The sequence below is a fragment of the Pseudomonas sp. ITEM 17296 genome (assembly GCF_028895205.1).
GTDB lineage: Bacteria > Pseudomonadota > Gammaproteobacteria > Pseudomonadales > Pseudomonadaceae > Aquipseudomonas > Aquipseudomonas kermanshahensis.
Genome location: NZ_WJRS01000005.1, coordinates 228,359 through 320,005, shown reverse-complemented (window position 1 = coordinate 320,005; position 91,647 = coordinate 228,359). Strand labels below are relative to the sequence as shown.

The following is a 91,647-nucleotide window of genomic DNA, read 5'->3' as shown; positions in this document are numbered from 1 at the left end:
GGTGTGTGTAATTCCGCTTCCCTTATTCGCGCAGGGTCATCCCATTCGCTGGCAATGGCAGCGCCGTTTTATAGCGCACCTGCTTCAAGGCAAAACTCGACCGGATATTCGCCACGCCCGGCAACCGCGTCAGGTAATCGAGAAAGCGCTCCAGCGCTTGAATACTGGGCAGCAGCACCCGCAGCAGGTAATCCGGGTCGCCCGTCATCAGGTAGCACTCCATCACCTCGGGGCGCTCGGCGATCTCTTCCTCAAAGCGGTGCAGCGACTGCTCGACCTGTTTTTCCAGGCTCACATGGATGAACACATTCACGTCCAGCCCCAACGCCTCCGGCGACAACAAGGTCACCTGCTGGCGGATCACCCCCAGCTCTTCCATGGCCTTGACCCGATTAAAACAGGGGGTGGGCGACAGGTTCACCGAGCGCGCCAGCTCCGCGTTGGTGATGCGGGCGTTTTCCTGAAGGCTGTTGAGAATACCGATATCGGTACGATCGAGTTTGCGCATGAGACAAATTCACCGGTTTTTTGTGTTTATGCGGAATGTTTATCTGCGCCCGTCAGCAAAGGCAACCAACTTGAGAGAAAAATTCTCCTGCCGTGCCACTAAGATGTAGGTGACGCTGACTTACCAGTCACAAGCCGGTACTCAGCGGCGGCCGCTTCAGAGCTCACAAAAACAACATTCGAGCGAGCGTAAAAAGCATGAACGAGTACGCCCCCCTGCGTTTGCATGTGCCCGAGCCCACCGGCCGGCCAGGCTGCCAGACCGATTTTTCCTACCTGCGTCTGAACGATGCAGGTGTTGTCCGCAAACCGTCCATCGACGTCGACGCTGCCGACACCGCAGAGCTGTCCAACAGCCTGATCCGCGTGTTGGACGCGCACGGTGACGCCCTCGGCCCATGGGCCGAAGACATCGACCCGCAGGTGCTGCGCCAAGGCATGCGCGCCATGCTCAAGACGCGCATCTTCGACAGCCGCATGGTGGTTGCCCAGCGCCAGAAAAAGATGTCCTTCTACATGCAGAGCCTGGGCGAGGAAGCCATCGGCAGCGCCCAGGCCCTGGCCCTGAACCGCACCGACATGTGCTTCCCCACCTACCGCCAGCAGAGCATCCTGATGGCCCGCGACGTGTCGCTGGTGGAGATGATCTGCCAGTTGCTGTCCAACGAGCGCGACCCGCTCAAGGGGCGCCAGCTGCCGATCATGTATTCGGTACGCGAGGCCGGCTTCTTCACCATCAGCGGCAACCTGGCGACCCAATTCGTGCAGGCGGTCGGCTGGGCCATGGCCTCGGCGATCAAGGGCGATACCAAGATCGCCTCAGCCTGGATCGGCGACGGCGCTACCGCCGAGTCGGACTTCCACACCGCCCTGACCTTTGCCCACGTGTACCGCGCGCCGGTGATCCTCAACGTGGTCAACAACCAGTGGGCGATCTCCACCTTCCAAGCCATTGCTGGCGGTGAATCGACCACCTTCGCCGGCCGTGGCGTGGGCTGCGGTATCGCCTCCCTGCGCGTCGACGGCAACGACTTCGTCGCTGTGTACGCGGCCTCGCGCTGGGCCGCCGAACGCGCCCGCCGTGGCCTGGGCCCGTGCCTGATCGAATGGGTCACCTACCGTGCCGGCCCGCACTCCACCTCCGACGACCCGTCCAAGTACCGCCCTGCCGATGACTGGAGCCACTTCCCGCTGGGCGACCCGATCGCCCGCCTGAAGCAGCACCTGATCAAGATCGGCCACTGGTCCGAGGAAGAACACCAGGCGGTCACCGCCGAGTTCGAGGCTGCGGTCATCGCCGCGCAGAAGGAAGCTGAACAGTACGGCACCCTGGCCAACGGCCATATCCCGAGCGCGGCCTCGATGTTCGAGGACGTGTACAAGGAAATGCCCGAACACCTGCGCCGTCAACGCCAGGAACTGGGGGTTTGAGATGAACGACCATAACAACAGCATCAACCCGGAAACCGCCATGGCCACCACTACCATGACCATGATCCAGGCCCTGCGCTCGGCCATGGATATCATGCTCGAGCGTGACGACAATGTCGTGATCTACGGCCAGGACGTCGGCTACTTCGGTGGCGTGTTCCGCTGCACCGAAGGCTTGCAGACCAAGTACGGCAAGTCGCGCGTGTTCGACGCCCCGATCTCGGAAAGCGGCATCGTCGGCACTGCCGTGGGCATGGGCGCCTACGGCCTGCGCCCGGTGGTGGAAATCCAGTTTGCCGACTACTTCTACCCGGCCTCCGACCAGATCGTGTCGGAAATGGCCCGCCTGCGCTATCGCTCGGCCGGCGAGTTCATCTCCCCGCTGACCCTGCGCATGCCCTGCGGTGGCGGCATCTATGGCGGCCAAACGCACAGCCAGAGCCCCGAAGCGATGTTCACCCAGGTGTGCGGGCTGCGCACCGTCATGCCGTCCAACCCCTATGACGCCAAGGGCCTGCTGATCGCCTCGATCGAATGCGACGACCCGGTCATCTTCCTTGAGCCAAAACGCCTCTACAACGGCCCGTTCGACGGCCACCACGACCGCCCTGTGACGCCGTGGTCCAAGCACCCGCACAGCGCCGTACCGGATGGCTATTACACCGTGCCGCTGGACAAGGCGGCAATCACCCGCCCCGGCAGCGACGTTACCGTGCTGACGTATGGCACCACGGTCTACGTGGCCCAAGTGGCTGCCGAAGAAACCGGCGTCGATGCCGAAGTCATCGACCTGCGCAGCCTGTGGCCGCTAGACCTGGAGACCATCGTCGAGTCGGTGAAAAAGACCGGCCGTTGCGTGGTGGTGCACGAGGCTACCCGTACCTGCGGTTTCGGTGCCGAGCTGGTGGCGCTGGTTCAGGAGCACTGCTTCCATCACCTCGAAGCGCCGATCGAGCGCGTCACCGGTTGGGACACCCCCTACCCTCACGCACAGGAATGGGCTTACTTCCCAGGGCCTTCGCGGGTAGGTGCGGCATTGAAACGGGTCATGGAGGTCTGAATGGGCACGCACGTCATCAAGATGCCGGACATTGGCGAAGGCATCGCGCAAGTCGAGTTGGTCGAGTGGTTCGTCAAGGTCGGCGACGTGATCGCCGAAGACCAGGTGGTGGCCGATGTCATGACCGACAAGGCGACCGTGGAAATCCCTTCGCCGGTCAGCGGCAAGGTATTGGCCCTGGGTGGCCAGCCGGGTGAAGTGATGGCGGTCGGCAGCGAGCTGATCCGCATCGAAGTGGAAGGTAGCGGCAACCATGTCGACGCGCCGCAGGGCAAGCCCGCTGAAGCCAAGCCCGTCGAGCCAGTGGCCGCACCAGTAGCCAACACACCGCCAGCGCGTGCCGCAGTCGCAGCGCCGGCCTGCCAGGCTGCAGCCACCGCCACAGCCGCGCCCATCGTGCCGCGCCAGGCGGGCGACAAGCCGCTGGCCTCCCCGGCTGTGCGTAAGCGTGCACTGGATACCGGCATCGAGCTGCGCTACGTGCATGGCAGCGGCCCAGCCGGGCGCATCCTTCACGAAGACCTCGATGCCTTCATGAGCAAGCCACAGACCGCCGCCGGGCAAGCGCCCAGTGGCTACGCCAAGCGTACCGACAGCGAGCAGGTGCAAGTCATCGGCCTGCGCCGCAAAATCGCCCAGCGCATGCAGGACGCCAAGCGCCGGGTCGCGCATTTCAGCTACGTCGAAGAGATCGACGTCACGGCCCTGGAAGCCCTGCGCCAGCAGCTCAACCAGAAGCACGGCGACAGCCGCGGCAAGCTGACCCTGCTGCCGTTTTTGGTCCGCGCGTTGGTAGTGGCCCTGCGCGACTTCCCGCAGATCAACGCCACCTATGACGACGAAGCGCAAGTCATCACCCGCCATGGCGCGGTGCATGTGGGCATCGCCACCCAAGGCGACAATGGCCTGATGGTACCGGTACTGCGCCATGCCGAAGCCGGCAGCCTGTGGGGCAATGCCAGCGAGATCGGCCGTTTGGCGACCGCCGCGCGCAGCAACAAGGCCAGCCGCGAGGAACTGTCCGGCTCGACCATCACCCTGACCAGCCTCGGCGCGTTGGGCGGCATCGTCAGTACCCCGGTGGTCAACACCCCGGAAGTGGCGATCGTCGGCGTCAACCGCATGGTCGAGCGGCCGATGGTGATCGACGGCCAGATCGTCATACGCAAGATGATGAACCTGTCCAGCTCGTTCGACCACCGGGTGGTCGACGGCATGGATGCTGCGCTGTTCATCCAGGCCGTGCGTGGCCTGCTTGAGCAACCCGCCTGCCTGTTCGTGGAGTGAGCATGCAACAGACTATCGAAACCACCCTGCTGATCATCGGCGGCGGCCCTGGCGGCTATGTGGCCGCCATCCGCGCCGGGCAACTGGGTATTCCCACCGTGCTGGTGGAAGGCCAGGCGTTGGGCGGCACTTGCCTCAACGTTGGCTGCATTCCGTCCAAGGCGTTGATTCATGTCGCCGAGCAGTTCCACCAGACTTCGCGCTACACCGAGCCATCGGCACTGGGCATCAGTGTCAGCTCACCGCGCCTGGACATCACCCGCAGCGTGGCCTGGAAAGACGGCATCGTCGACCGCCTGACCACCGGGGTGGCTGCCTTGCTGAAAAAGCACGGGGTCAAGGTGATCCATGGCTGGGCGAAGGTCCTCGACGGCAAGCATGTCGACGTCGACGGCCAACGCATCCAGTGCGAGCACCTGTTGCTGGCCACAGGTTCCAACAGCGTCGAACTGCCGATGCTGCCGCTGGGCGGGCCGATCATTTCCTCGACCGAAGCGCTGGCACCCGAAACCTTGCCGCAGCATCTGGTTGTGGTGGGCGGTGGTTATATCGGCCTGGAGCTGGGTATCGCCTACCGCAAGCTGGGCGCGCAGGTGAGCGTGGTGGAAGCGCGCGAGCGCATCCTGCCGACCTACGACAGCGAACTAACCGCCCCAGTGGCCGAGGCGCTGAAGAAGCTGGGCATCGCCGTGCACCTGGGCCATAACGTCGAGGGATACGAGAACGGTTGCCTGCTGGCCCGTGACGGCCAGGGCCAGCAACTGCGCCTGGAGGCCGACCGGGTGCTGGTGGCTGTGGGCCGGCGCCCGCGTACTCATGGCTTCAACCTTGAATCGCTGGAACTGAAGATGAACGGCGCCGCCATCGCCATCGACGAACGCTGCCAGACCAGCATGCGCAATGTCTGGGCCATCGGCGACGTGGCGGGTGAACCGATGCTCGCACACCGGGCCATGGCCCAGGGCGAGATGGTTGCCGAGATCATTGCCGGCAAGGCACGGCGCTTCGAGCCGAATGCGATCGCCGCGGTGTGCTTCACCGACCCGGAAATCGTGGTGGTCGGCAAGACACCGGAGCAAGCCAGCCAACAAGACCTGGACTGCATCGTGGCGCAGTTCCCGTTCGCGGCCAATGGGCGGGCCATGAGCCTTGAGTCGAAAGCCGGCTTCGTTCGCGTGGTGGCGCGGCGCGACAATCACCTGATCTTGGGTTGGCAGGCGGTTGGCGTGGCGGTCTCGGAACTGTCCACGGCGTTTGCACAATCGCTGGAAATGGGCGCTTGCCTTGAGGACATCGCCGGTACCATCCACGCCCACCCGACGCTGGGTGAAGCGGTACAGGAAGCTGCGTTGCGCGCACTGGGCCACGCCTTGCATATCTGACACTGAAGCGGCTGAGGCCGATTTGGCCCGCTGCGCCGCAAGGCGCCGCGGGTCTTTTTTCTTTCGCTCAGCGGGACCTGTGGCGGCCAAAGGGGCCGCTGCGCAGCCCATCGCAGCGGTTCGGCGCACCGACAAGCCAGCTCCTACAGGTACAGCGTAGACCTTGGGAATGGCGCGATCCTTGTAGGAGCTGGCTTGCCTGCGATGGGCTGCGCAGCGGCCCCAATTCACGCATCGTCAGCTCACTCAGCTATCGCATTCTTGCCCGCACCCTTGGCGCGATACAGGGCCTTGTCGGCACGGGCCAACAAATCATCCGGGTCTTCACCCTCCTGCCACTGCACCACCCCATAGCTCATGGTCAGGCAACACTCGCCAACCGGCTCCACCTGCTCCATTACCTGACGCAACCGTGCGGCCACTTCAAGCGCATCGTCCAGCGCCGTCTGCGGCAGCACGATCACGAACTCGTCACCGCCCCAGCGCGCCAGCAGGTCATGCTCGCGCAGGCAGGTGCGCAGGTTGTCGGCCACCTGCACCAACGCCGCATCGCCACGGGCATGGCCGTAGTGGTCGTTGATCGGCTTGAAGTCATCCACGTCCATGGCAATCAGCGACAAGGGCTGGCGGAAGCGCTGGGCGCGCTCGCACTCTTGCTGCAACACCTTTTCCAGCCGGTACCGATTGGCGATGCGGGTCAGTGCATCGCGCTCGGCCAGCTCGCGGTTTTCATCCAGCTGACGCTGCAATTGCTGATTGACCCAGGACAGCTCGCGGGTGCGCTCGGCCACCAGGGTTTCCAGCGACAGGTTCTGCTGCTCAAGCTGGGCCACCCGCCGCTTGCCGGCATCGATATTGCGGTGGGCGCCAAGCATGCGGGCCACCGAGCCGTCGTCGTTGCGGGCGATGATGTAGCCGCTGTCTTCGATCCACAGGTAGCTGCCATCCTGGCAGCGGCAGCGGTACTCGATCAGGTAGCGCTCGTTGCGGTGATTGATGTAGGCCTCGAAATGCGCCATGACCCGCGGGTAGTCCTCCGGGTGAATCACGCTTTCCCAGGTGAGCACCGAGTTGGCCATGGAATGGCTGGCATAGCCAAGCATGGCGTACCAGCCTGGGTTGCGGTAGACGTAGCCGGTGTTGGCATTCCAGTCCCAGATGCCGTCACTGACCAACTCGAACAAGGTCTGCAGCTGCTGCTCACTGAAACCGGCGGGTGCCGGCATGGTTTCCTGACTCATGGACGCTCTCCCTGATGCCCAGCAACTGCGCTCCGTTCAAGGGGCTGCCGACAGTATTGATGGTTGCCGCATGCGGCAAGGCAATGCCTCTGACGGGCAAGCATATGCCCAGCGGGAAGTAACCGGAATAGGCCCAAAGCCCTATTTTGCGCCTGTTCAGTGCTGGCATGGCTTTTGCGCGTAATGCCTGCCAATAAGATTTCCAAGGAGGAAACATGATAATCGCCCACAACGGCGTCAGCTGGCAGCCCACCGCTCACCAACCCCAGCGCGTCACTGATGAACAGGCCGTTGCCCAGGCCGCGCAACTGCGCGCGCCAGTGGCTACCGGCAACGCCGCAGCGCAACAGCACAATCAAAGCAATACCTCACAGCAAAACGCCGAGGATGCACGCGAAGAAGCCTTTGCCAAACTCAAGGTAGCGCTGCAAAACCCTGAGGCCGCTGCGCGCCAGCAAACCGGTGCTGAAACAGAGGCGACCAGCAGCGCCCTGCAAGCGTTTCGGGAGTACATGGCCAAGTCGCCTGGCGAGATGATGAAGGAAAAATTACTGCGTGAGATCGGCATGACGCCAGAGGAGTACGATGCCTTGCCGCCGGAGATGAAGGCAAAGGTCGACGAACTGATCGCCCAGCGCATGAAAGAGGACATGCACCAAAAGGTACAAGCGAAGATCGAGGAGCAGGTCGCCGCATCGGAAGATGAGGAACTGGCAGCCAGGCAGGTGTGAGGCCGCGGCGGCGCGTGATTTGGATAGCCCTGGGTTTCGTATAAGATATCCGCAATGCCCACCTGCTGGAAAATCCTGTGCCGCTGCCGTCGTTCAAAGCCACCAACCTGGGGGCAACCCCTTCAATGTCCGAAATCATCGCCAAGCACCTGCGTGAGGCGATCATTTCAGGCCAGCTCGCCGAAGGCGAACCCGTGCGCCAGGACGAAGTGGCGCAAGCCTTCAATGTCAGCAAGATTCCTGTGCGTGAAGCCTTGAAACGCCTTGAAGCGGAAGGCCTAGTGGACTTTCATCGTAACCGCGGCGCACTGGTCACGCGCATCTCGGAGCCGGAACTGGCGCAAATGTTCGAGGTAAGGGTGCTACTGGAAGTGAAGGCGATCCGCCTGGCGGTCCCCAACATGACCGAAGAGCATTTTGCCCGTGCCGAAGCCATCTGCGCAGAGTTCATCGGCGAGGATGACATCGGCCGTTGGGCCGACCTCAACTGGGCGTTGCACGCTTGTTTGTACGAGCCTGCGAAACGCCCCTACCTGATCGGCCTGATTCGCTCCATCCATGACAAGGTCGAACGGTATTTGCGTATGCAGATGAGTTTGTCGGCGGGCAAGGACCGGGCCGATCACGAGCATCGCGATATCGTCGCCGCCTGCCGTGCGCGGGATGTGGAGCTGGCCGCTCGGCTGATCGAAGCGCACATCAATGGTGTGTGCCAAAGCCTTTACGATCACCTGCCCCATAACTGACTCACTCACCCACCGCGCGCCCTTTGTAGGAGCAGCCTTGTGCTGCGAAGAGGCCCGTAATAGCCCCGTAAATCTCCGCCGACAGCACCGGCCTCTTCGCAGCACAAGGCTGCTCCTACACGCCATACCGAGACCGGCCTGTTTGGCTTCGTTTTTGCTTATCTAGATATCGTATACGAAATACCATATAAGGAATGCACGGCACCCAATCGATGCCGAACTGCCTACTCCTTCTTCCAATAATACGTATCGGAGTGCAAAACGATGGCCACACCCTCAACGGCGGCATCAGTGAATGCCGTGAACACAGCAGACAAGGCGCCTGCGGGCATCAAACGTGTGGTGGCAGCCGCGATGGCGGGCGCTGTTGCCGAGTGGTACGAGTTCTTTCTCTATGGCACAGCATCGGCCTTGGTGTTCGGCCAGCTGTTCTTCCGCCAGACCGGCAGTGCGATGGACGGCATCATCGCGGCTTTCGCCCTTTACGCCGTGGGCTTTCTCGCACGCCCCATCGGCGGCTTGGTGTTTGGCCACTACGGCGACAAGGTCGGCCGCAAGCACCTGCTGCAGATCAGCCTGATCGTCGTCGGGGTGACTACCTTCCTGATGGGCTGCTTGCCCACCTTCGAACGCATCGGCTACGCCGCCCCCATCTTGCTGGTGGTACTGAGGTTGATCCAGGGCTTTGCCTTTGGCGGTGAATGGGGCGGCGCGGTATTGCTGGTGTCCGAACACAGCCCGGACAACCGCCGCGGCTTCTGGGCCAGCTGGCCGCAAGCCGGCGTGCCAGCAGGCAACCTGATTGCCACGGTCATCCTCCTGCTGCTCTCCACCAACCTGACCGAAGCGCAGTTCCTGGACTGGGGCTGGCGCGTTGCGTTCTGGTTCTCGGCCGTGGTCGTGCTGATTGGCTACTGGATCCGTACCCGGGTCGACGATGCGCCCATCTTCAAAGAAGCCCAGGCCCGCCAGCAGTTGATGGAAAGCCAGCAACTGGGCGTGGTCGAGGTGGTCACCAAATACTGGCGCGAGGTGCTGATCGGCATTGGTGCACGGTTTGCCGAAAACATTCTGTACTACATCGTCGTCACCTTCTCCATCACCTACCTGAAGCTGGTGGTGCACAAGGACACGTCACAGATCCTGCTGCTGATGTTTGGCGCTCACCTGCTGCACTTCTTCATGATCCCGTTCATGGGCTACCTCTCGGACATCATCGGGCGCAAGCCTGTGTACCTGATCGGCGCCGTGCTCACCGCCTTCTGGGGGTTCATCGGCTTCCCGATGATGGACACCGGCAACAACTGGCTGATCATGGCCGCCATCACCCTGGGCCTGGCCATCGAGTCGATGACCTACGCGCCCTACTCCGCCCTGATGGCCGAGCTGTTCCCCACCCATGTGCGCTACACCGCCCTGTCGCTGTGCTACCAGGTCGCGCCAATCCTCGCCGGTTCGCTGGCCCCGCTGATCGCAGTGACCCTGCTCAAGGAATACAACAGTTCCACACCGATCGCCTGGTACCTGGTGGCCTCCGCCGTGATCTCGATCATTGCCGTCGCCGGCGCCAGGGAGACACGCGGCAAATCACTGCGGGCGGTGGACGAAGAGTCCGTGGCGCGCACTGCCAAGCGCTGACCGACCAACAAGAACGACAACTCTCGAGGTAATGACCATGAGCAACATCTTCACCGGCACCATCCCCGCACTGATGACCCCGTGCACCCCGGACCGCAAACCGGACTTCGACGCGCTGGTACGCAAAGGCCGCGAGCTGATAGACGCCGGCATGAGCGCCGTGGTGTATTGCGGCTCGATGGGCGACTGGCCGCTGCTGACCGAGGCCGAGCGCCAGGAAGGCGTGGCCCGCCTGGTCGCCGCCGGCATCCCGACCATCGTTGGCACCGGCGCGGTCAATTCCCGCGAAGCCGTGGCCCATGCCGCCCATGCCGCCAAAGTCGGCGCCCAGGGCTTGATGGTGATCCCCCGCGTGCTGTCCCGCGGCGCCTCCGCGGTAGCCCAAAAGGCCCACTTCAAGGCCATTCTCGACGCTGCCCCTCAGCTGCCGGCGGTGATCTACAACAGCCCGTACTATGGTTTCGCGACCCGCGCCGACCTGTTTTTCGACCTGCGCCGCGAACACCCGAACCTGATCGGCTTCAAGGAATTCGGCGGCGGTGCCGACCTGCGCTATGCCGCAGAATTCATCACCTCCAAAGATGACGACGTGACCTTGATGGTGGGCGTCGATACCCAGGTGGTGCACGGTTTCGTCAACTGCAATGCCACCGGCGCCATCACCGGCATCGGCAATGCCCTGCCGCGCGAAGTGCTGCACCTGGTCGCGCTGGCCAAACGCGCAGCCAAAGGCGATGCAAAAGCGCGCCGGCTGGCCGGCGAGCTGGAAGCGGCCCTGGCCGTGCTGTCGTCGTTCGATGAAGGCTGCGACCTGGTCCTGTACTACAAGCACCTGATGGTGCTCAATGGCGACCAGGAATACGCCCTGCACTTCAACGAAAGCGATGCATTGAGCGACGCCCAACGCCGCTATGCCGAACAGCAGTACGCGTTGTTCCGCACCTGGTACGCCGATTGGTCCGCGGCCAACAACATAGATTGACCGCGCTGATCCATCGTTGAGCAATGCCCCCTTCCTCTGGCAGGGGGCGACACCTTGAACACGCAGCCATTGCGGGCAACTTTCACGCGCATTACCTTGGGAGCGAGCATCCCCCTCCCGTACACCGTCAAGGAATTCAAATGCCGTACCCCAGCGCGACCCAAGCGTTCAGACAGGGCGCCCACAGCGTCCTGCCATTGACCTCCGGGGTCGTACCCTTTGGTTTGATCACGGGGGTCACCGCCATCGGCATGGGCCTGTCGCCCGCCGATGCCATCGGCATGACGCTGCTGTTCTATTCAGGCTCCGCGCAGATGGTAGTGATGCAATTGATGCAAAGCGGCGCCCTGCCGGTGACGATGGTAGTCACGGCGCTGGTGATCAACCTTCGCTTCCTGATGTACAGCGCCAGCCTCGCCCCGCACCTGAGCCACCTGCCATGGCGCCACAAATGGCCGATGGCCTACCTGCTTTCCGACCAATCCTTTGCCTTGTGCTCATTGAAGATGTCTTCAGGCGAGCTCGGGCGCTTCGCCTTTCACTACTACGCTGGCACGGCGATTACCATGTGGTTTGGCTGGAACCTTTCGGTGCTTGCCGGCATGTACCTGGGCGCGGGTATCCCCGAAGACTGGTCGCTGGGCTTTGCCATCCCTTTGTCGTTCCTGGCGCTGCTGATCCCCAGCATCCGTAACCGGGCGACGCTCGGCGCCGCGCTGACCGGCGGGCTGCTCGCGGTGCTGGCGGTCGACCTGCCTTATAACCTGGGCCTGTTGGCGGGTGCATTGGGTGGGATCATCGCCGGCTTGACCCTCGAGAACCTGCAGAAAACAAAACCCGTACAGCCCGTGGCGGATGAACACATCGAGCAGGACGCATGATGAGCGAAATGAGCCAGTGGATTACCTTCCTGCTGATCGGCCTGGGCACCTTCGCGGTCCGGTTGTCGTTCATCGAGTTCTACACCGTGCTGCGCATCCCGCCGCTGTTTCGCCGCGCGTTGGCCTATGTGCCAGCCAGCGTGCTGGCTGCACTGGTGCTGCCGGCCGTGGTGTTCCCTGACCGGCACGCCGACTTCGACTGGATGAACCCGCAAATTCCCGCCGCGATACTGGCGGGCCTAGTGGCCTGGCGTACGCGCAGCACGCTGTTGACGCTGGGCGTGGGCATGGGCGCGCTGTGGGCATTGAAGCACTGGGGGCTGTAGGCAAAGCGCGCGCACGTCTGCCGACAAAAGCGTCGGAGGGCGATGAAGGTGTGGGATCGTTTTGAAGAATGGCGTCCCAGGCAGGAATTGAACCTGCAACCTTCCCCTTAGGAGGGGGATGCTCTATCCAATTGAGCTACTGAGACGCAAGAACCGGGCAGTGAACACTGCACGGTTGGACGGCCAGCATGTTAACCAGCATGCTGCCGTTTGTCATGCTGCAACAGGCCTTTTTCACGTAATCCTTTTCTGCGGTTCCGTGGCTGGTTAGTCCAGGTACGGAATCACGCCTTCATCATGAAGCAGTTTGAACAACCCGGTAACCGCTGCCTCGAGCGTAGTGGAATTGTCCAGCACATGCACAGCAGGGTCATCGAAGGCTTGCAGCCCCGCATTACGCGCCAACCGCTGTTCGATCTCGTCCGGGGTTTCCCTGCCTCTGGCCAGCAAGCGCTGGCGCAATACCTGGGGCTTCACATCAATGAGCACTGCCAGAAGATCTGGGTACCGCCGCCGCGCTTCAGCCAGATAGGCACGAGAGCCGTTCACCAGCACCGCGCTGCCCGCTTCCAGCCATTGATCAACGTGCTGCGCGATCCCGTAGTTCAGCCCATTGGCTTGCCAATGCATGGCAAAGGCACCCTGCGCACGCATCGCTTCGAACTGTTGGGCAGTGACGCCTTGGGCTGCTTCGCCCTTGGCTTCGGCCGAGCGCGTGATGATGCGGCGAGCAATTTTTACCCCGGCAGCAGTGAGTTGCTCGCGCGCGGCATCGATCAGGGAATCTTTCCCTGAACCCGACGGTCCTATCAGAAATATCAGGCGGCCTGTCGCTGATCGCCGTGCGCTTGCGTCATGTTGCATAGCCACTATGCTCTATGGAAGGAAACCCGCGCATTCTAGGAGTTTTCTTGGCCTTTTGCTGCGTTTTACCAGTTTTTGACGGCAGAAGACTGACGGCGGGACAAGTCGGAGCATGTAAAACTTTTCAAACCAGTGCTCATTTCTGATAATTGGTACTGGCAGAAAGCCTTTACCGGGCTCACTATTTGTCACAGAATTGACGCCAAGGAAACGGCGACCATGAGGCAAGATGAGCATCCAATTTTCCACGAGGGTTGAACATTTTGTTGTCGCCACGGTCGTATTTCCACCCCGTGCGGCCAATTTGAGAACCGCGTCCCCTGAACCAGTAAATCCGGTCAATTTATATGCGCCCAATGAAACAGGCTATTTACTCCAGCCGCACCGCTGACAAGTTTGTCGTCCGCCTGCCAGATGGGATGCGTGAGCGCATTGCCGAGGTAGCGCGCAACCATCACCGCAGCATGAACTCCGAGATCATCGCGCGCCTGGAACAGAGCCTTATCCAGGAAGGCGCGTTGGGTGACGAGCTGAGCATGCGCCTGGACAGCCCTGAACTGTCCCTGCATGAGCGCGAGTTGCTGCAACGCTTCCGCCAACTGTCCCACCGCCAGCAGAACGCTCTGGTCGCCCTCATCGCTCACGATGTAGAAATGGCCGCCGACGCTTCCTGAAGGTTGCCAGCGAACACAAAAAAGCCAGCGTAAGCTGGCTTTTTTATTGTTCGTCACATCATTAGCAATCGCCTGTAGGAGCAGCCTTGCGCTGCGAAGAGGCCAGTGACAACGCCATGAATGTTGGCTGCTATCAGGGCCTCTTCGCAGCACAAGGCTGCTCCTACAGGCCATGGGCTGGCCCCCACGAATTAGAGCAGGAACAGCGTCGCCAAGCCCAGGAAGATGAAGAACCCGCCGCTGTCGGTCACTGCCGTGATCATCACGCTGGAGCCCATCGCCGGATCGCGCCCCAGGCGTGTCAGGGTCATCGGGATCAACACCCCCATCAACGCTGCCAACAGCAGGTTCAAGGTCATTGCCGCGGTCATCACCAGGCCCAACGACCAACTGCCATACAGCCAGAACGCCACCGCACCGATCACGCCACCCCAGATCAAGCCGTTGAGCAACGATACGGCCAGCTCCTTGCGCATCAGGCGGCTGGTATTGCCCGGCGACACCTGGTCCAGCGCCATCGCACGCACGATCATGGTGATGGTCTGATTGCCAGAGTTGCCACCGATACCTGCCACGATTGGCATCAAGGCGGCCAGTGCCACCAGCTTCTCGATCGACCCCTCGAACAGGCCGATCACCCGCGAAGCCAGGAATGCAGTAATCAGGTTGATGGCCAGCCACGCCCAACGGTTGCGCAGCGAACGCCAGACCGAGGCGAAGATGTCTTCTTCTTCGCGCAGGCCGGCCATGTTCAGCACTTCGCTCTCGCTCTCTTCACGAATCAGGTCGACCATTTCGTCAATGGTCAGACGGCCGATCAGGCGATCGCTCTTGTCCACCACCGGGGCGGATACCAAGTCGTAACGCTCAAAGGCTTGAGCCGCGTCGTAGGCATCTTCCTCGGGGTGGAAGGACACAGGGTCAGTCGCCATGACCTCTGCCACCTTCTTGTCCGGGTCGTTGACCAGCAGGCGCTTGATGGGCAGCACGCCCTTGAGAATGCCGTCATAGTCGACCACGAACAGTTTGTCGGTGTGGTTCGGCAGCTCTTTCAGGCGGCGCAGGTAACGCAATACGACTTCGAGGCTGACGTCTTCGCGGATGGTGACCATCTCGAAGTCCATCAACGCACCGACCTGCTCCTCGTCGTAGCTCAGCGCCGAACGCACACGTTCGCGTTGCTGGGCATCGAGGGTTTCCATCAACTCGTGAACGACGTCGCGCGGCAGCTCGGGTGCCAGGTCGGCCAGCTCGTCGGCGTCCATTTCCTTGGCAGCGGCGAGCAGTTCGTGATCGTCCATGTCGGCGATCAGCGATTGGCGAACCGAATCGGATACTTCAAGCAGGATGTCGCCGTCGCGGTCCGAGCGCACCAGCTGCCAGACCGTCAGGCGGTCTTCCAGGGGCAATGCTTCGAGGATGTAGGCGACGTCGGCGGGGTGCAGGTCATCGAGCTTGCGCTGCAGCTCAACGAGGTTCTGGCGGTGGACGAGGTTTTCGACCAGGTCGTGATGAGCACCCTCCTGGCGGTGGGTGAGGTCTTCGACGACGCGCTGGCGCTGCAGCAGTTCAACCACCTGAGCCAGGCGATCCTGCAGGCTCTCTTGCGCTTTCTTTACTTCTACTTCAGTCATAGGCGAACTCCACTCCCAGCAGCGGAGCACGCCGGGGGAATCAATCGGTCAGATCTTTCTGTATGAATCTTGTTAAGGAGTAACTACTGGGTAAGTCCATGGTGGTATTCCACAAGCCCCGGCGGGGCTGACGGGCGCAATCATACACTGCCTAAGCTGTCAGATCGCTTAAATTTTTGGCCAGAACAATCGTTTGCGAGATAAAGCTAGGACAACGCTCGAAGCTATGTGTGCGACGGCGCAAGCAAAAGAAAAAACACAGATGCCGCGCAAAAGATTATCGGGCCGGTTTATGTGCAGTCTAGCGGGCATCACTGAGAAACAGTGAACGGGAGAAAACAAAAAGCCCGCTCATTTGAGCGGGCTTCTTGATTGTATGGCGGACTCAGCAGGATTCGAACCTGCGACCGCTCGGTTCGTAGCCGAGTACTCTATCCAGCTGAGCTATGAGTCCGTGGTCGGTATTTTTAGGCCAGATTACCACTGGCTTGTTGAAGCGTCTTTGCAAGCAGAGCCACTTCAAAAGTGGCGGACTCAGCAGGATTCGAACCTGCGACCGCTCGGTTCGTAGCCGAGTACTCTATCCAGCTGAGCTATGAGTCCGTGGTTGGTAGTTTTAGACCAGATTACCACTGGTTGTTTGAAGTAGCCTTGTAAGCAAAGCCACTTCAAAAGTGGCGGACTCAGCAGGATTCGAACCTGCGACCGCTCGGTTCGTAGCCGAGTACTCTATCCAGCTGAGCTATGAGTCCGTGTCTTGCCGCGCATTATAGGTCGCTGAAACATTTTTGCAAGAACTTTTTTCGTTTAATTTCAACTACTTAGCGTTCTTACTGTTTACAGCGGCCTAAGCGAATAATGGCGGTGAAGGGGGGATTCGAACCCCCGATACCCTTATGAGGTATACTCCCTTAGCAGGGGAGCGCCTTCGGCCACTCGGCCACCTCACCGCAACACGAGGCGAATATTAAAGAACCTCTTTCACCTTTGCAACCCTTTTTTTGAAAAAAACTTCAAAAGAATTAAAGGCTTGGCTCCTCGTCCTTCTCTTTCTTGATCCGCAGGTAGATTTCCTCGCGGTGCACAGCCACTTCTTTCGGGGCGCTGACGCCAATACGCACCTGGTTGCCTTTGACGCCAAGCACCGTCACGGTGATCTCGCCGTCTCCAATGATCAGGCTCTCGGCGCACCGGCGAGTCAGAATCAACATAGCTTTCTCCTTACGCAAAACATTCAGGGATAACAGTCTTTGGTATCGGGGCCTGGTCGCGGACGACGACCCAGCCCTGGTTGCCCACCCCGCAGCAGCGCGTGCGTGGCGAGCAGAAACGCGAAGGGCGCGGCAAGCCGCGCCCTTCCAGGCAGCGCCTTACTCGCCCTGTCGGGCAGGAGCGTCCAGTTCGAACGCGGTGTGCAGCGCGCGTACGGCCAGCTCCAGGTACTTCTCTTCGATCACGACCGACACCTTGATCTCGGAGGTGGAGATCATCTGGATGTTGATGCTCTCCTTGGCCAGGGCTTCGAACATGCGGCTGGCAACACCTGCGTGGGAGCGCATGCCAACGCCAACGATCGAGACCTTGGCGATCTTGGTGTCGCCGATCACTTCACGGGCACCGATTTCGCGGGCGGTGTTTTCCAGCACGTTCTGCGCCTTCTCGTACTCGTTGCGGTGTACGGTGAAGGTGAAGTCGGTGGTGTTATCGTGCGCCACGTTCTGCACGATCATGTCGACCTCGATGTTCGAGGCGCTGATCGGGCCGAGGATCTTGAAGGCCACGCCCGGGGTGTCCGGCACGCCGCGAATGGTCAGCTTGGCTTCATCACGGTTGAAGGCGATACCGGAAATGATCGGCTGTTCCATGGATTCCTCTTCATCAATGGTAATGAGGGTACCCGGACCCTCCTTGAAGCTGTGCAGCACGCGCAGCGGGACGTTGTACTTGCCGGCGAACTCCACCGAACGGATCTGCAGCACCTTGGAACCGAGGCTGGCCATTTCCAGCATCTCTTCGAAGGTGATCTTCTCCAGGCGCTGTGCCTGCGGCACCACGCGCGGGTCAGTGGTGTAGACGCCATCGACATCGGTGTAGATCTGGCACTCGTCAGCCTTGAGCGCCGCCGCCAGGGCTACGCCGGTGGTGTCGGAGCCGCCACGGCCGAGGGTGGTGATGCTGCCGTGCTCGTCGACCCCCTGGAAACCTGCAACCACGACCACACGCCCTTCCTTGAGGTCGGCGCGAATCTTCTGGTCGTCGATCTGCAGGATGCGGGCTTTGTTGTGCGAGCTGTCGGTCAGAATGCGCACCTGGTTACCGGTGTAGGACACCGCTGGCACACCACGCTTGATCAAGGCCATGGTCAGCAGGGCAATAGTGACCTGCTCACCGGTCGACACGATCACATCCAGTTCACGCGGAACCGGCTGATCGGTGATCTGCTTGGCCAGATCGATCAGGCGATTGGTTTCACCGCTCATGGCCGACAGCACGACCACCAGGTCGTCGCCCGCCTCACGGTGTTTCTTGACCTTTTCGGCTACCTGCTCGATCCGCTCGATGGAACCGACAGAGGTGCCGCCAAATTTCTGTACGATCAACGCCATTTCAATGGTGCCTCAGCCCATACAGGGCCCCAAAAAACAATCCAACATGAAGGAGCCGGCGACTAGACCGCCGGCCCCCTCATCTCAAAGTCCCTGCTCTGCGAACGGCACGGCCAGCGCCAGGGCCTGGTCCAGCGCAGCGACGTCGACGCCGCCACCCTGGGCCATGTCCGGACGGCCACCGCCCTTGCCACCCACTGCCGCAGCGGCTTGTTTCATCAGATCGCCAGCCTTGAGTTGGCTGGAGAGGTCCTTGGTCACGCCGGCCACCAGCACGACCTTGCCCTCATGCTCACTGCCCAGCAGGATCACTGCGTGGCCGAGCTTGTTCTTCAGCTGATCGACCAGGGCCAGCAAGGCCTTGCCATCCTGACCATCCAGGCGAGCGGCAAGCACCTTGGCACCCTTGACCTCAACGGCCGCGTTGGAGAGATCATCCCCGGCGGCGCTGGCGGCCTTGGCCTGCAGCTGTTCCAGCTGCTTCTCCAGCTGACGGTTGCGCTCGAGCACCGCCGACAGCTTGTCGATCAGGTTGTCACGGTTACCCTTGACCAGTTGCGCGGCTTCCTTCACCTGCTCTTCAGCAGCGTTCAGGTAGGCCAGCGCAGCCGCGCCGGTAACCGCTTCGATACGACGCACCCCAGAGGCCACGCCGCCTTCGCTGATGATCTTGAACAGGCTGATATCGCCAGTGCGCTTGGCATGGATACCCCCGCACAGCTCCACCGAGAAGTCGCCACCCATGCTCAACACGCGCACGGTATCGCCGTACTTCTCGCCGAACAAGGCCATGGCGCCTTTGCGCTTGGCGGTCTCGATGTCGGTCACCTCGGTCAGCACTTCGGTGTTGCGGCGCACTTCACGGTTGACGATGTCTTCCAGGGCCTTGATCTGCTCTGGCTTGACCGCCTCGAAGTGGCTGAAGTCGAAACGCAGGCGCTGGCTGTCGACCAGCGAGCCTTTCTGTTGTACGTGATCGCCCAGCACCTGGCGCAGCGCTTCGTGCAACAGGTGAGTGGCCGAGTGGTTCAGCGAGGTGGCGTGCTGCACGTCGGCGTCGACCTTGGCCTCGACCTCGGCACCCACGCTCAATGCACCGCTGGCAACCACACCGTGGTGCAGGAAGGCACCGCCGGTCTTGGTGGTGTCGCGCACGTCAAAGCGCACGGCGCCAGCCTGCAGGAAGCCGCTGTCACCCACCTGGCCGCCGGACTCGGCGTAGAACGGCGTGCGATCGAGGATCACCACGCCCTGCTCGCCTTCGCCCAACTGCTCGACGGCCTGGCCGTCCTTGTACAGAGCAATGACCTTGGCCTGGCCTTCGGTGGTGGTGTAGCCCAGGAAGTCTGTGGCGGTGTCGACCTTGACCAGGCTGTTGTAGTCCATGCCGAAGGCGCTGGCAGAGCGCGCACGCTCACGCTGAGCGTCCATTTCACGCTCAAAACCGGCTTCGTCGATGGTCAGCTCGCGCTCGCGGGCGATGTCGGCGGTCAGGTCCATGGGGAAGCCGTAGGTGTCGTACAGCTTGAACACCACGTCACCCGGCACCACGTCACCCTGCAGTTGCGCCAGGTCCTGCTCGAGGATGCGCAGGCCTTGCTCCAGGGTCTTGGCGAATTGCTCTTCTTCAGCCTTGAGCACGCGCTCGATATGCGCCTGCTGGCTCTTCAGCTCTGGGAAGGCTTCGCCCATCTCGGCCACCAGTGCGGCAACGATCTGGTAGAAAAAGCTGCCCTTGGCGCCCAGCTTGTTGCCGTGGCGGCAAGCGCGGCGAATGATGCGGCGCAGCACGTAGCCACGGCCTTCATTGGACGGCAGCACGCCGTCTGCGATCAGGAAGCCGCACGAACGGATATGGTCGGCGACCACTTTTAGCGACGCCTGGCTGTCATTGCTGCAACCGATGGCCTTGGCCGCGGCGCTGAGCAGGTTCTGGAACAGGTCGATCTCGTAGTTCGAGTGAACATGCTGCAGTACCGCACTGACACGCTCCAGGCCCATGCCGGTGTCTACCGAGGGGGCAGGCAGCGGGTGCAGGACGCCATCGGCGGTGCGGTTGAACTGCATGAAGACGTTGTTCCAGATCTCGATGTAGCGGTCGCCGTCTTCTTCCGGCGAGCCGGGTGGGCCGCCCCAGATGTCGGCGCCGTGGTCGTAGAAGATCTCGGTGCAAGGGCCGCACGGACCGGTATCGCCCATCGTCCAGAAGTTGTCGGACGCGTACGGGGCGCCTTTGTTGTCACCGATGCGCACCATGCGCTCGGCCGGCACGCCGATTTCCTTGGTCCAGATGTCGTACGCTTCGTCATCGGTGGCGTAGACGGTGACCCAGAGCTTTTCCTTCGGCAGGTTCAGCCACTTGTCCGAGGTCAGGAAGGTCCAGGCGTAGGTGATCGCGTCGCGCTTGAAATAGTCGCCGAAGCTGAAGTTGCCCAGCATCTCGAAGAACGTATGGTGACGCGCGGTGTAGCCGACGTTTTCCAGGTCGTTGTGCTTGCCACCGGCGCGTACGCATTTCTGGCTGCTGACGGCGCGGGTGTAGGCGCGCTTTTCCTGGCCGAGGAAGCAGTCCTTGAACTGGTTCATGCCGGCGTTGGTAAACAGCAGGGTCGGGTCATTGCCCGGGATCAGGGAGCTGGAGGCAACTCGGGTGTGTCCCTGCTCTTCGAAGAAGCGAAGGAAGGCTTCACGGATTTCTGCGCTTTTCATAGGTTCTTCCACGGAAACGGCGGCCCTGGTGGGCAAACGCGTCGACGAAACGACGGCAAAGGGCCGCATTATATCGGTCCTGCAAACTCGGTGCAGTGTGTTTATGCGATGGAAAACGTCGAATAGACGGTTTTCAGGCGGTTGCAAACGAAAATGACATGATCGGATGCTAATTGCAGCCTTTCGCCACTGGCAAGCCCATTACGGCCGAAGGGAAGGGAAAATGGAATAGACGGTGAATTAAAAGGATTTCATGGTGAAACAGGATCCAATAATCCTGCATTTCCGGTAGGCGCAGCCTTGTGCTGCGAAGCGGCCAATGCAAGCAGCGAGCATTCATTGTGCTTGCACTGGCCGCTTCGCAGCACAAGGCTGCTCCTACAAGGGCGGTATTCAGCCTAGGCGCTGGCCCGAATCCGGTACTACCAGAATTCCCGCGCGCAGCCCGTTTTTTACCTTGGGGTTGGGGAAGATGATCCGCGCGCCCTCCTCCTCGACCACCCAGCGCATTTCGGCCAGGTCTTCGGCCAGCAGGTAACCCTTGCTCAGCTCGGAGAAGTTTTCGATATCCGCCGGCAAGTGCAGGCGGAAGCCCTCGCTGTGCTTGATGATCTCGCGGGCGACGCTGAACAGTTTCAAGCCCTCCAGCGAGTCTTCAGTCTCAGGCTCGGTGCCTTCGATGATCTGGATCAGGCGCTCTTCCAGCTTGTCGAGGTTGACCTGCTCGTTCTGCCCAAACGGCCGCGCCTTGCCAAGCTCCAGGGTGAACGCCTCGGCGTCGAGCTGCTCGTAGGTGAAGGCGCTGAAGGTAATGGACGACTTGCTCTGCAACAGCACGGCCTCCATACCCGCTGCGGCCAGGCGCGCCAGCTCCCGGCGGGAATGCTTGCGCCCTTCCTTGTAGGGGTACAGGGCAAACTGCTCGATCTTCGAGCCACGGATGGCGGTATGCAGGTCGTAATGCAGGCGGGGGCGGCCCGGCTTGCTGAAGAACACCCGGGCAAACTGTTCAAGCTCGGCGGCGCGCAGCGCCTCGAAACCACTGGACAGCTCGTGGCGACCATTGAACAGGCGGTTGATGTCCTGCTCGACGAAGCGCTCGCCCTTGCGGATGGCCGCCGGGTTGCCGAACAGGAACAACACCCGCGAACGCGGCTTGATCTTGCCATTGGCCACGCCATGCAACAGGCGCTCGAGCAACTCGATCGGCGCCGTTTCGTTACCATGGATACCGGCCGACAGCAGCAGGTCGAGCCCACTGTCCTCATGCTCGGGCGGGCGCACCTCAAGGGCGCCCTCCCCCAGCCAGCGCAAACGCACGCCCTTGGGTGTAACTTGGGTCTTCTCGGCCGGTTCGTGATCGGTCAAGGTCAGCTCAAGCAATTTGCCGAGGGCGAGCATAGGCACTTCCTTAGTGGTGGTGGCCGCAATCAGGGCCATGGACGTGATCGTCGCCATCAGCGGCTTCAGCCAGCTCCATTTCCAGCTGCAGGCTGACCAGGTTGGTGGCCATCGGGCGCAGCAGCAGGTTGGCATACTCGGTGTCGTTTTCATCGACATCCACGCCAATCAGCAACTGGCCGCGGCCGTCCTGCTGAATCCACACTTCCTTGCCTTGCCAGACCACAGCAAAACGGGTGCAGGAGGTTTCCAGCTGGGTGCCGTCTTCGTCTTCGAGGATCAGGCGCAGGGCATCGGTCATTACTTAGTCTCTCTTCAAGGTTGGCGTTGGAACGGATAGACCGAACCCAATTTCAGAATCTGGGTCAACTCATCCAGTGCCGTACGGCATTCGACCAGCAGTTGCGGATCGGCCAGCTCCGCTTCGCCAAGGCGATCGCGGTAATGCTTGTCGACCCATTGCAGCAGGGTGTCGTACAGCGGCGCGGTCATGATAACGCCTGGATTCACCGCCGCCAGTTCCGATTCCTTCAATGCCACGCGCAGACGCAGGCAAGCAGGGCCTCCGCCGTTCTGCATGCTCTGCTTGAGGTCGAACACTTTGACCTCTTTGACCGGGCCGCCCTGCTGGGTCAGTTGTTCCAGGTAGGCCCAGACGCGCTCGTTACTGCGGCACTCTTCCGGCACTACCAGCAGCATGGAGCCGTCGTCACGGCTGAGCAGCTGGCTGTTGAACAGGTACGAACGCACGGCGTCGTCTACTGCCACCGCCGCACGCGGCACACGGATGGCCTGGAAGTTGCCGCCCTTGTTGGCCAGTTTAGCTTGCAGCTGGCCAAGCACCGCATCGGTCTCGAGGAAGGCGTCCTCGTGGTAGAACAGCACCTCGCCGTTGCCCACCGAAATCACGTCGTTGTGGAACACGCCCTGGTCGATCACTGCCGGGTTCTGTTGAGCGTAGACCACGCCGTCGTCGCGCAGGCCGTGCAGCCGCACCACGGCCTGGGACGCCTCCAGGGTTTGCCGCGCCGGGTACTTCTGCGGCGCAGGGTAGCGGCTGTCGAAGGCGCTGCGGCCGTAGACGAAGAATTCGACGCCCGCCTCGCCATAGCTGCGGCAGAAGCGAGTGTGGTTGGCCGCGCCCTCGTCACCGAACTGCGCCACCGCCGGCAATGCCTCGTGGTGGGCGAAGTGCTTGGCATCGGCGAACATCGCCCCCAGCACACGGCTGGTGGTCGGGTGCTCGATGCTGCGGTGGTATTTGCAGTTGAGGTTGGCAGCAGTGAAATGCACGCGGCCATCGGCGGTGTCGGCACTGGGGCTGACCGTGGCAGCGTTGGCCACCCACATGCTTGAGGCCGAGCAGCTGGCCACCAGCAACGGCATGGCCTCCTTGGCGGCGCGCTGGATCACTTCGGCATCGCTGCCAGTGAAGCCCAGGCGGCGCAGCGCAGCTACGTCCGGGCGCTCCTGCGGGGCCAGCACGCCCTGCTTGAAGCCCATGTCGGCCAAGGCCTTCATCTTTGCCAGGCCCTGGCGCGCCGCTTCACGCGGGTTGGACGCCTGCTGGCTGTTGCTTTGCGAAGCCACATTGCCGTAAGACAAGCCGCCATAGTTGTGGGTAGGCCCCACCAGGCCATCAAAATTCACTTCATAGGATTTCATCGGCTAGGCTCCGAGACCGTTTGTTATAGGGTGACGCCCGGCGTCAAGGTTGCCGGCAAGGCAAGGCTGGCGGTCTCCAGCGAAGCCACGGGGTAAGCGCAGTAGTCGGCCGCGTAATAAGCGCTGGCGCGGTGGTTGCCGCTGTTGCCGACACCCCCGAACGGGGCGCTGCTGGCGGCGCCGGTCAGCTGCTTGTTCCAGTTGACGATGCCCGCCCGGCTGCGCAGCCAGAAGTACTGGTAACGGGCGCGGGAGTCGGACAGCAGCCCGGCGGCCAGGCCGTACTGGGTGTTGTTGGCCTCATCGATGGCGGCATCGAAATCGGCGTAGCGAATCACCTGCAGCAACGGGCCGAAGAACTCTTCGTCCGGGCGGTCGGCAACGGCGCTGACATCGAGAATGCCCGGTGTCAGCAACGCGGCATCAGCCTCGGGCTGGGTCATTTCCAGCAACTTCACGGCGCCCTTGCCCACCAGCTCGGCCTGGGCTGCGATCAGCGCCTGTGCTGCCTGCAGCGAAATCACCGAACCCATGAACGGCGCTGGCTGCTGGTCGAAAGCGCCAACGGTGATGCTTTTGCACACCTCGACCAGCCGTGTGATCAACGAATCGCCCCACGCCCCTTGCGGCACCAGCAGGCGTCGTGCACAGGTGCAGCGCTGGCCAGCAGAAATGAAGGCCGACTGGATGATGGTGTACACCGCAGCGTCCAGGTCCTTGACCTCGTCCACCAGCAAAGGGTTGTTGCCGCCCATCTCCAGCGCGAGGATCTTGTCCGGGCGCCCGGCGAACTGCTGGTGCAACAGGTTGCCAGTGCGGCTGGAGCCGGTGAAGAACAACCCGTCGATACCCGGGTTGGCCGCCAGCGCCACGCCCGTTTCACGCGCGCCCTGGACCAGGTTGAGCACTCCGGCAGGCAAGCCGGCGGCGATCCAGCAGTTGACCGTCAGTTCGGCCACCTTGGGCGTCAGCTCGCTGGGCTTGAAGACCACGCAGTTGCCCGCCAGCAGTGCCGGCACAATGTGCCCATTGGGCAAGTGGCCGGGGAAGTTGTAGGGCCCGAACACCGCCACCACACCGTGGGGCTTGTGCCGCAGCACGGCCGTGGCATCGGCCAGTGGGCCGCTTTTTTCACCGGTGCGCTCGCGGTAGCTCTGTACCGAAATCGCCACCTTGTTGATCATGCTGGTGACTTCGGTCGCCGATTCCCACAGCGGCTTGCCGGTTTCTTCGCCGATGCAATGCGCCAGCGCTTCGGCATGCTGCTTCAGCTGTTCGGCAAACTTTTCCAGCACATCGATACGTGCCTCCAGGCTCAACTGCGCCCAGGCCGGAAAGGTCTGGCGCGCAGCCTTCACGGCGGCGTCAACCTGGCTGGCGTCGGCGCCCTGCCCGCCCCAGACCACCGCCTGCGTCACGGGATTGAGCGATTGCAGGGGGGCTCCCTGGCCGGCCTGCCAGTGGCCGGCGATGTAATGCGTGGTCATTTACTGGGCCTCCCGGCTTGCCGACAGCGGCACGGCACGCACGTTGTCACCAGCCCCCATGCGCAGGCGCTTGGCGGTCAGCGGGTCGACCACCAGGGTGCCAGCCGCCAGGCGTGCAGGCGCGGCCGTGATGCGGCAGTCGTCGCGTTTGCGGTTGTGGATGATGTAAGGGGTGGCGTCATCGCCCGGGGTACCGACCGCCAGCACCAGGGTCTGGCTTTCGCGCACGGCACGAATCTTCGCGGTCTCGCACTCGATGGCGGGGCCTGCGTCGAAGATGTCGACATAGCCCTGGTAGTTGAAACCTTCCTGCTTGAGCATGGCCAGCGCAGGCTCGGTGTCGGTGTGGACACGCCCGATCACGTTGCGCGCGGCTTCGGAGAGGAAGCAGGTGTACAGCGGGAACTTGGGCATCAGCTCGGCGATGAACGACTTGTTGCCCACCCCGGTCAGGTAGTCGGCCTGGCTGAACTCCATCTTGAAGAAGTGCCGGCCCAGGCTTTCCCAGAACGGCGAGCGACCCTGCTCGTCGGACATGCCGCGCATCTCGGCAATGATCTTCTTGCCGAACAGCTCCGGGAACTCGGCGATGAACAACATCCGCGCCCGCGACAGCAAGCGGCCATTGAGGCCGGAACGGTAGTCACTGCGCAAAAACAACGAGCACAGCTCGGAGTTGCCGGTCAGGTCGTTGGCCAGGAACAGGGTGGGGATCTCGCGGTAGATGTTCAGCTCCTGCGAGGCGCTGACGGTGAGCCCGACCCGGTAGTTGTACCAAGGCTCACGCAGGCCGACGGCCCCGGCGATGGCGCTGATGCCCACCACCAGGCCCTCGTCGTTTTCCAGCACGAACAGGTAGTCGGTATCGCCCCGCTCGGCTTCGCCACGGAAGCTCTTCTCGGCCCAGCCCACGCGATGCCCAAGGCGCTCTTCGTTGGCTGGCAGCGTGGTCAGCCCGGTGGTACCGGTGCTGCGAGCCAATTCGATCAGCGCGGGTAAATCGCTGCTGCGTACGGGACGAACGATCATGCTATCTCCTTGAGCGGCGACCTCTGCCACCGCGAAACGCTTCGTTTCGAGCTTGCTGTTTCGAGCTGCCTGCGCAGGCTCACGCCTTACACGGCAACCAGCCGCACGCTTGTACCCTCACCGACCCCCAGGGCCTCGGCTGCGTCGCGCCCCAAGCTGACCGGCTTGCCGGGCACCCAGTCGAGTTCCAGCAACACCGCGCGGTAGTCCTGCAACTGGCCATTGCACACCAGGTACGGGCGCCCACCCTTGGCCGGGGCCTCCTCCAGCTTGACCGGTACTACACGGCTCTGGGCAATCGAGCGGATGCCCGAAGCCCGTGCGTGCAAGGTCGGCCCGCCGTCGAAGATGTCGATGTAGTGCTCGGTCTCAAAGCCTTCACGCATCAGGATGTCGAAGGTGATCTGCGCCCGCGGATGCACCTGGCCCATGGCCTCCTGGGCTTCGTCGGGCAGCAGCGGCACGTAGATCGGGTAGTGGGGCATCAGTTCGGCCAGGAAGGTACGGCTCTTCAGCCCGCACAGGCGCTCGGCATGGGCGTAGTTGAGGTCGAAGAAATTGCGGCCTATGGCATCCCAGAAGGGCGACTCGCCCTGATCGTCGCTGTAGCCCACGATCTCGGTCACCACCGAATCGGCAAAACGCTCCGGGTGCGAGGCCATGAACAGCAGGCGGCCACGCGAGTTGAGCTCGGCCCAGCCGCTGCCGACCAATTCGGGCAGCACGTAGAAGCTGGTCAGCAAGCTGTTGCCAGTCAGGTCGTGGCACAGCGAGAGAACGTGGATCTTGTTGTGGATCTTCAGCTCGCGCGAGGCGTGCACGAAGGTCTCGTTACGGAAACTGTAGAACGGCTCGGAGTAGCCGGCCGAGGCGACGATGGCCGAGCAGCCGGCAAGCTTGCCGGTGTCGCTGTCTTCGAGCACGAAGAAGTAGCTTTCTTCGCCATTGAAGCTGACCTCGGCGGCGAAGGAGGTTTCCGACGCGGCGATCTTGTCGCCCAGACGGGCAGTATCGTCCGGCAGCGAGGTGACACCAATGGGGCTGTCGGCAGCCATGCGCTGCACTTCGTTCAGGTCAGCCATTTGCGCGGGGCGCATCACCAGCATGGTGTCACTCCTTTGGTAAAGCGGGCCGTTCGTGACGGCACGAAAAAACGGCGGGCGCGTGATTGAAACGGCAAGCACGCGCCCGCACTGGAATTCAGCTATCGCCGGCCCGCTAAGGGCCGGCGAAGGGACCGCAGGCGAATCAGCCTTGGGTCAGTTTGACCACGGCGCGCTCGAAGCGGTCCAGGCCTTCTTCGATGTCGGCGTCTTCAACCACCAGGCTAGGCGCGAAACGCACCACGTCCGGGCCGGCCTGCAGCACCATCACACCTTCTTTCTCGGCGGCGTTGAGCACGTCCTTGGCCTTGCCTTGCCAGGCGTCGGTCAGCACGCAACCGATCAGCAGGCCGACGCCACGCACCTGGGAGAACAGGCCGTACTGCTGGCCGATCTTCTCCAGACGGGTTTTGAAGCGTGTGTGCTTGGCCTTGATGCCGTCCAGAGTTTCACGGGTGTTGATCACGTCCAGCACCGCGCAGGCGACGGCGCAACCCAGTGGGTTACCGCCATAGGTGGTGCCGTGGGTGCCGACGGCCAGGTGTTTGGCCAGCTCGGTGGTGGTCAGCATGGCGCCAATCGGGAAGCCGCCACCCAGGCTCTTGGCGCTGGTCAGGATATCCGGGGTTACACCGTAGTGCTGGTAAGCGTATAGCGAACCGGTACGGCCAACGCCGGTCTGCACTTCGTCGAAGATCAGCAGGGCATTGTGCTTATCGCACAGCTTGCGTGCGCCTTCCAGGTACGCCTTGTCGGCCGGCACCACACCACTTTCGCCCTGGATCGGTTCGATTACCACCGCGCAGGTCTTGTCGGAAATCTGTGCTTTCAGTGCTTCCAGGTCGTTGTACGGCACATGGCTGATGCCGGTGATCTTCGGCCCGAAGCCATCGGAGTACTTCGGCTGGCCACCGACGCTGACGGTGAACAGGGTACGCCCGTGGAAGCTGTTCACGGTGGCGATGATTTCGTGCTTTTCAGGGCCGAAGCGGTCATGGGCCACGCGACGGGCCAGCTTGAAGGCGGCCTCGTTGGCCTCGGCGCCGGAGTTACAGAAGAAGGCACGGTCGGCAAAGGTCGCGTCTACCAGCTTGTGCGCCAGGCGCAGGGCCGGCTCGTTGGTGAAGACGTTGGACACGTGCCAGAGGGTGTTGGCCTGCTCGGTCAGCGCCTTGACCAGTGCCGGATGGCAGTGACCCAGGGCGTTGACGGCGATGCCACCGGCGAAGTCGATCAGCTCGCGGCCCGACTGGTCCCAGACTCGGGAACCCTCGCCTCGGACAGGAATGAAGGCCGCCGGGGAATAGTTGGGGACCATCACCTGGTCGAAATCGGCACGTTGCACCGGGGCTTGCTCAACGGACATCTGAGTCTCCTGAAGAGGAACGCTGGCCTGGAAGTGGCGAGCGATGGGGGGATTGTAAGGACTGATCAGCGCCTGTCCTTGCGGCCAAGCGACAACTTGTTACAGCGCAAAACCCTGTTTTACCCAGGCTTTCGGCAATGCGACAAACACTGTCGCAATCGCGCAGTGTAACGTTGCTCCCCCACCCTTTGGAAAAAATCCGGCATCCAGAAGACGCCTGGATCGGCCGCCGGCAAAAGATTTTTCCTAAGCCAGAAATAGTAATCAGCCACACGCAAAGCCTCACCAATCCTACACCACGATGCGAGCGCCCTCTTTAGCATGGTCAGCAGGCGCACATTTAGCGTGCCAACTGGTTAAAACTCATGTCACGGAGCGCCACATGCGCCTTGATTTTGCTCAATTGATAATGCGGTCGAACACCGCCCCACTGCAGCGCAGCGAACTGACCCTGGAACAGCTCGAGCCTTTCCTCGCAACCAACGCCCCAGCCGCATTGGCACACGAAGCCCTGGCAACCAGCCAGTACCATGTGAGTTGCCGCGAGGCCGGTATCGACGACGGCCGGCGCTACTTCCAGTACCACATCAATGGTGAACGGGTCGGCCTGTGCGGCTACCACCAACGCCGCTGCGACCCGCCCCATGTAATCTGGGGCGGTTTCTTCATTGCCAGCCGCAGGCTGCCTGGCGCAATGAAGATGCGCATGCAGTTCGATACCCTTCGACATATCCTTCAGCACACCCAGGCCCACCAAGGCTATGTAGAAACCTACGCCGCACCAGGCAAGAGCAACATGCACGCCATCTGGGCAAAGCTCGGCGCGGTCGAAAGCGGCACACTGAAGGACTTCTACGGCCCCGGAAGCGATATGTGCATCCAGCGCATCGACCTGAAGGCGCTTCGCACCAGCCTCGATGCCAGGCATTGCGCACCATGAGTGCCCGCATTGCACTGGTCTACGTCGAAGCCGGGGCCGGCCCACAGGTAATGGCTCGGCGCCTGGAGGCAAACCTGACGAAGGCGGGCCATGCCAGCTGCGTCATTTCTTTACGTCAACTGATACCGACGTGGCTGCATACCCTGCTGCTGGACCAATACCGCAACGAGTGCCAGCAGCAGCGCGACAATTTAAGCCGCTGGCACCTTCAACCCTGGCGATTCGCTTGGCTGTATCGCGCACTCGGCCTGCTGCACAGGCCAACCCCGACAGCACACCAAAGCCTGGGCCAAGTGCGCGTGGCAATGGCCACCAGCTACCTGGCCGCGTTTTTCCTGATCGATCTGCGTCGGCGCCTGGGGCTGCAATTCAAAGTCATGGGAGTGCTAGGCGACTATTGCACCTCTGCTGGCTGGCGACTGCCACTGGACGCGCTGGTCACGCCACGCCTGACAAACAACGCCACCCTCGACTGGCTGCGGGCACGCAACATCACGCTGCTGCCACTGGGTATTCCATTGGACGAGCACCAACACCGCCCGCCCCCCGAGGCCGGCCACCTGCTGGTCACTGGCGGGGGCTGGGGTCTCGGAGGCGCCTACGACTGCCTAGAGCAAGCGCTGGCGCATCTCGCCGTGAAGCGAGTCACCGCACTGTGCGGCGACAACCCTGCCCTGCTCGAACATCTCGGGCAGCGCCATGCCAGCTCAATAAAGGCTGGCCGCCTGCTGCTGCTGCCCTCACAGCCAACCCTCGGCCCTCTCTACACCCGTAGCTGGGCGGTGCTTTCCAAGCCTGGCGGGCTGACCTTGAGCGAAGCCGCGCAACACGGCTGCCCGCTGTTGCTGGCCAAACCGATTACCGAACACGAACGACGTAATGCCGCCCATTTTCTGGCCCACGGGGCAGCACTGGATGCAACCACACCGCAGAAACTGGCTGAAGCACTGAGCAGCCTGAGCAACAAACGCTCACAGCTGAGCGACAGCGCGCGCTCACTGATTGACGCCGACGCAACCCGAACTATCACCGCAAACCTGCTGACTCTGGAGCAAACTTTGAATGTGGACAACTGACGTAACCCGTCCCGTACCAAGCGATACAGCGCGGCAGCGCTTTCTGAAGCGCAACGCCGACTACATGGCGCACTACCGACTGCGCGCCGACCAACTCAAGACAGCGATCCAGGCATTCGCCAGCAATGGCGAGGTGCATAGCCAAGGCATCTCGAAAATCTCACTGAAACTGCTCAGCGCCTGCAACCTGCGTTGCAGCATGTGCTTCCAGTGGCGCGAGGACGGGCTCGACCACGAAGGCGCCACGGGCTTTCACCGCAACCTCAAGAAAACCCGCCTAGATTTCGAAGACTGCCAACACCTGTTCGACTTCGTTCGCAAGCACCCCTGCGAAGTCGTGCTGACAGGCGGTGAACCCATGCTCCACCCACAGTTTTCCCAGTTCGTGCAGGCGCTGGCAGAAGCGGGCTGCCACATGGTGATCTGCACCAATGGCACGCTGCTGGACAAGCATTTCGACACCCTGAGCCGCTATCACGACCGCCTGGCCTTCCTGATTTCGATCGACGGCCCCAAGGCCGTGCACGACGGCATCCGGGGTGACGGCTACTACGCAGTGACCACCGAGGCGATCAGCCGCCTGGCCGCCGCCAAGCTTGATGGGCTGAAATGGATCGTCGGCGTGGAGTCGACACTGCTTGCCAGCAACATGCTGCATAGCGAAACCATCATTGATGAGTGTGCAGCCCTAGGTGTCGACTGGATGGTGTTCAACCACCTGTGGATAGCCAACCCTGAAGCCCGGGCGCAGTTCAGCCGCTTCTGCACCGATCACGGCATACAGGCGCATTCTGCCGAGGGTTACGACCTCGGCCAGTTCGATGACAACTATGTAGGGATGGTGAAAAACACACTGGCGCGGATCCAGGCCCACCCCAGCCCGATTCCGGTGTTGGTCAGTCCGAACCTTGCGCCGCAGCGACTAGAGGATTACTACCAGGGCTGCTACCGCCCAGAAAACCCCTACTACAAGATGGGTGTGAAGCTGGATATCGACATCGACGGACGAGTCGTCATGACCAAGCAGTTCCCGGAGATCTCATTCGGCAACATCATCGACCACCCCATCGAACAGATCGTTGGCTCGGCACTTTACAAACGAACGGCGCGCGAACTGCTTAACCGTCCTCTCGACATCCTCGCCGCGTGCCCGGACATGCACAACCTGCGTATCGACACCTGAGCACCGCTGTCAGCCCTTCTCGGCAGGCGCCGAACTGAGCTCGAACGGGCTGCTGCTGCGCCGCTGATTACGGTCTTCGCGCGGGGTGGCGCCGAAGAAATTGCGGTACGCACTGGAGAAATGCGGCCCCGAGGAGAACCCGCACGACAGGCCGATCTGGATGATCGACTTGCTGGTCTGCATCAGCATCTGCCGCGCCTTGTTCAGCCGCAACTCGAGGTAATACTGGCTGGGCACGCGGTTCAGGTACTGCTTGAAGATCCGCTCCAACTGCCGACGCGACACGCACACATGCTGGGCGATCTCGTCGGTGGTCAGCGGCTCTTCGATGTTGGCTTCCATCAGCAGCACAGCCTGGGTCAGTTTGGGGTGGCTGGAGCCCAAGCGGTTTTGCAACGGAATGCGCTGACGCTCGCCGCCCTCGCGAATGCGCTCGACCACCAGCTCCTCGGACACCGCCCCCGCCAGCTCCGCGCCATGATCACGCGCCAGCACGGCCAGCAACAGGTCGGTCACCGCCATGCCACCACAGGCAGTCAGGCGGTCACGGTCCCAGTCGAACAGGTGGCTGGTAGCGATGACCTTGGGGAAGCGCTCGGCAAAATCATCCTGCCAGCGCCAGTGCACTGCCGCGCGGTACCCGTCGAGCAGGCCAAGCTGCGCCAGCGGATACACACCGGCAGACAAACCACCGATCATGCAACCACTGCGCGCCAGTTGCTTGAGTGCAGTCGACAGCACCGAACCCACGGCCTGCGGCGGCTCATCGGCCAGCAACAAGAGCTTCTGGCACCCTTCGAGGCGGCCATTCCACGGCTCGCCCGGCAGGCGCCAAGCGCCCTCCACCGCCGGCTCGGCCTGCAGAAACGCCAAGTCGTAGACCACATCCGGATGCACCCGCTGGGCCACCTGCAACACTTCCTCGGCCAGCGCCAGGGTCAAGGGCTTGGTGCTGGGCCAGATGAGAAAACCGATTCGCTGGGTGGTCATAGGGTGCGGTCCGAAACCTTGGGGGGCGTTCACGTCAGTGGCACAGGGTCAGGCTGCGCTCGCTGCGCAGCATGCCCTATTCTGGTGCAAAGATGCAGCCTACTTTACTTGAGGCTGCCGGAGAGGAACTGCTTGAGCCGCTCCGATTGCGGGTTGGCCAGCACCTCGCGCGGGCAGCCGGTCTCTTCGACCAGGCCCTTGTGCAGGAACACCAACTGGTTCGACACCTCGCGGGCAAAGCCCATCTCGTGGGTCACCACCACCATGGTCCGGCCTTCCTGGGCCAGCGCCTGCATGACCTTGAGCACATCGCCCACCAGCTCGGGGTCGAGGGCCGAGGTCGGTTCGTCGAACAGCATCACCTCAGGCTCGACGGCCAGGGCACGGGCAATCGCCACGCGCTGCTGCTCACCACCGGACATATGCCCCGGGAAGGCATCCTTGCGGTGGGCCACACCCACCTTGGCCAGGTAGTACTCGGCCTTTTCCAGGGCCTCTTTCTTGCTCACCCCGAGCACGTGCACGGGGGCTTCGATGACGTTCTCCAACGCGGTCATGTGCGACCACAGGTTGAAATGCTGGAACACCATCGACAGGCGCGAGCGCATGCGCTGCAACTGGCGCGCGTCGGCCGCCTTGAGCGCGCCATCCTTGCCGGCGACCAGTTTCAGCTCTTCGTTATTGAGCAGAATCTTGCCGGCGTGGGGCTGCTCCAGCAGGTTGATGCAGCGCAGGAAGGTCGACTTGCCCGAACCGCTGGAGCCGATGATGCTGATCACATCGCCTGCCTTGGCCGCCAGGGACACGCCCTTGAGCACTTCATGGCTGCCATAGCGCTTGTGCAGGTCTTGGACTTCGAGTTTGTACATGCTGTCGATTCTCACAAAGCGGTCAGTGCTTGCGCGGCGCCAGGTAGCCGAGCCAGCGGCGTTCGGCCATCTTGAACAGGCGCACCAGGATGAAGGTCAGGCACAGGTAGAACACGCCCGCCGTGATGTAGGCCTCGAAAGGCAGGTAGTACTGGGCATTGACCGTGCGCGCCGCACCCGTGATGTCGATCAGGGTGACGATCGACGCCAGGCTGGTGGTCTGCAGCATCATGATCACTTCGTTGCTGTACTGCGGCAATGCCCGGCGCAAGGCCGAGGGGAGCAGGATGCGGCGGTACATCTTGAAGCGCGACATGCCCATGGCCTTGGCCGCTTCGATCTCGCCATGGGGCGTGGCCTTGAGGCTGCCGGCGATGATTTCTGCGGTGTAGGCGCTGGTGTTGACGGCAAAGGCCAGGCAAGCGCAGAAGGTCGCACTGGACAGCAGCGGCCAGAAGATACTCTCGCGCACCGCTTCGAACTGGGCCAGGCCGTAGTAGATCAGGAACAACTGCACCAGCATCGGCGTACCGCGGATCACATAGGTGTACAGCCAAGCGGTGAGGTTCACCAGCGGCTGCTTGGACACCCGCATCAGCCCCAGCGGAATCGCCGCGAGCAAACCGAACAACAGCGACAGCGCCAGCAGCTTCAGGGTGGTCAGCAACCCGCCCAAGTACAGCGGCATGGCCTCCCACACCACGTTGTAGTCGAAGATCATAGTTCAACCACCTTGACGCCTACCGAGTAGCGTTTTTCAAGATACTTCAGCGCCAGCAGCGAGACACTGGTCAGCACCAGGTACAGGGCCGCCACCGCCAGGAAGAAGGTGAAGGGTTCACGGGTAGCGTCCGCCGCCTGCTTGGCCTTGAACATCATGTCCTGCAGGCCGACCACCGAGATCAGCGCCGTGGCCTTGGTCAGCACCAGCCAGTTGTTGGTGAAGCCCGGGATAGCCAGGCGGATCATCTGCGGCACCTGGATGCGGAAGAACACCTGACGGTTGCTCATGCCATAAGCCACGCCGGCTTCGGCCTGGCCCTTGGGGATGCCGAGGAAGGCGCCGCGGAAGGTTTCCGACAGGTAGGCGCCAAAAATGAAGCCCAAGGTCCCGATACCCGCCGCCAGCGGATTCAGGTCGATGTAGTCTTCGTAGCCGAGCAGCGGCGCTACCCGGTTGATGATGTCTTGCCCGCCGTAGAAGATCAGCAGGATCAGTACCAAGTCCGGAATACCACGGATGACCGTGGCATACATATCGCCCAGCCAAGCCAGCCAGCGCACCGGCGACAAGCGCAGCGCCACACCGATCAGGCCGAGCACGATGGCCAGGGCCATCGACGACAGGGCGAGCTGCAGCGTCAGCCACGCCCCGTCGAGGATGACTGCCCCGTAGCCTTTCAACATGATGAGGTCCTCGACCTAGAGAATGAAAAATGGTGCAAACCTCAGAGCCTCTGCTGTTTGCACCATTGCACAGGTTTAACCCGACGTCTTACTTCGAGTCTGGACCGTAGATATCGAAATTGAAGTACTTGGCTTCGATTTGTTTGTACTTGCCGTTGGCACGGATGGCGTCGATGGCCGCGTTGATGCGGTCGACGTTGGCCTTGTCGCCCTTGCGCACGGCAATGCCGATGCCATCACCGAAGTACTTGGCGTCGGTGAATGCGGGGCCTACGAACGCGAAGCCTTTGCCAGCGTCGGTCTTCAGGAAGCCATCTTCCAGCAGGGTGGCGTCAGCCACGGTGCCATCGAGGCGACCGGCCGCGACATCCAGGTAGATTTCGTTCTGGGTGCCGTAAGGGACCACGGTGGCACCTTTGGCGCCCAGCACTTCCTTGGCGAAGCGGTCATGGATCGAGCCACGCTGCACGCCGATCTTCTTGCCCTGCAGTTCGTTGAGGCTGTCGCTGACGGTGGTGCCTTCCTTCATGACCAGGCGCGCTGGAGTCAGGTAGTAGCGCTTGGTGAAGTCGACCGATTTCTTGCGGTCTTCGGTGATCGACATCGACGACAGGATAGCGTCGATCTTGCGCACCTTCAGTGCCGGGATCAGGCCGTCGAACTCTTGCTCGACCCAGGTGCACTTGGCTTTCATCTCTTCACACAGGGCATTGCCGATGTCGTAGTCGAAACCGGCGATGCTGCCGTCGGGCTGCTTGAAGGCGAAGGGTGGGTAAGCGGCTTCGATGCCGATTTTCAACGGTTTTTCATCGGCCTGCGACACCAGGGAAAACACGGACAGCGCCAGGGCGCCAAGCAGTGCGAGCTTCTTCATCAGGTAACTCCATCGGTACGGGGCAATACAAGGCAGGGTAACAACTGCCCGATATGCGAATGGGTACAACGCGAGCCGCGCAGGGTTCGACCAAGGCCGCAGACCACGAGCGAGTGAGTGGCATTTTAACGACAGCCCGGTAGTCGATATTTCTTCAAAGCGACAACTACTTACAGAAGCGCTTGAAACCACTGCGGGCGATGTTGACAGCCATTGCAAAACATGCAAAGGCGCAAGGAAAATAACCTATAGACCTAGCAATTACTGGGCCTATTATTCGCAAAGCCTTGTACGACGGCAAGTGTAGCGTGCTGTGTTGCAGAAAATGGCTCGGCGAACGCACCGAAACAGGTCATGACTGTTTCCGCTCGCCCCGCGCCTGTGCGTAATCGGTGACAGAAGAGTTACCGATGAATGTCGGGTAACAGTAAAGCAAAAAACCCCGCCGGTTGCCCGTGCGGGGTTTTCTGACACATACACACCCCTGTAGGAGCGGCCTTGTGTCGCGATGGGGCGCGAAGCGGCCCCACCATTTCAGCTTCGCCACTGGCAATGCCGGGGCCGCTTTGCGGCCCTTTCGCGACACAAGGCCGCTCCTACAAGGGCTTGCGCTCTGCCCCAATATCAGGCCGTAGCCAGGTTCATGGCCTTGTGCGTGTCGATCAGATGCTGCACCACACCCGGGTCGGCCAGGGTCGAGATATCACCCAGCGAGCCGTATTCCGCCGTGGCGATCTTGCGCAGGATACGCCGCATGATCTTGCCCGAACGTGTCTTCGGCAGCCCTGGCGCCCACTGGATCACATCCGGCGAGGCAATCGGGCCGATCTCCTTGCGCACCCAGTTCTTCAGCTCCAGGCGCAATTGCTCGCTAGGCTCCACGCCGGCATTGAGGGTGACATAGACATAGATGCCCTGGCCCTTGATGTCGTGCGGCACGCCCACCACTGCCGCTTCGGCAACCTTGGAATGGGCAACCATGGCGCTTTCGATCTCGGCAGTACCCATGCGGTGGCCAGACACGTTGAGCACGTCGTCCACGCGCCCGGTGATCCAGTAGTAGCCATCCTCGTCGCGGCGCGCGCCGTCGCCGGTGAAGTACATGCCCCGGAAGGTCTTGAAGTAGGTGTCGACGAAGCGGTCGTGGTCGCCATACAGCGAGCGCGACTGGCCCGGCCAGGAATCGAGAATCACCAGGTTGCCTTCGGCAGCGCCATCGATCAGGTTGCCCAGGTTATCCACCAGCGCCGGCACCACGCCGAAGAACGGACGGGTCGCCGAACCCGGCTTGAGACCAGTGGCGCCCGGCAGCGGGCTGATCAGGATGCCGCCGGTCTCGGTCTGCCACCAGGTGTCGACGATCGGGCAACGCTCCTTGCCGACAGTCTTGTAGTACCAGTTCCACGCTTCGGGGTTGATCGGCTCGCCGACCGAACCCAACAGGCGCAGGCTAGAACCATCAGCACCCTCTACCGCAGCCTGCCCTTCGGCCATCATGGCGCGGATTGCGGTCGGTGCGGTGTAGAGGATATTGACCTTGTGCTTGTCGACGATCTTCGACACACGGGTGATGTCCGGGTAGTTCGGCACGCCTTCGAACAGCAAGGTGGTGGCGCCGTTGGCCAGCGGGCCGTAGACGATGTAGCTGTGGCCGGTGACCCAGCCAACGTCGGCGGTGCACCAGTAGACTTCACCTGGGCGGTAGTCGAACACGCGCTCGTGGGTCAGCGCGGCGTAAACCAGGTAACCCCCGGTGGTGTGCAGCACGCCCTTGGGCTTGCCGGTGGAGCCGGAGGTGTAAAGGATGAACAGCGCTTCTTCAGCGCCCATCTCTTTCGGCGCGCAGTGGCTGGAGGCCACTTTCATCAGGTCTTCGTACCAGATGTCGCGGTGTTGGTGCCAGGCGATATCGCCACCGGTGCGCTTGCACACGATGATCTTCTGCACGCTGCTGGTCTCAGGGTTGGTCAGCGCCAGGTCGACGTTGCCTTTGAGCGGCGTACGGCGCCCGCCACGCACACCTTCGTCGGCGGTGATCACCACCTTGGACTTGCAGTCGATGATTCGGCCAGCCAACGCCTCAGGGGAGAAGCCGCCGAATACCACCGAGTGGATTGCACCGATGCGGGCACAGGCCAGCATGGCGACCACGGCCTCGGGGATCATCGGCATATAGATAGTCACCACATCGCCACGGTGCACGTCTTGGCCGCGCAGGGCGTTGGCGAACTTGCAGACCTGCTCGTGGAGCTCGCGGTAGGTGATGTTGCGGTGCTCGGAAGGGTCGTCGCCCTCCCAGATGATCGCCAGTTGGTCGCCACGCTCTTCAAGGTGACGGTCCAGGCAGTTGGAGGAAACGTTCAGAGTGCCGTCGGCAAACCACTTGATATCGACATGGTGGTCATCGAACGAGGTCTGCTTGACCTTGGTGAACGGCTTGATCCAGTCGAGACGCTGGGCCTGCTCGCGCCAGAAGCCGTCCGGGTTGATCACCGATTGCTGGTACATGGCCTTGTAGGTGGCCTCGTCGGTCAGGGTAGTGGCCGCAACCTCGGGACGAACGGGATACAGTGGAGCCGCACTCATCTGTGTTACCTCGGTGTAATAGTTGTTTTTGTATGGAACCGTTTGTAACTGTACCAGAGCGGCAAAAGCCATTCGACGTTGGTAGTAAAGCAGCGGATTTTGGTACTGACGTACGAGCAAAGCGCTCTAGCACGCGGCTCGCAGCCCTGGGCAGAAAGAATCGCAGTTTTTTTCGCGTGATTGTTACAGATTCTGTCAAAACACTTTATCAAAAGTCCCACTGTTTCAGCGGTTGCCACCTGCCTAGAATTCATCTCGCCAACAACGGCAAGGCGATTAACTTCTGGCAACAGCCCCCACGAAGGCAAGCGTTAATCACCCGCTAAATCCCGATCGTTAAAACTAGCAGTACTCGCGGCGCCACAAGCGCCGCGCACCCCCTCACGACCTTAGACAGGTAAATAGAAAATGAAAGCGTTACTGGTATTGGTACTTGGCAGTCTTTGCGGCGCGGCAATGGCCGGCGAAGCAAACGATGCCGAGCAGATTCCGGTTGAACAGTACAGTTACTCGCAGCACTTGGACATTGCCCGCGTCATCTCCATGAGCGAAGTGCCCAACGTCTGTGAAGTCGTGCCCGCCCGCATGACCTACGAGGACTCCCAGGGCCAGAAGCACATTCTTGAATACCGCGTGATGGGGAACGGTTGCTCTAACGGCTAACCCTTGAGATCGGGGCCCCGCTGGGGCCCTTCGCGGGTTTCCCCGCGAACAAATAAACCCAGTCGGCTGGCATTATTCAGTTGACTTGCCCAATGCATAATCCCGCAACTTATTGGCAATCGTGGTGTGCGAAACACCCAGTCTTTTGCCCAGCGCGCGACTACTTGTAAATTCCCCCATCAAACTTTCCAGCACGGCTTTTTCAAAACGGCCGACAATCTGTGAAAGGTCCCCTTCCAATGAAAACTCTCCCAACGGCTGCCGCACACCGTAGTCCGGCAACCGTATATGTTCGCTTTTAACTACACCGCCTTCACATAACGAAACCGCCTGGAACAATACGTTTTCCAGTTGCCGTACGTTGCCTGGCCAGTGGTACTGGCTTAGTTTATCCATCGCGGCCGGTAATAACCGTGGCAAGGCGCAGCCGATCTGCCGGCTGGCCTGGTCGAGAAAGTGCTGCACCAAGCCTTCCAGCCCGTCCATGCACTCACGCAATGGCGGAATGTGCAGCGACAGCACGTTGAGGCGGTGGTACAGGTCCTGGCGGAACTCACCGCGCGCGCACAGCTCGGACAAATCCACCTGGGTGGCGCAGATCACTCGCACATCCAGGTACACCTCTTCATCACTGCCTACGCGGCGAAAGCAACCGTCCTGCAGAAAGCGCAGCAGTTTCACCTGCAAACGCGGGCTCATCTCCCCTACCCCGTCAAGGAACAGCGTGCCGCCGGCCGTCAGCTCCAGCAGGCCCAGCTTGCCCTCGGCCCGCGCACCCTCGAAAGCACCCGGCCCGTAGCCGAACAGCTCGGTCTCGGCCATGGACTCTGGCAACCCCGCACAGTTGAGCGCCATTAACGGCGACTGCCCACGCGGGCTGGCCAGGTGGCAGGCACGTGCCAGCAACTCCTTGCCGGTGCCGGTCTCCCCTTCGATCAGCAACGGGGCATCCAAGGGCGCCATGCGCCGTGCCTCGCGCACCACCGCCGCCATCACCCGCGAGCTTTGGAAGATACTGTCAAAGCCGCGCAGTTCCTGCTTGCGCACGTTGTAGATGCGCTCACCGATACGGTCGGCGCGGTGCAGGGTCAGCACCGCGCCGGCCAGCGCCTCGCTGTCGTCATGCTCGGATTGCAAGGGGGCGATGTCGGCGAGAAACACATCCCCTTTCACCTTGACCCGCAGGCCATTGATGCGTGACTTGTTGGCGCGCACCAACTCGGGCAGGTCGAAGTCTTCCACATAACGCGCCAGCGGCATGCCCGGCACCTCGTCGACGCGCACCCCGAGCAACTGCGCCGCAGTGCGGTTGGCGGCGACGATGCTGCCGCCCATGTCGATCGACAGCACCGGAAAGTCCAACGCACCCAGCAACGCGTTCAGCTCCATGTGCCGGCGCTCGCTGGGCATCAAGCCGACGCGTTTGACGCCGAACACCCCGGCAATGGCTTCGAACTTGGGCCGCAGTGCCTGAAACTGCAGGTTGATCAGGTTCGGGCAGTGCAGGTAGATGGCGTTGCCATGGTCGCCGCCCACCTCACCACGCAGCACGTTGATGCCGTACTCCACCAACAGGTTGAGGATGTCGCGAAGGATGCCGATGCGGTTCTGGCAATGCACTTTGATACGCATGAACGCTCTCGAAGCGCCGAAGTTTTTCAACCCGACGCAGAAAATTCGTAAAGATAAGCTGACAAAAACCCGTAAACCATCAGCCATTTGCCCCGGATTTTCCGACACCTACGCCTTTTTGTAAAATTATCGTTACGAACCAGGACCGATCCTGGACTGGGGTGACCACCCTACCCCCGTGCAAATCGGGCAATGAGGGGATATTCCTTAGGTATGTCGTGGACATAACAAGAAAAGCCCTCACCAGGAGAGCCACATGAAACAGACGCAATACGTGGCACGCGAGCCCGATGCGCATGGTTTTATCGACTACCCGCAGCAAGAGCATGCGGTGTGGAACACGCTGATCACGCGCCAGCTGAAAGTCATTGAAGGCCGTGCCTGCCAGGAATACCTGGACGGCATTGATCAGTTGAAGCTGCCCCACGACCGTATCCCGCAATTGGGCGAGGTCAACAAGGTCTTGGGCGCCACCACCGGCTGGCAGGTTGCCAGGGTGCCAGCGCTGATCCCCTTCCAGACGTTCTTCGAACTGCTGGCCAGCAAGCGCTTCCCGGTCGCCACGTTCATCCGCACGCCGGAAGAACTCGACTACCTGCAGGAGCCCGACATCTTCCACGAGATCTTCGGCCACTGCCCGCTGCTGACCAACCCGTATTTCGCCGAATTCACCCACACCTACGGCAAGCTCGGCTTGGCTGCGACCAAGGAACAGCGCGTTTACCTGGCGCGCCTGTACTGGATGACCATCGAGTTCGGCCTGATGGAGACCCCGCAAGGTCGCAAGATCTATGGCGGCGGCATCCTCTCTTCGCCGAAAGAAACGGTCTACAGTCTGTCGAACGAACCGGAACATCAGGCGTTCGACCCGATCGAGGCCATGCGCACGCCGTACCGTATCGACATTCTGCAGCCGCTGTACTTCGTGCTGCCGAACCTCAAGCGCCTATTCGACCTGGCCCATGAAGACATCATGGGCATGGTGCAGCAGGCCATGCAGTTGGGCCTGCACACCCCCAAGTTTCCACCCAAGGTTGCTGCCTGAAGCCACCCTGATAACAACTCGAACTGGAAAAGACACCATGAATGCCTTGAACCAAGCCCACTGCGAAGCCTGCCGCGCCGACGCCCCGAAAGTCAGTGACGAAGAGTTGCCCGAGCTGATTCGCCAAATCCCGGACTGGAACATCGAAGTGCGTGACGGCCACATGGAGCTGGAGCGCGTGTTCAAGTTCAAGAACTTCAAGCACGCCCTGGACTTCACCAACGCCGTGGGTGAAATCGCTGAAGCCGAAGGCCACCACCCCGGCCTGCTGACCGAGTGGGGCAAGGTCACCGTGACCTGGTGGAGCCACTCGATCAAAGGCCTGCACCGCAACGACTTCATCATGTGCGCGCGCACCGACAAGGTCGCCGAGACGGCCGAAGGCCGTAAGTAACGAGTGAAAATGGGGCCGCAATGGCCCCGTTTTTTGTAAGGCAAATGTCCGCTATTCGCCCGTAAAACCGACAAACGAACGGGAAAAATTTCAAACTGTCATCCAGACTGCTGTATCCTGCCCCAGCTTTTAAAAGCCCCACACGCGCCTGGCGCAGCCTTTTCACTCACACTTGCGAGGAACGACGAGATGCATGAAATCCCGAATCTTCCCTTCCCAAGCCTGAACCCAGAAGAGCAAACCGTTACTGTCCATGCCGAGCCGACGCCTGCCGTCGATCAGGATGGTGACGATCAATCCAGCGCTGACCAGGAATAACTGCGCATCCCCCGACTGTGTGAAAACGGCTGACCTGCGGGCCACCCCCGTCATCACGTTTTCACACCGTCCAGAACTCTGCCACGAAGGCCCCCATGCCCCACTCACCGCGCCCTCTTGCGGTCACCCTGCAAGTCGTCTCCATCGTCCTCTTCACCTTTATTGGCTACCTGAACATCGGCATCCCCCTGGCCGTATTGCCCAGCTATGTGCATAACGACCTGGGCTTCAGCGCCGTGGTCGCTGGCCTGGTGATCAGCGTGCAATACCTCGCCACGTTGCTCAGCCGCCCGACGGCCAGCCGCATCATCGACAACCTCGGCAGCAAGAAGGCGGTGATGTATGGCCTGGCCGGTTGTGGGCTCAGCGGCGTATTCATGCTGGCTTGCGCCTTTCTCACCCACCTGCCCTGGCTGAGCCTGACCTGCTTGCTGATCGGCCGCCTGGTGCTGGGCAGCGCCGAAAGCCTGGTGGGCTCTGGCGCGATCGGCTGGGGCATCGGCCGAGTGGGCGCTGAGAATACCGCCAAGGTCATCTCCTGGAACGGCATTGCCAGCTATGGCGCTCTGGCCATTGGCGCGCCGCTGGGGGTGCTGATGGTCAAGTCACTGGGGCTATGGAGCATGGGCGTGAGCATCATGCTGCTGTGCGCGGCCGGCCTTCTGCTGGCCTGGCCCAAGCGCGCGGCGCCCATCGTCAGCGGCGTGCGCCTGCCATTCCTGAGCGTATTGGGCAAGGTGTTCCCGCATGGCTCAGGCCTGGCCTTGGGCTCGATCGGCTTTGGCACCATCGCCACGTTCATCACCTTGTACTACGCCAGCCGCGACTGGCCGAATGCCGCACTGACCTTGAGCCTGTTCGGCGCCAGCTTCATCAGTGCCCGCTTGTTGTTCGGCAACCTGATCAATCGCATCGGTGGTTTTCGCGTGGCGATCGCCTGCCTTTCGGTGGAGACCGTGGGGTTGTTGATGCTGTGGCTGGCCCCCAGTGCCGAGCTGGCATTGGCAGGTGCGGCACTGAGTGGGTTTGGTTTTTCGCTGGTGTTCCCGGCGCTGGGCGTGGAAGCGGTGAACCAGGTGTCGGCGGCCAACCGCGGCGCGGCGGTTGGGGCGTATTCGCTGTTCATCGATTTGTCGCTGGGGATTACCGGCCCGCTGGTGGGCGCAGTGGCGGCGGGGTTCGGGTTTGCTTCGATGTTCTTGTTTGCGGCAGGGGCTGCGGCGTGCGGGCTGGTGTTGAGCCTTTACCTGTACAGGCAGGCGCGCCGGGCTCGGGATACCCTGCAGCAGTCCTGATGATGCAGTGGCTGTACCGGCCTCTTCGCGGGCAAGCCCGCTCCCACAGGAATCACCACAACCGTCGAGCCAACGGTATCCCTGTGGGAGCGGGCTTGCCCGCGAAGAGGCCGGTGCAGGTTTAACGCTGCGCGTACTGCAACACCACTTCCAGCGGATGGCGCATCTGCCGTTCGGTCATGCGCTTGACCTGGCTACGGCACGAATACCCCGTCGCCAGCGGCTCGTCTTGCTTGTCCAGCTTGGTCGCCCAGGACTGCTCGAAGATGGTCCGCGAGGTCTCCTGGTTTCGCGCTTCATGCCCATAAGTACCGGACATGCCACAGCAACCCGTAGCCTCCGTCACCAGCTTCAAGCCCAGGCGGGCAAACACTTGCTCCCATTGACGGGTGCTGGCCGGTACGTTGGTCTTCTCGGTGCAGTGCGCCATCAGGCGGAAGCTGCCAGCATTGGCGGCCGCTTGCTCGGGCAATGCATCCATCAACCATTCCTGCGGCAACAGCACCTTCGGGCAGTCTTCCAGGCCTGGCACCTTCTGGTACTCCTGGCGATAGACCAAGGTCATCGCCGGGTCCAACCCCACCAGCGGTACACCACAATCGGCCAGTGCCTTGAGCTGGGTGCCATTACGGATCGCTGCCTTGGCGAACGCGCCAAGGAAGCCCTGAACGTGCAGCGGTTTGCCGTTGGCACTGTACGGCGCCAGGAACACCCGGTGGCCAAGGCGGTGCGCCAGGTCGATGAACGCGGCCAGCAGCGGCGTCTCGAAGTAACGGGTGAAGGCATCCTGCACCAGCACGATGCTGCGCTCACGCTGGGCCGGGGTCAGCTCGCGCAGCGCTGGCACGCTGGCCACGCCAACGCGGCAGCGGGTCAGGGTCGCCTGGAAGTTGAAACGGCTGATCAGCGGGCTGTCGACCATGCCGACCTTGTCGGCCAACAGCTTGCTCACCCACTTCGAGCCCATCACCGCGTTATACAGCCCCGGCGCATGCGCCAGGTACGGAATGGTGAACTCCAGCGAACCGATGAGGTAATCCCGCAATGGGCGCTGGTAGCGGCCGTGGTACAGCTCGAGGAAACGCGAGCGGAAGTCCGGCACGTTGACCTTGATCGGGCACTGCCCCGCGCAGGACTTGCACGCCAGGCAACCGGCCATGGCGTCGTAGACCTCGTGAGAGAAGTCCGCCTGCCCCTGGTCACGCCCGCGGTTGTTGCGCAGCCGTGCCGGCAGGCCCTTGAGCCAGGACACCTTGTTACGCGCCGCCGCCAGCACGTCGATATCCGCCGCGCCTTGCAAACGCAGCCACTCACGCATCAACGAGGCACGGCCCTTGGGCGAATGCTGACGCTCTCGGGTGGCCTTCCACGACGGGCACATGGCATCGTTGGGGTCGTAGTTGTAGCAGGCGCCATTGCCGTTACAGTGCACAGCGCTGCTGAAGTCCTGCCAGACACGCTCGTCGATGGTGCGGTCGAGGTCGCCGCGCAAGGTCACGCCATCGACCCGGGTCAGGCCTTCGGCGCTGTCGGGTGGGGTGCAGATCTTGCCGGGGTTGAGCTGGTTGCGCGGGTCGAAAGCGCCTTTCAGGCGCTGCAGCGCCGGGTACAGCTCGCCAAAATATTCGGGCACGTATTCTGAACGCAGGCCCTTGCCGTGCTCACCCCACAGCAGGCCGCCGTAGCTTTTGGTCAGCGCCGCCACGGCATCGGAGATCGGCTTGACCAGCGCGGCCTGGGCCGGGTCTTTCATGTCCAGCGCCGGGCGCACGTGCAGTACACCGGCATCGACGTGGCCAAACATGCCATAGGCCAGGCCGTAGCCATCCAGCAGTGCGCGGAAATCGGCGATGTAGTCAGCCAACTGCTCCGGCGGTACTGCGGTGTCTTCCACGAACGGCTGCGGGCGCACCTCGCCCTCGACGTTGCCCAGCAGGCCCACCGAGCGTTTGCGCATGGTGTAAACGCGGGTGACCGCCTCGGCGCCCTCGGCCAGGGTGTGCCCCAGGCGCTCGACGCTGGTGTCGTTTTGCAGGTGCTGGATGAACGCCTGCACCCGTGCACTGACCTCGTCCGGCTGATCGCCGCAGAACTCCACCAGGTTGATACCCAGGGTCGGGCGCTCGGGGTCAGCCGGGAAATACTCGGCCACGCTGTGCCAGACGATGTCCTTCATGGCCAGCATCAGCACCTTGGAGTCGACCGTTTCGATCGACAACGGCTTGTGCGCCATCAGCGCATTGGCGTCACGCAGCGCGTCCATGAAGCTGGTGTAGCGAACGTTGACCAGTACCGCGTATTTCGGGATCGGCAGCACATTGAGCTTGGCTTCGACCACGTAGCCCAGCGAACCTTCGGCGCCGCACAGCACGCTGTTGAGGTTGAAGCGCCCCTGCTCGTCGCGCAGGTGTGCCAGGTCGTAGCCCGTCAGGCAGCGGTTGAGCTTGGGGAAGGTGCTTTCGATCAGCTCGGCCTGGGTTTCCTGGATCTCGCGGGCTACACGGTAGACCTCGCCAACCCGGCCAGGCGCGGCGCAGGCCTGCGCCAGCGCAGCGTCATCGATGGGCAGGCTGTGCAGGCGCTCACCACCGAGCAGCACGCTGTGCAGTTCGAGCACGTGATCGCGGGTCTTGCCGTAGGTGCAACTGCCCTGGCCGCTGGCATCGGTGTTGATCATGCCGCCAACAGTGGCGCGGTTGGAGGTGGACAGCTCAGGGGCAAAGAACAGCCCGTGGGGCTTGAGCGCAGCGTTGAGCTGGTCCTTGACCACACCGGCCTGGACCCGTACCCAACGCTCCTCGGCGTTGATTTCGAGGATGGTGTTCATGTGCCGCGACAGGTCGACGACGATGCCATCGGTCAGCGACTGGCCGTTGGTGCCGGTGCCGCCGCCACGCGGGGTCAGTTTGACCTGGGCAAAGCGCGCCTCGGCCATCAGCGTGGCGACCCGCGCCACGTCATCGGCGTCACGCGGGAACACCGCTGCCTGGGGCAGGCGCTGGTAAATCGAGTTGTCGGTGGCCAGCACGGTACGGGTGGCGTAATCGGCACTGATCTGGCCACGGAAGCCGCTGTTACGCAGGGCCTCGAGGAATTCGGGGTAGTTGGCGGTCGGTGCACTGGTCGGCAGCTGGGCGATCATCGACGGATGGCCTCTTGATATGGGCTAATTCACGGAAAACCTGTCATGCCAGCATGGGTTGTTTCACACCAGATGACGAATAGGCCAATGTTCCTGTAGTTTCGCGCCAAGGGCAAACGGATAATCCTGCCGCTATCGATGACTTTTATGAATGAATTACCGCCACCTGACACCGTCCATGTCGCTGCTGCTGGCGTTCGAGGCTGCCGCCCGGCATGAAAGCTATACCCGCGCCGCCGCCGAACTGTCGTTGACCCAAAGCGCTGTCAGCCGCCAGGTGCAGGCACTGGAGCAGCAATTGGGGCTGACGCTGTTCCGCCGCGAGGGGCGCCAGGTGCAGCTGACCGACGTCGGCCGGCTGTACCAGCGCGAGCTGAGCGAGGCCTTGGGGCGCATCCGCAGCGCCACCTTGCAGGCGCTGGCCTACCAGTCTGGTGTCGGTACGCTGCGCCTGGCCACCCTGCCCACCTTCGGCTCGAAATGGCTGCTGCCGCGGCTGCATGCGTTCTACAGCGCCCACCCGGGCATGCTGGTGCATATCCATTCACGGATCGAAGCGATCAACTTCGACACCAGCGAGATCGATGCGGCAATCGGCGTGGCGAGCCACGACCTGCCGGGGCTGATCTGCCACCGCCTGCACGCCGAAGAACTGCTGGTGATTCTGCCGCCAGAGGCCGGCGCCGACGCGCATGGCTGGAGCCCTGCCCGGGTTAGCGAAGAAGTGCTGCTGAACGTCGCCAACAACCCGCATGCCTGGGGCGAGTGGTTCTCGCACCACAGCCTGCCGCACCGGGCGATGCGCCTGGGGCCGAGCTTCGAGCTGACGTCGCATTTGATCCAAGCGGTACGGGCCGGCATCGGCATCGGCCTGGTGCCGCGGATACTGGTGGAAGAGGAACTGGCCAAGGGCGAGCTGTTCAGCCCCGGCGAGGCGTTTGCCAGCCAACGCAGCTATTACCTGATCTATCCGCCACGCAACGAAGCGCTGCCGTCGTTGCGGGCGTTTCGCAGTTGGTTGCTGGAGCAGATCTGAGTTTTGTGCTGGTTGCACTGGCCTCTTCGCAGCACAAGGCTGCTCCTACAAGGGGCGCGTAACAAAAAAACCCGATGCCAGTCACCTGGCATCGGGTTTTTCGTGTCGCCTATGGCGATTACTTGGCCACAGTACCGGCAGCCCCGTTAGCCTGTGCGTCACGCTTAGGCTTGATGAGGTAGAAGAGGAACATCACCACCACCCACACCGGGATCGCATACACCGAGATCTGAATACCCGGGATCTGCAGCATGATGCCCAGGATCAGCACCACGAAAGCCAGGCAGATGTAATTGCCGTAGGGGTACCACAGCGCCTTGAACAGCGGCTTCTGGCCGGTGCGGTTCAGGTGCTGGCGGAACTTCAGGTGCGAGTAGCTGATCATCGCCCAGTTGATCACCAGGGTCGCCACGACCAGCGACATCAGCAACTCCAGCGCATTCTGCGGGATGAAGTAGTTGAGCAGCACGGCAATCAGGGTCACCGCCGCCGAGACCAGGATCGAACGCACCGGCACACCGCGCTTGTCGACCTTGGCCAGGGCCGCCGGGGCATCACCCTGCTCGGCCATGCCCAGCAGCATGCGGGCGTTGCAGTAGGTGCCGCTGTTGTACACCGACAATGCTGCGGTCAGGACCACGAAGTTCAGCAGGTGGGCGGCCACATCGCTGCCCAGCAGGGAGAACACCTGCACGAACGGGCTGCTGCCGTAGCTGCCGCCGGACGCGTCGATGCTGGCGACCAGGTTGTCCCATGGGGTCAGCGACAACAGCACGACCAACGCGCCGATGTAGAAGATCAGGATGCGGTAGATGACCTGGTTGATAGCCTTGGGGATCACGGTTTTCGGTTTGTCGGCCTCGGCTGCGGTAAAACCGAGCATCTCCAGGCCACCGAAGGAGAACATGATGAACGCCAGGGCCATGACCAGGCCGCTGACACCATGCGGGAAGAACCCACCGTGTGCCCACAGGTTGGTCACCGACGCGTCCGCGCCACCGCTGCCGCTGGTCAGCAGGTAGGCACCCAGGCCGATCATGCCGACGATGGCCACGACCTTGATGATCGCGAACCAGAACTCGGCCTCACCGAATACTTTCACGTTCATCAGGTTGATGAAGTTGATCAGCAGGAAGAAGCCCGCCGCCGTGACCCAGGTCGGGATCTCTGGCCACCAGTAGTGGATGTACTTGCCGACCGCCGTCAGTTCCGACATGCCCACCAGGATGTACAGCACCCAGCAGTTCCAGCCCGACATGAAGCCTGCGAAACCGCCCCAGTATTTGTGGGCAAAGTGGCTGAACGAACCGGCCACCGGCTCTTCGACGATCATCTCGCCCAACTGGCGCATGATCATGAAGGCGATGAAGCCGCAGATGGCGTAGCCAAGGATCATCGACGGGCCGGCGGATTTCATCACGCCTGCCGAGCCGAGGAACAGACCCGTACCAATCGCACCACCGAGAGCGATCAACTGGATGTGGCGGTTCTTCAGGCCCCGCTTTAGCTCGCCTGAATGCATGTTTTGTCCACTCATGAACGAAGTCACCTGCATTGTTTTTATCTGTGACGAAATCGGACCCACCGCGCTCGTGGCGCAGCGGAATGGGCAAGGTGGTTACCTTGGGTTTCTTGAACGCGGGCGCCGCCGAGGCGGTTCAGCCGGGTGTGATCAAGAGTGCGCGGTACGCAAGAGGGTCACAGGTAAAACGCGGCGCACTGTATACCCCTGCAAGCGCGCAGGCGTCAACGCGTTGCGTCATTTCCTTGGGAAAAAACGCAGCGATCCTGTGGTGTGAGCCTTGAAAGGCGGAGTGATCGGCGTACATGGCGCCTCCATTTGTTGTTTTGTCAGCACGCCTCTGTGGGCGAGCTCTTGCACACGGCAATGCCTGCTATATCAGCGTGCGGCGGGGGTTTGGGCAATAGGTAGGCAGGGTAGACGGGGTGTGCTGGCGACGTGGGCGCGGCAAGTTCTGTTTACAGGTCTAGGAAAATACGCATTCGATGGCCAGAAAGGGATGATTTTGTATAAAAAACGTTACACGGTGGTTTGCCAGCTTTCCACTCGTCACAAAAAGGGTGATTGATCAATGAGTTGGGGCCGCTTCACGCCCAGGTCCGCGCTTCATTCGGGTTGGGTGGAGGCGAAAAAAAACCAGCCCGAAGGCTGGTTTTTATCTCACGCTGCGGATCAACCGCGCGGCTTGCCGCGGCCACGGCCTGCCGGCTTGTCGCCCTCTGGCTTGCCGGTACGCTTGCGCATCTCGCTCGGGCGCTCGGCCACCGTGCTGCCACGGTTGCCTTTGCGTGGCGCTTCATCACGCGACGGGCGCGCTGGGCGCTCGGCGGCGGTGTCACGCGGCTGACGCGCTGGGCGCTCGCCAGCCGTCGCATCGCTGGCCGGGCGCAGGTTACGCACGCGCTCGCCACGTCCCATCGGACGGCTCGACTTGCGCTGCATGCGCTCCATCTTGTCCTTGGCCTTGAGGTTCAAGGTCGGCAGCGCCACCGGCTGCAGGCCCACTTCGGCGGCCAGGATGTCGATTTCGCCCTGGGTCATTTCGCGCCAGCGGCCCATCGGCAGGTCGGAGTTGAGGAACACCGGGCCGAAACGCACGCGCTTCAGGCGGCTGACCACCATGCCCTGGGACTCCCACAGGCGACGCACTTCGCGGTTACGGCCTTCCATCACCACGCAGTGGTACCAATGGTTGAAGCCTTCGCCGCCCGGGGCCTTCTGGATGTCGGTGAACTTGGCCGGGCCGTCTTCGAGCATCACGCCCGCCTTCAGGCGCTCGATCATCTCGTCGTCGACCTCACCCCGTACACGCACCGCGTATTCACGGTCCATCTCGTAGGACGGGTGCATCAGGCGGTTGGCCAATTCACCGTCGGTGGTGAACAGCAACAGGCCGGTGGTGTTGATGTCCAGGCGGCCGATGTTGATCCAGCGCCCTTCTTTCGGGCGTGGCAGGCGGTCGAACACCGTCGGGCGGCCTTCCGGGTCGTCACGGGTGCAAATTTCGCCGTCGGGCTTGTTGTACATGATCACGCGGCGGGTGGCCTCGGCGGCTTCCTCGCGCTTGATCAGCTTGCCGTCGACAGCGATGGCATCGTGCAGGTCGACGCGCTGGCCGAGGGTGGCGGCAACGCCATTGACCTTGATCCGACCCTGGCTGATCCAGGCCTCGACGTCACGGCGCGAACCAACGCCAATGCGCGCCAGTACTTTCTGCAGCTTTTCGCCGGATGGAGGGGTGATTTCGGTATTTTGCAGGTCTTGCTCACTCATCTGGGCACCTCCCGGTGTAGGAATGAAAAAGGGGTCTTGGCGACGAACGCGCCAAAGGGCCGCGCATCATACGCGGTTCGTGTCGGGAACGCACTGGAGCGTAGTGGGTTTTGTTGGGGTGGCAGTGATTTTCAGCCCAGTGGTTCTTTAGTGGGCTGTACCGGCCTCTTCGCGGGTAAACCCGCTCCCACACAGAATGCCTGAAGCTTGCTACTGACCTGTGGGAGCGGGCTTGCCCCGCGAAGAGGCCGGCACTGGTGGTAGAGGGCTCAGGGCTGTACCGGGTCTTCACCCTCAACCGAAGGCTCTGGCTCAACCACGTCCTGCTCACGCAAATCATCGAAGTCGGTCTTCAACCCTTCTTCCATCGCATCCAGCTCCACCAGCAAGCTGCGGAAGCTGGTCTCATCCTTCGGCGCCTCGGCTTCAGCCTCATCCCCCAGGCTTGCATCGGCCAACGCCTGAAGGTGCGCAGGCACCGGCGCGTCGTCGGGGTCGAGCAAGGGTTCGGGCTCCATCTCGCGCAACTCGGCCAACGCCGGCAGCTCCTCAAGGCTCTTGAGGTTGAAGTGGTCGAGAAAGGCCTTGGTGGTGGCGAACATCGCCGGCCGGCCCGGCACTTCGCGGTAGCCGACGATGCGGATCCACTCGCGCTCCATCAGGGTCTTGATGATGTTGCTGTTCACCGCCACACCGCGCACGTCTTCGATTTCGCCACGGGTGATGGGCTGGCGGTAGGCAATCAGCGCCATGGTCTCGAGCAGCGCACGGGAATAGCGCTGCGGCCGCTCCTCCCACAGGCGCCCGACCCAAGGGGCAAAGTCTTCGCGGATCTGAAGGCGATAACCGGTGGCCACTTCCTTGAGTTCGAAAGCGCGGCCATTGCACGACTTGCCGAGTACTTCCAGGGCCTTCTTGAACACCTTGGGCTCCGGGCGCTCCGCCTCTTCGAACAACTCGTACAGGCGCTCAAGGGACTGCGGTTTGCCCGAGGCAAGCAGAAAGGCTTCGATCAGCGACGCCAGGTCGCGGGGTTCATTCAGGTTCATCAGGTTCTTCAACAAACTCGGCGCGAAGCCGCACGTGGATCGCGGCGAAAGCCTCATTCTGCACCAGTTCGATCAGCGATTCCTTCACCAGCTCAAGAATCGCCATGAACGTCACCACCACCCCCAGCTTGCCCTCTTCTGCCGTAAACAGCTCGACAAAGGGCACGAAAGCGCCGCCCTTGAGGCGGTCGAGCACCTGGGTCATGCGCTCGCGGGTCGACAGCGTCTCGCGGGTGATCTGGTGGCTTTCGAACAGGTCATTGCGGCGCATGACGTCGGCCATCGAGACCAGCAGCTCCTCCAGGCTGACCTGTGGCAGCAGCTTGCGCACCTTGGCCTGGGGGGCCTCCAGGCGTGGCACGACAATGTCGCGGCCCACCCGTGGCAACGCGTCGATACCTTCAGCCGCCGCCTTGAAGCGCTCGTATTCCTGCAAGCGGCGGATCAGCTCGGCGCGCGGGTCGCCCTCTTCTTCCTCGACCTCGATGGAACGCGGCAACAGCATGCGCGATTTGATCTCGGCCAGCATGGCAGCCATGACCAGGTATTCGGCAGCCAGCTCCAGGCGCACGCTTTTCATTAGCTCGACATACCCCATGTACTGGCGGGTGATCTCTGCCACGGGGATGTCGAGGATGTCGATGTTCTGTTTGCGGATCAGGTACAGCAGCAGGTCCAACGGGCCTTCGAACGCTTCAAGAATGACTTCCAGGGCGTCCGGTGGGATGTACAAGTCCACCGGCATCTCGGTCAGGGCTTCGCCGTAGACCAGGGCCAGTTGCAACTGTTGAGGCGACTCGACCTCCTCGGCCGGCGCCTCGGGCGCTTCCACCTGGCTCACGCGTTGACCAGGAACGGGGTCGGGTCGCCGCAGCCTTCGCGGATCAATGCAGGCTCATCGCCCGTCAGGTCGATCACCGTGGACGCCTTGAGGTCCCCGAAGCCGCCATCGATGATCAGGTCGACATGGTGCTCCAGGCGTTGGCGGATCTCGTAGGGGTCCGTCATGGGTTCTTCATCGCCCGGCAAGATCAGGCTCACACTCATCAACGGCTCGCCCAGCTCCTCGAGCAGCGCCAGGACGATGGGGTTGGAGGGCACGCGCAGGCCGATGGTGCGGCGCTTTTCGTGCATCAAGAGCCGCGGCACTTCCCGGGTGGCATTGAGGATAAAGGTATAGGGCCCCGGAATGTGCGCTTTGAGCAGACGGAACGTGGAGGTATCGATCTTGGCAAACAGGCCCATTTGCGACAGGTCGCAGCACAACAGGGTGAAATTGTGTTGCTTGTCCAACTGGCGCAGGCGGCGGACCCGTTCGATGGCGTTCTTGTCACCGATCTGGCAGCCCAGTGCATAGGCCGAGTCGGTGGGGTAGACCACCACACCGCCCTTGCGAATGATTTCGACGGCCTGTTTGATCAGGCGCGCTTGCGGGTTCTCCGCATGTATCTGGAAAAATTGGCTCACATAGTCGTCCTGTTCATACCGCCATAGGCTGTTCATGGCTGAATCGGCGCCACAGAGGTGGCAGGTCCTCGGGCAAAGGCCGGTAGGCACCGATCTCTCCCCAGGTGCCGGGGCCGTGGAAGTCACTGCCAGCGCTTGCCAGCAGGCCGAACTCACGGGTGAGGATGGACATCGTGCCCACCTGCTCGGCTGGCATCATCCCGTTGACCACCTCAAGCGCTTGCCCGCCTGCCTGAATATAGTCGGCAATCAGCCGTCTGCGCTTGCTGCGGGTCAGATCGTAATGCATCGGATGGGCCAGGCTCACCCAAGCGTTGGACTGGCGAAGGGTCGCAACGGTTTCGTCCAGGGTCGGCCAATGCTGCTTGACGTCGCCGAGCTTGCCGGCGCCCAGCCACTTGCGGAAGGCCTCGCCGCGGTCCTTGACGTGCCCTGCGCGGACCAGAAACTCGGCAAAGTGCGGGCGCGCTGGGGCGTTGCCGCTGTCGCCGAGTTCTTGTTGCACCGCCCTGGCACCGTCGAGCGCACCCCGCATGCCCTTGGCCGCCAGCCGTTTGTCGATTTCCTCGGCGCGCAGCCAGCGGCCACGGTGCAACGCCTCGATGGCGTCGAGCAAGGGCGGTGCGTCGAGCGGGAAGTCATAGCCCAGCACATGGATGGTTGCCCCGCCCCAGGTGCACGACAGCTCTACCCCGCTGACCCAGTGCATGCCGTGCGCGTGGCAGGCCTGGCGTGCTTCGACGAGCCCTTCGAGGGTGTCATGGTCGGTCAGTGCCAGCGTTTGCACCCCGTGCTCATGGGCCCGGGCGACCAGGACCGCGGGCGACAGGGCGCCGTCGGAGGCCGTGCTGTGACAGTGCAGATCAACATTCATGGAGGAGCGCTACCGCTGGAATCGATGTTTGTTATTATGCCGTCACATCCCGATTCTGGCTGCCATTGTGAAACAATTCATCGATTTCATCCCGTTGCTGCTGTTCTTCATCGTCTACAAGCTCGACCCGCGGCCCATGGAGGTCGCCGGCCACAGCTTCGAATTCGGCGGTATCTACAGTGCCACGGCCATGCTCATCGCCAGTTCCCTGGTGGTGTACGGTGCCCTGTTCCTGCGCCAGCGCAAGCTGGAAAAAGGCCAATGGCTAACCCTGGTCGCCTGCCTGGTGTTCGGCGGCCTGACCCTGACCTTCCACAGCGAAACCTTCCTCAAATGGAAAGCGCCAGTGGTCAACTGGTTGTTCGCCCTGGCGTTCGCCGGCAGCCACTTCATCGGTGACCGGGTGCTGATCAAGCGCATCATGGGCCACGCCCTGACCCTGCCCGATGCCATCTGGACCCGCCTGAACCTGGCCTGGATCTGCTTCTTCCTGGTCTGCGGCGCGGCCAACCTGTTCGTCGCCTTCACCTTCCAGGCCTTCTGGGTCGACTTCAAGGTGTTCGGCAGCCTGGGCATGACCGTGATCTTCCTGGTAGCCCAAGGTGTCTACCTGTCGCGTCACCTGCACGACGACCCTTCTACCTCCAAACCCAAGGATTGACATGCTCTACGCCATCATCGCCAGCGACGTCGCGAACTCCCTGGAAAAGCGCCTGGCTGCCCGCCCTGCGCACATCGAGCGCCTGCAGCAACTCAAGGCCGAAGGCCGCGTGGTGCTGGCCGGCCCACACCCTGCCATCGACAGCAACGACCCAGGTGAAGCCGGTTTCAGCGGTAGCCTGATCGTGGCTGAGTTTGATTCCCTGGCCGCTGCACAGGCCTGGGCCGATGCCGATCCGTACATTGCCGCGGGCGTGTACGACAGCGTCATCGTCAAGCCATTCAAGCAAGTTCTGCCTTGATTCAAGGCCGTGTCGCCTGCTTTCGCGGGCAAGCCCGCTCCCACAGGGACAGCGCAAGCTTCGCGCTTTGCGCAAACCTGCAGGTGCGAGCTTGGCCGCGAAAGCAGGCCACGCGGTGCTGCTGGTTACACACTTGCCATCAGTCTGCGGTATCTTTGCCACTGGCGGACCAATATGACGCCGTCGATGGTTGAGTTGAGTGAGTCATGAGTGAGCTGTTACTGATTGATGATGACCAGGAGCTGTGCGAGCTGCTCGGCAGCTGGCTGACCCAGGAAGGTTTTTCTGTACGTGCCTGCCACGATGGCCTGAGCGCACGTCAGGCCCTGGCCGCGCATGCGCCAGCGGCGGTGGTGCTGGATGTGATGCTGCCTGACGGCAGCGGCCTGGAGCTGCTCAAACAACTGCGCAATGACCATGCCGAGCTGCCGGTGCTGATGCTGTCGGCGCGCGGCGAGCCGCTGGACCGCATCCTTGGCCTCGAACTGGGCGCCGACGATTACCTGGCAAAACCCTGCGACCCCCGCGAGCTCACTGCCCGCCTGCGCGCCGTGTTGCGCCGCAGCCACCCGGCAGCCACCACCACCCAGGTAGAGATCGGCGACCTGATCTACAGCCCGGCACGTGGGGTGGCCAGCATCGATGGCCGCGAGATGACCCTGACCCTGTCCGAAAGCCGCATCCTCGAAGCCCTGCTGCGCCAGCCCGGTGAACCGCTGGACAAGCAGGAACTGGCGCAGATTGGTCTTGGCCGCAAGCTGACCCTGTATGACCGCAGCCTGGACATGCACGTCAGCAACCTGCGCAAGAAAATCGGGCCCCATGCCGATGGCCGCCCACGCATCGTTGCGTTGCGTAGCCGGGGCTATTACTACAGCTTGTGAGATCGCTGGGGGCCGCTGCGCAGCGGCCCCAAAATCTCAGCCACCATCTTTACCCAGCCTTTACCCTCCCCTGACCGCCCTTGACGGTGAGCTGCGTAGACTGTGCTCATCCGGTAACCACCGGCCTATGAAAGGAGAGACACCATGCGCAAGACCCTTATCGCCCTGATGTTCGCCGCCGCCCTGCCGACCGTGGCCATGGCCATGCCTGAAGGCGGCCCGCGTCACGACGGCCCGCATCATCGCGGTGATGCGCCTTTCGCCCAACTGGACCTGAGCCGCGACCAGCGTCAGCAGATCGGCAAGCTGATGGGCGAGCAGATGAAGCAACGCCGCGACATCACCGAGCGCTACCTGTCCAAGCTGCCTGCCGCCGACCAGAAGGCCATGCAGGATGAACTCAAGGCCAGCCACGACAAGACCGACAGCCAGGTCCGCGCCCTGCTCAAGCCTGAGCAACAAAAGCAGTTCGACGAACTGCAGAAAGAGCGGGCTGCGAAGAAAGCCGAATGGCAAGCGTTCCAGGCCTGGAAAGCTGAAAAAGCCGCCAAGGCCCAGTAAGCTAACCGCCCGACGCCCGGCCCGCACCCCTGCGGGCCGGGCTTTTCCCGTTTGCAGGAGGTGCACTTGCGTTCACTGTTCTGGCGCATCCTGGCCAGTTTCTGGCTGGCCATTGCCCTGGTTGCCGGGCTGTCGATCCTGTTGGGCCACATGCTCAACCAGGACGCCTGGATCCTCAGCCGCCACCCGGGCCTCAACACCCTCGCCAGCCACTGGGCCAAGCACTACGAACAGGAAGGCACGGCCTCGGCGCAGCAGTTCCTCGAACGCCGCAAGCAGCGCTTCAAGATCGATGTACAAGTGCTCGACGACAGCGGCGAGGCGGTGGTGCCCGGCACCTTCCCGCGCCGCGCGGCGGCCTTCGAGGCGCGCCAGCACAATGACGAGCGGCGCTTGCCATGGCGGCGCCTGACCGAGGAATACACCAGCCCCTACAGCGGTGAGACGTACCTGCTGATTTACCGGATCCCGCACCCCGAGCTGGACGCGTGGCACCGCGAGAGCCTGCTCTGGCCACTCAGTGCATTGGGCATCGCCTTGGTGGTCCTGACCTTGTTCAGCCTGTTGGTGACCTTGTCCATCACCCGCCCCTTGAGCCGCCTGCGCAGCGCAGTGCACGACCTCGGCCAGACCAGCTACCAACAGAACAGCCTGGCGCGCCTGGCCGCCCGGCGCGACGAGTTCGGGGTCTTGGCCAACGACTTCAACAAGATGGGTGCCCGCCTGCAGAGCACCATCGGCAGCCAGCGCCAGTTGCTGCGCGACGTCTCCCATGAACTGCGCTCACCGCTGGCGAGGCTGCGTATCGCCCTGGCCTTGGCCGAACGCGCCGAGCCCGAGCAGCGTCAGGCGCTGTGGCCGCGCCTGACCCGCGAATGCGACCGGCTGGAAGACCTGATCAGCGAAATCCTTGCCCTGGCCCGTGTCGATGCCGAGCAGGCGCATGCCGAGCCGGTCGACCTCAACGCCTTGCTGGGCGGTGTGCGCAAGGATGCGTTGCTCAGCGCGCCGGAGCAGGAGGTCCGCCTGCAGGCGCAACCTGGGCTGACCTTGCAGGGTTGGCCAACCTTGATCGAGCGCGCCGTCGACAACCTGCTGCGCAATGCCTTGCGCTTCAACCCGGTCGGGCAGCCGATCGAAGTCAGCGCCGAGCGTGAGCAGGGCCGCATTGTGTTGAGCGTGCGTGACCATGGGCCAGGGGTGGCGCCAGAGCACCTGGCGCAGCTGGGTGAGCCGTTCTTCCGGGCCCCGGGGCAGCAAGCCGCTGGGCATGGATTGGGGCTGGCGATTGCGCGCAAGGCGGCCGAGCGCCATGGCGGCAGCCTGGTGCTGGCGAACCATCCGCAAGGGGGATTTGTGGCACGGCTGGAGTTGCCTGTGGCACAGGTTGTGGGTTGAGCCTGGGGCGGGGCCGCTTTGCGCCCCATTCGCAGCACAAGGCTGCTCCTACACGGGTTACGCGATAGCGGCCCCAACCCTCTCAGCGTTTACTCGCCCCAGGCACTGACAAAATCAGCAGTGTCCAGCACGGGCGCGGTACGCGGCTCGTTCACCGGCGTGCCGACATACAGGTAACCGATCAACTCCTCATGCTCGGCCAACCCCAGCCCTTTGTGCACATGCGCATCGAACGCCATGTCACCGGTTCGCCACACCGCACCGACACCCTGGGCATGCGCCGCGATCAGAATACCGTGGGCCGCACACCCGGCCGCCAGGCGCTGCTCGGACTTGGGCACCTTGAAATGATCCTGCAGCTTGGCGATCACCACAATCAGCAACGGCGCACGCAGCGGCATGGCACGTGCCTTGTCCAGCGCTGCCTGGCTGGCATCGCCCTTGTGCTGCACCGCTTCGGCGAACAGCTCGCCCAGCTTCTCACGGCCCTGGCCTTCGATGGTCAGGAACCGCCACGGGCGCAACTGGCCGTGGTCCGGTGCACGCAATGCAGCCTGGAACAACGCCTCACGCTGGGCATCATTTGGCGCGGGGTCGGTCAGACGTGGCACGGAAACACGGTTGAGCAATGCGTCGAGAGCCTCCATCGGCTACCCTCCTGGCAGGTGAATGTGCGGCCATTCTAGCGTTTACATCACCAGACCCATAGGTAGAATGGCGCCCTTCCGTTCAGAGTCAGAGCAGATCACATGGCGTTGCCGACCTTAAGGATCATTGGTTTCATCATCGGCATCTTCCTGATCACCCTGGCCGTCAGCATGGTCGTGCCCATGGCGACCCTGGTGATCTTCGAGCGCACTGGCGACATGCCGTCGTTCCTCTGGTCCAGCCTGATCACCTTCATCGCCGGCCTGCTCATGGTCGTGCAGGGCCGGCCCGAGCACGTGCACCTACGCCCACGCGACATGTACCTGCTGACCGTCAGCAGCTGGCTGGTGGTGTGCGTGTTCGCGGCCTTGCCGTTCCTGTTGACGCAACACATCAGTTACACCGACGCCTTCTTCGAGAGCATGTCGGGCATCACCGCGACCGGCGCCACGGTGCTCAGCGGCCTGGACAGCATGTCGCCGGGGATCCTGATGTGGCGCTCGATGCTGCACTGGCTTGGCGGCATCGGCTTTATCGCCATGGCCGTGGCGATCCTGCCGCTGCTACGCATTGGTGGCATGCGCCTGTTCCAGACCGAGTCCTCGGACCGCTCCGAAAAGGTCATGCCGCGTTCACACATGGTCGCCAAGTCGATCGTCGGCGTGTACGTCGGTTTCTCCGTGCTCGGCGCGCTGGCCTTCTGGTGGGCCGGCATGCGGCCGTTCGATGCCATCAACCACGCCATGTCGGCGATTTCCACCGGGGGCTTCTCGACCTCCGACCAGTCGTTGGCGAAATGGGATATCCCTGCTGTGCATTGGGTCGCGGTAGTGGTGATGATCCTCGGCAGCCTGCCCTTCACCTTGTATGTGGCCACCCTGCGCGGCAACCGCCGGGCGTTGATCCGCGACCAGCAAGTTCAGGGGTTGCTCGGCATGTTGGTGGTCACCTGGCTCGTGCTGGGTACCTGGTATTGGGCCACCACCAACCTGCACTGGCTGGATGCCTTGCGCCACGTGGCGCTGAACGTGACCTCGGTGGTCACCACCACCGGCTTCGCCCTGGGCGACTACAGCCTGTGGGGCAATTTCTCGCTGATGCTGTTCTTCTACCTGGGCTTCGTCGGCGGCTGCTCCGGCTCGACCGCAGGCGGTATCAAGATCTTCCGCTTCCAGGTCGCCTACATCCTGCTCAAGGCCAGCCTTAATCAGTTGATTCACCCGCGCGCGGTGATCAAGCAGAAGTACAACGGGCACCGCCTCGACGAAGAAATCGTGCGCTCGATCCTGACGTTCTCGTTCTTTTTCGCGATCACCATCTGCGTGATGGCGTTGCTGCTGTCGCTGCTGGGCGTGGACTGGATGACCGCGCTGACCGGTGCGGCCGGCACCGTGTCGGGCGTAGGCCCAGGGCTGGGCGAAGTGATCGGCCCAGCCGGCAACTATGCGACGCTGCCGGACGCCGCCAAGTGGATCCTCGCCGGCGGCATGCTGCTCGGCCGGCTGGAGATCATCACGGTGCTAGTGTTGTGCATGCCGGCGTTCTGGCGTCACTGACCCCTTCAGGCTCCGCGCCCAGGCGGGCGCGGTATTCGCTGGGCGTGGCATCGAACCAGCGGCGGAACGCCCGGTAGAAATTGCTCGGGTCGGCGAAACCCAGCAGGTAGGCGGTTTCCAGCAGGGTCATGCCGGGCTGGGCCAGGTACTGCTCGGCCAGCTCACGGCGGGTATCGTCGAGCAAGGTCTGGAAGCTGGTGCCCTCCTCTTGCAGGCGCCGCTGCAAGGTCCGCTGAGACAGGTGCAGGGCCTGGGCCAGGGTTTCACGCTTGGGCTCGCCCTGGGGCAGGATGCGGCACAGCACCTGGCGCACCCGGTGGGTGACCCGGCTTTCCGAGAAGCGCGCCAGGTACTCTCCGGCAAAACGGTCGTGCAATATGGCCATGGCCTCGTTGGCCGTCGGCAGTGGCGCTTCCATGTCGGCACGCTCGAACACCAGCGCATCGTGCGGTGCATCGAACACCAACGGTGAATGGAAGGCGACCTTGTAGGGTTCGATGTTCTTCGGCTGCGGCCCCTGCACCAGTACCCGGCGCGGCTGGATGACGCGCCCGCTGAGCCAGGTGCACAACGACAGCGCGCACGCCAACGACGCTTCGGCGCTGTGCCGGGTCGGCGGTAGATGGTCGCCATGCACGGTCAGAATCAGCGAATAGCCCTCAGGGCCGAGGCGGAAGCTCAAGTCGGAACTTTCGGCAATGATGCGCTGGTAACGCACCAGCCGCTCGAAGCCTTCGGCCAAAGTGCGGCTGGACATCAACGCATAGCCCACCACATGGAACGAAGCCGGGCGCACTACCCGCGCCATGTTCAGGCCGATGGCTTCGTTGCCCGACAGCTCCACCGCCAGCTGCCAGAGCCGGGTCATGGAATCCTGAGGGAAACGCGCGTCGGGGTCGTCGAGGGCGGCGAAGTCGAGCCCGAGTTGCTTGAACATGGCTGGGCAATCGAGCCCTTCCAGCTCGAGTGCCTTGACGATCCCTGATGCCCAGCTGGCTGACGTGGTTCTTTCACTCATGACAGGCTTCTTATGCTGACCGCTCCTGCGGTGAACCCCAAGGATACTCAATTGGCGCCTATTGTCACTGGTAGGCCCCGCCAATGACTCTAGACTCGATTCAGGCTCCACGCCGTGCATCTTATCCAGAAGTATTAATCCCGGAGCAGTGCCATGAACAGCACAGCGCAGTTTCGCAGTTTTGCCGAGTTCTACCCCTACTACCTGGGCGAGCACAGCAACCCCACCTGCCGCCGCCTGCATTTTGTCGGGACAAGCCTGGTGATTGCCTTGTTGGCGTACACCATCGGCAGCGGCAAATGGTTGCTGCTGCTGGCCGTGCCGCTGTTTGGCTATGGCTTTGCGTGGGTCGGGCATTTCTTCTTCGAGAAGAACCGGCCGGCGACGTTTACCTATCCGCTTTACAGCCTGATCGGTGATTTCGCCATGTTCCGTGACATCTTGCTGGGCAAGATCAGCCTTTAACTGGCCTGGGCCGCCTTGCGGCCTTCAGCGTGTCGCGCCTGCGCATCCGCCAGGCGATACAGCTCGATGCTGCCATCCCAGTGCTCGATCAAGGCCGTGCACGACTCCACCCAATCCCCGCAATTGAGGTACTCCACCTCCCCCACCTTGCGGATCTCGGCATGATGGATGTGCCCGCATACCACCCCCTGAAACCCGCGGCGGGTGCACTCGTGGGCAATGGCATCCTCGAAGTCGCTGATGAAGCTCACAGCGCCCTTCACCTTGTGCTTGAGGTAAGCCGACAACGACCAGTAGCCATAGCCGTAACGGGCACGCCAGTGGTTGAGCCAACGGTTGAGCACCAGGGTGAACTCATACGCGCGGTCACCTAGAAACGCCAGCCAGCGGTGGTAGCGGGTAATTACGTCGAACTGGTCGCCATGGATCACCAGCAGGCGACGCCCATCGGCCGTCAGGTGCTCGGCCTCATCCACCAACTGGATGTTACCCAGCATCAGCTTCGAATAACGGCGCAGGAATTCGTCATGGTTGCCGGTGACATAAATGACCTCGGTGCCTCGCTTGCTCATGGTCAACAGGCGCCGGATGACGTTGGTGTGCGCTTGCGGCCAATAGATGCCGCCACGCAGCTTCCAACCATCGATGATATCGCCGACCAGGTAGATGCGGTCGGCCTGGTAGCCCTTGAGAAACCGCGACAGGTGCTCGGCCTGGCAGTCACGGGTGCCCAGGTGCACATCGGAAATCCACACGGTGCGCACACGTTGCTTGCGCGAGGGACGGGAGAGTTCAGCGTGGGTCATGGGCGGGCTCCGGCGCAGTTTGCTGGAGACTGGCAGGCGCGGATGACAGCGCTGTGGCAAAACCATGACGGGTGATGGCCTGCAGTGAATGAGGCACAATACGCGTCTGCCTTGCGAGGACGCCCCCATGACCACAGGCCCGATCCTCTCGCTGCGCCACTACCGTGACAGCCTGATCGCCCACAGCCACGAACACCCGCAACTGGTGTTCGGCCTCAGCGGCCGCCTGGAATTCGAGGTCCAGGGCCACGGTGCACGGGTAGATCGTCAGGCCCTGATGGTGGTGCCGGCGGGTGCGCACCACACCTGCTCCAGCGGTGCTGGCAGCGACTGCCTGGTCCTGGATGTGCCTGGGGAGCACTGGTTGCGCGAGCAACTGGGCGAGCATGCCGATGCCAGCCGCCGGCTGCTCGATCGCCCCGCGGCCTTGGGCCTGGACGCTCGCCAGCAGCAGTTGGTGGACTGGCTGGCGGCCAGCCCCATGGGCGACCCGCTGATCGCCCGCCAAGGCGCGGCACTGCTGTTGGCCAGCCTTACGCCGCCGGCAGCCGCCAGCATCAGGGCCAGCCAGCGCCTGCCTTATGCAGCGTTCGATGCGCATATCGAGCAACATGCTGCCTACCCGTTGCAGGTCGCCGACCTGGCGCGCCTGGCCGGATTGTCCACTGCTCGCCTGCATGCACGCTTTATTGCCGAATGCGCGATGACGCCGATGGACTACATGCGCCAGCGGCGCTTGCTAAAGGCGCGACAACTGGTGGAGCAGACGGTGCTGCCAATGGGGGAGATTGCGGCGCGGGTGGGGTACAGCTCGCAAAGTGCGTTTTCGGCAGCGATGTTGCGGGCGTTTGGCTGTACGCCTTTGGCGCTGCGGCGAGAGTCTGGCGATAACGGACGCTAGTTGGGCGACAGAACGGGTTTGCCTGAAGACCTACACTGTGCCTGCACTGGCCCTTTCGCGGGGCAAGCCCGCACATGCTTCGGGGGTTGCGCCGTACCTGTGGGAGCGGGCTTGCCCCGCGAAAGGGCCAGTACTGACATACTCTTGCTCAAGGACCACCATGAACCACCGCACAGCCCTAGGCGCCCTGCACATTGGCGCGCTGTTCTTCGGCCTTACTGGCGTCTTCGGCAAGCTGGCCGCCAGCGCCAGCCCGGCCATCATCGTTTTCGGCCGCGCCGTTTTTGCCGTCCTGGCCCTGGCCCTGTTCGCCAGTTTTGCCCGCCAAGGCTGGCACCGGCTCAGTGGCCAGGATGTGCGCCGCCTGCTGGCCGGCGGCGTGCTGCTGGCGGGGCACTGGGTCAGCTTCTTCATCGCCGTCAAGGTGGGCGGCGTGGCCATCGCCACCCTGGGCTTCGCCAGCTTCCCAGCCTTTACCGTGATCCTCGAAGGCCTGCTGTTCCGCGAACGCATCCGCCGCAATGAAGCCGTGCTGGTGCTGCTGGTGAGCATCGGCCTGGTGCTGGTCACACCGGCCTTCGACCTGGCCAGCGAGACCACTGGCGGCCTGCTCTGGGCGCTGCTGTCGGGGCTGTTGTTCTCGTTGCTGTCGCTGACCAACCGCGCCGGCTCCGGCCGCTTGCCCGCCGTGCAGGCAGCACTGTGGCAGAACCTGGTGGTCAGCCTGTGCCTGTTGCCGTTCGCAGCACCCGGGCTGGGCGCGGTGACGCCGATGGACTGGCTGTGGATCGCCCTGCTCGGCGTCTTCTGCACGGGCGTGGCCCACAGCCTGTTTGTCGCCAGCCTGGCCGTGATCAAGGCGCGCACGGCTGCCGTGGTGTTCGGCATGGAGCCGGTCTACGGCATCGCCGTGGCCTGGGCCGTGTTCGCTGAAACGCCCACCGTGCGCATGCTGCTGGGTGGCGCGCTGATCATTTTCGCCATCGTGCTGTCCAGCCGCCTGGCCGCCGAACAACCCATAAAGCCCCGGCCGCTGGCCGAAGGCGCCTGATCAGCGATCGTTGTGGCCCAGGTCGCGCTGCGGGTCGATCTGGTCACGCACCCGCTGCTTGAGCACCTTGGCCTCCGGGAACCCACCGTCGGCCTTGCGCTCCCAAATCTGCACGCCATCACAGGTGATGCGGAAGATGCCACCGGTACCCGGCTCCAGCGCCACCCGGCCAAGGTCGTCTGCAAAGGTGCTGAGCAGTTCCTGGGCCAGCCAGGCAGCGCGCAGCAGCCACTGGCACTGCGTGCAATACGTGATGACGATTTCAGGCTTGCTGATGGCCATTGCGAAGCATCTCCAGGTAAGGGGCCGCTTATACTAGCGGTCTTTTGCCCACGGTTTGAGACTCACGATGCGCCGTTTGCTGTTCTGTTTTTTGCTGATGCTGGTTGCTGCCACGGTCAATGCCGCCGAGCAGGTACGGCCCAAGGTTGGCCTGGTGCTCTCTGGCGGCGCTGCCCGGGGCCTTGCCCATATCGGCGTGCTCAAGGCCCTGGAGGAACAAGGCGTGCACATCGACGCCATCGCGGGCACCAGCATGGGGGCGGTGATCGGCGGGCTGTACGCCTCGGGTTACAGCGTCGAAGAACTGGAGAAGCTGGCCACTACCCTGGACTGGCAACAGGCCTTGTCGGATGCGCCACCGCGCAAGGACGTGCCGTTCCGGCGCAAGCAGGACGACCGTGATTTTCTGGTCAAGCAGAAGCTAAGCTTTCGCGACGACGGCAGCCTGGGCCTGCCACTGGGCGTGATCCAGGGCCAAAACCTGGCGCTGCTGCTGGAAAGCAAGCTGGCCCATACCGCCGATACCCGCGACTTCGACAAACTGCCCATCCCCTTCCGGGCGGTGGCCACCGATATCGCCAGCGGCGAAAAGGTGGTATTCCGCCGCGGCCACCTGCCCCAGGTGATCCGCGCCAGCATGTCGATCCCCGCAGTGTTCGCCCCGGTCGAGCTGGATGGCCGCTTGCTGGTGGATGGCGGCATGGTCGACAACATCCCGCTGGATGTGGCCCGCGACATGGGTGTGGACCTGGCCATCGTGGTCGACATCGGTACGCCGCTGCGTGACCGCAAGCAACTGGCCACGGTGGTCGATGTGCTGAACCAGTCGATCACCCTGATGACCCGGCGCAACTCCGAAGAACAACTGGCCAGCCTGCACCGCGACGACATCCTGATCCAGCCGACGCTGGCCGCGTTTGGCGTGACCGACTTCGGCCGCGCCCGCGAGATGATCGAGGCCGGCTACCGCGCCACCCGCCTGCTCGACCCGCGCCTGGCCGCGTTGCGCCAGCCCGAGGGCGACAGCAGCCTGGCCGTTGCCCGCTCGCCGCGTCAACGCACGCCGGTGATCACTGCGATCCGGGTGGAAAACGACTCCAAGGTCAGCGATGACGTGATCCGCTCCTATATCCGCCAGCCGATCGATGCGCCGCTGGAGCTCGACCGCCTGCAGACCGACATGGGCACGCTGTATGGCCTGGACTACTTCGACCGGGTGCAGTACCGCGTGGTGCACAAGGGCGCTGACAACACCTTGGTGATCAATGCCCGCGGCAGACGCGGCGGCACCGACTACCTGCGCTTGGGGCTGAACCTGTCGGATGACCTGCGCGGCGACAGCGCCTTCAACCTCGGCGCCAGCTACCGGGTCAACGGCATCAACAGCCTGGGCGCCGAATGGCTGACCCGCGCCCAGATCGGCGACCAGCAAGAGCTTTACAGCGAGTTCTATCAGCCGCTGGATGTGGGCTCGCGCTACTTCGTCGCGCCCTACCTGGACATAGGCTCGCGCAACATCGAAGCGACCCTGGACAATGATCCGATCGCCGAGTACCGCCTAGAACGCTATGGTTTTGGCCTCAACCTCGGCCGGCAGATCGGCACCTATGGCGAAGTGCGCCTTGGCGCGGGCAAGGCCTGGGGGGAAGCCGAAGTGCGTATCGGTGACCAGGACCTGCCCAAGGTCAGCTTCAATGAAGGGTTCTACGAGCTCAAGTACTCGTTCGATACCCTCGACAACGTGTACTTCCCGCACAGCGGCGAAGACATCGGCCTGACCCTGCGCAAGTACGACAAATCGCTCGACTCCGACCAGGACTACCGCCAGTGGCTATTCAACCTGGACAAGGCCATCAGCAGTGGCCCGAATACCTGGGTGCTGGGAGGGCGCTACGGGCGCACGCTGGATGATGCCGAGGTGGTGACCTCAAGCTTCGTGATGGGCGGCGCGCGGGAGCTGTCAGGGTTCCGCCAGGACTCGGTGTCGGGGCAGAACATCAGCTTGCTGCGCATGGTCTATTACCGCCGCCTGACGCCACGGGCCTACGTGCCGCTGGACTTCCCGTTGTACATCGGCGGCTCACTGGAGCGTGGGCGGGCGTGGAACAACGACAATGAATTCGACAGTGGCTACATCAATGCGGCGAGTATCTTCCTGGGGCTGGAGACACCGTTGGGGCCGTTGAACCTGAGCTATGGGGCCAACAGTGCGCATGAGCAGGCGGTGTACCTGAACTTGGGGCATACCTTCTGAATCAATGGGGCCGTATCCGGCCCATTCGCGGGACAAGCCCGCTCCCACAGCTAGCCTTGGAGGCTACATAGTTCGGGTGGGAGCGGCGGTGCGGCGATCCGACTTGTCCCGCGAATGGGCTGCAAAGCAGCCCCCGTAATCAGGACTTTTCGAGGTTACCCAGAATCTTCGCATGTACCCGCATGCACACTTCCAGGTCCGCCTCATCCACCCCGGTGAACAGCTCTACCCGCAGCGCGTTGGCAATGGTCTCGATCTGTTCGATCAGCGGCTTGGCCGGTGGGCACAGCAAAATCTTCTTCGCCCGCCGGTCTTCAAGCACTGCCTGCCTGCGCACCAAGCCCTGCGCCTCCAGGCTGTCGAGCAAGCGCGCCAGGGTCGGGCCTTCGACACCCACACTCTGGGCCAGCTCACGCTGGGTCGGTGCTTCTTCGAAACGGGCCAGGTGCAGCAACACCAGCCAGCGCGCCTGGGACAGGTTTAACCCGGCCAGGCGGCGGTCCAGCTCGGCACGCCAGCCCCGGGACATCTGGGCCAGCTGCATGCCGAAGCGGTGTTGGTTGTCGGTCAGGGGCATAAGCAACTCATTGAATAGATCTAATTATTAGGCAGCTAACCATGCCCCGGACCACGTGGCAAGGCTCGGGCGCTTGCCAGTGTTCGATAATCGTCAAAAAGCATGACAAAGGTCAGCAGTTGGCGGTTCTGGCCTCGAACCTGCTGGCTGTTAAACGTCGAACTCCGCGGCCAATGCTGCGCGTATGCAATACAGCACCCCCTCCGGTACCCGTGGCCCGAACAAGGGCGCGATAGTCGACACCGGCGGCAGCTCACCTTCGCCGTCGAGGAAAGCGTCCTGCACCTCCATCATCAGGTCTTCCGGCAGGTCGAGGGCCTGATCGAGGCTCAGTTCCTGGCGGCCGATGGCCTCGGCCAGCAGGCTGTACACGTTCTTTTCGCTGCAATTGAGCTGGCCGGCGATCTGCGCGGGGGTCATGCCCGCGCGCGCCAGGCTGACCAGCTCGTGGCGCAGGTCGAGCACCACCTTGGGCGCCTCATCGGTGCCACCGCTGTTGTTGAGCACCTCCAGGAAGGCCTGACCGTAGCGCTCCAGCTTGCGCGCACCCACGCCGCTGACCTGGGCCATGTCGCTGAGGCTGGCGGGCTGGCTGCGCAGCATTTCGAGCAGCGTCGAATCGGGGAAGATGACGTAAGGCGGCACGCTGTGCTCCTCGGCCAGCTTGCGCCGCAAGGTGCGCAGCGCCTCCCAAAGCTCGCGTTCTTCGGCACGCACCAACTGGCTGGCCGGGCTGCCGCCGCTGCCAGCGCTCTTGGCCACCGTCTGCGGCTTGAGGTCGCGGCGCAGTTGCAAGGTCACCTCGCCGCGCAACAGCGGCCGGCAGCTGTCGGAAAGGCGCAGCCCCCCGTAGCCTTCAAGGTCGATATCTACCAGGCCGCGCGCGACCAGCTGGCGGAACAACGAACGCCACTCGACCTCGGCCAGCGACTTGCCGACACCGAACACCGAAAGCTTCTCGTGGCCGAAATTGCGCACTTTCTCTGTGTCCTTGCCCAGCAACACGTCCACCAGGTGCCCGACACCATAGCGCTGGCCGGTACGGAATACGGCCGAGAGCGCCTGGCGGGCAGGTTCGGTGGCGTCCCAGGTCTGCACTTGGTCGATGCAGTTGTCGCAATGCCCGCAGGGCTGCTCCAGGGTTTCGTCGAAATAGGCCAGCAACGACTGGCGGCGGCAGCGGGTTTCTTCGCACAGGGCCAGCATGGCGTCGAGCTTGTGCTGCTCGACGCGCTTGTGGCGCTCGTCGCCCTCGGAGTTCTGCAGCATCTGCTTGAGCATCACCATGTCCTGCAGGCCGTAGGCCATCCAGGCATCGGACGGCAAGCCATCACGGCCGGCACGGCCGGTCTCCTGGTAATAGGCCTCGAGCGACTTGGGCAGGTCGAGGTGGGCGACAAAGCGCACGTTGGGCTTGTCGATGCCCATGCCGAAGGCAATGGTGGCGACCATGATCAAGCCTTCCTCGTTGAGGAAGCGGTGCTGGTTGGCGGATCGCGTTTCGGCAGCCAGGCCGGCGTGATACGGCAGCGCCGGGAAGCCCTGGTCGCAGAGGAAGGCAGCGGTCTCGTCGACCTTCTTGCGCGACAGGCAGTAGACGATGCCTGCGTTGCCGCGACGCTCGCCGAGGAAGGCCATCAGCTGCTTGCGCGGCGCCTCCTTGGGCACGATGCGGTAGAAGATGTTGGGCCGGTCGAAACTGGAAAGAAAACGCTCGGCGCCCTGCAGGTGCAGGCGCTGGACGATCTCTTCGCGGGTACGCATGTCGGCGGTGGCGGTCAGGGCGATGCGCGGCACATGCGGGAACAGCTCGGCCAGTTGGCCCAACTGCAGGTATTCCGGACGGAAATCGTGGCCCCATTGCGACACGCAGTGGGCCTCGTCGATGGCGAACAGCGAGATGTCCAGGTCGCGCAGGAAGTCGAGCATGCGCGGCTGAACCAGACGTTCAGGCGCCAGGTACAGCATCTTCAGCTCACCGCGGCGCATGCGCCCGGCCAGCTCACGTTGCTGCTCGGCGCTCAGCGTCGAGTTGAGTGCGGCCGCGGCCACGCCAAGCTCGTCGAGCGTGGCGACCTGGTCGTCCATCAACGCAATCAGCGGCGAAACCACCACGGTCAGGCCTGGGCGCAGCAGCCCCGGCACCTGGAAGCACAGCGACTTGCCGCCGCCGGTGGGCATCAGTACCAGCGCATCGCCGCCGTTGGCCACGCATTCGATGATTGCTGCCTGGCGCCCACGGAAACTGTCGTAGCCGAAGATATCCTTGAGAACGCGCTGAGCCTGTTCGAGCATGTGCAACTCCACAAATCGCCGTACCATCCTGGAGACAGGCTGGACGAAAAACCCGCCCCGCACACGCCGAATGCGTAAGCGGTTTTTACCAGACGGCCGACAAAGACCGCCCCTGGATGAAAAATCGCGGATTATACCCCAGTGCTAACCCACGCAGGGTGCCGCTGTGACAGACGTTCCCTTTGCCCCGCCAACGCTGCAAGGTGCTAGAATTCGGTATCGTTTATTCCCCAAGGTAGCCCTGTAATGTCCTTCGCCGAGCAACTCACCCGCCTGCAAGCCTTCCTCGACGCCGACGAGCTGCACGAAGAAGCGCTGGACTACGTCGCCGCTCACGGCTACCTCACGGCCCTGTCGATCAATGCCGAGGACGTACCTGAGCGCGAGTGGATCGACGCCCTGTTCGCCGAAGAACCCCACTACGCCAGCGATGCCCAGCGCACCGAGATCGAAGCGACCCTGGTGGCACTGAAGGCGCACATCGCGCGTCAACTGGCCAGCGACGAAGAATTCGACCTGCCATGCGACCTGGACCTGACCGACGAGCCGGACGATTCCGACCTGCGCGGCTGGTGCATCGGCTTCATGGAGGGCGTGTTCCTGCGTGAAGAGGCCTGGTTCGAGAACGCTGAAGAAGAAGTCAGCGAGATGCTGCTGCCGATCATGGTCGGTTCGGGCCTGTTCGACGAGCAACCAGAGTTCGCCGACATCGCCAGCAATGCCAACCTGCAGGACGACATGATCGTGCAGATCCCGGAAGCACTCAGCGCGCTGTTCCTGCTGCTGCACGCTCCTGATGAGAAGCCGGCGCTGCTCAAGCCACGCCACCACTGAGTCGGCTGTGCGCTACCTGCTGCTGGCCGTTGGCTGGCTCAGCGTTGCGCTGGGGGTGCTGGGGATATTCCTGCCGGTGTTGCCCACCACCCCTTTTCTGCTACTGGCGGCGGCGTGTTTCGCGCGCAGCTCGCCCCGCTTTCACTACTGGCTGGTCCATCACCCGAAGCTCGGGCCGTGGATCCGTGATTACCTCAGTGGCGAAGGCATACCGCTAAAAGGCAAGGTCTACGCCATCAGCCTGATGTGGGCCAGCATTGGCCTGTCGTGCTACTTGGTACCGCTGTTCTGGGCTAGAGCGTTCATGCTCACCAGCGCGGTGCTGGTCAGTCTCTATATCCTCAAGCAAAAGACCCTGCGCAAGCAGTGATCAATGCTGCGTGCGCCAGTAATAGCACCCTCTTGGTGACCACATAGCGGGCCTAAATCCTTGCGCGTCATTTTTTTGTCGCCAAATATCTATTTCGCCTATCCAGCCTTTTTTTTAGCTGCAAAAGTTCTGGAACTCGCTGTAAACCTTGAAAAACGAGACTTTCGGCCGCTTTGATTTCGGTGGTCCTTAAGCGTCGCCCGCGCCCTCTTAGACCGGATAAGTCAATTATCGATATCTGTTATGAGAAAATCTTCTTATCACTTTGATTGAATGTTCTTAGCTCTGTTGTTAAAAACCTGAAACGATTTGCATGATAACTATATCGTCATTTTTTTGGCGACCAGCAGGACTTATTTTAGGATCAGGGAGAGGTACCCATGCGCGTTTTGACCCCCATCACCAGTGCATTACTGTTGGCAATGGCGTGTGCCAACGTACAGGCGATGTCGATTACCGAGGCTGTTCAGAGCGCCGTGGACTACCATCCGCAGATCAGCTCCAACCGCAACAGCAAGCTGTCTGCCGATGAAGACGTGAAATTCGCGCGCGGCGGCTACTACCCTTCCGTTGACCTGGTCGCAGGCTATGGCCGCCAGCGTTCGGACAACCTCAATACCCGCGGCACCAACCCCGACGGTACGCGCAACCATGACAAGGCCACCCTCAGCTACACCCAGTCTGAGCTGCGCCTGCGGCAGATGCTTTTCGACGGCTTCAACACCTCGAACGAAGTAGGCCGCACCGAAGCGGTCGCCACCTCCCGCGCCTACTACACCCAGGCGGTCGCCCAGGATGTTGCCCTGCGCGCAGTGGAGGTTTACCTCGAAGTGCTCAAGCGCCGTGAGCTGGTGACGCTGGCCAAGAACAACCTGCAAGCCCACCTGCGGGTAAACGACCAGATCGGCCTACGCACCGAGCGCGGTGTCGGCAGCACCGCCGACCTCGATCAGTCCCGCGCCCGCCGTGCCTTGGCGGAAAACAACCTGGACACCGCCGAAGTCGACCTGGCCGATGCCGAGGCCAACTTCTTCAGCGTCATCGGCAAACACCCCGACGAACTGGAAGGGCCGCAATCGATCAAGGTTGAAATTCCTGGCACCCTCGACGATGCCCGGGAAGGCATGCGCCAGAACAACCCTTACATCAAGTCCGCCCAGGCCGACGTCAATGCGGCCGAGCGGCAGTACGAAGTGGCCAAGTCTACCTTCTACCCACGCCTGGACGCTGTGCTGGCCACGGGTGCCAACAACAACCTTGGCGGTGAAAAGGGCCACAGCAACAACGATTGGCAGGCCGGTGTCGAGCTGAACTACAACGTGTTCCGCGGCGGTAGCGACAAGGCCCGCCTGCAGTCCGATGCCCACAAGATCAACCAGGCCCTGGACATCCGCAACAACGCGCTGCGCGAGCTGACCGAGAACCTGAGCCTGGCCTGGAACGCCATGAACAACGCGCGCAAGCAGACCCCGACTGCGCGTGAATACGCCGAAACCACCAAGCGCGTGCGCGCGGCTTACCAGGATCAGTTCGGCCTTGGCCAACGTACCCTGCTCGACGTGCTCGACAGTGAGAACGAGCTGTACAACGCCGACCGTCGTTACACCGAAGTGCGTTACACCGAGGAGTTCTCGATGTACCGCGTGTTGGCAACCATGGGTGAGCTGTTGAGCAAGCAGCGTATTTCGCTGCCGCCGGAAGCCATCGCCAGCAATGAGGTGAAGACCGACGCACAGCTGCCTGAGATGCGTTGATCAACAGTCGGGGCAACCTGACTGTTGGCTGATACACGTGTAGGAGCAGCCTTGCGCTGCGAAGAGGCCGGTGAAAACAGCCAGGATTAACTGCGTTTTCACCGGCCTCCTCGCAGCGCAAGGCTGCTCCTACACGTTTATGGGGTGCCGTGATTGCGCTGGAACGTCTCGGCACCCATGGCCTTGATCTGCCCCTCGATCAGCGCCTCGAACGGTTTGAGCAGTGCATCGAACCGGGCTGGCTGCTCCAGCACGTTCAGCGCCTCGACCACCGCCTCGAGGGTCGACAATGCCCCCGGCTCCGGCGCCTTGCGCAACCGATAGCGCGAAGGCGCGACCGCCCCCAGCGTCACACGCGGCAAGGCCTCCAGCAACGGATTCAGGTACAGCAGCTTGCGTGCCTTGCGCCAGGTACCGTCGGGCACGATCAACAGCAAGGGCCTGTCATCCCCCTCACCATAAGCCGTCAGCACCTGGGCATGCTCACCCGGGAACAGCAGCGCCGGCCGGTAGCCTGGTGTCTGCAGCAATTCAACGAGGTCTTCGAACACCTCGCCAACGCGCAATTCGGCATTGACCAGGCCAAGGGCGGCCAGGCGGGCGGTATTCAGGGCGTGCGCGCTTTCACTGGGGTGCTGCAGCAGAACCACGCGGGTGCGGCTGTCGAGCGAGGGTATCAGTGGGCAAAGGCAGTGATCGAGCGGGCGCTGGCAGCGCTCGCAGCGGGGTCTGGGCATCGGCTTCTCCTTACCGGGCGCAGTGTGCCATAGCCCTGCAGAAAAGCCCCACTTCCTTGTGGGATACGCTGAACGTCAGCGGTTGAAACGCTCCGCCAGGCTATGCAGATACTCCGCCATACGCTCCAGGTCCTGGCTGATTTCCGCCCCTTGCCTGGCCTGCCCGGCGCTCTGATCACACAGCTGTGCAATCCTCACGATCTGCTGGTTGATATCCTCGGCAACATGGCTTTGCTGCTCAGAGGCCGTCGCCATCTGCTGGCTCATGCCGGTAATCCGGCTGACCGCCTGGGCGATACCGCTCAACGCCGCTTGCACCGCCTCGACACTGTGTACGCTGTCGCGCGAAATCTGCTCACCGCGGTTGGCCGTACTCACCGCTCGCTCAGCCCCTGCCCGCAACGAGGCGATGATCTGATGGATCTCCTCGGTCGAGGCACGGGTGCGCTGGGCCAAAGAGCGGACCTCGTCAGCCACCACGGCAAAGCCGCGCCCCTGCTCCCCGGCGCGCGCTGCCTCGATGGCGGCATTGAGCGCCAGCAGGTTGGTTTGCTCGGCAATCGAGGTGATCGTATCGACCACGCTACCGATCGACTGGGTTTGCTCGGCCAGCGCGTTGACCGCCTGGCCGATGTCGTTGACCGCATCGCTCATGCTGCCCATGGCCTTGAGACTCTGCTGGGCCAACTCACTGCCTTGCTGCGCCAGCTGGTCGGCATCGCCTGCTGCATGGGCAGTGCTTTGCACGTTGTGGGTAACCTCTTGGATAGTCGCCGCCATCTGCGCGATGGCCGTGGCGGACTGGTCGGTTTCGTTGCGCTGGCGGTCAAGCATCTGCGCCTGGGCGTCGGACAGGTCAGCCGACTGCGCCGCCCGCGACTTCACCCCAACGCCGGCGTCCACCAGGCGGGTCAAGGCGGTTTGCAAGCGGGCCTCTTCGCTGATGATGGCCATGTCCAATTGGCCCTGCAGGCCCAGGTTGTCGCTGTAGGTCAACGCCACCAACGGGCTGGTGAAGGCTTTCGGGTGCTCGCCAAGTGTGCGCCGAATGGCCTGGCTGTGGTGATGCTCGACCAGGTACCAGGCCAGCAACAGGCTGCTCATCAGCACCCCCAGGGCCGCGTAGGGCGGCAGCCACAGGTAGCTTGCCGCCGACAGCAGGCCCGCGCCGATCAGTGGCCAGCCGTGCCCCAATTCATGCCCTAGCCGCGCCGCCCACGACACCGGCGAACGGCCGGCACGCAAGCGCGCGTAAAGCGCTTCGGCACGGCGAATCTGCTCACGTGTCGGCACTGAACGCACCGACTCATAGCCACTGACCCTGCCCTGCTCATACACCGGGGTGACGTAAGCGCTGACCCAGTAGTAATCGCCGTTTTTGGCGCGGTTCTTGACCACGCCCATCCAGGGTTTGCCTTGCTTGATGGTGTCCCACATGTGCCCGAACACCGCCGGGGGCATGTCGGGGTGACGCACCAGGTTGTGGGTCTGGCCGACCAGTTCGTCGTAGGTAAAACCGCTGATCGCCACGAAGGCGTCATTGCAGTAGGTGATGCGGCTATTGAGGTCCGTCGTGGAGATCAGGCGTTGATCGCTGGAGAAGGTTCTTTCGTGCTCAGTGACGGGCAAATTCATGCGCATCTTGGGCGATCCTTGCAGGATGAAATAGGGAGGAATCATCAGCGCAAGTTGATGTTTAGCAGAGCGCTATCAGGTTAGCGGTCATGTTCTGTAGGAATTGAGCCCGTCCCGACGGAATGCATGGACAGGCTGTGTATCAGCCCACGTTGAGCTGGCTTTTAAGCAGGTCGCGGAACGTCTGAATCAACGGCTCGCGGCTGCGGCCACGACGAATGATCAACGAAAAGGGCGCCTGATAGCCGAAGGTAGACGGCGACAACACCCGTAGATCGCCCTTCTCCACCCAAGCCTGGGCGTAATGCTCTGGCAGGTAGCCAATGTAGGCACCGGAGAGAATCAGGATCAGCTGCGCCTCCATGCTTTCTACCGTCGCCGCACTGTGCTTGAAACCATGCCGGGCCAGCTCTGCCTGGCTCCAGTAGCCGCGCCCGACCATGCGCTGCTGGGTCACCACCTGCTCAGGGATGCGCCGCTCGTTGAACAACGGATGGCGGCTGCTGCAGTACAGCCAGTGCTGCTCACGGTACAGCGGCTGGTAAACCAGGCCGCTCATGCGCGAAGAAAACGCCCCGATGGCCAGGTCGAGGCGGTTGTCCTGTACACCCAATTGCAGTTCGTACGGGCTGGACACCGACAGGTGCAAGTGCACCGCCGGGTGCTCCTGGCTGTAGGCGCCGATGGCTTCGGCCAGGGGCAGCGCGCGGTCGCCCACGGTGGAGTCGATCACGCCCAGGTTGAGCGTGCCGCGCAGTTCACCCTTGAGGGCTGCGGCATATTGCTCAAAGCCATCCAGCTCGGCCAGCAGGCGCAGGCTCTCCTGATGGAACAGCTCGCCCTTGCTGGTGAGGCTGAAACCGCCGCGACCACGGTGACACAGCACAATCCCCAACCCGCCCTCCAGCTGGCTCATGTACGTGCTGATGGCTGACGTCGACAGGTTCAAATCGCGTTGGGCGTTGGCGAAGCCCTGGTGACGCACCACGCTGACGAAGATGCGTAGCAGTTTCAGATCGGGCAGGGTCGAGGTCATGGTGCAACGGTTCCGCAACAGTAAATGCGTGAAGTCTAACCGGTTGCGCGGGCATTAGTTCAGAAATTCCTGAAGTAAGTATTTGCCGGTAGCGATTCTTCCTACGCACTACCTTGCGCAAACTCGGCCGAAATGTCCTGCCCGCCGGCACAACCAGACTACACAGGCGCGCCGCGGCACAGGTTCGAACAAACACAACAATCGACCGACTGATGAGGCCCACCGTGGACAAGACTCTCCACCAACCACTGGGCGGCAACGAAATGCCGCGTTTCGGCGGCATCGCCACCATGCTCCGCCTCCCCCACCTGCAAAGCGCCGCCGGCCTGGATGCCGCATTCATCGGCGTGCCCCTGGACATCGGCACTTCGCTGCGCTCCGGCACCCGCTTCGGACCGCGTCAGATCCGCGCCGAGTCGGTGATGATCCGCCCGTACAACATGGCTACCGGGGCTGCGCCATTCGACTCGCTGTCGGTCGCCGACATCGGTGACGTGGCCATCAACACCTTCAACCTGCTCGATGCCGTGCGCATCATCGAAGAAGCCTACGACGAAATCGTCGAGCACAACGTTATCCCGATGACCCTGGGCGGCGACCACACCATCACCCTGCCGATCCTGCGCGCCCTGCATAAAAAGCACGGCAAGATCGGCCTGGTGCACATCGATGCCCACGCTGACGTCAACGACCACATGTTCGGCGAGAAGATCGCCCACGGCACCACCTTCCGCCGCGCCGTGGAAGAGGGCCTGCTCGACTGTGACCGCGTGGTGCAGATCGGCCTGCGCGCCCAAGGCTACACCGCCGACGACTTCAACTGGAGCCGTCGCCAGGGCTTCCGCGTGGTGCAGGCCGAGGAATGCTGGCACAAATCGCTGGAACCGCTGATGGCCGAAGTCCGTGAAAAAGTCGGCGGCGGCCCGGTTTACCTGTCCTTCGACATCGACGGTATCGACCCCGCTTGGGCCCCTGGCACCGGCACGCCTGAAATTGGAGGCTTGACCACGATCCAAGCGATGGAGATCATTCGCGGCTGCCACGGCCTGGACCTGATCGGCTGTGACCTCGTCGAAGTCTCCCCGCCTTACGACACCACCGGCAACACCTCGCTGCTCGGCGCCAACCTGCTGTTCGAGATGCTCTGCGTGCTGCCGGGCGTCGTGCGTCGCTGATCCTGGCGATAGCACGGCACCGCTTGACTGCAATACCCCGGCAGGAGCCATGAGGGAGGGCCACTGAGGCCCGCCAACACAAGACTAGACCGCCGGGTGGCGCTAAGCCCGTGCGGTCGATCTCGCCATAATAAAGATAATCGGGAGACCCCCAATGGCCTTGGACATCATCGTTGTAATGATCTATACCGCCGGCATGCTCGGGCTTGGCTGGTATGGCATGCGTCGGGCAAAAACCCAGGAAGACTACCTGGTGGCCGGACGCAACCTCGGCCCGACCCTGTACATGGGCACCATGGCCACTACCGTACTCGGCGGCGCCTCCACCGTCGGCACTGTGCGCCTGGGCTATGTCCACGGCATTTCTGGCTTCTGGCTGTGCGCAGCCCTGGGCCTGGGCATCATCGCCCTCAACCTGTTCCTCGCCAAACCGCTGCTGCGCCTGCGCATCTACACCGTGACCCAGGTTCTGGAGCGGCGCTACAACCCGATGGCACGCCAGGCCAGTGCGGCGATCATGCTGGCGTACGCGCTGATGATCGGCGTGACCTCGACCCTGGCGATGGCGACCGTGCTGCAAGTGCTGCTCGAGTTGCCGTTCTGGATGTCGCTGATGCTCGGCGGCGGCGTGGTGGTGCTGTACTCGACCATCGGTGGCATGTGGTCGCTGACCCTGACCGACATCGTCCAGTTCGTCATCAAGACCGTCGGCCTGATGTTCATCCTGTTGCCGGTGTGCCTGTACAAGGCCGGTGGCTGGGACACCTTGGTGGCCAAACTGCCTGCGGCCAGCTTCCAGCTGACCACCATCGGTTGGGACACCATCATCACCTACTTCCTGATCTACTTCTTCGGCATCCTCATCGGCCAAGACATCTGGCAGCGCGTATTCACTGCCCGTGACGAGAAGGTCTGCCAACGTGCCGGTACCACCGCAGGCGTTTACTGCGTGGTTTACGGCCTGGCCTGCGCCCTGATCGGCATGGCCGCGCACGTACTGATGCCCGACCTGGCCAACCCAAACAATGCCTTTGCGGAGATGATCAAGAGCACCCTGCCCGATGGCATTCGTGGCCTGCTGATGGCGGCGGCCCTGGCGGCCATGATGTCGACTGCCAGCGCCGGCCTGCTGGCCGCGTCCACCACCCTGACTGAAGACCTGCTGCCCAAGCTGCGTGGCGGCAAGCAGTCGAGCCTGGCCATCAGCCGCCTGTTCACCCTGCTGACCGGCCTGGTGGTACTGGGTATCGCCTTGGTGGTGAACGATGTGATCAACGCCCTGACCTTGGCCTACAACCTGCTGGTCGGCGGCATGCTGATCCCGCTGATCGGTGCGATCTTCTGGAAACGCGCAACTACCGCAGGCGCCATCGCCAGCATGTCGCTGGGCTTCGCTACTGCGCTGCTGTTCATGTTCAAGGACGGGCTGGAAGCCAACACGCCGATCTACTACAGCCTGGCAGTTGGCCTGGTGAGCTTTGTCGCCGTCAGCCTGATGTCGCGTAAATCGATGGCAGCAGTCAAGCTGGCCTGATACGCACTAAGCCATACAGACGATTCACCGCAACAAAAAGGCCGCCGCATCAGCAATGATGCGGCGGCCTTTGTCATTTCAGCGACGGCGCGGTTGGCGCTTGCGCTGCTCTTCATCAGTCGGGATCGGCACCGGCTGCAGGGGGGGTGGAATCAACCCCAGTGCGACAGCCAAGTCGTGGAGCCAGTTGAACAGTGGTTTCTTCATAGTGCCCCCTTGACGGGTCAGCCTCACGGTCAATCAATCCAGTGATGTTTCATACAGATCATAGCCCGATGTCCTGTATTGCGCATGCATCTGGTCTTAGAGATAAGGGCCATTTTGACGCGGATCAAGCCTGAACGGCGCATTCCGACGATTGGTTAATCGTTTCGCTTTGTTGCAGATCGATCCAGGCCTGCAAATTTGCCCCGCGCATGCCCTGGCGCCACATCAACCACGTGACCGCCTGATCGAAGGGTGCCTGCAGCCGGTGGACCCGCACCCGGTCGCGCCCAGGCAGGCTGTCGAGCATGGACTGCGCCATCATGGCCACACCTGCGCCGGCAATCACACAGGCCAGCATGCTCTGGTACGACTCGATCTCCATCACCCGCCCCATCGGCGTATGAGCGTGGGCGTACCAGGCCTCCAGGCGCATTCGGTACGAGCAGCCTTGGCGGAAAGTGAACACAGCTTTGCCTGCCACGTCTTTTGCCGTGTGCACGGGCGGGTGTTCGGGGCTGGTGATCAACACCAGCTGTTCGTCGCACAGCGGCACACCGTCCAGCCCTGCCAGGCTCGGCGGGCCATCCACCAAGGCCGCGTCCAGGCCATGGCTGAGCAAGCCCTCGAACAGCTCACCGCTGGGCGCTGCACGCACCTGCAGGTTCACCGCCGGGTACGCCTGGTGATAACGCGCCAGCAACGCTGGCAGGTGGGTGGCTGCGGTGCTGTACATGGTGCCCAGCACAAACTCCCCCGCCGGCTGGCCACCTTGCACGGCCGCCATCGCCTCGTCACGTAGCGCCGACAAGCGGTTGGCGTAGTCCAGCAGCACCTTGCCCGCGGGCGACAATTGCAGGCGCTGGCGCTCGCGCAGAAACAGCTCCACGCCCAATTGTTCTTCGAGCTGGCGCAGGCGCGTCGACAGGTTCGACGGCACCCGATGCAGGCGCTCGGCGGCGCGTGTGACCGAACCTTCCTCGGCCACCGCCTGGAAGATGCGCAGTTGGCTGAACTCCATACCTTTCTCCAAAACAGAACAACTTCATCATCATTATTCAATTTTATTGAACGCGAAAGCCCCCTAACCTGCCATCCATCGCTTACCAACGTGCAGGAGCCCTTCCATGTCGCCCCGTATACAACTGCTGGCCAGCGCCGTGGCGCTGATGATGGCCATGGGCATCGGCCGCTTCGCCCTGACCCCACAACTGCCGCAACTGATCGCCGAAGGCCAGTTCGACCTCACGGCCGCCGGGCTGGTCGCGGCGGCCAATTACCTGGGTTACTTCATCGGTGCGGTGGATGGCATGTTCGCCCGCAAGCCTGCCCAGGTACGCCTGCGCCTGCAGGGTGGCCTGTGGCTGTGCGTGCTGTTGACCTTGGCCTCGTGGGCCGCCGATGGCTTCTGGAGCCACCTGCTGTTGCGCTTCGGCACCGGCGTGGCCAGCGCCTGGGTATTGGTGATGATCACCAGCCTCAGCCAGCAGGTTGCCAACGCACACCATCAACCCCGCTTGGGCGCTTTGGTGTTTGCCGGGCCGGGCCTGGGGATCGCCGTTACCGGGCTGCTGGCACTGGTTGCGCATGGGCTGGGGCTGGGTTCGGCAGCGCTGTGGCTGATCTACGCGGTGGCGGCGCTGATGATGCTATTGGCCGTACGGCCCTGGTTGCCGCAGGCGCAAGCGCAAACGGTGCAGCCGGCCACTGCGCAGCCCGGTAGGGTAGGTAATGCCGGGATTGCGCGCCTTGGCCTGGTCTATGCCTTGTACGGCGTGGGTTACATCCTGCCGGCCACCTTCTTGTCACAGATGGCCAACCAGCAGTTTCGCGGCCAGTGGATGGCCGACCTGTTCTGGCCGGCCTTTGGCCTGGCTGCCGCGCTGGGCGTGCTGCTGGTGAGCGTGCGCCGGGCCGGCCGGACCTCTGCCTGGCTGACCGCCACCCTGTGGCTGCAAGGGCTCGGTGTGCTCGCATGCCTGATGGGCGGTGGCCTTGGCTTGGGGTTGGGTGTGGTGCTGTGTGGCGCGCCGTTCCTGGCCTGCATGCAGCTGGTGATGCAGCGCTCGCGGGAGCTGGCGCCACACGCGACGCAGCGTAATGCTGGGCTGCTCACTGCGTGCTTTGCGCTCGGGCAACTCAGCGGGCCGTTGTTGGCGGCAGTCAGCAACCATTACACGGGGAGCCTGCAACTGGCGTTGCTGCTGGCCGCGAGCGGGTTGGCAGTGGCCGGGGTGCTGGTGCTGACTGCAGCCCATGCCAACCCCAGCTGGCTGGCGGCCCCTTCAACCACCGCGCAATCCGTGTAGGAGCAGCCTTGCGCTGCGAAGAGGCCAGTGGCAACAACGTAGATGCTCGCTGCTGCCACTGGCCTCTTCGCAGCGCAAGGCTGCTCCTACAGGGGTTTCGGTTGACGGTCAGTGAAGCCTAGGGCAGCGGCTATCACCCCACCCATTTGCGCAATTGCTGCTTCACCCAAGGCTCGGCGCTCACCAGCACCACGCCAAGCAACACCATCACCGCGCCAAGTACAAAGTTCACGCTCAGCGGCTCATCCAACAGCAGCACGCCGAATGTCACGCCGAACAGCGGCGTGATGAACGAAAACACCGCGAGGTTCGACGCCAGGTATTTGCGCAATAACCAGAACCACGTCAGGTAGCTGACAAACGACACCACGATCCCTTGGAACAGCACACTGCCCACCGCCAAAGGCGTCAGCGACACCGCGCCGATCTGGCCGCTGAGCAAGGCAATCAGCAGCAACCCGGCAAAGCCCACCGCCAACTGATAGAACAGGGTCAAGGTCGCCGGTGCTTCTGAAAGCCGGGAACAGCGCACCACCACCGTCGTCGCCCCCCAGGCCAGCCCCGCCACAACGCCAAAGGCATCGCCCAGCAACGTGCGGCTGTCCATTTCTTCAAACGACATGCCACCGGCAAACGCAGTGGCAATCCCGCCGAAGGCCAGCAAGATCCCCAACCACTGCAGCAGCCGCAGCCGCTCACTGGGCAGCATGAAGTGCAGGCCCAACGCCGTGAAAACGGGTGCCGTGTAGAGGAAGACCGACATGTGCGCTGCCGACGTCAGCTTCAACCCTTCAGCGATGAACAGGAATTCGACACCAAACAACCCGCCCGCCAACAGCCCGGCGCGCCAAGTGCTGCCCACCTGCTCCCAACCACCGCGCCAGCAGATCATCAGGCCCACCAGCACGGCGGCGATGCAGTTGCGCAAGGCGGCCTGCATGACCGGTGCGATGTCGACGGCAGCCGTCTTGATCAGCACTTGCTGGCAGCCCCAGATCAGGCACAACCCAAGCATGACCTGGAAAGCGAAGGCGTCGGGGTTCTTCCGGGCCGCGCTCATCGGCGGGCCTTTGGGGTAGTCATTGGCATGGGATCAGCTCGGCAGTCTTCAAAGACTGCCGATTATCGGGTTTACAGGCCCACCCGTGCCACCCTCAAAACGACCTCAAGCAATCTGTGCCTTCGATGACACCTGCTCAAAGGTCGCTTCATCCAACGCATCGGCTTGTTCATCCAAGACCTGACGCGGGTGCTCGAAGCCCGGGATGCTGCTGTCGATCAGGCTCAACAGGCGCGAACCGCGTTCGCTGAGGACGAAGTTTTCGCCGTTGCCCCCCTCTTCATCAGGCCGACTTTCGATGAAGCCACGCTCGAACAGCAGTTTTTCGTATTCGCAGGCCCGGGTCTTCAAGTGGTCCAGATCGCCTATCGGCTGGCCTTTGGCGGCTAGCGCCGCGGCGTGCTGCTCGGCGTAGGGGCGTGGCGTAAAGCTGTGACCGGCGCTGTTCTGCACTTCATGCAGCAAGCGTTCGATCAAGTCCCAGTCGTAGGTGGTGCTCATGGCGGCAGGCTCCTGCTGTGGACGGAAGGGGTACACAGGTTGGGACCTGCCTGCGGCGGGTCGTGTTCAGAAAAAAACAGAAACCATTTTATGCGCTAGCCCAGTGTGATTTATAAACTACATTCACCCAATGAAGAAGATCGAATCCAGCAGTTTCAGAGGGATGCACAATGACTGAAACATTTTTTGAGTTCGATGCGGCCGATTACCTGACCACTCCGCAAGCCATTGCTCAATTCATGTCCGATGCGCTGGAGACGGGTGATGCCAGCTACGTGGCCAAAGCCGTTGGCGTAGTGGCTCGTGCAAAAGGGATGAGCGATCTGGCGAAAGAAACCGGCTTGTCTCGTGAGCAACTTTACCGGTCGTTCAGCGAACACGGCAATCCGACCCTTAAATCGTTCCTCGCAGTCATGAAGGCGTTGGGTATAGACATGACGGCAAAACCTCACCTTGCACACTAACTGTTGGTTATCTTGCACCTGCGGGTTATCGAGCCCGCCGGTCGTCCAGGCTGAACTTCAAGGCATGTACCGCCCTCCACCGCGCATAGCCAACGCAAGAGGTAGAAAGGATGAAATCGCTGCTGCGCATCACCTGTGCAACCGCCTTGCTCTGCGCCCTGCCCGCTTGGGCCTGCACGCCGGAGGAGGCCACCCAGAAGCGCGAAGAACTGGCCGGGCTGGTCAGCCAGCTGACCGAACAGAACCCGCAGAAGGCCAAGGAGATCAACGATGAGCTCCAGGGTATGGAGCTGGGGACGGCGAGCAAGGACCTGCCGGACAAGTGCCAGCTGATCGATACGCGAATCAAGGAATTGAAGACAGCGGAGAAAAAAGCGGAGTGACGCAGAGGCGGTAAAGGCCCTATCGCCGGCAAGGCGGCGATAGGGCTGCAGACGGCTTACTCAGCCGCTGGCGTGCGCTTTTTCAGCGGCGCCATGCCGTCGGAGCTGGCCAGTGGCGCGTTGGCCTTTGGCTTGGCGGTCGGCTTGCGCTTAGCGCCAGCCTTCTTGTCACCCGACTTCTTCTCGACCTTTTTCTTCTTGGTACCGGCAGCCTTGCCCGAAGCCTTGACCTTTTTAGGCCCGGTGTAGGTGCCTTTGACTTCCTTGATCACCCGGCGCTCGAACTGCTGCTTGAGGTAGCGTTCGACGCTCGACATCAAGTTCCAGTCGTTGTGGGTGATCAACGAGATCGCCAGGCCTTCGCCCCCCGCACGGCCGGTACGGCCAATACGATGCACGTACTCGTCACCGCTGCGTGGCATGTCGAAGTTGATCACCAGGTCCAGGCCGTCGATGTCCAGGCCACGGGCGGCAACGTCGGTTGCCACCAGCACGTTGGAGCTGCCCTGCTTGAAGCGTTCAATGGCCAGCTTGCGGTCTTTCTGATCCTTCTCACCGTGCAGGACGAAGGCCTTCACGTCCTTGGCCACCAGGTGGCCATAGATACGGTCGGCCAGGGCACGGGTGTTGGTGAAGATGATCGCCTTCTGGTAAGTCTCGTTTTCCAGCAACCACTGGACGATCTTCTCTTTGTGCTGGTCGTGGTCAGCCATGATGATCTGCTGACGGGTGCCTTCGGCCAGCTGCGAGACGCTGTTGAGCATCAGGTGCTCAGGGTCTTTCAACACCTTGCCGATGATGTCGCGCAGGGCCGCGCCGCCTGTGGTGGCGGAGAACAGCAGGGTCTGCTCACGGTTCTCACACTCCTTGCACAGGCGCTCCATGTCTTCGGCAAAGCCCATGTCGAGCATGCGGTCGGCTTCATCGAGGATCATGACCTTGACGTGGGACAGGTCCAGGTTGCCGGCGTTGAGTTGCTCGAGCAGGCGGCCCGGGGTGCCGATCAGCACGTCCGGCACCTTGCGCAGCATGGCGGCCTGTTCCTTGAAGTCCTCACCGCCGGTAACCAGGCCAGCCTTGATGTAGGTGAACTGGGAGAACAGTTGCACCTGCTTGAGGGTCTGTTGTGCCAGCTCACGGGTGGGCAGCAGGATCAGCGCACGGATTTCCACGCGCGGGCCGCTCAGGTCAACCAGGCGATTGAGCATTGGCAGGACGAATGCCGCGGTCTTGCCGCTGCCGGTCTGCGCGGTCACACGCAGGTCACGCCCTTGCAGGGCCAGGGGGATGGCCGCTGCCTGCACCGGGGTCGGCTCGACAAATTTAAGCTCGGCCACGGCTTTAAGCAGGCGTTCGTGCAGGGCGAATTGGGAAAACACGGAGGTAACCTCAGGCAAGTGCGGGAAATTCAGTTGCATAGGGTAACGTTTTCTGCCGCCATAGCCGAATTTCTTTTGGCAACTTTATCGGCATCCGCGCTCTAATGGCGCTTCGTTTGGCAATACAGACTGTTCAAAACCCCATGGATATCCAACGAATCTGGCGTGACTCCCTCGACCTCTGGGGCACCCTCGATCAACATCCCATGCTCCACGCCGCCATCGGCCTGGCCGTCCTGCTGCTGATTTCTCTGGTCGTCGGCCGCCTTTCGCGCTTCCTGATGCTGCACGGCACCCGCCTGCTGGCGCGCCAACAGGCGCTGAAATGGCTGGATGACCTGCGCCACAACAAAGTGTTGCACCGGCTGGCCCAGACCACACCGTCGCTGGTGCTGCAGTTTGGCCTGAAGCTGGTGCCGGAGCTGTCCGACACGGCGCAGCACTTCCTCGGCAACGTTGCCCTGGCCTTTACCCTGCTGTTCATGACCATGGCCCTGTCGTGCCTGCTGGATGCCTTGCTCGACATCTACGCGCGCACCGAGCATGCCCGCACCCGCTCGATCAAGGGCTATGTGCAACTGGCCAAGATGATGCTGTGGATCTTCGCCTCCATCGTCATCGTCGCCACGCTTATCGACCGCTCGCCGTTGCTGCTGCTGTCGGGCCTGGGTGCAATGTCGGCGGTGCTGCTGTTGGTCTACAAGGACACCCTGCTGTCATTCGTGGCCAGCGTGCAATTGACCAGTAACGACATGCTGCATGTGGGTGACTGGATCGAAATGCCACAGGTCGGTGCCGATGGCGATGTGGTGGACATCACCTTGCACACGGTGAAGGTGCAGAACTTCGACAAGACCATCGTCTCGATCCCGACCTGGCGTTTGATGAGCGAATCGTTCCGCAACTACCGCGGCATGCAGCAGTCAGGCGGCCGGCGCATCAAGCGCAGCCTGTTCATCGACGCGGCAGGTGTGCGTTTTCTGACCCGCGAAGAGGAACAGCGCCTGACCCAGGTGCGCCTGCTGGGCGACTACCTGGCTGGCAAGCGCCAGGAACTGCAAACCTGGAACGAAGCGCTGGGGCCGGTGGCCGAGCTGTCCGCCAACCGCCGCAAGCTGACCAATATCGGCACCTTCCGCGCGTTTGCGCTGGCTTACCTGAAGAACCACCCCAATGTGCATCAGGGCATGACCTGCATGGTCCGGCAGATGCAGACCGGCGCCGAGGGTGTGCCGCTGGAAATCTACTGCTTCACCACTACCACGGTGTGGGCGGAGTACGAGCGGATTCAGGGGGATATCTTCGATTACCTGCTGGCGGTGTTGCCGGAGTTTGGCTTGAGCTTGTATCAACAGCCGAGTGGCAATGACATGCGGGTGGGGTTGAGCGGGCGAGTGCCGCACCGGTTGGAAGAGATGAGCGAGGCTTGAGATCGCCGGGGCTGCTTTGCAGCCCATTCGCAGCACAAGGCTGCTCCTACAGGAGGTACACGTTCCCTGTAGGAGCAGCCTTGTGCTGCGAATGGGGCGCAAAGCGCCCCCGAATCACCCCGCGTAACCCAGCAGGTACAACAACCCGGTCAGGGTCACCAACGAAGCCACGGTCGACAACAGGATCGTCCGCGAAATCAACCCCGCCTCGCGGTTGTAGTACTCCGCCAGCATGTACGGCCCGGTCCCGGTCGGCAGCGCCGCCAGCAGCACCGCCGAAGCCGCCCACATGCTCGGCAGGCTGAACACCTTGTACGCCAGCACCCAGGTCAGGGCCGGCTGCCCAATCAGTTTCAATCCCACCAACGGCCACGGGCTGGCTTGCGCACCCGCGCGCTTTTCTGCCAGGAATGCGCCCAGCGATATCAAGGCGCACGGCGTGGTGGCCAACGCCAGCATGTCGAGAAAATGCATCACCGGCTCGGCCAGCCCCAACCCGCTCATGGCCCACCCCGCCCCCACCACCGGCGAAATCACCAGCGGGTTCTTCGCCAGCGCCTTGCTCACCACCAGCACCGCCCGGCCGACCTGCCGCTCTTCCTGCAGCCCGACCTCAATAAAGGTCAGCGAAATGGCGAACACCAGGCACACCACGATCAACGACGAGATCAGCGCTGGCTGCAAGCCCGCCTGGCCGAACAGCAACAGGCACAGCGGGATGCCGATGTAGCCGGTGTTGGCATACCCCGCACTGAGCCCGTCGATGCTCGCCGCGACCAGGCTATGGCCGCTGTACAGCCGCCACGCCAGCGTGATCACGAACATGGCCAGGGCGCCCGTGCCAAACGCCACGATGAAGCCTGGGTGCCAGATCTCGCTCCAGGTCGCAGTGGCGGTCACCTTGAACAGCAAGGCCGGCAGGCAGAGCCAGACCACCATCTTGTTGATTTCGGCTGCGGCCTTGTCGCCGAGCTTGTTGGCGCGACGGCACAGGTAGCCGACCAGGATGAGGGCAAAGATCGGCGCGACGATGACAAAGAGGGTATGCATATCAGGCCTTGCGGATCAGCGCGGCGTCAGTGCGGCTACCCAACCGGCTCATCCACACCGACGCCAGAATCACCGCGCCGCCAATAAGCAACCGCCCCAGTGGCTCGTGCTGGTTCCAGATCAACAGGTTGAGCAACAGCCCCACCGGCACATGCAGGTTGTTCATCACGGCCAGCGTCGCCCCGGAAACCAGGCAAGCACCCTTGTTCCACCAGTACAGGCCCAGCGCGGTCGGGCACAACCCGAGGAACAACAGCACCAGCCATTGCACATCGGTGCTTGGTAGGTGCTGGGCATTGCCGAACAGCAAAAACGCCGGCAGCACGACGATCAACGCCCCGAGATAGAAGTAGCCGAAGCGCTTGTAGTGCGGCAGGTCGCTGGGGTTTCGGGCGATCAGGTGACGGTACAGCACCTGGCCGGCGGCATAGGTGAAGTTGGCCAGTTGCAGCAGCAGGAAGCCGATGAAGAACTCACCACTGATGCTGTCGAAACGAATCACTGCAGCCCCCGCCACGGCCACCAGCGCGGCCAACAAGGCCCATGGGTTGAAACGCCGGTTCAAGGCATCTTCGATCAGGGTCACGTGCAACGGCGTGAGGATGGTGAACAGCAGCACTTCTGGCACGGTGAGCACGCGAAAGCTCAGGTACAGGCAGACATAGGTAATGCCATATTGCAGCGCACCGATCAGCAGCATCGAACGCATGAAGCGCGGCTCGACCTGGCGCCAGCGGGTCAGCGGCAAGAACACCAGGCCCGCCAGCAGCACCCGCGCGAGCACGGCAAAGTAGCTGTCGACGTGCCCGGCCAGGTACTCGCCGATCAGGCTGAAGGAAAACGCCTGAATCAGCGCGACGATAATCAGGTAGCCCATGGTTGCCTCTCGTGGATCAAGGCGGCGACCTTAGCGGGTTGCGCCGCGTGAGTTCAACCATGAGAAGTGTGGGGGCTGTGCCGGCCCTTTCGCGGGCAAGCCCGCTCCCACAGGTACACCACGGGCCTTGAGAACAGTGAATTCCCTGTAGGAGCGGGCTTGCCCGCGAAAGGGCCGGCACAAGCAACCGAGAAATCCCAGGCAAAAAAAACCCGGCCATTAGGCCGGGCAGGTACACCCAAAGGAGCAAAAACAGGTGTCAGGGTTGGGAATTCGTTGACGCTCAGGCCACCGCAGCCAGCTTGGCCTTGGCCTGGTTGATGCCCTTCTCGTGGAAGTCGCCGCTCATGTTCAGGCCTTCGGCATGGATGAAATTCACATCGTGAATGCCGATGAACGCCATCACCTGGCGCAGGTAGGGTTCCTGGTGGTCGCTGGTGGCGCCGGCATGAATGCCACCGCGGGCGGTCAGGACGATGGCGCGCTTGCCAGTCAGCAGGCCCTGCGGGCCGGTCGGGGTGTACTTGAAGGTGATGCCGGCGCGCAGCACGTGGTCCAGCCAGGCCTTGAGGGTGCTGGGGATGGTGAAGTTGTACATCGGCGCAGCCATCACCAGCACGTCGGCCGCCAGCAGTTCATCCGTCAGCTCATTGGAGCGGGCCAGCGCTTCGAGTTCAGCGGCGCTGCGCTGCTCTTCGGGCTTCATCCAGCCACCGAGCAGGTTGGCATCCAGGTGCGGCACCGAGGTCACAGCCAGGTCACGTACGGTGATCTCATCGCTCGGGTGGGCGGCCTGCCATTGCTGGATGAAGTCGCGGGTCAGTTGACGGGAAACGGAATCCTGCTGGCGGGCGCTGCTTTCGATGATCAGTACGCGGGACATGGGGTGCCTCCATCGGCAAAAAGGGTGCGATTCGATGGAGGTGAGATTAAGGCTTGACCTATCGATAAAAAAGCGTAAAAAGTGGGTTCAATCAATCGATTAATCCGTTTATTCCGCTGTACAGTTCACGCTGATCCGCAATTTGATGATCTGGCGATTGAACTTGGCGGTGACGTCGACGCTTTTACCCGCCGGCACGTTCACCCGGCGCACCCGCGGCGCTTCCGGGCCGTTGCGGAACATCACCTTGCAGGCTGCAGGCACCTGCCCATAGTTGTTGAGGGTGATGGCGCCAATGTCGTAGGCGGTATCGTAGGCCGTGTAGTCGAGCTTGACCCCATCCTCCAATTGCTTCTCCACATCGATGGGGTAAGCCATGGCACCGAGGGGCAGGCACATCAGTATTGCCGCACAACATTTCTTCATGGGGCGCTCTCCTTGGAAGAGCGCAGCTTAGGACAACAGGAGCGAAACATGAAAGCGCCGCGCGTAACCCTTGATCAGTGGCGAACACTGCAAGCAGTGGTCGATCACGGGGGGTTTGCCCAGGCCGCCGAGGCGCTGCACCGTTCGCAGTCGTCGGTCAGCTACACCGTGGCCCGCATGCAAGAGCAGCTCGGTGTTCCGCTGCTGCGCATCGATGGGCGCAAAGCGGTGCTCACCGAGGCTGGCAACGTGCTGCTGCGCCGCTCACGCCACCTGGTCAAACAGGCCAGCCAGCTCGAAGACCTTGCCCATCACATGGAGCAAGGCTGGGAAGCCGAGGTGCGCGTGGTGGTCGACGCCGCCTACCCCAGCGCCCGGCTGGTTCGTGCGCTGAGTGCGTTCATGCCGCAAAGCCGCGGTTGCCGGGTGCGTCTGCGTGAAGAGGTGTTGTCGGGCGTCGAGGAAGTGCTACGCGAAGGCATCGCTGACCTGGCCATCAGCAGCTATAGCATCGGCGGCTACCTGGGCGCCGAACTGAGCGCGGTAGAGTTCATCGCCGTTGCCCACCCCGAACACAGCCTGCACCGCCTGGGCCGTGAAATTACCTTCCAGGACCTGGAAAGCCAGCTGCAGGTGGTGATCCGCGACTCTGGCCGCGCCCAACCGCTGGATGTCGGCTGGCTGGGCGCAGAACAGCGCTGGACCGTCGGCAGCTTGGGCACCGCCACCACCTTCGTCAGCAGCGGCCTGGGCTTTGCCTGGCTGCCGCGGCACATGATCGAGCGCGAACTGCGTGAAGGCGTGCTCAAGCCGTTGCCGCTGGATCAGGGTGGCAGCCGTCACCCACTGTTCTACCTTTATTCGAGCAAAGAGAAGACCCTGGGCCCGGCTACGCAGATTCTCATCGACCTGCTGCGCAACTTCGACACCGCGCCTCTGGACGTGCCCTTCGCAGCCCCCCCACAAGCCTGAGAGGACCGCGCCCATGGCCTATTTCGAACACGAAGGATGCTTACTGCATTACGAGGAATATGGCCAGGGCGAACCCTTGGTGCTGCTGCAT

87 protein-coding genes and 5 tRNA genes (1 of these 92 running past the window's edge) are annotated in these 91,647 nt (G+C 62.4%); 41 read left to right on the top strand and 51 right to left on the bottom strand.

Annotation, left to right across the window (positions count from 1 at the left end; all coding sequences use genetic code 11):
* Positions 1-22: 22 nt before the first annotated feature.
* Positions 23-508 (bottom strand): Bkd operon transcriptional regulator BkdR, encoded by a 486-nt coding sequence (bkdR, locus tag GIB19_RS08935; protein WP_027593063.1) that lies wholly within the window; start codon positions 506-508, stop codon positions 23-25.
* A gap of 197 nt (positions 509-705) precedes the next feature.
* Between bkdR and GIB19_RS08930 the strand changes: the two genes are divergently transcribed.
* The 4 genes from GIB19_RS08930 to lpdA are packed head-to-tail and all read left to right on the top strand — an operon-like array spanning position 706 to position 5,667.
* A complete protein-coding gene (locus GIB19_RS08930) occupies positions 706-1,938 on the top strand; it encodes a 3-methyl-2-oxobutanoate dehydrogenase (2-methylpropanoyl-transferring) subunit alpha (RefSeq protein WP_027593064.1) in 1,233 nt (410 codons plus the stop codon).
* Between the two features lies 1 nt (position 1,939).
* Positions 1,940-2,998, top strand: a complete 1,059-nt coding sequence (locus GIB19_RS08925; protein ID WP_027593065.1) for an alpha-ketoacid dehydrogenase subunit beta — start codon at positions 1,940-1,942, stop codon at positions 2,996-2,998.
* Entirely contained in the window at positions 2,999-4,285 is a 1,287-nt protein-coding gene (locus GIB19_RS08920) for a dihydrolipoamide acetyltransferase family protein (protein WP_274885239.1), read from the top strand.
* Between the two features lie 2 nt (positions 4,286-4,287).
* Entirely contained in the window at positions 4,288-5,667 is a 1,380-nt protein-coding gene (lpdA, locus tag GIB19_RS08915; protein ID WP_274885238.1) for a dihydrolipoyl dehydrogenase, read from the top strand.
* Between the two features lie 242 nt (positions 5,668-5,909).
* On the opposite strand, the gene GIB19_RS08910 is transcribed toward lpdA, so the two are convergent.
* A complete protein-coding gene (locus GIB19_RS08910) occupies positions 5,910-6,908 on the bottom strand; it encodes a sensor domain-containing diguanylate cyclase (protein WP_274885236.1) in 999 nt (332 codons plus the stop codon).
* Between the two features lie 215 nt (positions 6,909-7,123).
* On the opposite strand from GIB19_RS08910, the gene GIB19_RS08905 reads away from it, so the two are divergent.
* The 6 genes from GIB19_RS08905 to GIB19_RS08880 all read left to right on the top strand — a co-directional run bounded on the left by GIB19_RS08905 (position 7,124) and on the right by GIB19_RS08880 (position 12,212).
* Entirely contained in the window at positions 7,124-7,639 is a 516-nt protein-coding gene (locus GIB19_RS08905) for a hypothetical protein (RefSeq protein WP_274885235.1), read from the top strand.
* A 125-nt stretch (positions 7,640-7,764) separates the two neighbouring features.
* Positions 7,765-8,385 carry a GntR family transcriptional regulator gene (locus GIB19_RS08900; protein WP_274885234.1) on the top strand — a complete coding sequence of 207 codons (621 nt, stop codon included), beginning with the start codon at positions 7,765-7,767 and terminating at the stop codon, positions 8,383-8,385.
* Between the two features lie 264 nt (positions 8,386-8,649).
* A complete protein-coding gene (gene abaF, locus GIB19_RS08895) occupies positions 8,650-10,023 on the top strand; it encodes a fosfomycin efflux MFS transporter AbaF (protein WP_099430119.1) in 1,374 nt (457 codons plus the stop codon).
* A gap of 37 nt (positions 10,024-10,060) precedes the next feature.
* On the top strand, positions 10,061-11,005 hold the full coding sequence (locus GIB19_RS08890) for a dihydrodipicolinate synthase family protein (RefSeq protein WP_420876197.1): 945 nt from the start codon (positions 10,061-10,063) through the stop codon (positions 11,003-11,005).
* Positions 11,006-11,145: 140 nt separating this feature from the next.
* The gene (locus GIB19_RS08885; protein ID WP_274885232.1) at positions 11,146-11,886 is read left to right on the top strand and encodes an AzlC family ABC transporter permease; all 741 of its coding nucleotides are present in this window, start codon (positions 11,146-11,148) and stop codon (positions 11,884-11,886) included.
* Positions 11,886-12,212, top strand: a complete 327-nt coding sequence (locus GIB19_RS08880; protein ID WP_099430121.1) for an AzlD domain-containing protein — start codon at positions 11,886-11,888, stop codon at positions 12,210-12,212. The genes GIB19_RS08885 and GIB19_RS08880 overlap by 1 nt, the downstream gene beginning before the upstream one ends.
* 69 nt (positions 12,213-12,281) lie before the next feature.
* On the opposite strand, the gene GIB19_RS08875 is transcribed toward GIB19_RS08880, so the two are convergent.
* Positions 12,282-12,358: transfer RNA gene (locus tag GIB19_RS08875), tRNA-Arg, on the bottom strand.
* 121 nt (positions 12,359-12,479) lie between these two features.
* Complete coding sequence (gene phnN / locus GIB19_RS08870; RefSeq protein WP_274885231.1) at positions 12,480-13,076, bottom strand: phosphonate metabolism protein/1,5-bisphosphokinase (PRPP-forming) PhnN; 597 nt, start codon at positions 13,074-13,076, stop codon at positions 12,480-12,482.
* Positions 13,077-13,423: 347 nt separating this feature from the next.
* On the opposite strand from phnN, the gene GIB19_RS08865 reads away from it, so the two are divergent.
* Positions 13,424-13,750 (top strand): Arc family DNA-binding protein, encoded by a 327-nt coding sequence (locus tag GIB19_RS08865; RefSeq protein WP_003254499.1) that lies wholly within the window; start codon positions 13,424-13,426, stop codon positions 13,748-13,750.
* Positions 13,751-13,941: 191 nt separating this feature from the next.
* Here GIB19_RS08865 and mgtE read toward each other — a convergent pair whose 3' ends face one another.
* The 15 genes from mgtE to GIB19_RS08790 form a co-directional block, all read right to left on the bottom strand.
* Positions 13,942-15,384 carry a magnesium transporter gene (gene mgtE, locus GIB19_RS08860; RefSeq protein WP_027593075.1) on the bottom strand — a complete coding sequence of 481 codons (1,443 nt, stop codon included), beginning with the start codon at positions 15,382-15,384 and terminating at the stop codon, positions 13,942-13,944.
* Between the two features lie 377 nt (positions 15,385-15,761).
* A tRNA-Arg gene (locus tag GIB19_RS08855) sits at positions 15,762-15,838 on the bottom strand.
* Between the two features lie 72 nt (positions 15,839-15,910).
* Positions 15,911-15,987: transfer RNA gene (locus tag GIB19_RS08850), tRNA-Arg, on the bottom strand.
* 72 nt (positions 15,988-16,059) lie between these two features.
* Positions 16,060-16,136, bottom strand: a tRNA-Arg gene (locus tag GIB19_RS08845).
* Between the two features lie 107 nt (positions 16,137-16,243).
* A tRNA-Ser gene (locus GIB19_RS08840) sits at positions 16,244-16,334 on the bottom strand.
* Between the two features lie 72 nt (positions 16,335-16,406).
* Positions 16,407-16,595, bottom strand: a complete 189-nt coding sequence (csrA, locus tag GIB19_RS08835) for a carbon storage regulator CsrA (protein WP_003254503.1) — start codon at positions 16,593-16,595, stop codon at positions 16,407-16,409.
* A 159-nt stretch (positions 16,596-16,754) separates the two neighbouring features.
* The gene (locus tag GIB19_RS08830) at positions 16,755-17,990 is read right to left on the bottom strand and encodes an aspartate kinase (protein WP_027593076.1); all 1,236 of its coding nucleotides are present in this window, start codon (positions 17,988-17,990) and stop codon (positions 16,755-16,757) included.
* 84 nt (positions 17,991-18,074) lie between these two features.
* Positions 18,075-20,699, bottom strand: coding sequence for an alanine--tRNA ligase (gene alaS, locus GIB19_RS08825; protein WP_085272489.1), 2,625 nt, complete (start codon positions 20,697-20,699; stop codon positions 18,075-18,077).
* Between the two features lie 393 nt (positions 20,700-21,092).
* Entirely contained in the window at positions 21,093-22,100 is a 1,008-nt protein-coding gene (gene astE, locus GIB19_RS08820; RefSeq protein WP_027593078.1) for a succinylglutamate desuccinylase, read from the bottom strand.
* Between the two features lie 10 nt (positions 22,101-22,110).
* Positions 22,111-22,401 carry a hypothetical protein gene (locus tag GIB19_RS08815; protein WP_027593079.1) on the bottom strand — a complete coding sequence of 97 codons (291 nt, stop codon included), beginning with the start codon at positions 22,399-22,401 and terminating at the stop codon, positions 22,111-22,113.
* A 14-nt stretch (positions 22,402-22,415) separates the two neighbouring features.
* A complete protein-coding gene (astB, locus tag GIB19_RS08810; protein ID WP_274885209.1) occupies positions 22,416-23,765 on the bottom strand; it encodes an N-succinylarginine dihydrolase in 1,350 nt (449 codons plus the stop codon).
* Positions 23,766-23,788: 23 nt separating this feature from the next.
* The gene (gene astD, locus GIB19_RS08805; RefSeq protein WP_099430124.1) at positions 23,789-25,252 is read right to left on the bottom strand and encodes a succinylglutamate-semialdehyde dehydrogenase; all 1,464 of its coding nucleotides are present in this window, start codon (positions 25,250-25,252) and stop codon (positions 23,789-23,791) included.
* Entirely contained in the window at positions 25,253-26,281 is a 1,029-nt protein-coding gene (gene astA, locus GIB19_RS08800; protein ID WP_027593082.1) for an arginine N-succinyltransferase, read from the bottom strand. It abuts the gene before it with no gap.
* An 86-nt stretch (positions 26,282-26,367) separates the two neighbouring features.
* Positions 26,368-27,387 carry an arginine/ornithine succinyltransferase subunit alpha gene (aruF, locus tag GIB19_RS08795; protein WP_274885208.1) on the bottom strand — a complete coding sequence of 340 codons (1,020 nt, stop codon included), beginning with the start codon at positions 27,385-27,387 and terminating at the stop codon, positions 26,368-26,370.
* Between the two features lie 142 nt (positions 27,388-27,529).
* On the bottom strand, positions 27,530-28,750 hold the full coding sequence (locus GIB19_RS08790; RefSeq protein ID WP_274885207.1) for an aspartate aminotransferase family protein: 1,221 nt from the start codon (positions 28,748-28,750) through the stop codon (positions 27,530-27,532).
* 382 nt (positions 28,751-29,132) lie between these two features.
* On the opposite strand from GIB19_RS08790, the gene GIB19_RS08785 reads away from it, so the two are divergent.
* Genes GIB19_RS08785 through GIB19_RS08775 form a run of 3 tightly spaced genes read left to right on the top strand, consistent with a single transcriptional unit; the run spans position 29,133 to position 31,949 of the window.
* A complete protein-coding gene (locus GIB19_RS08785; protein ID WP_099430126.1) occupies positions 29,133-29,690 on the top strand; it encodes a hypothetical protein in 558 nt (185 codons plus the stop codon).
* The gene (locus GIB19_RS08780; protein ID WP_274885206.1) at positions 29,687-30,766 is read left to right on the top strand and encodes a hypothetical protein; all 1,080 of its coding nucleotides are present in this window, start codon (positions 29,687-29,689) and stop codon (positions 30,764-30,766) included. The genes GIB19_RS08785 and GIB19_RS08780 overlap by 4 nt, the downstream gene beginning before the upstream one ends.
* Positions 30,753-31,949 carry a radical SAM protein gene (locus tag GIB19_RS08775; protein ID WP_274885205.1) on the top strand — a complete coding sequence of 399 codons (1,197 nt, stop codon included), beginning with the start codon at positions 30,753-30,755 and terminating at the stop codon, positions 31,947-31,949. The genes GIB19_RS08780 and GIB19_RS08775 overlap by 14 nt, the downstream gene beginning before the upstream one ends.
* A gap of 9 nt (positions 31,950-31,958) precedes the next feature.
* On the opposite strand, the gene argR is transcribed toward GIB19_RS08775, so the two are convergent.
* The 6 genes from argR to acs form a co-directional block, all read right to left on the bottom strand.
* A complete protein-coding gene (argR, locus tag GIB19_RS08770; protein ID WP_274885204.1) occupies positions 31,959-32,939 on the bottom strand; it encodes a transcriptional regulator ArgR in 981 nt (326 codons plus the stop codon).
* A gap of 104 nt (positions 32,940-33,043) precedes the next feature.
* Positions 33,044-33,808, bottom strand: a complete 765-nt coding sequence (gene aotP, locus GIB19_RS08765) for an arginine/ornithine transport ATP-binding protein AotP (protein WP_027593086.1) — start codon at positions 33,806-33,808, stop codon at positions 33,044-33,046.
* Positions 33,809-33,830: 22 nt separating this feature from the next.
* Positions 33,831-34,529, bottom strand: a complete 699-nt coding sequence (locus tag GIB19_RS08760) for an ABC transporter permease (protein ID WP_027593087.1) — start codon at positions 34,527-34,529, stop codon at positions 33,831-33,833.
* Positions 34,526-35,215, bottom strand: a complete 690-nt coding sequence (locus tag GIB19_RS08755) for an ABC transporter permease (protein WP_027593088.1) — start codon at positions 35,213-35,215, stop codon at positions 34,526-34,528. Before GIB19_RS08755 ends, GIB19_RS08760 begins: the two co-directional genes overlap by 4 nt.
* Positions 35,216-35,303: 88 nt before the next feature.
* Positions 35,304-36,089 (bottom strand): ABC transporter substrate-binding protein, encoded by a 786-nt coding sequence (locus GIB19_RS08750; RefSeq protein WP_027593089.1) that lies wholly within the window; start codon positions 36,087-36,089, stop codon positions 35,304-35,306.
* 624 nt (positions 36,090-36,713) lie between these two features.
* Complete coding sequence (gene acs / locus GIB19_RS08745) at positions 36,714-38,675, bottom strand: acetate--CoA ligase (RefSeq protein WP_027593090.1); 1,962 nt, start codon at positions 38,673-38,675, stop codon at positions 36,714-36,716.
* Between the two features lie 408 nt (positions 38,676-39,083).
* Here acs and GIB19_RS08740 point away from each other — a divergent pair, with 408 nt between their 5' ends.
* Positions 39,084-39,338, top strand: coding sequence for a DUF2790 domain-containing protein (locus GIB19_RS08740; RefSeq protein ID WP_027593091.1), 255 nt, complete (start codon positions 39,084-39,086; stop codon positions 39,336-39,338).
* A gap of 72 nt (positions 39,339-39,410) precedes the next feature.
* Here GIB19_RS08740 and GIB19_RS08735 read toward each other — a convergent pair whose 3' ends face one another.
* The gene (locus GIB19_RS08735) at positions 39,411-40,970 is read right to left on the bottom strand and encodes a sigma-54-dependent phenylalanine hydroxylase transcriptional regulator PhhR (protein WP_027593092.1); all 1,560 of its coding nucleotides are present in this window, start codon (positions 40,968-40,970) and stop codon (positions 39,411-39,413) included.
* Positions 40,971-41,226: 256 nt separating this feature from the next.
* Here GIB19_RS08735 and phhA point away from each other — a divergent pair, with 256 nt between their 5' ends.
* From phhA to GIB19_RS08715, 4 genes are all read left to right on the top strand, one after another.
* Positions 41,227-42,015, top strand: a complete 789-nt coding sequence (phhA, locus tag GIB19_RS08730) for a phenylalanine 4-monooxygenase (RefSeq protein WP_027593093.1) — start codon at positions 41,227-41,229, stop codon at positions 42,013-42,015.
* Between the two features lie 37 nt (positions 42,016-42,052).
* Entirely contained in the window at positions 42,053-42,409 is a 357-nt protein-coding gene (locus GIB19_RS08725) for a 4a-hydroxytetrahydrobiopterin dehydratase (protein ID WP_274885202.1), read from the top strand.
* A gap of 189 nt (positions 42,410-42,598) precedes the next feature.
* On the top strand, positions 42,599-42,727 hold the full coding sequence (locus GIB19_RS08720; protein ID WP_256214942.1) for a hypothetical protein: 129 nt from the start codon (positions 42,599-42,601) through the stop codon (positions 42,725-42,727).
* Between the two features lie 95 nt (positions 42,728-42,822).
* On the top strand, positions 42,823-44,022 hold the full coding sequence (locus tag GIB19_RS08715) for an MFS transporter (protein ID WP_274885201.1): 1,200 nt from the start codon (positions 42,823-42,825) through the stop codon (positions 44,020-44,022).
* Positions 44,023-44,143: 121 nt separating this feature from the next.
* Here the strand turns inward: GIB19_RS08715 and ydiJ are convergent, their stop codons facing one another.
* Entirely contained in the window at positions 44,144-47,164 is a 3,021-nt protein-coding gene (gene ydiJ, locus GIB19_RS08710) for a D-2-hydroxyglutarate dehydrogenase YdiJ (protein ID WP_274885200.1), read from the bottom strand.
* Between the two features lie 151 nt (positions 47,165-47,315).
* Here ydiJ and GIB19_RS08705 point away from each other — a divergent pair, with 151 nt between their 5' ends.
* The gene (locus GIB19_RS08705; RefSeq protein WP_027593098.1) at positions 47,316-48,200 is read left to right on the top strand and encodes a LysR substrate-binding domain-containing protein; all 885 of its coding nucleotides are present in this window, start codon (positions 47,316-47,318) and stop codon (positions 48,198-48,200) included.
* A 118-nt stretch (positions 48,201-48,318) separates the two neighbouring features.
* Here GIB19_RS08705 and GIB19_RS08700 read toward each other — a convergent pair whose 3' ends face one another.
* From GIB19_RS08700 to GIB19_RS08675, 6 genes are all read right to left on the bottom strand, one after another.
* A complete protein-coding gene (locus GIB19_RS08700) occupies positions 48,319-49,737 on the bottom strand; it encodes an amino acid permease (protein WP_274885199.1) in 1,419 nt (472 codons plus the stop codon).
* 657 nt (positions 49,738-50,394) lie between these two features.
* Positions 50,395-51,495 carry a 23S rRNA pseudouridine(2605) synthase RluB gene (gene rluB / locus GIB19_RS08695; RefSeq protein WP_027593100.1) on the bottom strand — a complete coding sequence of 367 codons (1,101 nt, stop codon included), beginning with the start codon at positions 51,493-51,495 and terminating at the stop codon, positions 50,395-50,397.
* A 269-nt stretch (positions 51,496-51,764) separates the two neighbouring features.
* Entirely contained in the window at positions 51,765-52,544 is a 780-nt protein-coding gene (scpB, locus tag GIB19_RS08690) for an SMC-Scp complex subunit ScpB (RefSeq protein WP_186681903.1), read from the bottom strand.
* On the bottom strand, positions 52,531-53,256 hold the full coding sequence (locus tag GIB19_RS08685) for a segregation and condensation protein A (protein ID WP_265970190.1): 726 nt from the start codon (positions 53,254-53,256) through the stop codon (positions 52,531-52,533). Before GIB19_RS08685 ends, scpB begins: the two co-directional genes overlap by 14 nt.
* A gap of 125 nt (positions 53,257-53,381) precedes the next feature.
* Complete coding sequence (locus GIB19_RS08680; RefSeq protein WP_033694002.1) at positions 53,382-54,011, bottom strand: L-threonylcarbamoyladenylate synthase; 630 nt, start codon at positions 54,009-54,011, stop codon at positions 53,382-53,384.
* Between the two features lie 13 nt (positions 54,012-54,024).
* Positions 54,025-54,885 (bottom strand): PHP domain-containing protein, encoded by an 861-nt coding sequence (locus GIB19_RS08675; protein WP_274885198.1) that lies wholly within the window; start codon positions 54,883-54,885, stop codon positions 54,025-54,027.
* Between the two features lie 67 nt (positions 54,886-54,952).
* On the opposite strand from GIB19_RS08675, the gene GIB19_RS08670 reads away from it, so the two are divergent.
* The 5 genes from GIB19_RS08670 (at position 54,953) to GIB19_RS08650 (ending at position 58,690) form a co-directional block, all read left to right on the top strand.
* On the top strand, positions 54,953-55,546 hold the full coding sequence (locus GIB19_RS08670; protein WP_027593105.1) for a septation protein A: 594 nt from the start codon (positions 54,953-54,955) through the stop codon (positions 55,544-55,546).
* A 1-nt stretch (position 55,547) separates the two neighbouring features.
* Positions 55,548-55,847 carry a YciI family protein gene (locus tag GIB19_RS08665; RefSeq protein WP_027593106.1) on the top strand — a complete coding sequence of 100 codons (300 nt, stop codon included), beginning with the start codon at positions 55,548-55,550 and terminating at the stop codon, positions 55,845-55,847.
* Between the two features lie 206 nt (positions 55,848-56,053).
* Positions 56,054-56,731: a response regulator transcription factor gene (locus GIB19_RS08660; protein WP_027593107.1), complete on the top strand. Its 678-nt coding sequence runs from the start codon at positions 56,054-56,056 to the stop codon at positions 56,729-56,731.
* A 144-nt stretch (positions 56,732-56,875) separates the two neighbouring features.
* Positions 56,876-57,292, top strand: coding sequence for a Spy/CpxP family protein refolding chaperone (locus GIB19_RS08655; RefSeq protein ID WP_027593108.1), 417 nt, complete (start codon positions 56,876-56,878; stop codon positions 57,290-57,292).
* 60 nt (positions 57,293-57,352) lie between these two features.
* Positions 57,353-58,690, top strand: coding sequence for a sensor histidine kinase (locus GIB19_RS08650; protein WP_099430135.1), 1,338 nt, complete (start codon positions 57,353-57,355; stop codon positions 58,688-58,690).
* A gap of 89 nt (positions 58,691-58,779) precedes the next feature.
* Here GIB19_RS08650 and GIB19_RS08645 read toward each other — a convergent pair whose 3' ends face one another.
* On the bottom strand, positions 58,780-59,337 hold the full coding sequence (locus tag GIB19_RS08645; RefSeq protein WP_027593110.1) for an NAD(P)H nitroreductase: 558 nt from the start codon (positions 59,335-59,337) through the stop codon (positions 58,780-58,782).
* 102 nt (positions 59,338-59,439) lie between these two features.
* Between GIB19_RS08645 and GIB19_RS08640 the strand changes: the two genes are divergently transcribed.
* Complete coding sequence (locus GIB19_RS08640) at positions 59,440-60,894, top strand: TrkH family potassium uptake protein (RefSeq protein WP_238215485.1); 1,455 nt, start codon at positions 59,440-59,442, stop codon at positions 60,892-60,894.
* Here the strand turns inward: GIB19_RS08640 and GIB19_RS08635 are convergent.
* On the bottom strand, positions 60,851-61,912 hold the full coding sequence (locus GIB19_RS08635) for an AraC family transcriptional regulator (protein ID WP_027593112.1): 1,062 nt from the start codon (positions 61,910-61,912) through the stop codon (positions 60,851-60,853). The genes GIB19_RS08640 and GIB19_RS08635 overlap by 44 nt on opposite strands.
* A gap of 153 nt (positions 61,913-62,065) precedes the next feature.
* On the opposite strand from GIB19_RS08635, the gene GIB19_RS08630 reads away from it, so the two are divergent.
* Complete coding sequence (locus GIB19_RS08630; protein ID WP_027593113.1) at positions 62,066-62,377, top strand: DUF962 domain-containing protein; 312 nt, start codon at positions 62,066-62,068, stop codon at positions 62,375-62,377.
* On the opposite strand, the gene GIB19_RS08625 is transcribed toward GIB19_RS08630, so the two are convergent.
* Positions 62,374-63,183, bottom strand: coding sequence for a UDP-2,3-diacylglucosamine diphosphatase (locus GIB19_RS08625; RefSeq protein WP_085272477.1), 810 nt, complete (start codon positions 63,181-63,183; stop codon positions 62,374-62,376). The two genes, GIB19_RS08630 and GIB19_RS08625, sit on opposite strands and share 4 nt — an antisense overlap.
* A 127-nt stretch (positions 63,184-63,310) precedes the next feature.
* Here GIB19_RS08625 and GIB19_RS08620 point away from each other — a divergent pair, with 127 nt between their 5' ends.
* A complete protein-coding gene (locus GIB19_RS08620; protein WP_085272476.1) occupies positions 63,311-64,084 on the top strand; it encodes an AraC family transcriptional regulator in 774 nt (257 codons plus the stop codon).
* 160 nt (positions 64,085-64,244) lie between these two features.
* Positions 64,245-65,135 carry a DMT family transporter gene (locus GIB19_RS08615; protein ID WP_274885196.1) on the top strand — a complete coding sequence of 297 codons (891 nt, stop codon included), beginning with the start codon at positions 64,245-64,247 and terminating at the stop codon, positions 65,133-65,135.
* On the opposite strand, the gene GIB19_RS08610 is transcribed toward GIB19_RS08615, so the two are convergent.
* On the bottom strand, positions 65,136-65,417 hold the full coding sequence (locus tag GIB19_RS08610) for a SelT/SelW/SelH family protein (protein WP_027593117.1): 282 nt from the start codon (positions 65,415-65,417) through the stop codon (positions 65,136-65,138).
* A gap of 67 nt (positions 65,418-65,484) precedes the next feature.
* Between GIB19_RS08610 and GIB19_RS08605 the strand changes: the two genes are divergently transcribed.
* On the top strand, positions 65,485-67,671 hold the full coding sequence (locus GIB19_RS08605) for a patatin-like phospholipase family protein (RefSeq protein WP_027593118.1): 2,187 nt from the start codon (positions 65,485-65,487) through the stop codon (positions 67,669-67,671).
* Between the two features lie 139 nt (positions 67,672-67,810).
* On the opposite strand, the gene GIB19_RS08600 is transcribed toward GIB19_RS08605, so the two are convergent.
* Both GIB19_RS08600 and recQ read right to left on the bottom strand, forming a co-directional pair.
* Positions 67,811-68,248: a MarR family transcriptional regulator gene (locus tag GIB19_RS08600; protein ID WP_027593119.1), complete on the bottom strand. Its 438-nt coding sequence runs from the start codon at positions 68,246-68,248 to the stop codon at positions 67,811-67,813.
* Positions 68,249-68,398: 150 nt separating this feature from the next.
* On the bottom strand, positions 68,399-70,543 hold the full coding sequence (gene recQ, locus GIB19_RS08595; RefSeq protein WP_085272475.1) for a DNA helicase RecQ: 2,145 nt from the start codon (positions 70,541-70,543) through the stop codon (positions 68,399-68,401).
* A gap of 246 nt (positions 70,544-70,789) precedes the next feature.
* Here recQ and GIB19_RS08590 point away from each other — a divergent pair, with 246 nt between their 5' ends.
* The 3 genes from GIB19_RS08590 (at position 70,790) to GIB19_RS08580 (ending at position 73,501) form a co-directional block, all read left to right on the top strand.
* The gene (locus GIB19_RS08590) at positions 70,790-71,377 is read left to right on the top strand and encodes a YecA/YgfB family protein (RefSeq protein ID WP_027593121.1); all 588 of its coding nucleotides are present in this window, start codon (positions 70,790-70,792) and stop codon (positions 71,375-71,377) included.
* A gap of 7 nt (positions 71,378-71,384) precedes the next feature.
* Positions 71,385-71,747, top strand: coding sequence for a YbaN family protein (locus GIB19_RS08585; protein WP_085272474.1), 363 nt, complete (start codon positions 71,385-71,387; stop codon positions 71,745-71,747).
* A gap of 380 nt (positions 71,748-72,127) precedes the next feature.
* Positions 72,128-73,501: a TolC family outer membrane protein gene (locus GIB19_RS08580; RefSeq protein WP_027593123.1), complete on the top strand. Its 1,374-nt coding sequence runs from the start codon at positions 72,128-72,130 to the stop codon at positions 73,499-73,501.
* 137 nt (positions 73,502-73,638) lie between these two features.
* Here the strand turns inward: GIB19_RS08580 and GIB19_RS08575 are convergent, their stop codons facing one another.
* The 3 genes from GIB19_RS08575 to GIB19_RS08565 all read right to left on the bottom strand — a co-directional run bounded on the left by GIB19_RS08575 (position 73,639) and on the right by GIB19_RS08565 (position 76,909).
* Positions 73,639-74,238 carry a tRNA-uridine aminocarboxypropyltransferase gene (locus tag GIB19_RS08575; RefSeq protein ID WP_274885195.1) on the bottom strand — a complete coding sequence of 200 codons (600 nt, stop codon included), beginning with the start codon at positions 74,236-74,238 and terminating at the stop codon, positions 73,639-73,641.
* A 75-nt stretch (positions 74,239-74,313) separates the two neighbouring features.
* Complete coding sequence (locus tag GIB19_RS08570) at positions 74,314-75,879, bottom strand: methyl-accepting chemotaxis protein (protein WP_274885194.1); 1,566 nt, start codon at positions 75,877-75,879, stop codon at positions 74,314-74,316.
* 136 nt (positions 75,880-76,015) lie between these two features.
* Positions 76,016-76,909, bottom strand: coding sequence for a LysR family transcriptional regulator (locus GIB19_RS08565; protein WP_027593126.1), 894 nt, complete (start codon positions 76,907-76,909; stop codon positions 76,016-76,018).
* A 224-nt stretch (positions 76,910-77,133) separates the two neighbouring features.
* On the opposite strand from GIB19_RS08565, the gene speB reads away from it, so the two are divergent.
* Both speB and GIB19_RS08555 read left to right on the top strand, forming a co-directional pair.
* Positions 77,134-78,084: an agmatinase gene (gene speB, locus GIB19_RS08560; RefSeq protein ID WP_027593127.1), complete on the top strand. Its 951-nt coding sequence runs from the start codon at positions 77,134-77,136 to the stop codon at positions 78,082-78,084.
* Positions 78,085-78,238: 154 nt separating this feature from the next.
* The gene (locus GIB19_RS08555; RefSeq protein ID WP_027593128.1) at positions 78,239-79,618 is read left to right on the top strand and encodes a sodium:solute symporter; all 1,380 of its coding nucleotides are present in this window, start codon (positions 78,239-78,241) and stop codon (positions 79,616-79,618) included.
* 78 nt (positions 79,619-79,696) lie between these two features.
* Here GIB19_RS08555 and GIB19_RS08550 read toward each other — a convergent pair whose 3' ends face one another.
* Positions 79,697-79,825, bottom strand: coding sequence for a PA1414 family protein (locus GIB19_RS08550; protein WP_256214945.1), 129 nt, complete (start codon positions 79,823-79,825; stop codon positions 79,697-79,699).
* A gap of 124 nt (positions 79,826-79,949) precedes the next feature.
* Positions 79,950-80,843: a putrescine utilization regulator PtrR gene (ptrR, locus tag GIB19_RS08545; protein WP_265968464.1), complete on the bottom strand. Its 894-nt coding sequence runs from the start codon at positions 80,841-80,843 to the stop codon at positions 79,950-79,952.
* A gap of 106 nt (positions 80,844-80,949) precedes the next feature.
* Between ptrR and GIB19_RS08540 the strand changes: the two genes are divergently transcribed.
* The gene (locus tag GIB19_RS08540; RefSeq protein WP_274885193.1) at positions 80,950-82,131 is read left to right on the top strand and encodes a YbfB/YjiJ family MFS transporter; all 1,182 of its coding nucleotides are present in this window, start codon (positions 80,950-80,952) and stop codon (positions 82,129-82,131) included.
* A gap of 133 nt (positions 82,132-82,264) precedes the next feature.
* On the opposite strand, the gene GIB19_RS08535 is transcribed toward GIB19_RS08540, so the two are convergent.
* Positions 82,265-83,191 carry a DMT family transporter gene (locus tag GIB19_RS08535; RefSeq protein ID WP_099430143.1) on the bottom strand — a complete coding sequence of 309 codons (927 nt, stop codon included), beginning with the start codon at positions 83,189-83,191 and terminating at the stop codon, positions 82,265-82,267.
* 105 nt (positions 83,192-83,296) lie between these two features.
* The gene (locus GIB19_RS08530) at positions 83,297-83,692 is read right to left on the bottom strand and encodes a hypothetical protein (protein WP_027593132.1); all 396 of its coding nucleotides are present in this window, start codon (positions 83,690-83,692) and stop codon (positions 83,297-83,299) included.
* A gap of 170 nt (positions 83,693-83,862) precedes the next feature.
* Here GIB19_RS08530 and GIB19_RS08525 point away from each other — a divergent pair, with 170 nt between their 5' ends.
* On the top strand, positions 83,863-84,156 hold the full coding sequence (locus GIB19_RS08525; RefSeq protein ID WP_027593133.1) for an addiction module antidote protein: 294 nt from the start codon (positions 83,863-83,865) through the stop codon (positions 84,154-84,156).
* Between the two features lie 110 nt (positions 84,157-84,266).
* Positions 84,267-84,539 (top strand): hypothetical protein, encoded by a 273-nt coding sequence (locus tag GIB19_RS08520; RefSeq protein ID WP_099455003.1) that lies wholly within the window; start codon positions 84,267-84,269, stop codon positions 84,537-84,539.
* A gap of 56 nt (positions 84,540-84,595) precedes the next feature.
* Here the strand turns inward: GIB19_RS08520 and GIB19_RS08515 are convergent, their stop codons facing one another.
* A complete protein-coding gene (locus tag GIB19_RS08515; protein ID WP_085272470.1) occupies positions 84,596-85,957 on the bottom strand; it encodes a DEAD/DEAH box helicase in 1,362 nt (453 codons plus the stop codon).
* Between the two features lie 104 nt (positions 85,958-86,061).
* Here GIB19_RS08515 and GIB19_RS08510 point away from each other — a divergent pair, with 104 nt between their 5' ends.
* Entirely contained in the window at positions 86,062-87,348 is a 1,287-nt protein-coding gene (locus tag GIB19_RS08510; RefSeq protein WP_085272469.1) for a mechanosensitive ion channel family protein, read from the top strand.
* A gap of 114 nt (positions 87,349-87,462) precedes the next feature.
* On the opposite strand, the gene GIB19_RS08505 is transcribed toward GIB19_RS08510, so the two are convergent.
* The 4 genes from GIB19_RS08505 to GIB19_RS08490 all read right to left on the bottom strand — a co-directional run bounded on the left by GIB19_RS08505 (position 87,463) and on the right by GIB19_RS08490 (position 90,584).
* Positions 87,463-88,398 carry an AEC family transporter gene (locus tag GIB19_RS08505; RefSeq protein WP_265968476.1) on the bottom strand — a complete coding sequence of 312 codons (936 nt, stop codon included), beginning with the start codon at positions 88,396-88,398 and terminating at the stop codon, positions 87,463-87,465.
* Position 88,399: 1 nt separating this feature from the next.
* Entirely contained in the window at positions 88,400-89,275 is an 876-nt protein-coding gene (locus tag GIB19_RS08500) for a carboxylate/amino acid/amine transporter (protein ID WP_085272467.1), read from the bottom strand.
* A gap of 283 nt (positions 89,276-89,558) precedes the next feature.
* Positions 89,559-90,158 (bottom strand): FMN-dependent NADH-azoreductase, encoded by a 600-nt coding sequence (locus GIB19_RS08495; RefSeq protein ID WP_099455006.1) that lies wholly within the window; start codon positions 90,156-90,158, stop codon positions 89,559-89,561.
* A 108-nt stretch (positions 90,159-90,266) separates the two neighbouring features.
* Positions 90,267-90,584 (bottom strand): 3-phosphoglycerate kinase, encoded by a 318-nt coding sequence (locus tag GIB19_RS08490; RefSeq protein ID WP_099430150.1) that lies wholly within the window; start codon positions 90,582-90,584, stop codon positions 90,267-90,269.
* A gap of 48 nt (positions 90,585-90,632) precedes the next feature.
* On the opposite strand from GIB19_RS08490, the gene GIB19_RS08485 reads away from it, so the two are divergent.
* Together GIB19_RS08485 and GIB19_RS08480 are read left to right on the top strand one after the other, a co-directional pair.
* Positions 90,633-91,556, top strand: a complete 924-nt coding sequence (locus GIB19_RS08485) for a LysR family transcriptional regulator (protein WP_027593141.1) — start codon at positions 90,633-90,635, stop codon at positions 91,554-91,556.
* Positions 91,557-91,569: 13 nt separating this feature from the next.
* Positions 91,570-91,647: the beginning of an alpha/beta fold hydrolase gene (locus GIB19_RS08480; protein WP_027593142.1), read on the top strand. It continues 735 nt past the right edge of the window; the window shows 78 of its 813 coding nt (coding positions 1-78); its start codon is at positions 91,570-91,572; its stop codon lies off the right edge, out of view.

Excerpts from the sequence above, each read along its gene's own strand:
- bkdR (WP_027593063.1), bottom strand. The coding sequence starts at position 508 with ATGCGCAAACTCGATCGTACCGATATCGGTATTCTCAACAGCCTTCAG.
- GIB19_RS08565 (WP_027593126.1), bottom strand. The coding sequence starts at position 76,909 with ATGACCTCGACCCTGCCCGATCTGAAACTGCTACGCATCTTCGTCAGC.
- alaS (WP_085272489.1), bottom strand. The coding sequence starts at position 20,699 with ATGAAAAGCGCAGAAATCCGTGAAGCCTTCCTTCGCTTCTTCGAAGAG.
- abaF (WP_099430119.1), top strand. The coding sequence starts at position 8,650 with ATGGCCACACCCTCAACGGCGGCATCAGTGAATGCCGTGAACACAGCA.
- GIB19_RS08575 (WP_274885195.1), bottom strand. The coding sequence starts at position 74,238 with ATGCCCAGACCCCGCTGCGAGCGCTGCCAGCGCCCGCTCGATCACTGC.
- GIB19_RS08740 (WP_027593091.1), top strand. The coding sequence starts at position 39,084 with ATGAAAGCGTTACTGGTATTGGTACTTGGCAGTCTTTGCGGCGCGGCA.
- GIB19_RS08640 (WP_238215485.1), top strand. The coding sequence starts at position 59,440 with ATGGCGTTGCCGACCTTAAGGATCATTGGTTTCATCATCGGCATCTTC.
- GIB19_RS08530 (WP_027593132.1), bottom strand. The coding sequence starts at position 83,692 with ATGAGCACCACCTACGACTGGGACTTGATCGAACGCTTGCTGCATGAA.
- GIB19_RS08720 (WP_256214942.1), top strand. The coding sequence starts at position 42,599 with ATGCATGAAATCCCGAATCTTCCCTTCCCAAGCCTGAACCCAGAAGAG.
- argR (WP_274885204.1), bottom strand. The coding sequence starts at position 32,939 with ATGACCACCCAGCGAATCGGTTTTCTCATCTGGCCCAGCACCAAGCCC.
- GIB19_RS08630 (WP_027593113.1), top strand. The coding sequence starts at position 62,066 with ATGAACAGCACAGCGCAGTTTCGCAGTTTTGCCGAGTTCTACCCCTAC.
- GIB19_RS08580 (WP_027593123.1), top strand. The coding sequence starts at position 72,128 with ATGCGCGTTTTGACCCCCATCACCAGTGCATTACTGTTGGCAATGGCG.
- GIB19_RS08890 (WP_420876197.1), top strand. The coding sequence starts at position 10,061 with ATGAGCAACATCTTCACCGGCACCATCCCCGCACTGATGACCCCGTGC.
- GIB19_RS08830 (WP_027593076.1), bottom strand. The coding sequence starts at position 17,990 with ATGGCGTTGATCGTACAGAAATTTGGCGGCACCTCTGTCGGTTCCATC.
- lpdA (WP_274885238.1), top strand. The coding sequence starts at position 4,288 with ATGCAACAGACTATCGAAACCACCCTGCTGATCATCGGCGGCGGCCCT.
- GIB19_RS08625 (WP_085272477.1), bottom strand. The coding sequence starts at position 63,183 with ATGACCCACGCTGAACTCTCCCGTCCCTCGCGCAAGCAACGTGTGCGC.
- GIB19_RS08715 (WP_274885201.1), top strand. The coding sequence starts at position 42,823 with ATGCCCCACTCACCGCGCCCTCTTGCGGTCACCCTGCAAGTCGTCTCC.
- GIB19_RS08500 (WP_085272467.1), bottom strand. The coding sequence starts at position 89,275 with ATGGGCTACCTGATTATCGTCGCGCTGATTCAGGCGTTTTCCTTCAGC.
- recQ (WP_085272475.1), bottom strand. The coding sequence starts at position 70,543 with ATGCTCGAACAGGCTCAGCGCGTTCTCAAGGATATCTTCGGCTACGAC.
- GIB19_RS08790 (WP_274885207.1), bottom strand. The coding sequence starts at position 28,750 with ATGTCCGTTGAGCAAGCCCCGGTGCAACGTGCCGATTTCGACCAGGTG.
- GIB19_RS08515 (WP_085272470.1), bottom strand. The coding sequence starts at position 85,957 with ATGCAACTGAATTTCCCGCACTTGCCTGAGGTTACCTCCGTGTTTTCC.
- GIB19_RS08775 (WP_274885205.1), top strand. The coding sequence starts at position 30,753 with ATGTGGACAACTGACGTAACCCGTCCCGTACCAAGCGATACAGCGCGG.
- GIB19_RS08760 (WP_027593087.1), bottom strand. The coding sequence starts at position 34,529 with ATGATCTTCGACTACAACGTGGTGTGGGAGGCCATGCCGCTGTACTTG.
- astA (WP_027593082.1), bottom strand. The coding sequence starts at position 26,281 with ATGATCGTTCGTCCCGTACGCAGCAGCGATTTACCCGCGCTGATCGAA.
- rluB (WP_027593100.1), bottom strand. The coding sequence starts at position 51,495 with ATGAGTGAGCAAGACCTGCAAAATACCGAAATCACCCCTCCATCCGGC.
- GIB19_RS08635 (WP_027593112.1), bottom strand. The coding sequence starts at position 61,912 with ATGAGTGAAAGAACCACGTCAGCCAGCTGGGCATCAGGGATCGTCAAG.
- GIB19_RS08665 (WP_027593106.1), top strand. The coding sequence starts at position 55,548 with ATGCTCTACGCCATCATCGCCAGCGACGTCGCGAACTCCCTGGAAAAG.
- GIB19_RS08735 (WP_027593092.1), bottom strand. The coding sequence starts at position 40,970 with ATGCGTATCAAAGTGCATTGCCAGAACCGCATCGGCATCCTTCGCGAC.
- GIB19_RS08645 (WP_027593110.1), bottom strand. The coding sequence starts at position 59,337 with ATGGAGGCTCTCGACGCATTGCTCAACCGTGTTTCCGTGCCACGTCTG.
- GIB19_RS08520 (WP_099455003.1), top strand. The coding sequence starts at position 84,267 with ATGAAATCGCTGCTGCGCATCACCTGTGCAACCGCCTTGCTCTGCGCC.
- GIB19_RS08815 (WP_027593079.1), bottom strand. The coding sequence starts at position 22,401 with ATGACCGATGCCCTGCGCCTGATCCTCGAAGACGAAGACGGCACCCAG.
- ydiJ (WP_274885200.1), bottom strand. The coding sequence starts at position 47,164 with ATGATCGCCCAGCTGCCGACCAGTGCACCGACCGCCAACTACCCCGAA.
- GIB19_RS08755 (WP_027593088.1), bottom strand. The coding sequence starts at position 35,215 with ATGTTGAAAGGCTACGGGGCAGTCATCCTCGACGGGGCGTGGCTGACG.
- GIB19_RS08675 (WP_274885198.1), bottom strand. The coding sequence starts at position 54,885 with ATGAATGTTGATCTGCACTGTCACAGCACGGCCTCCGACGGCGCCCTG.
- GIB19_RS08885 (WP_274885232.1), top strand. The coding sequence starts at position 11,146 with ATGCCGTACCCCAGCGCGACCCAAGCGTTCAGACAGGGCGCCCACAGC.
- GIB19_RS08555 (WP_027593128.1), top strand. The coding sequence starts at position 78,239 with ATGGCCTTGGACATCATCGTTGTAATGATCTATACCGCCGGCATGCTC.
- GIB19_RS08930 (WP_027593064.1), top strand. The coding sequence starts at position 706 with ATGAACGAGTACGCCCCCCTGCGTTTGCATGTGCCCGAGCCCACCGGC.
- aotP (WP_027593086.1), bottom strand. The coding sequence starts at position 33,808 with ATGTACAAACTCGAAGTCCAAGACCTGCACAAGCGCTATGGCAGCCAT.
- GIB19_RS08600 (WP_027593119.1), bottom strand. The coding sequence starts at position 68,248 with ATGCCCCTGACCGACAACCAACACCGCTTCGGCATGCAGCTGGCCCAG.
- GIB19_RS08550 (WP_256214945.1), bottom strand. The coding sequence starts at position 79,825 with ATGAAGAAACCACTGTTCAACTGGCTCCACGACTTGGCTGTCGCACTG.
- GIB19_RS08865 (WP_003254499.1), top strand. The coding sequence starts at position 13,424 with ATGCGCCCAATGAAACAGGCTATTTACTCCAGCCGCACCGCTGACAAG.
- GIB19_RS08525 (WP_027593133.1), top strand. The coding sequence starts at position 83,863 with ATGACTGAAACATTTTTTGAGTTCGATGCGGCCGATTACCTGACCACT.
- GIB19_RS08655 (WP_027593108.1), top strand. The coding sequence starts at position 56,876 with ATGCGCAAGACCCTTATCGCCCTGATGTTCGCCGCCGCCCTGCCGACC.
- astB (WP_274885209.1), bottom strand. The coding sequence starts at position 23,765 with ATGAAATCCTATGAAGTGAATTTTGATGGCCTGGTGGGGCCTACCCAC.
- GIB19_RS08510 (WP_085272469.1), top strand. The coding sequence starts at position 86,062 with ATGGATATCCAACGAATCTGGCGTGACTCCCTCGACCTCTGGGGCACC.
- GIB19_RS08660 (WP_027593107.1), top strand. The coding sequence starts at position 56,054 with ATGAGTGAGCTGTTACTGATTGATGATGACCAGGAGCTGTGCGAGCTG.
- GIB19_RS08700 (WP_274885199.1), bottom strand. The coding sequence starts at position 49,737 with ATGAGTGGACAAAACATGCATTCAGGCGAGCTAAAGCGGGGCCTGAAG.
- GIB19_RS08905 (WP_274885235.1), top strand. The coding sequence starts at position 7,124 with ATGATAATCGCCCACAACGGCGTCAGCTGGCAGCCCACCGCTCACCAA.
- phnN (WP_274885231.1), bottom strand. The coding sequence starts at position 13,076 with ATGCAACATGACGCAAGCGCACGGCGATCAGCGACAGGCCGCCTGATA.
- GIB19_RS08615 (WP_274885196.1), top strand. The coding sequence starts at position 64,245 with ATGAACCACCGCACAGCCCTAGGCGCCCTGCACATTGGCGCGCTGTTC.
- ptrR (WP_265968464.1), bottom strand. The coding sequence starts at position 80,843 with ATGGAGTTCAGCCAACTGCGCATCTTCCAGGCGGTGGCCGAGGAAGGT.
- GIB19_RS08485 (WP_027593141.1), top strand. The coding sequence starts at position 90,633 with ATGAAAGCGCCGCGCGTAACCCTTGATCAGTGGCGAACACTGCAAGCA.
- GIB19_RS08780 (WP_274885206.1), top strand. The coding sequence starts at position 29,687 with ATGAGTGCCCGCATTGCACTGGTCTACGTCGAAGCCGGGGCCGGCCCA.
- GIB19_RS08620 (WP_085272476.1), top strand. The coding sequence starts at position 63,311 with ATGACCACAGGCCCGATCCTCTCGCTGCGCCACTACCGTGACAGCCTG.
- astD (WP_099430124.1), bottom strand. The coding sequence starts at position 25,252 with ATGACCACGCATTACATCGCCGGCCACTGGCAGGCCGGCCAGGGAGCC.
- GIB19_RS08705 (WP_027593098.1), top strand. The coding sequence starts at position 47,316 with ATGAATTACCGCCACCTGACACCGTCCATGTCGCTGCTGCTGGCGTTC.
- acs (WP_027593090.1), bottom strand. The coding sequence starts at position 38,675 with ATGAGTGCGGCTCCACTGTATCCCGTTCGTCCCGAGGTTGCGGCCACT.
- GIB19_RS08750 (WP_027593089.1), bottom strand. The coding sequence starts at position 36,089 with ATGAAGAAGCTCGCACTGCTTGGCGCCCTGGCGCTGTCCGTGTTTTCC.
- astE (WP_027593078.1), bottom strand. The coding sequence starts at position 22,100 with ATGCTCGCCCTCGGCAAATTGCTTGAGCTGACCTTGACCGATCACGAA.
- GIB19_RS08495 (WP_099455006.1), bottom strand. The coding sequence starts at position 90,158 with ATGTCCCGCGTACTGATCATCGAAAGCAGCGCCCGCCAGCAGGATTCC.
- GIB19_RS08610 (WP_027593117.1), bottom strand. The coding sequence starts at position 65,417 with ATGGCCATCAGCAAGCCTGAAATCGTCATCACGTATTGCACGCAGTGC.
- GIB19_RS08785 (WP_099430126.1), top strand. The coding sequence starts at position 29,133 with ATGCGCCTTGATTTTGCTCAATTGATAATGCGGTCGAACACCGCCCCA.
- aruF (WP_274885208.1), bottom strand. The coding sequence starts at position 27,387 with ATGCTGGTGATGCGCCCCGCGCAAATGGCTGACCTGAACGAAGTGCAG.
- GIB19_RS08570 (WP_274885194.1), bottom strand. The coding sequence starts at position 75,879 with ATGCGCATGAATTTGCCCGTCACTGAGCACGAAAGAACCTTCTCCAGC.
- scpB (WP_186681903.1), bottom strand. The coding sequence starts at position 52,544 with ATGAACCTGAATGAACCCCGCGACCTGGCGTCGCTGATCGAAGCCTTT.
- GIB19_RS08725 (WP_274885202.1), top strand. The coding sequence starts at position 42,053 with ATGAATGCCTTGAACCAAGCCCACTGCGAAGCCTGCCGCGCCGACGCC.
- GIB19_RS08900 (WP_274885234.1), top strand. The coding sequence starts at position 7,765 with ATGTCCGAAATCATCGCCAAGCACCTGCGTGAGGCGATCATTTCAGGC.
- GIB19_RS08590 (WP_027593121.1), top strand. The coding sequence starts at position 70,790 with ATGTCCTTCGCCGAGCAACTCACCCGCCTGCAAGCCTTCCTCGACGCC.
- GIB19_RS08540 (WP_274885193.1), top strand. The coding sequence starts at position 80,950 with ATGTCGCCCCGTATACAACTGCTGGCCAGCGCCGTGGCGCTGATGATG.
- GIB19_RS08910 (WP_274885236.1), bottom strand. The coding sequence starts at position 6,908 with ATGAGTCAGGAAACCATGCCGGCACCCGCCGGTTTCAGTGAGCAGCAG.
- GIB19_RS08505 (WP_265968476.1), bottom strand. The coding sequence starts at position 88,398 with ATGCATACCCTCTTTGTCATCGTCGCGCCGATCTTTGCCCTCATCCTG.
- GIB19_RS08605 (WP_027593118.1), top strand. The coding sequence starts at position 65,485 with ATGCGCCGTTTGCTGTTCTGTTTTTTGCTGATGCTGGTTGCTGCCACG.
- GIB19_RS08880 (WP_099430121.1), top strand. The coding sequence starts at position 11,886 with ATGAGCGAAATGAGCCAGTGGATTACCTTCCTGCTGATCGGCCTGGGC.
- GIB19_RS08925 (WP_027593065.1), top strand. The coding sequence starts at position 1,940 with ATGAACGACCATAACAACAGCATCAACCCGGAAACCGCCATGGCCACC.
- mgtE (WP_027593075.1), bottom strand. The coding sequence starts at position 15,384 with ATGACTGAAGTAGAAGTAAAGAAAGCGCAAGAGAGCCTGCAGGATCGC.
- GIB19_RS08535 (WP_099430143.1), bottom strand. The coding sequence starts at position 83,191 with ATGAGCGCGGCCCGGAAGAACCCCGACGCCTTCGCTTTCCAGGTCATG.
- phhA (WP_027593093.1), top strand. The coding sequence starts at position 41,227 with ATGAAACAGACGCAATACGTGGCACGCGAGCCCGATGCGCATGGTTTT.
- csrA (WP_003254503.1), bottom strand. The coding sequence starts at position 16,595 with ATGTTGATTCTGACTCGCCGGTGCGCCGAGAGCCTGATCATTGGAGAC.
- GIB19_RS08490 (WP_099430150.1), bottom strand. The coding sequence starts at position 90,584 with ATGAAGAAATGTTGTGCGGCAATACTGATGTGCCTGCCCCTCGGTGCC.
- GIB19_RS08920 (WP_274885239.1), top strand. The coding sequence starts at position 2,999 with ATGGGCACGCACGTCATCAAGATGCCGGACATTGGCGAAGGCATCGCG.